The sequence below is a fragment of the Serratia sp. CoH_122_TC_1 genome, from assembly GCF_058191755.1.
The window spans coordinates 173015-281776 of record NZ_JBXWLA010000003.1 but is presented as its reverse complement, the minus strand read 5'-3'; the positions used below and the strand labels follow the sequence as shown (position 1 = coordinate 281776).

The 108762-nt window shown below is 54.0% G+C and carries 108 protein-coding genes, 1 tRNA gene and 1 pseudogene (1 of these 110 running past the window's edge); 42 read left to right on the top strand and 68 right to left on the bottom strand.

Features of this window, described 5'->3' with window-relative positions; all coding sequences use genetic code 11:
- Nucleotides 1-77: transfer RNA gene (locus AC2FC2_RS05720), tRNA-Val, on the bottom strand.
- Between the two features lie 192 nt (nucleotides 78-269).
- Nucleotides 270-1646 (bottom strand): MATE family efflux transporter, encoded by a 1377-nt coding sequence (locus tag AC2FC2_RS05715; protein ID WP_490658923.1) that lies wholly within the window; start codon nucleotides 1644-1646, stop codon nucleotides 270-272.
- 242 nt (nucleotides 1647-1888) lie between these two features.
- Between AC2FC2_RS05715 and AC2FC2_RS05710 the strand changes: the two genes are divergently transcribed.
- Nucleotides 1889-2539, top strand: coding sequence for a riboflavin synthase subunit alpha (locus tag AC2FC2_RS05710; RefSeq protein WP_404759711.1), 651 nt, complete (start codon nucleotides 1889-1891; stop codon nucleotides 2537-2539).
- Nucleotides 2540-2568: 29 nt separating this feature from the next.
- Nucleotides 2569-2865, top strand: coding sequence for an I78 family peptidase inhibitor (locus AC2FC2_RS05705; RefSeq protein WP_490658922.1), 297 nt, complete (start codon nucleotides 2569-2571; stop codon nucleotides 2863-2865).
- 70 nt (nucleotides 2866-2935) lie between these two features.
- Here AC2FC2_RS05705 and cfa read toward each other — a convergent pair whose 3' ends face one another.
- Both cfa and punC read right to left on the bottom strand, forming a co-directional pair.
- Entirely contained in the window at nucleotides 2936-4087 is a 1152-nt protein-coding gene (cfa, locus tag AC2FC2_RS05700) for a cyclopropane fatty acyl phospholipid synthase (protein WP_209633045.1), read from the bottom strand.
- Between the two features lie 341 nt (nucleotides 4088-4428).
- Nucleotides 4429-5637: a purine nucleoside transporter PunC gene (gene punC / locus AC2FC2_RS05695; protein WP_265556140.1), complete on the bottom strand. Its 1209-nt coding sequence runs from the start codon at nucleotides 5635-5637 to the stop codon at nucleotides 4429-4431.
- Between the two features lie 123 nt (nucleotides 5638-5760).
- Here punC and punR point away from each other — a divergent pair, with 123 nt between their 5' ends.
- Complete coding sequence (gene punR, locus AC2FC2_RS05690) at nucleotides 5761-6705, top strand: DNA-binding transcriptional activator PunR (RefSeq protein WP_265556139.1); 945 nt, start codon at nucleotides 5761-5763, stop codon at nucleotides 6703-6705.
- Here punR and purR read toward each other — a convergent pair.
- A complete protein-coding gene (gene purR, locus AC2FC2_RS05685; protein WP_209633048.1) occupies nucleotides 6702-7727 on the bottom strand; it encodes an HTH-type transcriptional repressor PurR in 1026 nt (341 codons plus the stop codon). The two genes, punR and purR, sit on opposite strands and share 4 nt — an antisense overlap.
- A gap of 324 nt (nucleotides 7728-8051) precedes the next feature.
- On the opposite strand from purR, the gene cydH reads away from it, so the two are divergent.
- A complete protein-coding gene (cydH, locus tag AC2FC2_RS05680; protein ID WP_004943739.1) occupies nucleotides 8052-8141 on the top strand; it encodes a cytochrome bd-I oxidase subunit CydH in 90 nt (29 codons plus the stop codon).
- Between the two features lie 53 nt (nucleotides 8142-8194).
- On the opposite strand, the gene sodB is transcribed toward cydH, so the two are convergent.
- Complete coding sequence (gene sodB / locus AC2FC2_RS05675; protein ID WP_490658921.1) at nucleotides 8195-8773, bottom strand: superoxide dismutase [Fe]; 579 nt, start codon at nucleotides 8771-8773, stop codon at nucleotides 8195-8197.
- Nucleotides 8774-8969: 196 nt separating this feature from the next.
- Nucleotides 8970-9791 (bottom strand): C40 family peptidase, encoded by an 822-nt coding sequence (locus AC2FC2_RS05670; protein WP_209633050.1) that lies wholly within the window; start codon nucleotides 9789-9791, stop codon nucleotides 8970-8972.
- A 414-nt stretch (nucleotides 9792-10205) separates the two neighbouring features.
- Here AC2FC2_RS05670 and AC2FC2_RS05665 point away from each other — a divergent pair, with 414 nt between their 5' ends.
- Nucleotides 10206-10553 carry a Grx4 family monothiol glutaredoxin gene (locus tag AC2FC2_RS05665; RefSeq protein WP_061807546.1) on the top strand — a complete coding sequence of 116 codons (348 nt, stop codon included), beginning with the start codon at nucleotides 10206-10208 and terminating at the stop codon, nucleotides 10551-10553.
- A gap of 153 nt (nucleotides 10554-10706) precedes the next feature.
- Here AC2FC2_RS05665 and rnt read toward each other — a convergent pair whose 3' ends face one another.
- Together rnt and gloA are read right to left on the bottom strand one after the other, a co-directional pair.
- Nucleotides 10707-11396 carry a ribonuclease T gene (gene rnt / locus AC2FC2_RS05660; RefSeq protein WP_209633051.1) on the bottom strand — a complete coding sequence of 230 codons (690 nt, stop codon included), beginning with the start codon at nucleotides 11394-11396 and terminating at the stop codon, nucleotides 10707-10709.
- 82 nt (nucleotides 11397-11478) lie between these two features.
- A complete protein-coding gene (gloA, locus tag AC2FC2_RS05655; protein ID WP_209633052.1) occupies nucleotides 11479-11886 on the bottom strand; it encodes a lactoylglutathione lyase in 408 nt (135 codons plus the stop codon).
- A gap of 339 nt (nucleotides 11887-12225) precedes the next feature.
- On the opposite strand from gloA, the gene idi reads away from it, so the two are divergent.
- The gene (gene idi / locus AC2FC2_RS05650) at nucleotides 12226-12765 is read left to right on the top strand and encodes an isopentenyl-diphosphate Delta-isomerase (protein ID WP_490307601.1); all 540 of its coding nucleotides are present in this window, start codon (nucleotides 12226-12228) and stop codon (nucleotides 12763-12765) included.
- A gap of 98 nt (nucleotides 12766-12863) precedes the next feature.
- Here idi and eamB read toward each other — a convergent pair whose 3' ends face one another.
- Entirely contained in the window at nucleotides 12864-13451 is a 588-nt protein-coding gene (gene eamB, locus AC2FC2_RS05645) for a cysteine/O-acetylserine transporter (protein WP_490658920.1), read from the bottom strand.
- Nucleotides 13452-13558: 107 nt separating this feature from the next.
- On the opposite strand from eamB, the gene AC2FC2_RS05640 reads away from it, so the two are divergent.
- The gene (locus tag AC2FC2_RS05640; RefSeq protein WP_490658919.1) at nucleotides 13559-14464 is read left to right on the top strand and encodes a LysR family transcriptional regulator; all 906 of its coding nucleotides are present in this window, start codon (nucleotides 13559-13561) and stop codon (nucleotides 14462-14464) included.
- A 109-nt stretch (nucleotides 14465-14573) separates the two neighbouring features.
- Here AC2FC2_RS05640 and AC2FC2_RS05635 read toward each other — a convergent pair whose 3' ends face one another.
- The 4 genes from AC2FC2_RS05635 to AC2FC2_RS05620 form a co-directional block, all read right to left on the bottom strand.
- A complete protein-coding gene (locus AC2FC2_RS05635; protein ID WP_265556137.1) occupies nucleotides 14574-15680 on the bottom strand; it encodes an alkene reductase in 1107 nt (368 codons plus the stop codon).
- Nucleotides 15681-15769: 89 nt separating this feature from the next.
- Nucleotides 15770-16390 (bottom strand): TetR/AcrR family transcriptional regulator, encoded by a 621-nt coding sequence (locus AC2FC2_RS05630; protein ID WP_209633057.1) that lies wholly within the window; start codon nucleotides 16388-16390, stop codon nucleotides 15770-15772.
- A 101-nt stretch (nucleotides 16391-16491) separates the two neighbouring features.
- Nucleotides 16492-18129, bottom strand: coding sequence for a phosphoethanolamine transferase EptA (gene eptA / locus AC2FC2_RS05625; protein WP_209633058.1), 1638 nt, complete (start codon nucleotides 18127-18129; stop codon nucleotides 16492-16494).
- Nucleotides 18130-18275: 146 nt separating this feature from the next.
- Nucleotides 18276-18917: an NAD(P)-dependent oxidoreductase gene (locus AC2FC2_RS05620; protein WP_209633059.1), complete on the bottom strand. Its 642-nt coding sequence runs from the start codon at nucleotides 18915-18917 to the stop codon at nucleotides 18276-18278.
- A 141-nt stretch (nucleotides 18918-19058) separates the two neighbouring features.
- Between AC2FC2_RS05620 and AC2FC2_RS05615 the strand changes: the two genes are divergently transcribed.
- From AC2FC2_RS05615 to AC2FC2_RS05605, 3 genes are all read left to right on the top strand, one after another.
- Nucleotides 19059-19988 (top strand): LysR substrate-binding domain-containing protein, encoded by a 930-nt coding sequence (locus AC2FC2_RS05615; protein WP_209633060.1) that lies wholly within the window; start codon nucleotides 19059-19061, stop codon nucleotides 19986-19988.
- Nucleotides 19989-20009: 21 nt separating this feature from the next.
- The gene (locus AC2FC2_RS05610; RefSeq protein WP_209633061.1) at nucleotides 20010-20249 is read left to right on the top strand and encodes a DUF1289 domain-containing protein; all 240 of its coding nucleotides are present in this window, start codon (nucleotides 20010-20012) and stop codon (nucleotides 20247-20249) included.
- A gap of 99 nt (nucleotides 20250-20348) precedes the next feature.
- Nucleotides 20349-21245, top strand: coding sequence for an aldo/keto reductase (locus AC2FC2_RS05605; RefSeq protein ID WP_490307597.1), 897 nt, complete (start codon nucleotides 20349-20351; stop codon nucleotides 21243-21245).
- 40 nt (nucleotides 21246-21285) lie between these two features.
- Here AC2FC2_RS05605 and AC2FC2_RS05600 read toward each other — a convergent pair whose 3' ends face one another.
- Nucleotides 21286-23133: a polyurethane esterase gene (locus AC2FC2_RS05600; RefSeq protein WP_490658918.1), complete on the bottom strand. Its 1848-nt coding sequence runs from the start codon at nucleotides 23131-23133 to the stop codon at nucleotides 21286-21288.
- Between the two features lie 241 nt (nucleotides 23134-23374).
- On the opposite strand from AC2FC2_RS05600, the gene sodC reads away from it, so the two are divergent.
- Complete coding sequence (sodC, locus tag AC2FC2_RS05595) at nucleotides 23375-23899, top strand: superoxide dismutase family protein (protein WP_209633064.1); 525 nt, start codon at nucleotides 23375-23377, stop codon at nucleotides 23897-23899.
- A gap of 6 nt (nucleotides 23900-23905) precedes the next feature.
- Here the strand turns inward: sodC and AC2FC2_RS05590 are convergent, their stop codons facing one another.
- From AC2FC2_RS05590 to AC2FC2_RS05580, 3 genes are read right to left on the bottom strand one after another with little or no spacing between them, the layout of a single operon-like run.
- Nucleotides 23906-25939, bottom strand: coding sequence for an FUSC family protein (locus AC2FC2_RS05590; protein WP_490658917.1), 2034 nt, complete (start codon nucleotides 25937-25939; stop codon nucleotides 23906-23908).
- A 9-nt stretch (nucleotides 25940-25948) separates the two neighbouring features.
- The gene (locus AC2FC2_RS05585) at nucleotides 25949-26806 is read right to left on the bottom strand and encodes an efflux RND transporter periplasmic adaptor subunit (RefSeq protein WP_209633066.1); all 858 of its coding nucleotides are present in this window, start codon (nucleotides 26804-26806) and stop codon (nucleotides 25949-25951) included.
- 3 nt (nucleotides 26807-26809) lie between these two features.
- Nucleotides 26810-27046, bottom strand: a complete 237-nt coding sequence (locus AC2FC2_RS05580) for a DUF1656 domain-containing protein (protein WP_073963435.1) — start codon at nucleotides 27044-27046, stop codon at nucleotides 26810-26812.
- A gap of 180 nt (nucleotides 27047-27226) precedes the next feature.
- Between AC2FC2_RS05580 and slyA the strand changes: the two genes are divergently transcribed.
- On the top strand, nucleotides 27227-27661 hold the full coding sequence (gene slyA, locus AC2FC2_RS05575) for a transcriptional regulator SlyA (protein ID WP_037418732.1): 435 nt from the start codon (nucleotides 27227-27229) through the stop codon (nucleotides 27659-27661).
- A gap of 89 nt (nucleotides 27662-27750) precedes the next feature.
- Here the strand turns inward: slyA and AC2FC2_RS05570 are convergent, their stop codons facing one another.
- Nucleotides 27751-28215 (bottom strand): outer membrane lipoprotein, encoded by a 465-nt coding sequence (locus AC2FC2_RS05570; protein ID WP_026142354.1) that lies wholly within the window; start codon nucleotides 28213-28215, stop codon nucleotides 27751-27753.
- Nucleotides 28216-28584: 369 nt separating this feature from the next.
- Here AC2FC2_RS05570 and anmK point away from each other — a divergent pair, with 369 nt between their 5' ends.
- From anmK to pdxY, 5 genes are all read left to right on the top strand, one after another.
- Entirely contained in the window at nucleotides 28585-29706 is a 1122-nt protein-coding gene (gene anmK / locus AC2FC2_RS05565) for an anhydro-N-acetylmuramic acid kinase (protein WP_490658916.1), read from the top strand.
- 45 nt (nucleotides 29707-29751) lie between these two features.
- Nucleotides 29752-30054 (top strand): MliC family protein, encoded by a 303-nt coding sequence (locus AC2FC2_RS05560; protein WP_209633068.1) that lies wholly within the window; start codon nucleotides 29752-29754, stop codon nucleotides 30052-30054.
- A gap of 87 nt (nucleotides 30055-30141) precedes the next feature.
- Nucleotides 30142-30795, top strand: coding sequence for a pyridoxamine 5'-phosphate oxidase (gene pdxH / locus AC2FC2_RS05555; RefSeq protein ID WP_209633069.1), 654 nt, complete (start codon nucleotides 30142-30144; stop codon nucleotides 30793-30795).
- A gap of 194 nt (nucleotides 30796-30989) precedes the next feature.
- Nucleotides 30990-32264: a tyrosine--tRNA ligase gene (tyrS, locus tag AC2FC2_RS05550; RefSeq protein ID WP_490658915.1), complete on the top strand. Its 1275-nt coding sequence runs from the start codon at nucleotides 30990-30992 to the stop codon at nucleotides 32262-32264.
- Nucleotides 32265-32329: 65 nt separating this feature from the next.
- Nucleotides 32330-33190 (top strand): pyridoxal kinase PdxY, encoded by an 861-nt coding sequence (pdxY, locus tag AC2FC2_RS05545; RefSeq protein WP_404759706.1) that lies wholly within the window; start codon nucleotides 32330-32332, stop codon nucleotides 33188-33190.
- Nucleotides 33191-33235: 45 nt separating this feature from the next.
- Here the strand turns inward: pdxY and gstA are convergent, their stop codons facing one another.
- The 4 genes from gstA to AC2FC2_RS05525 form a co-directional block, all read right to left on the bottom strand.
- The gene (gene gstA / locus AC2FC2_RS05540) at nucleotides 33236-33841 is read right to left on the bottom strand and encodes a glutathione transferase GstA (protein WP_209633072.1); all 606 of its coding nucleotides are present in this window, start codon (nucleotides 33839-33841) and stop codon (nucleotides 33236-33238) included.
- Between the two features lie 92 nt (nucleotides 33842-33933).
- On the bottom strand, nucleotides 33934-34818 hold the full coding sequence (gene dapA / locus AC2FC2_RS05535; protein ID WP_209633073.1) for a 4-hydroxy-tetrahydrodipicolinate synthase: 885 nt from the start codon (nucleotides 34816-34818) through the stop codon (nucleotides 33934-33936).
- A 372-nt stretch (nucleotides 34819-35190) separates the two neighbouring features.
- A complete protein-coding gene (gene yjbD, locus AC2FC2_RS05530) occupies nucleotides 35191-35457 on the bottom strand; it encodes a DUF3811 domain-containing protein (RefSeq protein WP_209633074.1) in 267 nt (88 codons plus the stop codon).
- 105 nt (nucleotides 35458-35562) lie between these two features.
- The gene (locus tag AC2FC2_RS05525) at nucleotides 35563-36225 is read right to left on the bottom strand and encodes an HD domain-containing protein (protein ID WP_209633075.1); all 663 of its coding nucleotides are present in this window, start codon (nucleotides 36223-36225) and stop codon (nucleotides 35563-35565) included.
- A 234-nt stretch (nucleotides 36226-36459) separates the two neighbouring features.
- On the opposite strand from AC2FC2_RS05525, the gene AC2FC2_RS05520 reads away from it, so the two are divergent.
- Nucleotides 36460-36855, top strand: coding sequence for a nuclear transport factor 2 family protein (locus AC2FC2_RS05520; RefSeq protein WP_490658914.1), 396 nt, complete (start codon nucleotides 36460-36462; stop codon nucleotides 36853-36855).
- Here the strand turns inward: AC2FC2_RS05520 and AC2FC2_RS05515 are convergent.
- Nucleotides 36852-37121 carry a hypothetical protein gene (locus AC2FC2_RS05515; protein ID WP_490658913.1) on the bottom strand — a complete coding sequence of 90 codons (270 nt, stop codon included), beginning with the start codon at nucleotides 37119-37121 and terminating at the stop codon, nucleotides 36852-36854. The two genes, AC2FC2_RS05520 and AC2FC2_RS05515, sit on opposite strands and share 4 nt — an antisense overlap.
- Before the next feature lie 216 nt (nucleotides 37122-37337).
- The gene (locus tag AC2FC2_RS05510; RefSeq protein WP_490658912.1) at nucleotides 37338-37715 is read right to left on the bottom strand and encodes a RidA family protein; all 378 of its coding nucleotides are present in this window, start codon (nucleotides 37713-37715) and stop codon (nucleotides 37338-37340) included.
- 143 nt (nucleotides 37716-37858) lie between these two features.
- On the opposite strand from AC2FC2_RS05510, the gene AC2FC2_RS05505 reads away from it, so the two are divergent.
- A complete protein-coding gene (locus AC2FC2_RS05505; RefSeq protein WP_209633079.1) occupies nucleotides 37859-38713 on the top strand; it encodes an aminoglycoside phosphotransferase family protein in 855 nt (284 codons plus the stop codon).
- Here the strand turns inward: AC2FC2_RS05505 and AC2FC2_RS05500 are convergent.
- The 4 genes from AC2FC2_RS05500 to AC2FC2_RS05485 form a co-directional block, all read right to left on the bottom strand.
- Entirely contained in the window at nucleotides 38678-39181 is a 504-nt protein-coding gene (locus AC2FC2_RS05500) for a cupin domain-containing protein (RefSeq protein WP_209633080.1), read from the bottom strand. The two genes, AC2FC2_RS05505 and AC2FC2_RS05500, sit on opposite strands and share 36 nt — an antisense overlap.
- A gap of 23 nt (nucleotides 39182-39204) precedes the next feature.
- Nucleotides 39205-39870 (bottom strand): O-methyltransferase, encoded by a 666-nt coding sequence (locus AC2FC2_RS05495; RefSeq protein ID WP_490658911.1) that lies wholly within the window; start codon nucleotides 39868-39870, stop codon nucleotides 39205-39207.
- Entirely contained in the window at nucleotides 39857-40345 is a 489-nt protein-coding gene (locus tag AC2FC2_RS05490) for an MEKHLA domain-containing protein (protein WP_404759702.1), read from the bottom strand. Before AC2FC2_RS05490 ends, AC2FC2_RS05495 begins: the two co-directional genes overlap by 14 nt.
- A 120-nt stretch (nucleotides 40346-40465) precedes the next feature.
- Entirely contained in the window at nucleotides 40466-41659 is a 1194-nt protein-coding gene (locus AC2FC2_RS05485; protein WP_490658910.1) for a benzoate/H(+) symporter BenE family transporter, read from the bottom strand.
- A gap of 113 nt (nucleotides 41660-41772) precedes the next feature.
- Here AC2FC2_RS05485 and AC2FC2_RS05480 point away from each other — a divergent pair, with 113 nt between their 5' ends.
- Entirely contained in the window at nucleotides 41773-42336 is a 564-nt protein-coding gene (locus tag AC2FC2_RS05480) for a helix-turn-helix domain-containing protein (RefSeq protein ID WP_490658909.1), read from the top strand.
- Nucleotides 42337-42495: 159 nt separating this feature from the next.
- On the top strand, nucleotides 42496-44586 hold the full coding sequence (locus AC2FC2_RS05475) for a prolyl oligopeptidase family serine peptidase (protein WP_490658908.1): 2091 nt from the start codon (nucleotides 42496-42498) through the stop codon (nucleotides 44584-44586).
- 80 nt (nucleotides 44587-44666) lie between these two features.
- Here the strand turns inward: AC2FC2_RS05475 and dtpA are convergent, their stop codons facing one another.
- The 5 genes from dtpA to rsxD form a co-directional block, all read right to left on the bottom strand.
- Nucleotides 44667-46187, bottom strand: coding sequence for a dipeptide/tripeptide permease DtpA (gene dtpA / locus AC2FC2_RS05470; protein ID WP_209633086.1), 1521 nt, complete (start codon nucleotides 46185-46187; stop codon nucleotides 44667-44669).
- Between the two features lie 607 nt (nucleotides 46188-46794).
- Nucleotides 46795-47436, bottom strand: a complete 642-nt coding sequence (nth, locus tag AC2FC2_RS05465; protein WP_490658907.1) for an endonuclease III — start codon at nucleotides 47434-47436, stop codon at nucleotides 46795-46797.
- Nucleotides 47436-48134: an electron transport complex subunit E gene (locus tag AC2FC2_RS05460; RefSeq protein WP_209633088.1), complete on the bottom strand. Its 699-nt coding sequence runs from the start codon at nucleotides 48132-48134 to the stop codon at nucleotides 47436-47438. The genes nth and AC2FC2_RS05460 overlap by 1 nt, the downstream gene beginning before the upstream one ends.
- A complete protein-coding gene (gene rsxG / locus AC2FC2_RS05455; RefSeq protein ID WP_209633090.1) occupies nucleotides 48131-48760 on the bottom strand; it encodes an electron transport complex subunit RsxG in 630 nt (209 codons plus the stop codon). Before rsxG ends, AC2FC2_RS05460 begins: the two co-directional genes overlap by 4 nt.
- A gap of 9 nt (nucleotides 48761-48769) precedes the next feature.
- Entirely contained in the window at nucleotides 48770-49855 is a 1086-nt protein-coding gene (gene rsxD, locus AC2FC2_RS05450; protein ID WP_265556123.1) for an electron transport complex subunit RsxD, read from the bottom strand.
- Nucleotides 49856-50236: 381 nt separating this feature from the next.
- Between rsxD and AC2FC2_RS05445 the strand changes: the two genes are divergently transcribed.
- Nucleotides 50237-51130: a helix-turn-helix domain-containing protein gene (locus tag AC2FC2_RS05445; protein ID WP_209633094.1), complete on the top strand. Its 894-nt coding sequence runs from the start codon at nucleotides 50237-50239 to the stop codon at nucleotides 51128-51130.
- 120 nt (nucleotides 51131-51250) lie between these two features.
- Here AC2FC2_RS05445 and rsxC read toward each other — a convergent pair whose 3' ends face one another.
- From rsxC to AC2FC2_RS05415, 6 genes are all read right to left on the bottom strand, one after another.
- Nucleotides 51251-53473 (bottom strand): electron transport complex subunit RsxC, encoded by a 2223-nt coding sequence (gene rsxC / locus AC2FC2_RS05440; RefSeq protein WP_490658906.1) that lies wholly within the window; start codon nucleotides 53471-53473, stop codon nucleotides 51251-51253.
- Entirely contained in the window at nucleotides 53466-54038 is a 573-nt protein-coding gene (rsxB, locus tag AC2FC2_RS05435; RefSeq protein WP_209633099.1) for an electron transport complex subunit RsxB, read from the bottom strand. Before rsxB ends, rsxC begins: the two co-directional genes overlap by 8 nt.
- Entirely contained in the window at nucleotides 54038-54619 is a 582-nt protein-coding gene (gene rsxA / locus AC2FC2_RS05430; RefSeq protein ID WP_004938443.1) for an electron transport complex subunit RsxA, read from the bottom strand. The genes rsxB and rsxA overlap by 1 nt, the downstream gene beginning before the upstream one ends.
- Before the next feature lie 145 nt (nucleotides 54620-54764).
- Nucleotides 54765-55205: a DUF2569 domain-containing protein gene (locus tag AC2FC2_RS05425; RefSeq protein WP_037414760.1), complete on the bottom strand. Its 441-nt coding sequence runs from the start codon at nucleotides 55203-55205 to the stop codon at nucleotides 54765-54767.
- A 268-nt stretch (nucleotides 55206-55473) separates the two neighbouring features.
- Nucleotides 55474-56979: an L-arabinose isomerase gene (gene araA / locus AC2FC2_RS05420; protein ID WP_490658905.1), complete on the bottom strand. Its 1506-nt coding sequence runs from the start codon at nucleotides 56977-56979 to the stop codon at nucleotides 55474-55476.
- Nucleotides 56980-57124: 145 nt separating this feature from the next.
- Nucleotides 57125-58798, bottom strand: a complete 1674-nt coding sequence (locus tag AC2FC2_RS05415) for a ribulokinase (RefSeq protein ID WP_209633103.1) — start codon at nucleotides 58796-58798, stop codon at nucleotides 57125-57127.
- Nucleotides 58799-59158: 360 nt separating this feature from the next.
- Between AC2FC2_RS05415 and AC2FC2_RS05410 the strand changes: the two genes are divergently transcribed.
- From AC2FC2_RS05410 to AC2FC2_RS05385, 6 genes and pseudogenes are all read left to right on the top strand, one after another.
- Complete coding sequence (locus AC2FC2_RS05410) at nucleotides 59159-60142, top strand: arabinose ABC transporter substrate-binding protein (RefSeq protein WP_209633105.1); 984 nt, start codon at nucleotides 59159-59161, stop codon at nucleotides 60140-60142.
- A 60-nt stretch (nucleotides 60143-60202) separates the two neighbouring features.
- A complete protein-coding gene (gene araG, locus AC2FC2_RS05405; RefSeq protein WP_209633107.1) occupies nucleotides 60203-61738 on the top strand; it encodes an L-arabinose ABC transporter ATP-binding protein AraG in 1536 nt (511 codons plus the stop codon).
- Between the two features lie 17 nt (nucleotides 61739-61755).
- Nucleotides 61756-62739: an L-arabinose ABC transporter permease AraH gene (gene araH, locus AC2FC2_RS05400; protein WP_209633109.1), complete on the top strand. Its 984-nt coding sequence runs from the start codon at nucleotides 61756-61758 to the stop codon at nucleotides 62737-62739.
- Between the two features lie 101 nt (nucleotides 62740-62840).
- Nucleotides 62841-63758: pseudogene (gene araC / locus AC2FC2_RS05395) on the top strand (arabinose operon transcriptional regulator AraC).
- Nucleotides 63759-63963: 205 nt separating this feature from the next.
- Complete coding sequence (locus tag AC2FC2_RS05390) at nucleotides 63964-65004, top strand: oxidoreductase (RefSeq protein WP_490658904.1); 1041 nt, start codon at nucleotides 63964-63966, stop codon at nucleotides 65002-65004.
- Nucleotides 65005-65070: 66 nt separating this feature from the next.
- Nucleotides 65071-66069 (top strand): bile acid:sodium symporter family protein, encoded by a 999-nt coding sequence (locus tag AC2FC2_RS05385; protein WP_265556120.1) that lies wholly within the window; start codon nucleotides 65071-65073, stop codon nucleotides 66067-66069.
- A 177-nt stretch (nucleotides 66070-66246) separates the two neighbouring features.
- Here the strand turns inward: AC2FC2_RS05385 and add are convergent, their stop codons facing one another.
- The 9 genes from add to AC2FC2_RS05340 form a co-directional block, all read right to left on the bottom strand.
- Nucleotides 66247-67248, bottom strand: a complete 1002-nt coding sequence (gene add / locus AC2FC2_RS05380; RefSeq protein ID WP_490658903.1) for an adenosine deaminase — start codon at nucleotides 67246-67248, stop codon at nucleotides 66247-66249.
- A 176-nt stretch (nucleotides 67249-67424) separates the two neighbouring features.
- Nucleotides 67425-68021 carry a P-loop nucleotide/nucleoside kinase family protein gene (locus AC2FC2_RS05375; protein WP_209633117.1) on the bottom strand — a complete coding sequence of 199 codons (597 nt, stop codon included), beginning with the start codon at nucleotides 68019-68021 and terminating at the stop codon, nucleotides 67425-67427.
- The gene (locus AC2FC2_RS05370) at nucleotides 68018-68455 is read right to left on the bottom strand and encodes a PTS sugar transporter subunit IIA (RefSeq protein ID WP_209633119.1); all 438 of its coding nucleotides are present in this window, start codon (nucleotides 68453-68455) and stop codon (nucleotides 68018-68020) included. The genes AC2FC2_RS05375 and AC2FC2_RS05370 overlap by 4 nt, the downstream gene beginning before the upstream one ends.
- Before the next feature lie 9 nt (nucleotides 68456-68464).
- Nucleotides 68465-68731, bottom strand: a complete 267-nt coding sequence (locus AC2FC2_RS05365) for a hypothetical protein (RefSeq protein WP_490658902.1) — start codon at nucleotides 68729-68731, stop codon at nucleotides 68465-68467.
- A gap of 95 nt (nucleotides 68732-68826) precedes the next feature.
- Nucleotides 68827-69669, bottom strand: a complete 843-nt coding sequence (locus tag AC2FC2_RS05360) for a class II fructose-bisphosphate aldolase (RefSeq protein WP_490658901.1) — start codon at nucleotides 69667-69669, stop codon at nucleotides 68827-68829.
- On the bottom strand, nucleotides 69656-71023 hold the full coding sequence (locus AC2FC2_RS05355; protein WP_209633125.1) for a PTS sugar transporter subunit IIC: 1368 nt from the start codon (nucleotides 71021-71023) through the stop codon (nucleotides 69656-69658). The genes AC2FC2_RS05360 and AC2FC2_RS05355 overlap by 14 nt, the downstream gene beginning before the upstream one ends.
- A complete protein-coding gene (locus AC2FC2_RS05350; protein ID WP_012144987.1) occupies nucleotides 71016-71330 on the bottom strand; it encodes a PTS sugar transporter subunit IIB in 315 nt (104 codons plus the stop codon). Before AC2FC2_RS05350 ends, AC2FC2_RS05355 begins: the two co-directional genes overlap by 8 nt.
- Nucleotides 71331-71340: 10 nt before the next feature.
- Complete coding sequence (locus AC2FC2_RS05345) at nucleotides 71341-72321, bottom strand: 6-phosphofructokinase (protein WP_265556117.1); 981 nt, start codon at nucleotides 72319-72321, stop codon at nucleotides 71341-71343.
- Between the two features lie 385 nt (nucleotides 72322-72706).
- Nucleotides 72707-73462 carry a DeoR/GlpR family DNA-binding transcription regulator gene (locus AC2FC2_RS05340; protein ID WP_209633130.1) on the bottom strand — a complete coding sequence of 252 codons (756 nt, stop codon included), beginning with the start codon at nucleotides 73460-73462 and terminating at the stop codon, nucleotides 72707-72709.
- A 99-nt stretch (nucleotides 73463-73561) separates the two neighbouring features.
- Here AC2FC2_RS05340 and AC2FC2_RS05335 point away from each other — a divergent pair, with 99 nt between their 5' ends.
- On the top strand, nucleotides 73562-74158 hold the full coding sequence (locus AC2FC2_RS05335) for an NUDIX hydrolase (RefSeq protein WP_209633132.1): 597 nt from the start codon (nucleotides 73562-73564) through the stop codon (nucleotides 74156-74158).
- Nucleotides 74155-74523, top strand: coding sequence for an NUDIX hydrolase (locus AC2FC2_RS05330; RefSeq protein ID WP_490658900.1), 369 nt, complete (start codon nucleotides 74155-74157; stop codon nucleotides 74521-74523). The genes AC2FC2_RS05335 and AC2FC2_RS05330 overlap by 4 nt, the downstream gene beginning before the upstream one ends.
- 444 nt (nucleotides 74524-74967) lie before the next feature.
- Here the strand turns inward: AC2FC2_RS05330 and AC2FC2_RS05325 are convergent, their stop codons facing one another.
- Nucleotides 74968-76149 (bottom strand): MalY/PatB family protein, encoded by a 1182-nt coding sequence (locus tag AC2FC2_RS05325; protein WP_490658899.1) that lies wholly within the window; start codon nucleotides 76147-76149, stop codon nucleotides 74968-74970.
- Entirely contained in the window at nucleotides 76142-77761 is a 1620-nt protein-coding gene (gene malX / locus AC2FC2_RS05320) for a maltose/glucose-specific PTS transporter subunit IIBC (protein WP_209633137.1), read from the bottom strand. The genes AC2FC2_RS05325 and malX overlap by 8 nt, the downstream gene beginning before the upstream one ends.
- Before the next feature lie 250 nt (nucleotides 77762-78011).
- Between malX and AC2FC2_RS05315 the strand changes: the two genes are divergently transcribed.
- Entirely contained in the window at nucleotides 78012-79070 is a 1059-nt protein-coding gene (locus AC2FC2_RS05315; protein ID WP_490658898.1) for a Mal regulon transcriptional regulator MalI, read from the top strand.
- Between the two features lie 2 nt (nucleotides 79071-79072).
- Here the strand turns inward: AC2FC2_RS05315 and AC2FC2_RS05310 are convergent, their stop codons facing one another.
- Entirely contained in the window at nucleotides 79073-79948 is an 876-nt protein-coding gene (locus AC2FC2_RS05310) for a LysR substrate-binding domain-containing protein (protein WP_490658944.1), read from the bottom strand.
- A gap of 204 nt (nucleotides 79949-80152) precedes the next feature.
- Here AC2FC2_RS05310 and ampC point away from each other — a divergent pair, with 204 nt between their 5' ends.
- Nucleotides 80153-81289 carry a class C beta-lactamase gene (gene ampC / locus AC2FC2_RS05305; RefSeq protein ID WP_265556113.1) on the top strand — a complete coding sequence of 379 codons (1137 nt, stop codon included), beginning with the start codon at nucleotides 80153-80155 and terminating at the stop codon, nucleotides 81287-81289.
- A gap of 250 nt (nucleotides 81290-81539) precedes the next feature.
- Here ampC and AC2FC2_RS05300 read toward each other — a convergent pair whose 3' ends face one another.
- Nucleotides 81540-82454 (bottom strand): LysR family transcriptional regulator, encoded by a 915-nt coding sequence (locus AC2FC2_RS05300; RefSeq protein ID WP_490658897.1) that lies wholly within the window; start codon nucleotides 82452-82454, stop codon nucleotides 81540-81542.
- Between the two features lie 102 nt (nucleotides 82455-82556).
- Between AC2FC2_RS05300 and AC2FC2_RS05295 the strand changes: the two genes are divergently transcribed.
- Nucleotides 82557-83708: a serine hydrolase domain-containing protein gene (locus tag AC2FC2_RS05295; protein ID WP_490658896.1), complete on the top strand. Its 1152-nt coding sequence runs from the start codon at nucleotides 82557-82559 to the stop codon at nucleotides 83706-83708.
- 47 nt (nucleotides 83709-83755) lie between these two features.
- Here AC2FC2_RS05295 and AC2FC2_RS05290 read toward each other — a convergent pair whose 3' ends face one another.
- Both AC2FC2_RS05290 and manA read right to left on the bottom strand, forming a co-directional pair.
- Nucleotides 83756-85279, bottom strand: coding sequence for a YdgA family protein (locus AC2FC2_RS05290; protein WP_209633148.1), 1524 nt, complete (start codon nucleotides 85277-85279; stop codon nucleotides 83756-83758).
- 141 nt (nucleotides 85280-85420) lie between these two features.
- Entirely contained in the window at nucleotides 85421-86599 is a 1179-nt protein-coding gene (gene manA / locus AC2FC2_RS05285; RefSeq protein WP_209633150.1) for a mannose-6-phosphate isomerase, read from the bottom strand.
- Nucleotides 86600-87157: 558 nt separating this feature from the next.
- Here manA and AC2FC2_RS05280 point away from each other — a divergent pair.
- The 4 genes from AC2FC2_RS05280 to AC2FC2_RS05265 all read left to right on the top strand — a co-directional run bounded on the left by AC2FC2_RS05280 (nucleotide 87158) and on the right by AC2FC2_RS05265 (nucleotide 90379).
- Complete coding sequence (locus AC2FC2_RS05280; protein ID WP_404759687.1) at nucleotides 87158-87511, top strand: hypothetical protein; 354 nt, start codon at nucleotides 87158-87160, stop codon at nucleotides 87509-87511.
- Nucleotides 87512-87771: 260 nt separating this feature from the next.
- Entirely contained in the window at nucleotides 87772-89169 is a 1398-nt protein-coding gene (fumC, locus tag AC2FC2_RS05275; RefSeq protein WP_209633154.1) for a class II fumarate hydratase, read from the top strand.
- A 61-nt stretch (nucleotides 89170-89230) separates the two neighbouring features.
- The gene (locus tag AC2FC2_RS05270) at nucleotides 89231-89920 is read left to right on the top strand and encodes a helix-turn-helix transcriptional regulator (RefSeq protein WP_209633156.1); all 690 of its coding nucleotides are present in this window, start codon (nucleotides 89231-89233) and stop codon (nucleotides 89918-89920) included.
- 90 nt (nucleotides 89921-90010) lie between these two features.
- Nucleotides 90011-90379 carry a VOC family protein gene (locus AC2FC2_RS05265; RefSeq protein WP_209633158.1) on the top strand — a complete coding sequence of 123 codons (369 nt, stop codon included), beginning with the start codon at nucleotides 90011-90013 and terminating at the stop codon, nucleotides 90377-90379.
- Here the strand turns inward: AC2FC2_RS05265 and tus are convergent.
- Together tus and AC2FC2_RS05255 are read right to left on the bottom strand one after the other, a co-directional pair.
- The gene (gene tus / locus AC2FC2_RS05260; protein WP_209634189.1) at nucleotides 90369-91307 is read right to left on the bottom strand and encodes a DNA replication terminus site-binding protein; all 939 of its coding nucleotides are present in this window, start codon (nucleotides 91305-91307) and stop codon (nucleotides 90369-90371) included. The genes AC2FC2_RS05265 and tus overlap by 11 nt on opposite strands.
- Nucleotides 91308-91469: 162 nt before the next feature.
- Nucleotides 91470-92735 (bottom strand): MFS transporter, encoded by a 1266-nt coding sequence (locus AC2FC2_RS05255; RefSeq protein WP_265556183.1) that lies wholly within the window; start codon nucleotides 92733-92735, stop codon nucleotides 91470-91472.
- 146 nt (nucleotides 92736-92881) lie between these two features.
- Between AC2FC2_RS05255 and AC2FC2_RS05250 the strand changes: the two genes are divergently transcribed.
- The 3 genes from AC2FC2_RS05250 (at nucleotide 92882) to bioD (ending at nucleotide 96001) form a co-directional block, all read left to right on the top strand.
- Nucleotides 92882-93772, top strand: coding sequence for a LysR family transcriptional regulator (locus AC2FC2_RS05250; RefSeq protein ID WP_209633161.1), 891 nt, complete (start codon nucleotides 92882-92884; stop codon nucleotides 93770-93772).
- 159 nt (nucleotides 93773-93931) lie between these two features.
- On the top strand, nucleotides 93932-95149 hold the full coding sequence (gene mlc, locus AC2FC2_RS05245) for a sugar metabolism global transcriptional regulator Mlc (RefSeq protein ID WP_209633163.1): 1218 nt from the start codon (nucleotides 93932-93934) through the stop codon (nucleotides 95147-95149).
- A 180-nt stretch (nucleotides 95150-95329) separates the two neighbouring features.
- Complete coding sequence (gene bioD, locus AC2FC2_RS05240; protein ID WP_490658895.1) at nucleotides 95330-96001, top strand: dethiobiotin synthase; 672 nt, start codon at nucleotides 95330-95332, stop codon at nucleotides 95999-96001.
- Here bioD and clcB read toward each other — a convergent pair.
- Nucleotides 95998-97278: a voltage-gated ClC-type chloride channel ClcB gene (gene clcB / locus AC2FC2_RS05235; protein ID WP_209633168.1), complete on the bottom strand. Its 1281-nt coding sequence runs from the start codon at nucleotides 97276-97278 to the stop codon at nucleotides 95998-96000. The genes bioD and clcB overlap by 4 nt on opposite strands.
- Nucleotides 97279-97554: 276 nt before the next feature.
- Here clcB and AC2FC2_RS05230 point away from each other — a divergent pair, with 276 nt between their 5' ends.
- A complete protein-coding gene (locus tag AC2FC2_RS05230) occupies nucleotides 97555-99042 on the top strand; it encodes an MDR family MFS transporter (RefSeq protein ID WP_490658894.1) in 1488 nt (495 codons plus the stop codon).
- Between the two features lie 52 nt (nucleotides 99043-99094).
- Here the strand turns inward: AC2FC2_RS05230 and AC2FC2_RS05225 are convergent, their stop codons facing one another.
- Both AC2FC2_RS05225 and AC2FC2_RS05220 read right to left on the bottom strand, forming a co-directional pair.
- Nucleotides 99095-99394, bottom strand: coding sequence for a DUF1161 domain-containing protein (locus AC2FC2_RS05225; protein WP_209633172.1), 300 nt, complete (start codon nucleotides 99392-99394; stop codon nucleotides 99095-99097).
- An 89-nt stretch (nucleotides 99395-99483) separates the two neighbouring features.
- On the bottom strand, nucleotides 99484-99852 hold the full coding sequence (locus AC2FC2_RS05220; RefSeq protein WP_209633173.1) for a DUF1283 family protein: 369 nt from the start codon (nucleotides 99850-99852) through the stop codon (nucleotides 99484-99486).
- A gap of 146 nt (nucleotides 99853-99998) precedes the next feature.
- On the opposite strand from AC2FC2_RS05220, the gene AC2FC2_RS05215 reads away from it, so the two are divergent.
- Nucleotides 99999-100325 (top strand): YnfA family protein, encoded by a 327-nt coding sequence (locus AC2FC2_RS05215; protein ID WP_265556107.1) that lies wholly within the window; start codon nucleotides 99999-100001, stop codon nucleotides 100323-100325.
- Between the two features lie 35 nt (nucleotides 100326-100360).
- Here AC2FC2_RS05215 and ydfG read toward each other — a convergent pair whose 3' ends face one another.
- The 8 genes from ydfG to AC2FC2_RS05175 form a co-directional block, all read right to left on the bottom strand.
- On the bottom strand, nucleotides 100361-101110 hold the full coding sequence (ydfG, locus tag AC2FC2_RS05210; RefSeq protein WP_490658893.1) for a bifunctional NADP-dependent 3-hydroxy acid dehydrogenase/3-hydroxypropionate dehydrogenase YdfG: 750 nt from the start codon (nucleotides 101108-101110) through the stop codon (nucleotides 100361-100363).
- Nucleotides 101111-101293: 183 nt separating this feature from the next.
- A complete protein-coding gene (locus AC2FC2_RS05205; RefSeq protein ID WP_265556105.1) occupies nucleotides 101294-101815 on the bottom strand; it encodes a GNAT family N-acetyltransferase in 522 nt (173 codons plus the stop codon).
- A gap of 98 nt (nucleotides 101816-101913) precedes the next feature.
- Nucleotides 101914-103356, bottom strand: a complete 1443-nt coding sequence (locus AC2FC2_RS05200) for an MFS transporter (RefSeq protein WP_209633182.1) — start codon at nucleotides 103354-103356, stop codon at nucleotides 101914-101916.
- A 167-nt stretch (nucleotides 103357-103523) separates the two neighbouring features.
- On the bottom strand, nucleotides 103524-105845 hold the full coding sequence (gene fecA / locus AC2FC2_RS05195; RefSeq protein ID WP_490658892.1) for a TonB-dependent Fe(3+) dicitrate receptor FecA: 2322 nt from the start codon (nucleotides 105843-105845) through the stop codon (nucleotides 103524-103526).
- Nucleotides 105846-105956: 111 nt separating this feature from the next.
- Nucleotides 105957-106913, bottom strand: coding sequence for a ferric citrate uptake sigma factor regulator FecR (gene fecR, locus AC2FC2_RS05190; protein WP_490658891.1), 957 nt, complete (start codon nucleotides 106911-106913; stop codon nucleotides 105957-105959).
- Nucleotides 106910-107434, bottom strand: a complete 525-nt coding sequence (gene fecI / locus AC2FC2_RS05185; RefSeq protein ID WP_265556101.1) for a ferric citrate uptake sigma factor FecI — start codon at nucleotides 107432-107434, stop codon at nucleotides 106910-106912. Before fecI ends, fecR begins: the two co-directional genes overlap by 4 nt.
- A gap of 99 nt (nucleotides 107435-107533) precedes the next feature.
- Nucleotides 107534-108613: an ABC transporter ATP-binding protein gene (locus tag AC2FC2_RS05180; protein ID WP_490658890.1), complete on the bottom strand. Its 1080-nt coding sequence runs from the start codon at nucleotides 108611-108613 to the stop codon at nucleotides 107534-107536.
- Nucleotides 108613-108762: the 3' portion of a carbohydrate kinase family protein gene (locus tag AC2FC2_RS05175; RefSeq protein WP_209633192.1), read on the bottom strand. The gene runs 804 nt beyond the window's last position; the window shows 150 of its 954 coding nt (coding positions 805-954); its start codon lies off the right edge, out of view — the gene reads right to left on this strand; its stop codon occupies nucleotides 108613-108615. Before AC2FC2_RS05175 ends, AC2FC2_RS05180 begins: the two co-directional genes overlap by 1 nt.

The window sequence follows — 108762 nt, the reverse complement described above, 5'->3', positions numbered from 1 at the left end:
TGGTGCGTCCGAGTGGACTCGAACCACCGACCCCCACCATGTCAAGGTGGTGCTCTAACCAACTGAGCTACGGACGCATCTTTTCCTGTCTGTCATGGCTGACAGCGGGGACGAATATTAACGAGCTACCCGCGTGCTGGCAAGGAGAAAAACGTAATTTTATCCGGTATTTCACGCGATTGCTGCGCTTATGTGCAGTGCGGTGGTTTTTTCCGCAAACTCTGGCGATGAAGCCGTCGGCCGGTTTAGCTACCGGCCGACGGTGGTGTTTAGCGGGTCGAGCGTTGCAAGATGAGTGTGGCGGGTTGTTTTTGCAGCCAACGCATACGCAAAGCCATCATGATGGCGGCAAAGGTTAGCCCGATGATAAATCCAATCCAGAACCCGCTTGGCCCCATTGCCGGTACGACGACATCCGTCAGCGCCAACAGATAACCGCTTGGCAAACCCAGTACCCAATAAGCGATAAAGGTGATGAAGAAGATCGAGCGGGTGTCTTTATAACCGCGCAGAACGCCGCTGCCAATAACCTGAATCGAATCGGATATCTGGTAAATCGCCGCCAGCAGCATCAGTTGCGACGCCATTGCCACAACCGCCGGGCTGTCGTTGTACAGCAGGGCAATGTGTTCGCGGAACGTGGCGGTAAACAGCGCGGTACAGCAGGCCATTAAGATGCCGACGCCGATGGCCGAATAAGCGGCAATCCTTGCGCCTTCGACCGAGCCTTCGCCCAACCGGTAGCCGACGCGAATCGTTGCGCTGACGCCCAGTGACAGAGGCAGGACGAACATCAATGCGCTGAAGTTCAGTGCAATCTGGTGCCCCGCGACGGAAACAATGCCGAGCGGCGACACTAACAGAGCAACAATCGCAAACAGCGTGACTTCAAAGAACAGGGCCAACGCAACCGGCAGGCCAATGCCGAACAAGCGTTTGATCGCTGGCCAGTCTGGCCGTTTGCTGCTGCCTTCGTGCGGGACAATATCGCGCTGCGACGGTGCACGTCGTACGTACCACCGCATCGCCAGGAACATAAACCAGTAGACGCTGCCGGTCGCCACGCCGCAGCCGACGCCGCCCAGTTCCGGCATACCGAACTTACCGTAAATGAAGATGTAGTTAATCGGGATATTGACCAACAAACCGAGAAAGCCAATAACCATACCGGGTTTGGTTTTTGACAGCCCTTCACATTGTCCACGTAACACCTGGAAGAACAGATAGCCTGGCGCCCCCCACATGATGGTATGCAGGTATCCCACGGCTTTATCGGCCAGCTGCGGGTCAATGTTGTGCATCATGTCGATAACAAATTTGCTGTTATACAGCACTACAATGACCAACACAGAGACGGTCCCAGCCAGCCAGAACCCCTGACGGACCTGATGAGCGATACGATCGCGCCGGCCTGCACCATTAAGCTGTGCAATGACCGGTGTCAGCGCGAGCAGCAAGCCGTGACCAAAGAGAATGGCCGGCAGCCAGATGGAGGTACCGACGGCGACGGCAGCCATATCCGTGGCGCTGTAAGCACCTGCCATGATGGTATCGACGACGCCCATTGCAGTCTGTGATATTTGCGCGATGATTACCGGGATTGCGAGGGCCAATAAGCTACGCGCTTCAATGAAGTACTTCTGCACGCATACACCTTTTCTAATTATTTATGATGAAGGGAAGGGTTGTCGCGAAAGGACAACAATTAAAAATAGCGGAATTTTGTACAAAAATATTGTACCCGCTCGGCGTCGTTAAGCAAATGCTGCGATGAAATAGTTATTAAATGCGCAGGTGCAGGTTTTTTGTCTCCTCGGGTTTGGTTTTCCTCGCTAACTGGGGCAAACTGCCCCAAGCGCTTTAAACATTGTAGAAAGAAGAGGCCCACATGTTCACCGGTATCGTACAAGGCACCGCGCCGCTGGTCGCCATTGATGAAAAATCCAACTTCCGCACTCACGTTATCGACATGCCGACTGAACTCTTGCCAGGGCTAGAGCTCGGTGCATCGGTGGCACATAACGGCTGCTGCTTGACCGTCACTGCGGTAGAGGGCAACCGCGTTAGCTTTGATCTGATCAAAGAAACGCTGCGTTTGACTAATCTCGGTGATCTGGTGTTGGGGGATGTTGTCAACATCGAACGTGCAGCCAAGTTTAATGATGAAATTGGCGGTCACCTGATGTCCGGCCATATTATCTGCACGGCGGAGGTAGCCAAGATTTATACCTCCGAAAATAATCGTCAGGTGTGGCTGCGCATGCCGAATGCAGAATTGATGAAATACGTTCTGCACAAAGGCTTCATTGGCATTGATGGTATTAGTCTGACTATCGGTGAAGTCGTGAATAATCGTTTTTGCGTGCATCTGATCCCGGAAACGCTGGAACGCACCACGCTGGGTAAAAAACGCCTGGGTGATAAGGTAAATATTGAGATAGACCCGCAAACGCAGGCGGTGGTGGACACCGTTGAGCGTGTTTTAGCGAGCCGTGAAGCGGCGATGGCGGCGGCGAGCTCGCTGTCGCAGAAAATCTGACGGACGACAAACCAGAGAGGAGCAAACGCGTGAAGTTTTATGGGAAAACGTTGATGTTAACGGCGCTGTTGGCGCTGAGTGCTTGTAGCAGTTCGCCTGAACAGGGCGCGGCCAACCCGGCAGTAGACGCAGAAAATGATACCTGCGGTGCGGCACAGTACCAGAGCTATGTCGGTAAACCGATGTCAGTGCTTGAAGGCGTGCAGATTGATGCTCAGGTGCGCGCTATTCCGTATAACTCAGCGGTCACGATGGACTTTAACCTGCGCCGTCTGAACTTCCTGGGTGACAGTGATGATAAAATCATCCGCGTTTATTGCGGCTGATTCCTATTAGGTCATCAATGTATAAAAAGAACCCCGGCTAACAGGCCGGGGTTCTTTTTATTGCAGAGTGTCAGCGCGGAACGCGGATGCCACCTTCAACGCCTTTCGGGCTGAATACTACCTGCCACAGTTGAATATCCCGCGCGCGGAATGCGCCGGCGCAGGCGTTCAGGTAATAACTGAACATGCGTTCGAAGCGATCCGAATAACGTTGGGAAAGTTCTGGCCAGGCCTGTTTGAATCGCTCGTACCATGCCATCAGCGTGCGATCATAATCAGCGCCAATATTGTGCCAGTCCTCCATCACAAAATGCCCCTCGCTGGCCTGAGCGATATGTGAAACGGAAGGCAAACAGCCATTCGGGAAGATATATTTGTTGATCCACGGATCAACATTCATATCTGTCCGATTCGAACCGATAGTGTGCAGCAGGAATAAGCCGCCCGGTTTTAAATTACGTTCAACAACATTGAAGTAGGTGCGGTAATTTTTAGGGCCGACGTGCTCAAACATGCCGACAGAAACGATCCGGTCAAACTGTAGGTGCAAATCGCGATAATCTTGCAGCAGGATTTCGACATCCAGCCCGGCACAGCGCGCTTGCGCCAACTTTTGCTGCTCGGCAGAAATGGTGACACCGACCACGGATACGCCAAAGTTTTTTGCTGCATAAGCGGAAAGGCCGCCCCAGCCGCAGCCAATATCCAGCAAACGCATACCCGGTTGTAGCTGCAGTTTTTCGCAAATCATCCGCAGCTTGGCCTCTTGCGCCTCTTCCAGCGTGGTTGCCTCTTTCCAGTAGGCGCAGGAATATTGCATATAAGGATCGAGCATCTGCGTAAACAGGTCGTTCCCCAGATCATAATGTTCTTTACCGACAATCCAGGCGCGTTTTTTCGATTGCAAATTGGTTAATCGCGCGGCGGCAATTCGGAGGGTATCTTTGAGATGGCGGGGGAGTTTCTTTTCCAGGCCAGCGCGGACCACATGGTGAAAGAATATATCCAGCCGTTCACACTCCCACCAACCGTCCATATAGCTTTCGCCAAGGCCAAGGGAGCCTTCCTGCAGAACGCGTTTAAAAAAACTGGGATTTTTAACCTGAATATCGAATGGGCGTGAGCCGTTTATTTCAATACCGGCCATGCTGAGCATTTCATGAGCGATACGATACCATTGGTTATCCTGAATGCTCACATCTTCTATACACGATGAACTCATAGCTTCTCCATCACCTTCTTCTGACTTATGACCCGTCAAAAAATAGCTTAGACAAATTCTGCGGGTGCATACGTTTACCTACGGTAAAAAGGTCCCGTGGCGTCTGATATCCGACTATGAACAGAGGAAAATTTTAAGAAGGTTCCTGCGCAAGAAACGCGGGAAAGGCAATCCTTAAAAAAGTGTGACGCCATACGCGTACACAACAGCAATTTGTGATAAAGAAATTATAAAAGTGTTATTTTAAAAGGTCGTTTTGAGTATAGGCTTGCCGAGGCGCTTACTCAACTGTAAATCGCACTCGGCAAAAATATTCTTTAAGTGATTATTAATAATGACAATTATGACGCAGGGTTAGCATGTTCCTGCTGTGTTACGCGTCTATCGTCCTCCACTGTTCCCCGTTGCCACATATAGCCCAATGCGGCCAAAAACACGGTTGAAACCATTACCGTCACCGTTGCCAATAACGGTTGGGCAATAAATGCCGAAACCAACATACTGGCGACAAAACACAAACCCAACTGCAAGGTGTTTTGCAAGGCTGCGGCTTTACCCGTGCCCTCAGGGAACGGCGTCAACGCATTCGCCACTACGATTGGATAGGTGGCGCCGTTAACGAGTGCCATCACGCAGAACGGAATCAACAAGGTGGTCAGCGTTGGCTCAGTCAGTGTGGCAACCAGGTATAGCGACACCATACTTATGCCATAAGCTACCAGCAGCCAGGGTAATAAGGTGTTGCCATTCATGCGGTTTAGCGCGGTGCGGCAACCATAACCCCCCAATAAGAACGCCAGCGTCTGTGGCACGTAGCTCAGACCAATATCGTTTGGGCTGTACCCCATATCACCAAGAATAAACGGCGAACCGGTCAGCCAGGCGAAGAAGCCGGCTGAGCAGGCGGCAAAGATCATGACGTTACCGCTGAAAGCACGTGATTTCAGGAGCTGGAAGAACGTTAGGCCGTTTTTCTTATTGGCGGAAGACACCGCTTTTGCGTTTTCTTTCAGCAGTAATGTCGGCAGTAATAAAACAACGGTGATGCCCAGCAGCACGGCGAAAATGGCGCGCCAACCCATGTGGTTTAACAGCCATGCCCCGACCAGCGGTGCCAATGCCGGGGAAAGTGCCACCAGTGGCATGATGGTGGCGAAAACGCGGTTTGCCTTACCTTCACGATAACGGTCAATGACGAGCGCTTGCCAGGTGACCGCGGCGGAACAGACCCCAATCGCTTGGATAAAACGCAGCGACCAGAGCTGAACGGCATTCTCTACCCACAACATCCCCAGGCAGCCCAAGGCAAACAGGGCCAGACCAATCAACAGCACGGGCTTACGGCCAAGGTGATCGGAAAGCGGACCCCAGAGCAATTGTGCAAAGGCAAAGCCCGCCAGGAAGATACTCAAACTGGCGCTGATCGCCCCGGCAGAGATTTGCAGGTCTTGTTGCATCACGCCAAAAGCGGGCAAGTACATGTCGGTAGCCAGGTAACCCAGCATACTCAGGCCGGCAAGATAGAACATAAAGCCAAAGGAATTTCGCATGGTATTTCTCGTTAATATTTTATTGTCGCAGGTTTTTAGCGCCGGCAAGTGTATCCGGCTGGATCTCTGCTTGTGAAACGGTAATATTTGCAAAGTGCTGTTAAAAAAATTGAAGGCAAAGCCATGTGGTCTGAATATTCTCTTGATGTAGTGGATGCGGTCGCCCGAACCGGCAGTTTCAGCGCAGCGGCGCAGGAGTTGCATCGGGTACCTTCGGCGGTCAGTTATACCGTGCGGCAACTTGAGCAATGGCTGGCGGTACCGCTGTTTGAGCGCCGTCATCGCGACGTGGAACTGACGCCTGCCGGCGTGCTATTTATTCAGGAGGCGCGCGGTGTCATCAAAAAAATGCTCGACACGCGTCGGCAGTGTCAGCAGGTGGCCAACGGCTGGCGTGGCCAGTTGAAAATTGCCGTAGATATTATCGTCAAGCCTCAACGTTGCCGTCAGTTGGTGTTGGACTTTTATCGGCATTTCCCTGACGTTGAATTATTGGTTCAGCCAGAAGTGTTCAATGGCGTCTGGGATGCGTTGGTGGATGGGCGTGCTGATATGGCGATAGGTGCGACACGGGCCGTGCCGGTTGGCGGTGGGTTTGCCTTTCGCGATATGGGCGATATGCGTTGGTTGTGTGTGGCCAGCCCGCAACATCCACTGGCGGCTCAGGATGGGTTGTTAAACGATGATCAGCTACGGCCTTTCCCATCGCTCTGCCTGGAGGATACCTCACGCAATCTCCCCAAGCGGGTCACCTGGACGTTGGATAACCAGCGGCGCTTGGTGGTGCCGGACTGGTCGTCGGCGGTGGATTGCCTGTGCGCCGGATTGTGTGTCGGGATGATGCCTGCGCATCAGGTCTTGCCGTTAGTACAACGTGGCGAGTTAGTGGCGTTACAGTTGCAGGAGCCGTTCCCAGCCAGCCCTTGTTGCCTGACGTGGCAGCAAAATACGCCTTCTCCGGCGATGGCCTGGCTGTTGGACTATTTAGGGGACAGTGAAACGTTGAATCAGGAATGGTTAAGCGAAGTGACGCCGGAAACCGCAGTGGCTTCCGGCGCGAATGACTAGCGGCGGTAATCGATGAACGGGCCGTCAGCAACCGAACGGCGCTCAACCAACTTGGGATGCACCTCAATCACCTGTGATTCTTCACGCTTGCTGATGATGCGATCCAACAACATGGTGAATGCCATCTCACCCAAACGCTCTTTGGGCTGATGAATAGTGGTCAGCGCCGGGGTGAAATAGCGCGCATTGCGCACGTTATCGTAGCCAATGACCGAGATGTCTTGAGGCACGCGTAGCCCAAGCTCATCGGCGGCGCAGATAGCCCCCATTGCCATGATATCGCCACCACAGAATACCGCTGTCGGACGCTGTTTCTGCGACAGTATCTGGTGCATGGCCTTGTAGCCGGATTCTGGCTCAAAGTCACCCTGCACGATCCACTCGTCGCGCACGTCGATATGGGCTTCCTCCATCGCTTTTAAGAAGCCCTGATGGCGCCCGCCCCCTGTATTACGTGACAGTTGGCCGGGAATGGCGCCGATATCGCGGTGTCCGCGTTCGATCAGATAGCGCCCAGCCAGATAGCCACCTTCGAACGCGTTATCAATGATGGTATCAGTAAAATCACCGCGTGCGGCGCCCCAGTCCATGACAACCATTGGGATGTTGCGGTAATCTTCCAACATGCCAAGCAATTGGTCCGGATATTCTGAACACATCACCAACAAGCCATCGACGCGCTTTTGCGCCAGCATTGCCAGATAGGCACGCTGTTTGTCCAAATTGTTGTGCGAGTTACACAGTATCAGCGTATAGCCTTTGCTGTAGCAGCTGTTTTCTACCGCTTCGATCACTTCAGCAAAGTAGGGCGCTTCACTGGAGGTTGCCAGCAGGCCAATCGATTTGGTGTGATTGACCTTCAGACTGCGCGCCACTGCGCTGGGTGAATAATGCAGCTCTTTAATTGCGGCACTCACGGCCGCTTTAGTCTCTTCGGCGACGAAACGAGTCTTATTGATGACGTGCGAAACGGTGGTGGTGGAAACGCCAGCGCGTTTGGCCACATCTTTAATCGTTGCCATGTAAAGAATGACTCCTGAACTCACATGTTGCAGTATGTAAGTGTGATGTTAATCGTTTGCCTGCGTAGATCCTTCTCCAAAGAAGCGAAAACTGAGTTTTTAGTGTGTTGAAGTCGTCAGCGCTTGGTCAGGAGGGGCATTTTTGCCGGTACACAGTTGTGAACTGCGAATTTTGTCCCATATTGAGCAAAAGGGGAAGAGGTAATCGGTATTATAAACCGGGAAATGATAACAAGATTTTATTGGCCAACTGTGTGAAAATGGTTTGACGCATTAATTGTGTGCCTTTTATCCTTGGGAAAACCAATCTGAAAAGGAGTTGTAATGGATACCGATCTGAAAATGTCACTGTTCACCACTGTCTGTGCGCTGGCCGTGATTATTGCTTTTAGCTTCACTGCAGCATTGAACTGATCCCCGAAGTAAAAACAGGCGCCGCTTCGTGCGCCTGTTTGCCTTATCCCACGCTATGCCAGGTTTTTCTCCACAAATGCCCAGTTAACCAGCGCCCAGAAGTTCTCCAGGTAAGTCGGGCGGGCGTTGCGGTAATCGATGTAGTAGGCGTGCTCCCACACGTCGACGGTCAGCAAAGGTTTATCTTCGCCGGTCAGCGGCGTGCCCGCGTTCGACGTGCTGACAATGGCCAGCGAGCCGTCAGTCCTCTTCACCAGCCAGGTCCACCCGGCGCCAAAGTTTTTGATTGCGGCATCGCTGAGTTGCTCTTTAAAGGCAGCGAAAGAACCAAATGCCTGATTGATAGCAGCAGCCAATGCGCCCTGAGGCTCACCGCCGCCCTGTGGCGATAAGCAGTGCCAATAGAAGGTGTGGTTCCATACCTGAGCGGCATTGTTGAAAATGCCGCCGCTGGACGCCTTGATAATCGCCTCCAGAGACAACCCGTCGAACTCGCTGCCTTTCAGCAAATTGTTCAGGTTGACCACATAGGCGTTGTGATGCTTACCATAGTGGTATTCGAGCGTTTCTGCGGAGATGTGGGGTTCGAGTGCGTTCTTCGCATAGGGTAATGCAGGTAGTTCAAACGACATTGCTTCCTCCTTATACAGGATCCATCCGACAACCCATAAAATGGATTACAGATTGACCTGTTTTTATTTTGGGTATTTAGCTTATCAATTTTCACGATAAAAATCAGGGATGAGTCGGAGAAAAGCACAGGTGGGGAACTAACAGTTAAAGAAGCAAACAGAGGAAAGCGGCTGGGAAGGCCAGCCGCTGAGCGCATTATCGAATGGTTTTCGGCGTCACCACACGGCGTGCGCCAATGTAGTGGTTTTGCCAGTAGTCGTTGTCGAGCTGGCTGATGCGAATTTCTTCACCCGTACGCGGGGACTGAATGAATTTGCCATTGCCCAGATAGACACCGACATGGTCAGCTACGCCGCGGTTATTAATGCGGAAGAACACCAGGTCACCACTTTCCAGTTCGTTTTTCTTGATCGGTGCAGCGTCGCGCAGGTGATACATTTCGTTAGCGGTACGCGGCATTTTGATTTTCACCACGTCTTTATAGGCGTAATAAATCAGACCGCTGCAGTCAAAACCGGTTCTTGGTGACGTGCCGCCCCAGCGATAAGGTTTGCCCATTTGATCCATCAGCTTGGCCATCGCGGTTTGCTTGGCGTGCTGATAGCGTTTCTTGTGGGCTGGGGTGAGCTTCAGCGGTTTTTCATCACGTGCCAACTTAGCGGTTGCCATACCGGCTTCACGATGACGACCATAACCTTTTTTGTAACCCTTTTTCGGTGGGGTCACTTTGATTTTGGCGGTTTGTTGAGTTTTGTGTTTCGATTTGGCGCTGACAACCTTTTTAGCGGCTTTTTCTGTCTTGGCTTTGGTAACCTTGGCTGTTTTTTGCGGGGTGGTGACTTTTACTTTTTTGCTGCTGGCCTTAACCGCTTTCTTTTTCTTACGGTCATCTGGCCGGGCTTCGTTTACGTGGCTCTTGCGCTGTTCAGCGGCAATACGCGCCTGTGGCGCTGCGTGCGCCAAATTGAAGAATAGCTGTGTAAACAACAGCACAAAAAGCGTAAGAATTAAACGCATGTCGACGTTACCAACCTTGGCCCCGGAACAGATATCGAAAGAATGACAGTATTCCCGAATTTCGCCATATAAAACAGCGAAGAACTCATAAATGATAATCCATATTGTGAGAAAACGTTAATGACATTTTTTTTGCTGAAAAATCAAACTGTTGATGTATAAAAAATCAACAACAAACGCGTGGGGAATTATTAAACGACGTGTTCTGGTGAAAAAATATAATAGTGAAATGGCCAAGTTAAAAATGTTATTCTGTGCGTATGTTTTGGTCGGAAAGCGCTGGCCGATGACATGCGACTGACAATGGGGAATGCCCTTGCAAAAGATGGCGTTTTCTTGTGACGGTTTCAGCCGCTACAATAGCCTGTGTGATGCATGTTGTAGCCATGAGATTTGGCTTGAGGAAGCAATATAATGACGACGACGATTGAAAAAATTCAGCACCAGATCGCTGAGAACCCAATTCTGCTGTACATGAAAGGTTCACCGAAATTGCCAAACTGTGGTTTCTCCGCACAAGCCGTGCAGGCATTGTCTGCCTGTGGCGAGCGCTTTGCCTACGTTGACATTTTGCAGAACCCGGACATCCGTTCCGAGTTACCGAAGTACGCCAACTGGCCGACGTTCCCACAGCTGTGGGTCGACGGTGAACTGGTCGGCGGCTGTGATATCATCATGGAAATGTATCAGCGCGGCGAACTGCAACAGCTGATCAAAGAAACGGCAGAGAAGTACAAACAGCAGGAAGACCAGCAGCCATAACCGGCTCGGTTTAATTGTTGGACGAGAGTCGGGCGGTGCCAGTTGATACTGGGCCGCCCGATTTTTTTTTGCTAAACGCCTCGTTTTTCTGTTGCTGCGTATAGCGTCTTTGCAACGATAGAGTTCGTTGAACGATGAGTCCTGATACGTAATTCAGAGTGCTTCGTCGGTATTGTCGGTAGCCAACGGCCAGCCACCAAGGCGCTTCCAGCGGTTAACCAGTTCACAGAACAACTGAGCGGTTTGCTCTGTGTCATACAATGCCGAGTGCGCTTGCGCGCTATCGAATGGAATGTTGGCGGCAATACAGGCTTTAGCCAGCACCGTTTGCCCCAGCACCAACCCACTCAACGCTGCAGTGTCGAAAGTGGCGAACGGGTGGAAAGGGTTGCGTTTCAGGCTGGCGCGCTCCGCTGCAGCCATCAGAAAGCTGTGATCAAAATTGGCGTTATGCGCCACAATAATCGCTCTGTTACACCCCCGGTCCTTGATGCCTTTGCGCACGGCTTTGAAAATCGCGTGCAGCGCATCGTGTTCGCTGACTGCGCCACGCAGCGGGTTGCTGGGGTCGATGCCATTAAAGGCCAGCGCTTCTGGCTGCAGATTAGCGCCTTCAAAAGGTTCTACGTGGAAGTGCAGGGTTTCGTCCTGCTGCAACCAGCCGTTCTCATCCATTTTTAACGTCACGGCGGCAATTTCCAGCAGTGCGTCAGTTTTGGCATTAAATCCGGCGGTTTCTATATCTATAACTACGGGGTAAAACCCACGAAAACGGCCACTCAGGGCGTTAAGATCACTTTTTTCGGCCATCAGTTTCTTATCTTCATCGAATGCAGCGCGCATTATGGCAAATTTTGCGCCCGGTTGCAGGCGGTTATCACGCGGATAAAAACAAGGGCGCAAAAAGCGCCCTTGATGATCGATCTCAGTGGCCGAGACCATGGCCGGCGTGTTTATTTTCGATCAGCTCAATCTTGTAACCGTCGGGGTCTTCAACAAAGGCGATGACCGTGGTGCCACCTTTGACAGGACCGGCTTCGCGGGTGACGTTGCCGCCTGCATTACGGATGCTGTCACACGTCGCGGCGACATCGTCAACACCCAGAGCCAGATGACCGAACGCGGTGCCCATTTCGTAGCTATCGGTGCCCCAGTTATAGGTCAGCTCAATCACCGCACCTTCGTTTTCATCGGTATAGCCTACAAACGCCAACGAGTATTTGTATTCAGGGTTCTCGCTGGTACGCAGCAAGCGCATGCCTAATACCTTGGTATAGAAGTCGATGGAACGTTGTAAGTCACCGACGCGGATCATGGTATGGAGTAAGCGCATAATTCCTCTGATTGGATGTGCCGTTGCCAGCGGCGGATGGATTGAAGCGAAAACCAGTATAGCGTTGCCGCATAAAGGATTTCAATGTAAGCCACGGAGGGGGGCGCAATGTGCTTGCAGTGACATTGTCACTGACTCTTGCTGTCATGCAACAAGCGCACACATTGTCGGCGATAGGAGCCTGAAAATCGCTACTATAGAAGTATTACGGAGCACCGTACGGCCTGATAACGAAGAAATGTCTGGGTTGGATGGGGTAGTTTATCAATTAGGATCTTGTTTATATGGTTGTTTATTTTTCCAGTGCAGATTTACTCCCCTTGCTGGAGGAGCCGACAAATGGATGAAATGCTGATACTGGTAGATGCCGAGGATAACGCTATTGGTTCACAAACAAAAATGCGGGTGCATCAGCAGGGGTTACTGCATCGGGCATTTTCAATATTTATATTTGATAGCCAGGGGCGTTTGCTGTTGCAGCAGCGGGCTTTCAGTAAATATCACTCGGCCGGCTTATGGACCAACACATGCTGCGGCCACCCGCGATGGGGAGAGTTAACGTTAGCCGCAGCGCAGCGTCGGTTGCAGGAAGAAATGGGTTTCAGCAGTGAGCTGCAGCAGGTATCCAGCTTTACCTATCGCGCAGAGGTGCCGGGCGATTTAATTGAGCACGAATTCGATCATATCTGCGTGGGGCTGTTTAACGGCGAACCGCAGGGCGATCCTGCAGAGGCAAAGAGTTGGCTGTGGATTGACCCTCAGCAATTAACCGATGAGATGCAGCGTAATCCAGATAACTTTACCGTTTGGTTTAGAACAATAATGGATAATATTGACGCCAATGAAATAGCACGTTGGGCGGCGCTGGTGGCCCGTTGAATTCATTCCTGAACATGCGGAGATAACGGTCTCTTTCTGCTGCCTTTTGGGAACAATGCTAAAAGCCCACCAATGCTTTCTCTGGCGGGCTTTTTTACTTAAATAAACATTCTTACGGCACAGTAGATCAATAACGCCGACAAAATAACATTGATCGTGCGGCCATGATATTGGAATAGAGACTGAAATATATGCCCAGCAAGCCCCCAAACCAAATTACCCATTGAACCAATAAAAGCCAATAAAATGCTAACGCATATGACTATAAACATATCGTGAGTATAGGGTAAAACGAATGTAGAAATTGCCGTGATGCCGTACAAAATTATTTTAACATTAACAAACTGAAGCCAAAAACTGACCCAGAAACTCAATGGCCTTGCCGCATCATTGTCCGCTGAGGGATTACTGGTGGCTATCCGCCAGGCCAGCCAAAGAATATAGGCTGCTCCCGCCCAAGAAAGCCAGTGAGTAACAGAGGGGAGGAGGCTAATTAATGTGAATGTGAAAACCGCACAAAGCAGCATAAGGATCAGGAAGCCTGCACTCATCCCGGACAATACCCGCAGGCTCCGGCGAAAACCATGCTGATTAACTGAATTTAAAGCAAGAATATTGTTCGGTCCTGGGGTTAACGCTGTAATAAGTGTATATGTAAGAAATCCACTGATGATGGCTGATGTCACTTGTCTTCTCCTCGTTTTTCCAACATATTAACGCATCCGAAAAGGTCAAAATAACGAATATTTTCAAACTCTGACTTTCATGATTTCGATTGAATTTGGAGGGCACTATGGACTTACGACGCTTTGTTACGTTGAAAACGGTGGTTGAAGAAGGGTCTTTTTCAAAAGCATCACAAAAGCTGTGTTGCACACAGTCAACGATAACTTTTCATATTCAACAACTTGAACAAGAACTGTCGCTGAAGATTTTTGAGAAGATTGGCCGGCGGATGGTTTTGACATCTGCGGGGAAAAAACTCATGCCCCAAGTTCATGAACTGACACGGGTGCTTGAAGGGATACGCCAAACGACACAGCATGACGCTGAATTGGCGGGTGACTTGAGGATAGGGATCGGCGAAACCCTGCTGGCGTATAAAATGCCGGAAGTACTACAACTCTTTAGGGCTAAGGCACCCAAAGTTCGCATATCCTTACAATCGCTCAATTGTTATGTGATCAGAGATGCTCTCTTGGCAGACCAAGTGGACTTAGGTATTTTTTATCGTGTAGGCAATGATGATGCACTTGAAATGACCAGTTTTGGCAGCCAAGATTTGGTATTAGTCGCATCACCGTCGTTTCAACAGATTGATTTTATGAAGCCAAATCGTCATATACCTGTAAGTTTCATTATTAATGAGCCTCAGTGTATCTTTCGGCAAATATTCGAAAGCACGTTAAGGGCGCGGCAGATCACTATTGAGAGCACAATTGAGCTGTGGAGTATTGAAAGCATAAAGAAATGTGTCATGAGTAATCTGGGTATTTCTTTTCTGCCTCGTTTTACCGTTGAACGTGAGCTTAATACGGGGGAGCTTCAAGAAATTATATTTTCAGACGTGCCTTTGTCAATAACGGCTCTGTGTGCTCACCATAATGACAAAACCGTCAGTCCAGCAATGCGTGCATTCATCGATTGTATGAAGGAATGTTTGCCATTGAACGTCGAAAACGCATTGGTAGAACGTTAAGCTGCAGTTTATGTCTTATACGAAGGGCTCGCGTTTTTTTACCGCTATTTTCCATCATCAATATAAAACGGGGCCACATGACAAATGTGGCCCCGTTATTTTACGCGTCTTACTTTTCAGATAAGAAAGGGTAGTCGGTATAACCCTCGGCACCGCCGCCGTAGAAGGTAGCAGGCTGTGGTTCGTTGAGTGCCGCATTTTGTTTGAGGCGTTCAACCAAATCCGGGTTGGCAATATAGCTGCGTCCAAAGGCAACGGCATCGATAAAGCCTTTATTGATCAGTTCTTCTGCTTTTTCGGCGGTATAGGCACCGGCACCGACAATCACCCCTTTAAAGTGGGCGCGTACCGAATCGCGGAACGCATCAGAATAAGGTTTACCACCCGCCCAGTCCGGTTCGGAAATGTGCAGGAATGCAATGTTACGCTTGTTCAATTCTTCAACCAGATACAGCGCTGCGTCTTCCTGATCTTCGCCGTTATCCAGGCCGTTGAATGGACCCAGTGGTGAAATACGGATACCGATATGTTCTGAGCCCCATTCAGCAATGCTCGCATCCACCACTTCCAGCGTCAGGCGAGTGCGGTTTTCAATGCTGCCACCGTATTGATCGGTACGCTGGTTGGAGGCCGGCGCCATAAACTGGTGCAGCAAGTAACCGTGTGCGGCATGCAGTTCGATAAAGTCGAAACCGGCTTCACGTGCGTTGGCGGTGGCCTGACGGAAATCGTTAATGATGCCAGGGATTTCTTCTGTTTCCAGCGCGCGTGGCGTCGAGGTTGGGACGCGCACCCAGGCGCCTGTTTCGTCACGTACGGTGGTGCGGGTATCAGCATTGATCGCAGAGGGGGCAACAGGGGCTTGCTGACCCGGTTGCAGGCTGTTATGCGAAATACGGCCCACGTGCCACAGTTGTACGGCAATATGGCCATTTTTGTCGTGTACGGCCTGGGTGATCTTTTTCCACGCGGCGATTTGTTCTGGGGTATGCAGCCCTGGTGCGCCGGCATAGCCTTTCGCCTGGAAAGAGATCTGGGTCGCTTCGGTAACGATCAGACCTGCGCTGGCGCGTTGAGCGTAATATTCGCCCATGAGAGGCGTAGGAATATCGCCGGGTTCAATGCTGCGCAGACGCGTCAGAGGGGCCATAAACACGCGGTTTGGCAGGGTTACAGCGCCAACCTTCAATGGGGAGAACAACTTTTCAATCTTCATAGTGCATCCTATATTAATAGACCGGTCGACTAGTAACGAGCAAAGAATTGCCCAACAGGGGAATCCTTGGTGAATCTTTCGTTGTGTGTTTAGGGTTGCGCTGGGCGCAACAATAACTCAATACTTTCCAGCGCGCTGGTCAGTGGTGCAAGCGAGCGGCGGATTTTGGCGCGCAATGAGGCACCAAGCCACAGTGAGTACAAGGTTTCTGCCGTTGCCGCCGGGCTCATGGCTATTGACAGTGAGCCTTCACGAATACCGCGTTCAATTGCGTCTTGCAGATGGCCAATGACCCGGGCTGTGCCCGTTTCCAGCGCATGGCGCATGGGTTCTGACAAATCGCTCACCTCTGCGGACAACTTCACCGCAAGGCAGGCGTTATGACATTCGCTACGACAATGGTAGCTGATCGCCTGGGCGTAATAACTCAGCAACTGGTGGCGCGCATCCGTTTTATCATCAGCGAACAGCTGCTGCATCGCGGCATCATAGTGCCCGAAATAACGCTGTAGCATCGCTTCGCCAAAGGCTTCCTTCGAGCGGAAGTAATGATAAAACGACCCTTTCGGCACGCCCGCCGTCTTCAGTAATTCGCTCAACCCCATGCCGGTAAAACCAAGGCGCAGGCTGAGCGTCTCGCCAGTGGCGAGCAAATGTTCACGGGTATCTGTAGGGCAATGCGCATGTTTAGTCATAATGGTTGCCAGCATAATAGACCGATTGGTCTAGGTCAATAAGAAAAAAAACCGGCGTAAAAACGCCGGTGTCGATGAAGGGTATTTTGCCCGAGAGGGGCGCAGAAGTTAAGCCTTTATACCTCAGTACGGCAGCGTTGCAGGATATCCAACTGCGGTTGATATTCGCGCGTTTGCACGTTCAGCATGCCAATCATGGTGTGGAACAGGTTATCTTGTGAGACATCCTCTTTCTCAGCCAGGGTGCTCAGGCACTGACGGTCAACCTTGAAGTTACGCTCATAGTCAGCAGACATCCACATCAGGAAGGGGACATGGGTCTGCTGGCTTGGAGCGAAGACATAAGGCGTACCGTGCAGATACATGCCATTTTCACCCAGCGACTCACCGTGGTCAGAGAGATACACCAGCGCCGTGTTGAATTTGTCGCTGTGCTGTTGCAAAAGCTTGATGGTGTCGTCCAACATGGCGTCGGTATACAACAGGGAATTGTCATAGGTGTTTACCAACTGCTCATGTGTACAATCCTGAATCTGATTACTGCTGCAGATGGGCGAGAATTTCTGGAACTCGGGTGTGCTGCGGCGGTAGTAAGCGGGGCCGTGACTGCCCATTTGATGCAATACAATCACGCCGTCGTCTTTCAGGCCGTTGATATAGTCGTTCAGTTTGTACAACAACACATTATCCATGCAGACGTCACCGTCACAATCCTGCGGCAGTTTCATCTTGGTCATATCGACATGTGGCACGCGATCGCAGGCCCCTTTGCACCCCCCATCGTTTTCACGCCACAGGAGATTAACACCAGCATGCGCCAGTACATCAAGCATGCCTTCCTGATGCGTCGCCAGCGTTGCGTCGTAATCTCTGCGTGGCATGTTGGAGAACATGCAGGGCACGGAAATTGCGGTTTCAGTCCCACAAGAGCTGGCGTTTTTGAAGTACACCACGTTGTCCTGCTTAAGGCGTGGGTTGGTTTCACGTTCATAACCGCCGAGTGAGAAGTTTTCAGCTCGCGCAGTTTCCCCCACGACCAGAATCACCAGCGTTTTCTTTTGCTGTCCAGCGATCAACGGCCCTTTACGCGCATCTTCACCGATTTTCACCAGCGGGAGATTACGTGTGAAATAACGTTGCTGAGTAAATTTGATGGTGCCGGAAACGAAGTTCGACGGCGTCAGCATTTTCACCACGCTTTTGTTATTACGGATTAACGAAGCGTAATCCTTATAAAACAGTGCGGCGATAATCAGGATCACTACCACGGAAAGCATCACATTGGCAGCGCGTAGCCCAACCATGTACCACCATGGGCGCGTTTGACGGATATGGGTAAAGCAAACCAGGATCGCAGGAAGAATGCCCAGCAACGCCAGCCATAACCCCATGCGCGGCGTTAATAGCGCTGTGGCTTCTTGCGGATTGGTCTCGAAGGCGTTCTGCATCATATTGCCGTCGATCACCACGCCATAACTGTACATAAAGTAGTTTGCGACGGCACTGCCGAGCAGGAAAAAGATGATCAGCGGTTTACGCAGGAACGGTACCGTCAACACGCTGAAGATAATATTCAGCGCGCAGAAAATCACGACCGGCATGGTAGCGGCAAAAATCACGCTGTGGACGTTATCGAAAGTGATATACGACCAGGCTTTATGAAGGAATAACGCGTTTTGGAACAGAGTGAAGAACAAGGCGCAGGTGAGGATAAAACCCAAGCTGTTGCACTGTAAGCGTTGACGTAACCACATTGCCAAATCTAAATCCTGATATTGAGTAATGCGCTGAAATTTACAGGATGAAACTTAAGAAAACCTTAGAGATTCAGAATGGTGGCGGGGTTGTTTACTTTTGGTTTAGGTTGGAAAATGCCAGACCCTGAGGCCTGGCGATACGCTTAATAAGCGGCGGTAAACTGGGCTTTGATAAACTGTGGTTTTTCGATCTCATCGACAATGGCTACCGACAGATCTTCAACCGAGATACCGGCGGGTGCCTGGCCGTTCATCAACAATTTGGTGGTGCCAAGGCGGAACTGACCGGTGCGTTTGCCGGGTTCCAACAGTGCCGCGGGGGACAAATAGGTCCAGTCGAGTGAGGATTCATTACGCAGTTTGTTACGTAAGTCTCGCACGGCCAGCGCCCCCGGGCGGATATTCTCCGGAAACTCTGGGGTATCCACCAGCTCAAGGCCAGGTGCAATTTCCAGGCTGCCAGCCCCACCAACGACCAGCAGGCGTTTGACACCGGATTTTTTCACGGCGTCCAGGATCTGCTGCGCACCTTTGGTGGTTTTGTCGTACAGGTTGTCTTCAGCCCAACCTGGGTTATAGGCGCTGATCACGGCATCTTGACCGGCTAACTGTTTTGCCAGCCATTCCGTGTCGGCCACGTCGCCCAAGGCAACGGTCAAGTTGGCATTGTTCGGTAAGTCTTTTTGCTGGCGGGCAATGGCGGTGACGTGCAATCCACGGGCAAGTGCTTCATCTACCACGCGACGGCCTACAAAACCTGTTGCTCCAATAATGGCGACTTTCATCAGTTTGCTCCTGTCAGGAATAGGTTCAGTGCGAAGTGTCAGGCCAAGTTGACCTGAGCGGTTGCATCTACTGTAGTACTTAACAATAGTCCTGATTAGTGCCATATTCATGCTTTCTTGATTAAGTAAAACTTCATAATCATGGATAAATTGAATCGAATGGCGGTATTTGCCACCGTGGTGGCGGAGGGGTCGCTGGCTGGCGCAGCACGGCGACTGGGCATGACGCCGTCGGCGGTCAGCCAACATATGCGTTCACTGGAAAAAGTGCTTGGCGTACCCTTGTTGCACCGTTCGACGCGGCGCTTGGCGCTCACCGAGGCGGGAGCAGCCTTTTATCCTGGCTGTGAGGCCATGCTGTTTCAGGCGCAGCAGGCCGAACAACGGTTGGCAGAGCTGCGCGATACGCTGGTGGGGGAACTGCGCATTGCCACAACCATCGGTATCGGCGGGCGTCCGCTGGCAGAAGCAATGGCTCCGCTGTTACAGGCGCACCCCAAACTGACGTTGCGGGTGCTGGCGGATGATCGCATCATCGATATGATCGAACAACGGATCGATATTGCACTGCGGGTCAATCGTCAACTGGCGGATGCCAACATGATCGCGCATCCGCTGGCCGAATGGCCTATGGTGCTGTGTGCTGCACCGCGTTATCTCAGTCAGCACGGGGTACCGGAAGCACCGCAGGATTTGGTGAAGCACCGTTGGATCTCCGGTGCTTTCAGCGGCGCGCACGTGGATTTACACCACCAAGGGGGCCAGCAGCTTAAATTGCGCCTGGCGGAAGGGCAGATCGTCAGTGACAGTATGAACGTGATGCGCGCCTTTACTCGCAGCGGCCTGGGGATTTCTATTCAACCGCTGTATGAAATTGAGGATGAGCTGCAACGCGGTGAACTGATACAGTTGATGCCAGAGTGGCGACCCGCACCGTTACGGTTGCATGCGATGACGCTAGAGCGGGCGATGCCGGAGAAAACTCGTCAGGCGCTGCGTTATCTGCGTGATTATTTTCACCGTCATGCCGAAAAGTCACTTGCCAGCAGCGGCGATGGCGTCTTCAATTAGCTAAAGAACGCAGGAGGACGTGTGCCGCAGCAGCTTGAGTTTTTTGACATCCCCAGCCCGTGTCGCGGCATTTGTCAGGCCGACGACCGCGGTTTTTGTCGTGGTTGCTTGCGCAGCCGCGAGGAACGCTTTGGCTGGATGCAAATGAGCGATGCGCAAAAGCGTGACGTGTTGCGCCTGTGTCGCCAGCGCTTCCTGCGCCTGCAACGCGCCAATAAACAGCCTGATGATCCGCAACCCGAGCAACCCTCATTGTTCTGACGCATTCCTGATCTGCCGCACGTAAGTGTGGCTTTCCGCTTCCCACTGCGTTATCTGCTTGTGTATGCTGGCTTTAAACACTGTCATGAGGTTTCAATAATGGTAAACCGTATTCAACTCGCACCGCAGGGGCCTGAGTTTTCTCGCATGATTTGCGGATATTGGCGTTTGATGGAGTGGGGCATGTCACCGCAGCAGTTGCTGGCATTCATTGAGCAACATATCGAACTGGGAGTGACGACTGCCGATCACGCTGACATCTATGGTGGTTATGCCTGTGAACAAGCCTTTGGCGACGCGATGCGCCTTAAGCCTTCGTTGCGTCAGTCTATGGAGCTGGTGTCCAAATGCGGTATTGCCACCACGGCTAAACCGGGCAATCCCATTGGACACTACATTACTGAGCGTAAGCATATCGTTGGCAGCGCGGAGACATCGTTGGCGAATCTGCACACCGATTATCTTGACCTGTTATTGATCCACCGCCCAGACCCGCTGATGGATGCTGATGAAGTGGCTGAGGCCTTTGTGGCGTTGCACAAAAGCGGCAAAGTCCGCCACTTCGGTGTTTCCAACTTCACGCCAGCGCAATTTACACTGCTGCAATCACGCTTGCCATTCTCGCTGGTGACCAATCAACTTGAAATTTCGCCGATCCACCAGCCGAGTATTCTGGATGGTACGTTGGATCAGTGCCAGCAGTTGCGTATCAAACCTATGGCGTGGTCTTGCCTGGGTGGGGGGCGTCTCTTCAACGATGTCGAGTTCCAGCCACTGCGTGACGAGTTACAGGCCGTTGCGCAGGAAATTGGTGCGGAGACGATTGAACAAGTGGTTTACGCGTGGGTCATGCGTTTGCCGTCTGCGCCGTTACCGATCATCGGCTCCGGCAAGATTGAACGTGTGCGTTCGGCGTTGAAGGCGCAAGCGTTGACGCTGAATCGCCAACAGTGGTTCCGTATTCGTAAAGCGGCACTGGGTTACGACGTACCCTGATCATTGACAATAAACGGGGCAGCCTTGGCTGCCCCTTCTTTTACGCTAAAACGACCTGTCCGTCCGACAAGCTGTTCAACCCTAGCCCGACCAGCGTGACCGTATTGCCGCCAAAGTTAAACACCAGATTGTCGTTCACTTCGGACACAAAATCGCGGTAATCGCCGCCCGAACTGCTGCCCGGTGTCCCCATAAAGACCAGTTTGTCTTGTGCCTGATAGCCATAAATCTGATCTTGTCCAAAGTTACCGCTGAACAAGAAAGTGTTGCTGCCACCCTGACTGTGCATGATGTCGTTGCCGGCGCCTCCGACAAACACATCGTTGCCTTTGCCGCCGAAGAGTTGGTCATCACCGTCAAGGCCGAATAACCAAGAGCCGGCGTTTTTGGCTGTCAGGATGTCATTGGTAGCGCCCCCTTTTTCCGAGCTGGCATAGGCAGTCAGTCCTTTCTCCGAGAGTAACCCACTGTCGGTTACCTGATGCGCAACGTCTTTGGTGAAAATCAGCAGTGACGACTCTGTACTTTTCAGCGTATTAATCGAGGTTGCCTGGGTAATATCGCCGTTAGCGTTGCGCAAGTAGAGGGTATTACCGTCGTAGGCAACTTCAGTCTTTTTCAAGGCGTGTTGCAGATCCAGTGTGTTGTTGCCTTCACCACCGGAAATGATGTTAAAGCCGCCACTGTCGCGGAAAGTATCATTACCGGCGCGGCCCTCAAGATAATCATTGCCTGCACCGCCCTTGATTAAATCATTACCGTCGCTACCCACGATAAACGTCGGACCGCTGTGTTTCTCTGCGTTGCGGTTGAGATCCTCCACCCAGGTATTACCACGGGTGACATCGGAGAGGTTTGAGACGATCACCGTCGAATCTTTATTGGTCAGCGAGTAAAACTCGGAGTTTAGCACCCGCATTAACCCATCTTGATAAAAGAACGGCAGATGAGATAGCCAGGTTGGAATATTCAGAATGGAGAAGGGCAGGATGTTCCAGGCTGCGGAGGCATAGTGATCGTTAAAGTTAACGATATTATTGGTGGCAGACTCTTGTGGCGCATCGTGTACCCCTAACGAGGAAGGCGTGAGCGTCGTGCCATCAAGCGCGCGGAATACCGGGTCATTTTCGTAACCGATGTTGATCACTTTGCCGCCCGTCTCGTATTGCGTCGGCGAGGCAAATGCCACATAGCTGGATTGCGCATAGAAACCGCCCCAGTTATTGTCGCTGAGTGCCGCCATGCTGTTCACCGCCAATCCGCCAAGACTATGGCCGCTGATGGTCACATCATCCCCGCTTAGGCCCTGCGCCTGGGCAAATTTGGCCACATCGGCCAACAGGTTGCCAAAGGCCTTCAGACTGTAGTTGTCCGCATAACCCTTTGGCCCGAACCCGGCCAGCACATCGTTGATCAAGTCACCGATGGTATCGGTGACTAATGACTCTCGCGGGCCACTGGTGCCACGAAAAGCAATGCCAATGCCGGTCAGATGACCCGCGTCGTCATATTTTCCCAGCACCTCGGCTTGGGCCGTGGTATAGCCCAGCGTCTCACCATAATAGGTACCTCGGGCATCAGTCTTCCCCTGATAACCTAATTGGTCGGCGCTTATCAAGGACCAACCGGCGCTATTTACCGCTGCCAGTGCTGCCTTTTCCGAATCCGGATTCCACGGAATACCAGGCAACCCGCCTTGTGACTGTGTGCTGCCAATCAACGCAGTCACCAGCGTCAACGGCAAGCCCAACCCAAAACCGGTCGTATGGTAGCCTTCGTCAAAACCATTATCGATATTGTGATAGGCATAGGTAGAAATCACCATGGCATCGGTAAATAACACTTTGGACTTTGCCTCATCGAGGCCTTGATAATTAAAGATTCCCATATCAGTTCCTTATGAATTTGCTGCATTGCCGGGGGTGATCTTTGAATAGCCTTTGCAGCGGTTGCAGGTAAGCAGAGTGTATCTACCGATATCTGGTCAGAGGACCGACATCGGTAGAATCATTATTAGTAAGAATTATTAATAATGCGAACTTGATGGTCGAAAATGTGCCTGTTTTGAGTGGTGGCGTCACACATTCCCCTATACTGAATACTCACAGTTATTCAAAGGAGATTGATGAATGAAACATTATTGGTATGCGGCCTTCGGCCTGATGGCCTGCGGAGTCGCTCAGGCGGCAACGGTAGATGTTGACATGAATCTGGTGACCGGACAGGGAATTGGCCAGGACATTGGCAAGGTGACAATCAGTGAAACGCCTTACGGCCTGATGTTTACACCGCAACTAAAAGCGTTGCCGCCCGGCGTGCATGGTTTTCATGTTCATGAAAATGGCAGCTGCGAGCCGGGCATGAAAGAGGGCAAGGCGGTTGCTGCGCTGGCAGCGGGCGGGCACTTTGATCCGCAAAAAACCGGCAAGCACCTTGGCCCTTATGCTGATGGCCATTTGGGCGACCTGCCGGCGCTCTATGTGACAGACGACGGTATGGCTACGTATCCGGTGTTGGCCCCCCGGCTGAAGAAAATCAGCGAAATAACCGGCAAAGCACTGATGGTCCATGCGGGGGGCGATAATAACGCCGACCATCCGAAACCGCTGGGGGGCGGAGGGGAACGTTTCGCCTGCGGCGTCATTAAATCGTAACGTCGGTCAGTGGGCTGCGGGCACCGCTATTGTCGTGTCTGGTGGTGTAATCGCCTGCTGTAGCTGTTGCAACGAGCAGTACAGCCGCCAAATGAGTCCGGCAAGATCGCGTGCCGCCTGATCCGGGTGGTGCGCCAATGCATTGCTCATTCGCAGCAACTCCTGCAACGTGGCGTCTAGCGAGCTGTGCTGCACACCTTTATCCGTCATAATGCCTCGCAGGCAGTGAATGCAGACGTCACGTACCGCTGAGAGCGGATCGGATCGTGTTTGCCAGCCGCGTAATTGCCAGACGATATGGCTGCAGTTAAGTAACACGACACCCCAGCGCAATAACCAACTACGCGCTTCTTGATCCTGACTTTGGTTCAATTGACTGATGCGGTGATAAATCAGCGATTCAAACTGGCTTTCGCTCTGCTGCGGCTTTTTGCTTAACTGATCGATAAAGTCGCGTCGCAGGGCACGAATAATCCGCCGGCTTTTACGTTTGTCCGAACTGGGCCGTAAGATCTGGAATGCCAGGCCGGCCAGCAGCACCCCAACAATTTTACCGATACTGTCGTTAATAAAAGACTGATAATCGTAGCTTGGTGGATTGGTGACGGAAAGGAAAGAGCCCATAAATACAATCAGTTGTCCCCATAATGCCGCGTAGGATGGATGTTGCAGTTTGAACATCTGCATCGTGACCAGCACCGGGAACAGAAACGCGCAGAACAACCAAAAATCATCAATCTGAATCATCAAGCCGAATTTCACCACGAAACAGGCAATTGACAGCAATAGCACGGCTTTTAACAACGTCTTGATGCTGTTGATGGGGGACGGTGTGGAGGAATACAGCACGCAGCTGATAGCGATCAGCGTCAGGGCTGAGCTCCCCGCGTCCCACTGAGTGTTAATCCAGTAGGCACAACCGAGGACGATGCATAAGAAGGTGCGCAGGCCGTTATAGGCGGCCTCATAACTGTCGGTATGGCGAGCCAGCGAGGTCACGCGTGGCGGTTGGATATCGCTGACGGGTGTTGCGCTCTCGAGCCGCAATAACCAACGGCTGCAGTTCAGGTATAACCAGCAAAAATGCCGCAGGCGTAGCCAAAAGGCGCGGTGGCGGTAATCTGCCGGATCCTGCGGGGCGATCTGCTGCAGGATGCGTGCAAGACGGTATTTGTCGGTGTCGGGATGACGGAGTTCGGTCAGCAATTGATCCAAAACGGCCGCCAGGTTCGCAGGGCGGTCCGGCCAGTTCAGCAGCATACGGCGCAGGCTGGAGATGACGCTGGTAATGCGTAGCTGCTGATGCAACATATAATTGAGGAGGTTATTTTGTCGACGCAGTCGGTAGTGACTCCAGAAGGCCTGAATACGCAACAGATTCATGGTCAGAATCTGGCCGATCACCCCTTCATGTGATGTGCGCATCTGCAGGGTGATTTCCGGTTGCCATAGCATTGCTGCATGTTCCAGCAGACGTAAATGCATGCGCCTTAATGAGGTCAAGAGTGCTTCACCGTCCGAGGTGCTGGGCAAGATCATCATCATCAGGCCACCGCACAGAATACCGGTGATCACTTCGCAAACGCGGGCCTGCGCGATATCGAAGATTTGCTGGGTATCCGTGACGTTGACCGTGCTGAATGCAATGATAGCGGCGGTATAGCCCGCCAGGGCAAAGGCGTAAGAGACGTTATTCTGATAATGATTTGAAATGTATGTGCACAGACCGATCCACGCCGCGATAAACAGCGTGAATAACCAAGGGTCGTTCAGGCAATGACCGGCGATGGCGACCGAAGCGGCCGCTCCCACCAGGCTACCGAAAACGCGGCCAATACTTTTACTTATTACACCGCCCACGGTGGGGAAACTGACCACCGCCGCCGAGGTTAACGCCCAATAGGGTTCGTCAAGATTCAGGACGAAGGCCACCCAAAGCGACAGGCACATTGCCAGCGAGTTGCGCAGCGCATAACGCCATTGTCCACCGGTGGCTTTCCCCCAGGGGGTACGGTTCCATTCCAAAAAGGGCAGGTTCACTCGTTAGCCTTACTGATGAATCGAGATGGTACAGGTTGTACCGGCCACTAACGGTAAATCAGTGGGGACATTCAGTAGTTTTATCCGTACCGGCACGCGTTGCGCCAAGCGAACCCAAGGCACGTTGGGTTTTACATCCATTAATAAATCGCTGCTGCTTTCAACACTCTGATCGTAAATAGCGCGGCCAATACTCTCCACCTCGCCTTGAAGTGGTATGTTGCCATTATATAAAACGATATCCGCTTTATTGCCTTCTTTTATATGTTTTAGCTTGGTTTCTTCAAAATAACCGAGCACATAAAACGAGTGTACATCGACCAGTGCGACCAACGGCGTACCTACGCTGGCATAGTTTCCAACCCGAGTTTGTAAATTGGTGATATAGCCATCGGTAGGGGCGTAGATTTTAGTTTTACTTAAATTCCATTTAGCCTGTTCAAGATTCGCTTGGGCAGCTTTATATGCGGCTTTCATTGCCTGGGCCGCTAAATTTGACTCGTCCATGTCTTCAGCCGAAATAACATTCTTCGGCAGACCTCGGCGTCGCGCCGCCTCGTGGTCAGCCTTGGCCATGTCGGATTGTGCTTTTGCCAATGCGGCCTCAGCATTGTCGAGTGCAATCTGGTATGGCACCGGGTCGATCGTAAAAATCAGACTTCCCGCAGGTATGAACTGATTGTCATGAACCGTTATTTTCTCTAATCTTCCAGAAACTTCTGGTGTGATATTGACGAGCTCGGCACGCACCTTTCCATCACGGGTCCACGGGGATTGCATATAATAATTCCAGAGCCACCAACCGGCACAGATGGCAATGGCGCAGACGATTACCGTAGAAAAGTATTTTAATGTTTTACGCGTCATGGGTTACCAACTCGCTAAAATCCACAGGGAGCCGCTGACGGCGATGACGAAAATAGACAAGTCCATCAGCATGGGGTGCCAAATTTCACCAGAATAAATCCAGTCTCGCAACAACTGGTGTACCAGCAGCCATAAAACGAGTCCGAGCAGAAAAGCCTTAAATATGGGCGGAAAATAAAGTGAGGCGCCCAAGACCAAATCGGGCAAAGGGGACGAGGCATGGAGCCATGAAGTATTCACATTAACAATCCCGATGAGTGAATATGTTGAGTGTTTGCATAGATAATAAACAATAACCGCTCAAAATGGTGGCTATTTCCACAATATACATTATATACATTTGTGTTTTTAATGTGAGTTACTCAAAATAGTCTAAGCTCTGGGAGGGTATATTAGCATGCTAATTATAAGGAGGGGGAAGTGGAGTCAACATTAGGTTCAGATCTAGCACGATTAGTTCGTGTTTGGCGCGCGCTTATCGATCATCGGCTCAAGCCGTTGGCGCTTACGCAAACACACTGGGTTACTCTGCACAGTATCAATCGTTTGCCGCCGGAGCAGTCGCAGATCCAACTGGCCAAGGCGATCGGCATTGAGCAACCATCATTGGTTCGTACGTTGGACCAGCTGGAAGAGAAGGGGCTGATTACTCGCCACACCTGCGCCAACGACCGGCGTGCTAAGCGTATCAAACTGACTGAAGCGGCCGACCCCATTATCAGGGAAGTGGACAGCGTCATCAGCTCTACGCGTGGTGAGATTCTGAGTGGCATTAGCATTGATGAAGTGCAGCTGTTGGTTGGTTTGATTGATAAGCTGGAACAAAACATAACTGAACTGCAAAACAAACAATAAGATTTTCTTTATTTTTTACGATTAGATTTCACAGCATCGGAAATGAAACCGGAGGCCTAAAGCCTCCGGTTTTACCTGATACGCTGAGTTTACAGCGGGGATACGGTAATGGTGTCGCCGGTGCGAGCCATACGAACACGTTGACCCGGGCTGAACTTGGTGTCTCCAGCCTTCTGAACCACCACGATGTTCTCTTTCTGGTCTGTCTTGATTTCCAGCTCGTAGCCTGAAGTACGACCGGCCGCTTCACCGATGCTGTTACCTGCCACACCACCTGCCACTGCGCCTGCAGCCGTCGCCAAGCTACGACCCGTACCGCCACCCACGGTATTACCAAGGAAGCCACCCAAAACGGCCCCCCCGATTGCGCCAATGGTATTCGACGTTTCACTACCCTGGATCTTGACTGGACGCACTGAAACCAGCGTACCGTAAGTCACGGTTTGCACCTGTTTGGCCTGCGAAGCGGAATACACGTCGCCTGACATGGAATCATTAGCACACCCTGCCAGCGTAACTGCGGCGATAGCAACGACGAGAAGACGCTTGATCATATAAAACTCCTGTTGGTAGTAGTCCATAACCTGGGGAACCTTTCCAGGCCATATTCAGTGAAAAAGATAGATAAAGTATGGCGTAAACGTGCGGATATCACCATGACCTGTTACTGCACGCAGCTTAACTTTGCACTGTTCAACCAATAATAAACGGTGGTTTAGCTTTATAACAGTATAGGAAGAAATTCCGTCGCATATTGAGCTGTTGTTTAGCCGAGGTTATCACTATGGAGAATAGGCGAATAAACAGGCGCATTGCTCACAGAGGTGAAAAAAGACATCATAATTCATGGCGTTAATGTTTCAATTCTGGTTTATTTATCAAGTTAAAATTTTGCTTCCCCGTCTGGGGTAAGGGATGTTGCTATGAAGTCAGGCCGCTATATAGGTGTTATGTCTGGCACCAGTCTGGATGGCGTCGACGTGGTGCTTGCTGCGATCGACGGACGAGTGGTCGCGCAACAGGCCAGCTACAGCCATCCGATACCGATTCAACTAAAGCAAGACATCCTCGGCATGTGCCAGGGACAGCAGACCACACTTTCTGCGGTAGGCAGGCTGGATGCTCAGCTTGGCACACTCTTTGGCGAGGCGGTGATTGGCCTGCTGAAACAAACCGGTCTGACGGCTCAAGACATTACTGCCGTTGGTTGCCATGGGCAGACGGTATGGCATGAGCCCGACGGCGATGCACGTTTCTCAATGCAATTGGGTGACAATAATCGTATCGCTGCGCTAACCAATATCACCACCGTTGGCGATTTTCGTCGTCGTGACATGGCTTATGGTGGCCAGGGTGCCCCGTTAGTGCCCGCCTTCCATCAGGCACTGTTGGCGCATCCGGTCGAGCGCCGTATGGTGCTGAATATTGGTGGGATCGCCAATCTCTCGATGCTATTGCCGGGGGCGCCGGTGCGTGGTTTTGACACCGGGCCGGGCAATATGCTTATGGATGCCTGGATATGGCGTCACCGTTCCCTGGCTTACGATAAAGACGGCAGCTGGGCTATGGAAGGGCGGGTCTGCCTGCCTTTGTTGCAGCAAATGCTGTCCGATCCCTATTTTGCGCTGCCTGCGCCAAAAAGCACGGGACGCGAGTATTTCAATGCGGCCTGGCTTGAACGTCAACTGGCGGGATTGGCCGCGGTCAGTCCCGTCGATGTACAAACGACGTTGGCGGAACTGACGGCGATCACCATCTGTGAACAGGTTCAGTTAGCGGGAGGCTGCGAGCGCCTGCTGGTGTGTGGCGGCGGGGCACGTAACACGTTGCTGATGGCGCGGATGTCGGCATTGTTGCCCGGTACAGAAGTGTGCCTGACGGATGATTTCGGGATCAGTGGTGATGATATGGAAGCGTTAGCCTTTGCCTGGCTGGCGTTCCGTACGTTGTCTGGGCAGCCCGGCAACCTGCCTTCAGTAACGGGGGCAAGTTGTGAAACGCTGCTGGGTGGGATTTATCCGGTTTTGCCTTTGGGGGGGCGTTAGCTCTGTTAGGATAGAAATCGACAGGTTTTCCTAAGGAGCAATCGCATGAAAAAAGTCATTATTTCCGCCGGGGTACTGGCATTGGCTGGCTGTAGCTACGTTTTACCGCAAAGCAGCCAGACGTTGCATTACCAATGTGGCACCACGCCGTTGACGGTGTCGCTGGACGGTAAGGAGAGCACCGTCAGCATGTTGATGGACGGCGAACAGCTGAAGCTGAAACAGGTGTTGGCCATGTCCGGTGCCAAATACAGCGACGGCAAATACACCTTTTGGTCGAAGGGTCAAAACGCCTACCTTGAGCGTAATGGCAAAGTGATCATGAGCGACTGCACGCTGGCTAATTGATCCAGCGGGTGCGGCGTCAGAGCGATTGAGATCCTGACGCCGCTGGCGCAGAATAGAATCACGATTTTTCAGTTGGTTGATAACCGGATGATTGAAAATAATGAGTTTGATGTCGCGGACCTGCGCCGTGAATACACTCGGGGTGGCTTGCGCCGCAACGATCTGACCGCTAATCCGTTAACGCTGTTTGAACGCTGGCTGAAACAGGCGTGCGACGCGCGCTTGGCCGATCCCACGGCGATGTGTGTAGCGACGGTGGACGAGAACGGGCAGCCCTATCAGCGTATTGTGCTGCTGAAACATTATGATGACAAAGGGTTGGTGTTCTACACCAATCTGGGCAGTCGCAAGGCACAACAGTTAGCACAGAACCCACATATTAGCCTGCTGTTCCCATGGCACATGCTTGAGCGACAGGTGATTTTCCTCGGCAAAGCGGAGCGGTTATCCACTTTAGAGGTTATGAAGTACTTCGCCAGCCGGCCAAAAGACAGCCAGATTGGCGCGTGGGTGTCGCAACAGTCATCGCGCATTTCCGCGCGTGGTGTGCTGGAAAGTAAATTCCTCGAGCTGAAGCAAAAATTCCAACAGGGCGAAGTACCGCTGCCAAGTTTCTGGGGCGGGTTCCGGGTTAATTTCGACTCCGTCGAGTTTTGGCAGGGCGGTGCCAACCGTCTGCATGACCGTTTCCTGTATCAACGGGACGGGAATGACTGGAAAATTGACCGACTGGCACCCTGAAGACCGAAAATCCCCCTTAAGCGCTGGTACTGATGCCGCCGGCGCTTTATTCTATACCCGTCATATTTCAAGCGGCAGCCTTCCTGCGGCTCGAACGGGTTAGACTATATGCGTTATTCTGAATTTAATATTTCGCCAGTGGGCGAAAGGTCGTGTACCGACAAAGGTGCATTCGTTTATACATGGAGTCATTGATGGCAAGCAGCAACTTGATTAAACAACTGCAAGAGCGGGGCCTCGTTGCCCAGGTTACGGATGAGGAAGCGTTAGCAGAGCGACTGGCGCAAGGGCCAATTGCACTGTATTGCGGTTTCGATCCGACCGCTGACAGCTTGCATTTGGGCCATCTGGTTCCTCTGTTGTGCCTGAAGCGCTTCCAGCTTGCCGGTCACAAGCCGGTAGCGTTGGTGGGCGGTGCCACCGGTTTGATCGGTGATCCGAGCTTCAAAGCGGCCGAGCGTAAGTTGAACACCACCGAAACGGTGAACGAGTGGGTGGATAAAATCCGCAAGCAGGTTTCCCCGTTCCTCGATTTCGACTGCGGTAGCAACAGCGCGATTGCCGCCAACAACTACGACTGGTTTGGTGGCATGAATGTGCTGACCTTCCTGCGTGATATTGGCAAGCATTTCTCGGTCAACCAAATGATCAACAAGGAAGCGGTGAAGCAGCGTCTGAACCGTGACGACTCGGGTATTTCTTTCACTGAGTTCTCCTACAACCTGTTGCAGGGTTTTGACTTCTCCGAGCTGTACAACCGTCATCAGGTTGAACTGCAGATCGGTGGTTCCGATCAGTGGGGCAATATCACCTCCGGCATCGACTTGACCCGTCGTATGCACCAGCAACAGGTCTTCGGCCTGACGGTGCCATTGATCACCAAAGCCGACGGGACCAAGTTCGGTAAGACGGAAGGCGGCGCAGTCTGGCTGGCACCAGAAAAAACCAGTCCTTACAAGTTCTACCAGTTCTGGATTAACACGGCCGATGCTGACGTATACTGTTTCCTGAAGTTCTTCACCTTTATGGATCTGGCAGACATCAACGCGCTGGAAGAAGAAGACAAGAACAGCGGCAAGGCACCACGTGCGCAATATGTGTTGGCGGAAGAAGTGACCGGTATGGTGCACGGTGCTGAAGGCCTGGCTGCGGCCAAGCGCATCACGCAAAGCCTGTTCTCCGGCGCGCTGCACGACATGACGGAAGCGGACTTTGCCCAGTTGGCGCAGGACGGTATGCCGACAATTAAACTTGACGGCGACGCCGATCTGCAACAGGCGCTGGTGAATGCCGAATTGGTGCCTTCACGCGGCCAGGCGCGCACCATGATCGGTTCCAATGCGGTGACCATCAACGGTGAGAAACAGTCCAACGCCGAATACACCTTCAGCGATACCGATCGCCTGTTTGGTCGCTACACGCTTCTGCGTCGTGGTAAAAAGCATTACTGCCTGGTGGATTGGAAGTAATCAAAATTGCAGCAAAGGGGCCCTCAGCGGCCCCTTTATTTTTAAGGCGTCAGGGCAGGTCTTTGATGAAAAACATTCTTTCTATTCAATCTCATGTTGTTTTTGGCCATGCAGGTAATAGCGCTGCAGAATTTCCGATGCGCCGCATGGGTGTAAACGTTTGGCCACTCAATACCGTACAGTTTTCCAATCATACTCAATATGGCAAATGGACCGGCTGCGTGATGCCAGCCAGCCACCTGACTGAGATTGCGCAAGGTATTGCCGATATTAACCAACTGAAGCATTGCGATGCTGTGCTGAGTGGCTACATAGGTTCGCCGGAACAGGGTAGCCATATTCTGGAGATCGTGCGTCAGGTTAAGCAGGCTAATCCGAACGCGTGGTACTTCTGCGATCCCGTTATGGGTCACCCGGAGAAGGGGTGCATAGTCGCGCCGGGCGTGGCGGAGTTTCATTGCCAGCAGGCATTGCCATGCAGTGACATGATCGCACCCAACCTGCTGGAGCTGGAGTTATTGAGCCAGCGTACCATCGCTGATGTTGATCAAGCGGTAAGCGCTGCGCGCGAATTAATTGCCAAAGGGCCAAAAGTGGTGTTGGTCAAGCATTTGAGCCGTGCTGGCTATCATAGCGACTGTTTTGAGATGCTGTTGGTTACGGTCGATCAGGCTTGGCACATTAGCCGCCCGCTAGTGGATTTTGGTTCTCGGCAGCCTGTGGGCGTGGGCGATCTGACCAGCGGCCTGTTGTTGGTTAATTTGCTGAAGGGTGAGGCGCTAGATAACGCGTTGGAACACGTTACGGCAGCAGTCTATGAGGTCATGCTGACCACGCAGGCAATGGGTGAGTATGAGTTGCAGGTCGTGGCGGCGCAAGACCGCATTGTACAACCGACGTGTGAATTTAAAGCGGTAAAGGTTTAAGTCAGATTCAGCGCCCCGGCAAGAAAACCTGCCGGGGCGTGGGTATTATTTCAGCCCTTCGGCACTTAACGTTGCATCCACCGCCGGTCGTGCCGCTACGCGCTCAAAATAAGCGGATAAGTGCGCGCGTTTTTTGAGATCAAACTGCATAGCAATTGCCCACCGCAAGATGGTGAACAAGTAAGCGTCAGCGACGCTAAAGCGCGCCCCTAACAAGAAATGCTGCTTCGCCAGCACCGAATCCAGGTAGTCGAACTGCTTATCCAGTTTCTCCCGCGAAAAGGTTTTGTATTCTTCCGGCGTTTTTGGGTTAAACAGCGGACTGAAGCCTTTATGCAGCTCCGTCGCAATATAGTTTAACCATTCAATAGCGTGGTAGCGTGACAATGTGCCCGCCGCCGGGATTAGCCCGCGATCCGGAACGCGGTCGGCAAGATATTGCACAATCGCTACGCCTTCAGTCAGCAGGCTGCCATCATCAAGCAGTAACGCCGGCACCTGTCCTTTTGGGTTGATGGTCAGGTAATCTGCGCCGCTTTCGGTTTTCTTCAGCGCGAGATCAACCTTTTCCGCCGTAAAATCCAGGCCCGCCTCACGCAGAACGATATGAGGGGACAGAGAACAGGCACCGGCTTTATAGAACAGTTTCATCGAAAGCTCCTTGAGAGTGATAAGTGACAGGCATGCTTAACCTCTGATCCTAGCTCCATAACGTCAAAATTACAGCGGGTTAACCGACAAAATTAACTTATCAATGCTTCTTCGGGTTCAAGCTGTGCCAGGGTAGTGGCAATTTGCTGCTGCAACGCCTGCGGCACGCTTTGCATTGGCGAGCGCAACTCATTGCGGATCAACCCTTGCAGAGCCAGTGCAGCCTTGACCGGCGCGGGGTTAGGGAAACTGAACATCTGGTGGATCATCGGCAACAGCGAGTAGAAGTTGGCGCGTGCGGCGATCAGATCACCGTTGGCAACCTGTTGCACCAGCTGCACAAAGCGCTCCGGGTGAATATGCGCTGAGGCGGAAATGGCGCCCGTGCCGCCGAGGCACAGCGTGGTGAGGATCAGATTATCTTCGCCTGTCAGAACGTCGATCTCACCATCGCTAATGAGTGCCATGGTGGTGTCCGGATTACCGCCGCAGTCCTTAATGGCTTTTACCTGCGGATGGCGTGCGATCTGGCGAAGGGTGGCCAGCTCGATCACCACGCCGGTGCGTTGCGGAATGTTGTACAGGATTACCGGCACGTTTGAGGCATCGGCAAGCTGGGTGAAATAGTCCACCAGACCACATTGCGACGGGCGAATGTAATAGGGCGCGGGGATCAGTACACCAGCAATGTCGCGCAGTTGGATCGCCTGCTGCATTTGCAGTGTGTCACGCATGTTATTACCGGACAGCCCCATAACCACTTGATGAGCCGGTGTCACGGCCAGTACCGCGTCGAGCACTGCCAGCTGTTCGTCGGTGCTCAATGCCGCCGCTTCTCCGGTAGTACCGCAGACCACCAACCCATCGACCCCAGAGGCGATCAGGTGTTGAGCCAGCCGTTGAGTCGCAGGCAGGTCGACGGCGCTGTTATTGAATGGGGTCACCAGCGCAACCCAAATACCGGAGAATGAGGCCATATTAATTTCCTTCAATGCGTGCAATAAGAAGCCAGATGAGAAAACAAGAGAGGAGACGAGTTGCGTACCGCCCTGTCAGCTCATCTGACGGGACCCTACGCCCCAGTCAAATGAGCGTCTGTTTCTTTGAATTAACCGCGAGCAAACCCGCAAGGCGCAATGTCGGCATCTGAGGAGCGTCATTGTTGTTGAGGTTGGCCATAGCAGTCTCATGAAAAGTGGATATGCGGTGATAATGAATATTCTGCATGATGCTGTCAATTTACAACCGCTTGATAACACGGTTATTCATGATTAAGACGGGCTGATGAGTTTGGCTAATCAACAATGGGGGAGTAAAACCCCGTCAATACGGGGTTTTGGGGCGGAGGCTTAGCGAGGACGACGTGTGCTGTTCATTGAGGCTGTCCAGCTATAGGTTTCCCCAGTGGGCTGAATGCGATTGGCTTTGCGCTCGGCACGCGTCGCTTTTTCAATTTTTGCACGGGCGGCGGTGATACGTGCCACGACTTCATCCTTGATCTTGTTATTTTCGGCATTGGTCAATGCGCGGCCGAGACTTTTGCGTGCCTTGTCCAGCTCGGTTTTAACTTCACGTTGCTCGCTTTCCGTCATGTCTTTCAGCGTCAATTTTTTCATTATCGTCATAGCCTGGTCAGTGAAGATGACAGTCAGTGTACAGCAATTAGCGAGCCGAAGATGCCGCTGGCTTAACGGAACGACCGGGCAGGGGAAATTATCCGTTCACACCTCGTCCAGCAAGTCGCTAAGGAAGCGTCGCATGCGCTCGGTGCGCTCTTGCGCCATTGTTTTACCGGTGACGGTTTGGAAATCGTCCTGGAGTTTGAACAGCTTGGTTTCGAAGTGGTCCAGTGTAAAACGTTTATCGTCATACTGACGATGGTGTGCCAGCGGATCGGCTGCATCGTACAGTGCGCTGCGCATGCGTCCACCAATATAGAAGCAACGTGCGACGCCAACCATACCGATGGCGTCAAGACGGTCTGCGTCTTGCATGATCTTTGCTTCAAGTGTCTCTGGCGTAATGGCGGCGGAAAAACTGTGCGCCTCAATAGCGTGAGCGGTTTTGGCGATGTCTTGCGCGGCCCAACCCAGCTGCGTCAGCAGTAAACCGGCTTTTTCGGCCGCCATGCGTGAGGCCAGGTGCCGCTGGGGTGAATTCTTTTCCACGGCCACACAGTCATGCAGCAAGACGGCAGCACACAGAATGCGGCGGTCACCGCCTTCATGTTGACTGATCTTACAGGTGTTTTTCCACACCCGGTGCAAATGGGCCACATCATGCGAGCCATCATCGGAATCGAGCGTCAGTGGCAGCAATGCCTGCGCCAGTTCCTGATAGGGCGAGAAAGGCTGCAGTAGGGCTTGCGGCAGGGAAGAATGCACGTTGTGTTCCTTGTTGTCGGAAAGCAACAGATTATAACAGCCGTCAATGAGCCGGTTATGACAATGCGGTAAAAGAATTGTTTACTATACTGCAACGGACTATTGCCGCAATTGCGGTTTTTGTACCGGAATAAGCAACCTACAATGGTCTTATTCCGGCCATCCCCGCTTGGTGTAAACCTGTGTCCGTGGGGTATGGCCGGAATATCCCGCTCACGCCACCGGAGAAATGTCATGCCAACGAATCTTGAAATTGTACGCGCTACTTATGAGGGTGGCAGTGCAGAAGAGAATGGTCGCAACCTGCTGGCGGCGTTAGCGCCCGACGCGGAATGGACGGAAGCTGCAGGGTTTCCCTATGCAGGTACCTATATTGGCCCACAGGCGATCTTTAAAAATGTTCATCAGCGTTTAGGAACGGAGTGGCAGGGTTACCGCGCGGATGTTGACCATTTTTATGATGCAGGTGAGAACGTGATTGCCCAAGGGTTCTATCATGGTACCTATGGCGCCACCGGTAAGTCTTTCACCGCATCCTTTGCGCATATTTATCAGCTACGTGCGGGGAAAATCGTGAAATTTGTGCAAATCGTAGACAGTGCAAAAGTGCTGGAGGCCATGCAGGGCTAATGGCCACTGTGCTTGCCAAATTTGCGATCGTACTCCCGCCGGTAACCGCGCGCCTTGTTGCGATCGCGGATCCACAAATACCCGCATACCAGCGCAACGGCGCCTGAAAAGGTGATGTTGCGCATATCCCGGTCATAAAAAAACACCAACACAGCGTCCATCGCCGCGATAATGGCAATCCATTTGTACATATGGGATTGTCGTCGCGTGGCGGCGTTGAGGCGCTTTAATTGTCTGGCTTCGTGCATAACCGGCTTTTGTTGCATAACGTCTCGTTGGTAACAAATTTCTTAGTGGTAAATTAGCAGAATATTCCTGATAGCGGCAAAGCTTAACGCATGCGCGGCCCTGTTTTTCTTGTCGGCAGCTCCCTCATTGAAAACTTGCGTACTGACTGGCGAATTCTTTGTAATGCATGTTGGTATATTTATGCAGCATAATGGATTGTGTATTCAATTTGGGCGCGTTGTAGCGCCCCAAACTCATAATGCCACCACGGCCTCGATCTCCACGCTAACCTGCGGTGAGAAGAGTGCGCTGACCTCAACCAGTGAACAGGCTGGCAGCGCACCATCAAAGTAGTCAAACAGCACGGGCCGAAGGGTCTGCAGATCGCCGATATTGGTTAAAAATACCGTTATTTTAATCAGCGCTTTTAGGTTCGCCCCTTCCGCCGCGGTGATGGTCGCCAACTGCTCCAAAATAGCCTGTGCTTGTTGTTGCGTTGCTTGCCCCTGAGCCTCAGTGGCAAATGCCGTCAGCCCGGACACATACAATGTATCTCCATGGCGCACAGCATGGACATAGGGGCCGCCAGGGGGCGGCAAGTGCGGATAATTAATGCGCTTCAATGATGTCATGATTAAAACCCCGAGAGATTAATTAAAAAAATAAACAAACTTGGTTAGGATAGAGCGAAGAACATCGGAAGTACGCTGAGATCTATTGATTTCTAATAGTATCACTAACATTCATTTATAACTGTGAAGGATATTTCAGGGTAATGAATCAAGCCTTAATTCCCTATATGCAACGTTGGCAGTTGCAGCCCGACGGACAGGCTTTTGAAACCCACAGCAGCCTGCTGATGCCGGTGCGCTATCAAGGGGCTCCTGCGATGTTGAAAATCGCACGCGAAGAGGAAGAAAAATTCGGCGGGCTATTAATGTGCTGGTGGCAGGGCGAAGGCGCTGCGCAAGTTCTCGCACGGCACGACGATGGCATCTTGTTAGAGCGCGCGCAAGGGACGCGTTCGCTGGCCCAGATGGTCCGTGAAGGTGACGATCAGCAGGCGACGGCAATTCTTTGTCAGGTGGTTGCCCGCCTGCATGTACCGCGTTCGCAGCCATTGCCGGATCTTATCCCTCTACACCAGTGGTTTAGCTCTTTGTGGCCAGCGGCTCAGGCTCACGGTGGCATGCTGCGCCTGAGCGCTAACGTGGCGGCTGAATTACTGACCAGCCCGCGCGAACAGAGCGTATTGCATGGTGATATCCACCATGACAACGTGTTGGACTTCGGTGACCGCGGTTGGTTGGTGATCGATCCCAAACGTCTCTATGGCGAACGTGCCTTCGACTACGCCAATATCTTCTGCAACCCTAATTACGGTGTCGCGACCGATCCTGACATTTTTTCCCGCCGGGTTGAACAGGTCTGCCAATTGGCGGGGTTCGAACGGCAGCGACTGTTGCAGTGGATCCTCGCCTGGGCAGGATTGTCCGCGGCCTGGTTTATGGAGGACGGCGAGGCGGCGGATATTGATTTCCGTGTAGCCGAGCAGGCCGCACGAGCATTGGGGCTCGCGATACCTGAAGGCGACTCAGGGTTCATCCTGCCAATAATCGAGCGACGCTGAAGGGCGTTGCATATAACGCACCGGTTGAGCATCTTCACGCAGGGCTGACGCCAAAAACTTGCCCGAGTCCGGATATTCCACCAGTTCGGGTTGTTCGCGGGTGCTGATGGAAAGGTATTTCAACGGCGCATCTGACGTGTTGATGATCTGATGCGGGTATTCCGGCCCCGGCGGGATAAAAATAACGTCGCCGGTTTTGATCGGCAGTTGTTCACCCGCAACCCGTAAGCTGCCCGTTCCCTCAAGTACAATGAACATTTCTTCCTGTGCATAGTGAAAATGATAAGGGCAGGAGCGCATGCCCGGCGCCACGATGTCTATGGATGCGCCCAACTTGCTGGCAGCGGTGCCAGTAGCCAAGCGGGCGCCGACGCTGTCATAAAGTGGTGGGCGCTGGTCGTGCGTTTTTTCAACCTGTTCGATATTGCGGATCAGACGCTGAGCTAACAGCGTGGCGTGGTCATTCATGAGTTTTCTCGTGACGGTGTAACCTAATAGTTAACTATGGCGATGGAAAAACCATCCCATCCCTTACTCCCTACGGTCTGCAATGCGGTAGCGCTGAGACGAGGTTCATTGGCCATCATGTCAAAAAAGCGCCGTACACCCTGAACCCGCTCGTCACGGCTTGTTGAGTCGGTAACTGCGCCGTCACGTACGACGTTATCGCCGATAATCACCGTTCCGGGGCGAGACAACGCCAGCGCCCATCGTAAATAATCAGGATTATTGGGTTTGTCGGCATCAATAAAGATCAGATCGAAAGGGGCTTCTTGCTGTAATTGCGGCAGGCTGTTGAGCGCCGGTCCGACCCGTAACGCAACACATTCACTCAGCCCTGCGCGGGCAATATTGTGTCTGGCTATCTCAGCATGGCGTGGATCGGCCTCCAGCGACACCACTAAGCCGCCCGGTGCTAATGCACGCGCCAACCAAATGGTGCTGTAACCGCCTAAGGTCCCGATCTCCAGAATACGCTTGGCATTCACCATCAGGGCAAACAGATGCAGCAATTTGCCCTGATTTGGCGCGACGTCGTGGTCGGGTAATCCTGCTGCGCCGTTGGCAGCCAGCGCCTGCAACAGAGCGTCATCCTGTTCGACCAGTTTGTCGACGAGATAAGCGTCCACTTGCGCCCAGTGGTTATTGTCTTGCATGGTTCACCTGATGTTGTTGGCTATACCAGCCCGGCCGGCGTTTGGGTTGCGGCCAGAACAGGGCACCTTGGCCGCCGCCGGGTATTTGCCACACCGCGCAGTCATAAATGGTGAAGGCATCCCCAAATTTATCCACGCGTAGACCACAATATCCTTGTGCAATCCCTTTCAGCGTGACTTTATCCAGCAATTGCTGACGCTCCGCGCGATCCGCCGGTGAAGCACTCAGTCGTGAAGGCAGCGCGATAAATTCATCAAAGGAATAGCCAAAGCAGTGCTGAGCACAGTGATTGGCATAGGTAAACAACGGGTCGTCGCCGTCCGCGTGAGCCAACAAGCTGTAAGGCGCTTGTTGATGTAACCAGGCGAGCCGCTCGTCAGCGGCCGCCTGCGGGCCGGGTAATCCATCGCCTGTCCAATGGCGGTAAGCGGCGTCAATTTGCTGAATCAGATCAATTTGCACGGAAGATGGCATGGCGGCTCCCTTAACGGCCCATTATGGGCAACGAGCTTTCCCACTTTCAGTTAAGCAGAAGATCACCGAAGGGGAAAAAAATTGCCACATTAACCCATGTGCGAAGGTCGCCCTGTTGGCTTAGCCTCCCGGTAGGCGCTTACGCTGCGGTAACGAGAGGATGATATGGGCGATAGCCCCCCCGATAATTCCCCAGAATGCAGAACCCACACCGAGTAATGTCACACCGGACGCGGTGATCAGGAAGGCAATCAGTGCGGCATCGCGCTGTCTTTCATCTTGCAGGGCGCGTTGCAAACTGCCTGCGATAGTGCCCAGCAGTGCAAGCCCGGCAATGGTATGGATGAGTGCCGCAGGTAATGCGCTGAACAGCATGCTGATAACAGCGCCGAATACCCCGGCCAGCAGATAAAACCCACCTGCGGCCACGGCAGCCATATAGCGACGCTGTGGATCAGCGTGCACATCCGGGCCCATGCAGATGGCGGCGGTAATCGCGGCAATACACACCGAAAACCCGCCAAAGGGGGCTAACAGCAGAGCGACCAGCGCCGTCCAGCTGATCAGTGGTGACGTGGGCACGTTGTAGCCGGCTGCCTTCAGCGTTGCAATGCCCGGGGCGTTTTGTGATGCCATGGTGACAACGAAGAACGGGACGCCAATGCCTAATAACGTTGACCAGGTAAAATGCGGTGCAATAAATTCCGGTACGGCGAAAGTCAGTGGTTGTTGTGAAAGGTGAATATTGCCTTGCAGCGCTGCAATCGCCAGTCCGGCCAGCAGCGTCAACACAATCGCATAACGCGCCAAATAGCGGCGGGCGATCAAATACACCAATCCCATGCCCGCGCTGAGCACGAAATTGACCTGTAATGAGGCGAAGGCGTCGAGTCCAAAGCGCAGGAGGATCCCTGCCAGCATCGCCGCTGAAATAGCCTGGGGAATATAATCCATGAGCCGGGCGAACAACCCAGTGACGCCGCACAGCAGGATCAGTCCTGATGCAAAGATAAACACGCCAATGGCTTCGTTGATCGGAGTACCAGGCAGGCTGGTTACCAGCAGTGCCGCACCGGGAGTCGACCAGGCGGTCAAAATGGGGGTGCGGTAATACAGTGAAAGCCCCAGAGACGTTATCCCCATCCCCAGGCCTAACATGCTCAGCCAACCGCCGATCTGTAACGGCGTCGCCCCTGCGGCAGCGGCCGCCTGGAAGATAATGGCGGCGGAACTGGTGTAGCCCACCAATACCGCTACGAACCCAGCCATAACGGCGGGTAAAGAAAGGTGACGCAGAGAGATGGCAGGGCGCATAACACACTCCAGTAGCAGTTGTGCGTTATAGCGCACGAGAAGAAATGAGCATAGCATCGTGCGTTATAGCGCACAAGTGGCTATAATCAACCGGAATTTCAGGGGAGAAAAACATGCAGGAACTGTCCAGTCATCTGGCTCAGACACTCCGTTCGTTGCGTATGCAACACGGCTGGAGCCTGGCACAGGCAGCTGAAAACACCGGTGTCAGCAAGGCAATGCTGGGACAGATAGAACGCGGCGAATCCAGCCCGACGGTGGCGACACTGTGGAAGATAGCCACGGGCTTTAATGTGGCATTTTCTGCTTTTTTGGAAATATCACCGCTGCAACAGCAGGCGACGCTGCACCGCTATGGTGATGCGCCGGTGTTTAATCAGAGCAACGCCGATATGCGCGTCGTACCGCTGTTTCCGTTCGATCGCCAACTGGGTTTTGATATGTTTGTTATCGATCTGGCCCCGGGGGCTCTCAGCGAGTCTTCAGCGCATGAACCGGGGGTGATTGAGCATGTGATTGTCATTAGCGGTGAACTTGAGTTGGCGGTTGATGGGCAGTGGTATTCGCTGGCGACGGGCGAGGCAATGCGCTTCCAGGCCGATCGCCCCCATGCTTACCGCAATGCCAGCCAACAGACGGTGCGTATCCACGATCTGATCCACTATCCTAAATTTTGACTCAACGGTTGGGGCACAAGCTTTGACTCAGCGTTGTCAAAGACCTACTTTATTGAAAATGAGTCTTATTTATCCAAGAGAGGGAGCTTGATTTTGACGGTAACTCATCGACGCCAGTTTATTAAACTCAGTGTACAAACCGCAGGAGCCGTATTTGCGATGACTTCATTACCCAACAGTATCCGCCTGGCGATGGCGGCAGAAGGGGGCGCTCATGCCACCGATGAATTCCTGTGGCTGGAAGCATTGCAGGGCAAGGCCGCGCAGGCGTGGATCAAGCAGGAAAACCAGCGTACCACTGCACGCTTTGCGCAAAGCGCAGCGTTCCGGCAGGTGGAAAAGCAGGTGTTGGACATTCTGAACAAAGACAGTCAAATTCCGTGGGTCGCCAAGCGCGGGAATTACTATTACAACTTTTGGCAGGATCAAACCAATCCACGGGGATTATGGCGACGGACCACGCTTCAGGAGTACCGCAAAGAAAAACCCGCCTGGGAAACGGTATTGGATATCGACGCACTGGGCAAGGCCGAGGGCAAAGACTGGGTGTTCCACGGTTCACAATCACTGGCACCAGAATACCGTTATTGCCTGGTGGAACTGTCACCGGACGGGGGTGACGCCACCGAAATTCGCGAGTTTGATCTGGTCAGCAAGCAGTTTGTGAAAGATGGCTTTGTCTTGCCTGTGGCGAAAAGCCAGGCGTCGTGGATTGATAAAGACACGCTGTTTGTCGCCACCGATTTTGGCGCAGGATCGATGACCCAATCCGGCTATGCGCGCATTGCCAAGCGCTGGCAGCGCGGTACACCCTTGAGTGCCGCCCAGACGCTGTATGAAGCGCAACCGCAGGACATGGCGGTGTTTGCCTATCACGACCACACGCCGGGGTTTGAACGGAACTACGTGGGCCGTAGCCTGGATTTCTACCGTCGTGAAACCTATCTGCTGACCGCGCAAGATCAACAGGTCAAAATTGATATTCCGGCTGACGCCGAGTTCAGCACACATCGCGAATGGTTGTTGATTAAACCGAGCAGTGACTGGGACGTTGGCGGCGTGCGTTATCCCTCCGGTTCACTGCTGGCGGCGTATTTCGATGATTATTTAGCGGGCAAGCGTGAGCTGACGGCATTATTCACCCCGACGGCTCAGGCTGCGCTGAGTGGTTACAGCGCCACGCGCGATCATTTGATCCTCAGTATCATGGACAACGTGGTCAACCGACTGGAAGTGCTGACGCCGCAGGGCACCACCTGGCAACGCAAGCCGCTGGGCAAGCCTGGTACGATCAGCACCATTTCAGCCGGCGGTATTGATGATGAAACCAATGATTATTTCCTGACCATCAGCGGTTTCCTGCAGCCAACCTCACTGTATCTGGGTAATCTTGATGGCGCTGAGGCAGAACTGCTCAAGCAGGGGCCACAAGACTTTGATGCCAGCGGCTATCAGGTCAGCCAGCATTTCACTGCCTCTAAAGACGGGACGCAGGTGCCGTATTTCCAGATAGCCGCCAAGGGCATCAAATTAGACGGCAGCAACCCCACGTTGCTGTACGGCTATGGCGGATTTGAAGTGTCGTTATTACCGGGCTACCTGGGGGCCAAGGCGCCGACCTGGCTTGAGCGCGGCGGCGTGTATGTGGTGGCGAATATCCGTGGCGGGGGCGAATATGGCCCCGCCTGGCATCAGGCGGCGCTAAAACAAAACCGCCACCGTGCTTACGAAGATTTTGCCGCCGTGGCACAGGATTTGATTGCGCGGAAAGTGACATCGTCACAGCACCTGGGTGCCCGTGGCGGCAGCAATGGTGGGTTACTGGTGGGCAATATGCTGACACTTTACCCGCAGTTGTTCGGCTGTATTGTCTGCGAAGTGCCGCTGCTGGATATGCAACGCTATACCCAGCTGTCTGCGGGTGCATCATGGATTGCTGAATACGGCGACCCAAGCAAACCGGAAGAGTGGGCCTATATCAAAACATTCTCGCCTTACCACAACATTAAGGCTGATGTGGCCTACCCGCCGGTGTTGTTTTACACCGCCACCAGTGACGACCGGGTTAACCCATCCCATGCGCGTAAGATGGCGGCACGCATGCAGAAGATGGGCTACCAGCAGGTCTACTTCTATGAAAATACCGAAGGTGGGCACAGTGCGGCGGCGGATAAAAAACAATCCGCGTTTCATGGGGCATTGGTCAGCGAGTTCATGTGGACTAATCTGAGCGGCAAATCTTCGGTCTGAATCACCAACGACGCGGTATAAAAAAAGCCGGTGCAAATTATTGCCCCGGCTTTTTTACGATTGGAAACCGTCGTCAGCGATTAATTGGCTGCAGCGGCAGCCTGCGCTTTCTTGTTGGTATCTTCTGCGGTGTCCAGCGTCATGCGATACAGCTTCGGCGCCGTCAGCATCATCAGGATGGCGATCACGGCGGTAGCAATACCAATTTGCATAAACACGTGGCTGTAGATAGCCAGTGACGCGTGGGCGTCGTTGACGTCGCTTGGCACAGCGGTCAGACCTGCGACTTTACCGGCAATCAGCGCAGCAGCGGCGGTGGTCAGGAACCAGGAGCCCATGATAAAGCCCATCAGGCGCTGTGGAACCAACTGAGCGACCATTGCAAGGCCCAGGCCGGAGATCATCAGCTCACCGATGCTCTGCAGTGCATAGCTCAGGATCAGCCAGTTAACCGAAACGATACCCTGTTCGTTGGCGAAGCTGGCGCCCCAAGGCAGCACCAGGAAGGCACCGGAGCACAGGATCATACCGAAAGCGAACTTGTGCGGCATTGGCAGACGGTCGCCCATCTTGTTATACAGCGCCGCCAGAATTGGGCTGGCCAGCATGATCCAGAACGGGTTCAGCGCCTGATACTGTTCAGGTTCAAAGGCAATGCCCAGGATGTTGTGCTCAACATTATGGATGGCGAAGAAATTCAGCGAGGTTGGCATCTGGCTGTACAACACGAAGAACACCACCGCTTCCAGCATCAGCAGGAAGGCGACGATCATCTTGCGGCGTGCGGCCCCGTGCAGCGCAAAAGTTTCTTTGGCGAACACAATGACGATACCGATGGAAACGATAGCCAGTGCCCAGCGTGCAATAATCTGGTTGTGCAGCAGCCAGCTGGAAATAGCGACCAGCGCGACCACGCCAACCAATACCATCAGCAGTTTTTTCACCTGCAGCGGTTTAAAGTCAGGCTTGGATCCCTGATTTTTTACCCATTTATTGCACATCATAAAGTTGACCAGGGTGATCAACATACCCACTACGCTCAGAGAGAACGCCACGCTCCAGCCATATTTGGCTGCCAGCCATGGCGTTGCCAGCATAGAGAAGAAGGAACCGATGTTCACCGACATATAGTACATGGTGAAAGCGCCATCGAGACGCGGGTCGTCTTTCTCATAGCAGGTTGACAGCAAGGAGGATGGGTTAGCCTTGAACAGGCCACTGCCCACGGCGATAGTCGCCATACCCAGATAGACCCAGAAGATGTCGTGGCCAGAGTAAGCCACCATGGCGTAGCCGATAGCCAGCACCAGTGCACCCAACACGATTACGCGTTTGGAGCCCAGCACTTTATCCCCAAGCCAGCCGCCGATGGCGACAAAGCCATAGACCAGTGCACTGAAGGAGGAGAACAGGGTAATGGAGTCGGCTTCACTCAGGCCAAGCATTTTGACCAGGTAAACCGCCATGATGCCTTGCAGGCCGTAATAACCAAAACGTTCCCAAAGCTCGATCGAGAAGATCAGATAAAACGCCTTAGGCTGTTTGAACGCGTTCAAACTGACGCTTTCAGGGTGTTTGCTGTTGTTGTTTGCTGTTGACACTGGTACCTCTGATTTTTCACTGCCCCGTCCCAGAGAGACGAGAAATTGCAAAAGGTGATGCAGGACTGCATCCTTCTGCGTTGTTATAGGATGGGATGACGGCGGTTAATGTTCACTATCTTTGTCAGCGAGGCAAGGTGTTTGTCATATCCTGTTACATATAACGTTCGCGAAGTGAAACAACCATGTTGCAAATGTTATGCAGCATTAACTTTCGACTTTATTTGCTTTGCCGAGTTTTTGTTTTGATTAAAAGCTATACGGAATTTAAACAGTGATATATTCTGCTGAATTGGATTTTGGTGGTTCATATCAACAGGTGGGGTGATTAATCCATTGGATTGTTGTGCATATGGTGGGTTTTGTAAAATTATAGAAATTTAGGAAAACAGGGCTGGCGCTTGTGACGGTAATGTGATCTTTAAAACGTGAGGTTTGCCGCAATTTTTGACTAATTTTTCGCTTGAAAATAAGCGGAAAGTGCGTTTTCCACTGAAATCCTCGATAAGACCAAGGTTACTGCTGTTTGATATCACATTTCTGATAAAAAATAGCTCGATGGTATCGGGGGAATGAGGGACGGGCGCAATGTTGGCGCCCAACAGGATTAGGCGTCGGGATAAACCTTCTCTTTAAACTCACAGAGATCTTCAATGATGCAGGAACCGCAGCGCGGTTTACGTGCAATGCAGGTGTAGCGGCCGTGCAGAATCAGCCAGTGATGGCAATCAACCTTAAATTCTGTGGGCACGACCTTTAATAGCTTCTCTTCAACCAGATCCACATTCTTACCTGGTGCAAAATGCGTGCGGTTGCAGACGCGGAAGATATGGGTATCTACGGCAATGGTTGGCCAGCCAAAGGCCGTATTAAGCACCACGTTAGCCGTTTTTCGGCCAACGCCGGGCAGGGCCTCTAACGCGGCGCGATCTTCCGGCACTTCACCGTTGTGCAGCTCCAGCAGCATGCGACAGGTTTTGATCACGTTCTCAGCCTTGCTGTTAAACAGGCCGATGGTCTTGATATAGTTTTTAACGCCGTCAACGCCTAATGCCAGCATCGCCGCCGGCGTATTGGCGACCGGATAAAGCTTGGCGGTCGCTTTATTAACGCTGACATCGGTAGCCTGTGCGGAAAGTAGCACGGAGATCAACAGTTCAAACGGCGTGGTGTACACCAGTTCGGTGGTCGGCTGCGGGTTGTTGTCGCGCAGCCGGGTAAGAATTTCCAGCCGTTTCTGCTTGTTCATTATGCTTTCTCTGCCTGTCCTTGTCCCAGCACCGCTTCGGTGGTTAACGCTTTCGCCGTGCGTGCTTTCATCCGTTCATCAATCAGGTATTTTACGGCCAGCAACAATCCCAACCCGATGAAGGCGCCGGGTGGCAGCATAGCCAGCAGGAAAGGGCTGTCGAAGTGAACGACTTCAATGCGCAATACTTTGGCCCAGCTCCCCAACAGCATATCGGCGCCGTCGAACAGGGTACCGTTGCCCAGGAGTTCACGCATGGCACCCAGAGTAACCATCACACCGGTAGCGCCCAGGCCAATCGCCAAACCATCCAACGCGGATAGGCCAATCGGTTTTTTAGAGGCTACCGCTTCAGCACGGCCGACCACGATACAGTTGGTGACGATCAACGGAATAAAGATCCCCAACGACTGATACAGGCCGAAGGCATAGGCGTTGATCAGCATTTGTACGATGCTCACGGCTGCGGCAATGATCATTACGTAAATCGGGATACGCACTTCATTTGGCACCCAGCGGCGCACGGCTGAAATGGATCCGTTGGTCAGCGTCAATACCAGGGTGGTTGCCAGCCCAAGCCCAAGGGCATTGGTCACGGTGGAGGTCACGGCCAACAGTGGGCACATCCCCAGCAATTGCACCAGGGCGGAGTTGTTTTTCCACAACCCTTGGACAATCAGATCTTTGGCTTCACTCATTCGCTGGCTCCACAGGCAGGTAAGCTATCAAGTTTAGGCGGCAGCGTTTCCATATACAATGCCGTGCGGCGAACGGCGTTGACCACTGCGCGTGGGGTGATGGTGGCACCGGTGAATTGATCGAACATACCGCCGTCCTTCTTCACCGCCCAGCGTTTATCGTCTGGGCCTTCAATTTTTTTGCCGCTGAAGAACGAGATCCAATTCGAGATACGTAATTCAATTTTATCGCCCAGTCCTGGGGTTTCATGGTGTTCGACCACACGAGTGCCCAGCACGGTGCCGCTGAAATCAGCCCCGACCAGCAGCTGAATCGCGCCGGAATAGCCGTCCGGCGCGGTGGTTTCTACCGCGGCCGCGGTGGGCTGACCGTTTTTGCGCGCCAGGTACAATCGATGTGGGGCACCATTACCCAGTGCCGGATCGCTGATCAGGAAACACTCGGTTTGCATGTTGTTGTCGTAGTGTTCAGGCGGAACCACCTGGTCAAGCAGCGCCTTTTGCTGCAAGGCCGCCTGGTGGGCGATGGTTTTCTGCGTCAGACTATGCACCACAGCGGTCAGGCCGGTGGTCACTGCGGCAAACACCGCCAGCGTGGTGCCATGCTTTCTCATTGAATTAAGCATCATGGCTCCTTAGCGATGGCCATACACGCGGGGCTGCGTGTAATGGTCGATAAGCGGTACGGTAATGTTGGCCAGCAGTACGGCAAAGGCGACGCCGTCGGGATAACCCCCGTAAACGCGGATAAGCCACACCAGAACGCCAACCAACGCGCCATAAATAAGGCGGCCTCTCGGCGTAGTAGACGCGCTGACTGGGTCGGTGGCAATAAAGAATGCACCCAACATGCTGGCACCGGAGAACAGATGAATCAGGGGTGAAGCTTGCTGCGCCGGATCAAGCCACCAGGCCAGACCGGAACACACCGCGATGGCTGCCAGCATGCTGAAGGGGATCTGCCAGTGAATCAGGCGGCGGGCCAACATAAACAGGCCGCCGGCCAGAAAACCGAGGTTGACCCATTGCCAACCGATGCCGGCTAGCGCACCACCGAACAGCGGCTGCTGCAAAACCTGTTCGACGCTATGACCGCTGCGCAGGCCGGTTTTGAATCCGTCCAATGGCGTCGCCTGGCTGATGCCATCAATGCCCATTTGCAATTCATGGATGGTGGCACCTTGCGCAGTATGGCCGCTGAAAATAGCCAACAGCGTATCCTGGAATGACAGTGCGGTCGCACGTAGCTCATCCGGCGGCAGCCAGCTGGTCATCTGTACCGGGAAAGCGATCAGTAAGACGACATAGCCCACCATTGCCGGGTTGAACGGATTTTGTCCAAGGCCGCCATACAGCTGTTTAGCAATGACAATGGCGAAGAAGGTACCGATCACAATCATCCACCAGGGTGCTAACGGTGGCAAACTGATCCCCAGTAGCAGGGCGGTTAGCAGGGCAGAGTTATCCGCCAGCCGGGTGCGTACCGGCAATTTACGCAAGGCGAGAATGGCGCCTTCCGCCAACAGCGCGACGATCATTGCCAGAGCGGTTTGCACCAGGGTGCCATAGCCAAAAAAAACTACCTGCGCCGCAATACCGGGAATACAGGCCAACATCACCCACAGCATAATACGGCGGGTGCTTTGCTGGTTGTGGGTGAAAGGAGAGCTGGCGATGTGCAAGCCTTTGGTGGTTGCGGGTTGTACCGGCCTGAACTTCATAGAATAACTACACCTATCTTTACCGTATATTGGCAAGTTCAACGCGCCTCTCAACGGAGGCGCAGGGAAAATTATAGCGCTGCATTCTACCTGAATCACTGCAAGGGTAATACGTCTTAATTGTAGGGCTATTAAGCTTTTAGCACTGCGCGTGTGCCTGGGGTTGGCAGGCAAATGGCGCGATTGGATTTTTCTTGGTGATAAAACCGGGATAGCTTGGTGCAGCAATCGTGAAATAGTCGTCATCACTGACCGGCGACAGGCAATATCCACTGGATTAATCGGGGGGATTAGGCCCCGTTTTTCGCACAAAATAACAACTTTTGCATAATCTATGTGGGTTATTATCCCGAGTATTATTAAGTTAGTGAATGTATATTAATGACTAATGAAGATGTATTTTTTATTGAAGAGTTAATTGAGTGGGTTGAGATACATCTGGAGAAACGGCCAAACCTGGACGAAGTCGCGCGCATTTCCGGCTATTCCAAGTGGCACCTGCAACGTAAGTTCAAACGTATCACCGGTATTCAACTTGCCACCTATATTCGCTCACGCATTCTGACGCGCGCCGCGGTAGCGTTACGTATTACCCATCGTTCTATTATCGATATTTCAGACGAACTGGGTTTCGATTCCCAGCAAACCTTCACTCGGATGTTCAAACAGCGTTTCGACACCACGCCTAACCGTTACCGTTCGATGGAGCGGTGGGATGTGAAGAACCTGATGCCGCGCTTTAGTTTTGATGCCAACTTTGCGGCTGACTACTACCCAGAGGTCAAGCGCCTGACCCTGCCGGATATGCAATTGGTTGGCTACTCACGTCAGTTGGATTTTGTCGGAGAGACGGAGATCGAACATTCGTCTTGTATGGCGATGAAAGATGAAATCTTTACCGATTTCTTCCGCGGGCTTAATGTCGATTGCCACCGTGTTTACAGTATTCACTCTGTCCGTAATCGAGGGGGCAGCGAATGTTCCGCGACGCACATCATGGCGGTGGATCCTGAGAATAAAAAAGACATTTTGTCAGGTTATCATATTGATAATATCCCTATTGCCGGGCGTGAGTATATCTCCATCAATCATTTGGGCACCGCGAAAGAGTGTTCACAGTTCTTTGCCTATCTGAGCACCCATGTGATGCCAGGACTCCGGCATGAGGTGAAAGGCAGCATTGAAATGGAAATTATTCAAACCAAAGAATGGAATCAGGATTCGAAAATGCGTCAGATCGACGTTGATTACACCTATCTGATTTCTATCGACTAGAGGGCGTCCCTGTAAGCGGAGCCGTCAATTGGGTTCAGCTAGCCTCATCATGGTCGCCAGCGACACTGACGTATAATAAGGCATTGAGGCGCCCTGGATACTGCAAGGCGCCTCATTTCGTCACTCTTTATCCATTTCTGCCGTGGTCAGACTCTGCGCGGCCTTTTTAGCTTTGACGCGTGCGATGGCCGCCGCAACCGCCGCCTTGCGCGGGTCCTCTTCTGTCACTGTGGCAGCGGATTCGGCCGGTGTGTCAACCGGGGCTGCCTGCTGCGCGGCTTTCTTGGCTTTGGCACGGGCGATGGCCGCCGCAACCGCTGCCTTGCGCGGATCCTCTTCTGTCACTGTGGCAACGGGCTCGGCCGGTGTGTCAACCGGGGCGGTCTGCTGCACGGCTTTCTTGGCTTTGGCACGGGCGATGGCCGCCGCAACCGCCGCCTTGCGCGGATCCTCTTCTGTCACAGTGGCAACGGGCTCGGCCGGTGTGTCAACCGGGGCTGCCTGCTGCGCGGCTTTCTTGGCTTTGACCCGTGCCAATGCCGCCGCAACCGCCGCCTTGCGCGGATCCTCTTCTGTCACAGTGGTAACGGACTCGGTTGGTGCTTCAACCGGGTCCGCCTGCTGGGCGGCCTTCTTGGCTTTGACTCGCGCTAATGCCGCAGCCACTGCCGCCTTGCGCGGATCATCGCCTTCTGCAGCGGCACTCGGTGTAGGGGTTATTTCCTGCAGGGCGCGGCGTTCGCGAGCCTGCGCCTTGCGAGCCTCGCGGGCAGCAATCATCTCGCTGTTGTCCGGTGCGTCACCGCGAATAGTGCCCGTCGCCGGTGCAGCATTCTTACTGCGAACCCGTGCCAGGGCAGCCTGAACGGCATCCTGATCGCCATCGGTTAATTTAACCGCCGCTTTCTTGTGGCGCTCTTCGCGTGCCAGTTTTTCACGTTCGAGACGCGCCAGCTTGGCTTCATAACGTGCCTTGGCTTCCGCCGTGCGTGCCGCTTCCTGATCGATGGCTTTGATCTCTGCCTTTTCCTGGCGGTAGTACTGCACTAGCGGAATATTGCTTGGGCAAACAAAGGCACAGGCACCACATTCAATGCAGTCGAACAGATTATGATTGCGGGCTTTTTCGTGTTCTTCGCCGCGGCTGAACCAGTAAAGCTGTTGCGGTAACAGACCTGCCGGGCAAGCGTCAACGCACAAGCCGCAGCGAATGCAGGATTGTTCGGGTTCCTGTGGCGCCATTTCACTGACGGACGGTGCCAGAATACAGTTGCTGATCTTCACGATCGGCACGTTAAGCGCGGGGAGGGTAAAGCCCATTAGCGGACCGCCCATCACCACCATTTGCTGGGGCTGGGACTGAAAACCGGCAAACTTCAGCAGGTGTTGCACTGGCGTACCAATGCGTGCCCACAGGTTGCCCGGTTGGCTCAGGGCTTCGCCGGTCAGGGTCACCACGCGTTCGATCAGGGGCTCACCGTCGACAATGGCGCGTTTGATCGCAAAGGCGGTGCCGACGTTTTGCATGAGCACGCCAATCGCGGAGGAGTGCTTGCCGTGCGGCACTTCTTTGCCTGTCAGGATCTTGGTGAGCTGCTTGGCGCCACCGGAAGGGTACTTGGTCGGGATCACGCGCAGGGCAATGCCGGGCTGGTCACGTAACGCATGTTTTAACGCGTCGATCGCTTCGGGTTTATTGTCCTCGATACCGATCAGGGTGACCTTGGGTTGCAGCAGGTGACGCAGGATTTGCGTGCCTTCGATAATTTGATCGGCATGTTCCTGCATCAGACGATCATCGGCAGTGATATAAGGTTCACATTCTGCGGCATTCAGGATCAGGGTTTCCACCCCGTTCATCCCCCCTTGCAGCTTGCTGGCGGTCGGGAAACCGGCACCGCCCAGCCCGGCGATGCCGGCCTGATGAATACGTTGGATCAATTCGTTCGTTGCCAGTTGGCGGTAATCCGCCACCGGCGTGCGCTCGCACCAGCGGTCTTCGCCGTCAGGCTCAATGATCACGCACAGCTCTGCCAACCCTGATGGGTGAGCCGTGATATGCGGTTTGATGGCGCTAACGGTACCGGAGGTGGGGGCGTGCACGGGGACAGTACGGCCACGGCCGACGGTCAGCGGTTGGCCTTTAAGTACCCGATCGCCCGTTTTGACGCACAGCTCACCTTCCGGCCCCAGATGTTGTTGCAGCGGGATAACAAAGGTGTCAGGCAGTGGAGCGACACGCAGCGGCACTCCGCTGGACAGCGTCTTCATTTCCGGTGGATGGATCCCGCCGTCGAAATCCCAAATCCGGTCTTTTTTGAAGGCGGCGAACAAATTAAGCATGTTGCTCCACGTGAATCACTTGCACCGGGATCGTCTTCATATCCCACTTCCAGTTGGCGGTAGTGGTGGCGACCGGTCTCATTTCAATACAATCGGTAGGGCACGGCGCAACACACAGGTCGCAGCCGGTACAAAGATCGGTAATGACGGTATGCATGGCGCGGGTGGCACCGACGATGGCGTCCACCGGGCAAGCCTGAATACACTTGGTGCAGCCGATACAATTGGCTTCGTCGATATAGGCGATCTGACGCACAGGCTCGACAGCGGCTTCGCTACCCAGCGGCTGTGGTTCGACGTTGAGCAGCTCGGCTAATTTCAGCATCACTTGCTCGCCACCCGGCGCGCATTTGTTGATCATCTCACCGTTAGCCACGGCTTCGGCATAAGGGCGGCAACCGGGGTAACCGCATTGGCCACACTGACTCTGGGGCAGGATCTCATCGACCTGCTCGGCCACGGGGTCTTCTTCTACTTCAAAACGGCGTGCGGCAAAGCCCAGCACCAGGCCAAACAACAGGCCGAGCGCGCTCAATGCCGCAATCGCAATCCATAACGCGGTCATTAGAATTTCACCAGCCCGGTAAAGCCCATAAAGGCCAGTGACATCAGCCCGGCGGTGATCAGCGCGATGGACGAACCGCGGAAAGGGGCCGGTACGTCGGCGACAGCCAAGCGTTCACGGATCGCAGCGAACAATACCATCACCAGTGAGAAACCTGCGGCGGCGCTGAAGCCATAGACCGCAGACTGCAGGAAATTGTAGCCGAGGTTGACGTTAAGCAGCGCAACGCCCAGTACCGCGCAATTGGTGGTGATCAACGGCAGGAAAATGCCCAGCAGGCGATACAGTGCCGGGCTGGTTTTGCGCACAACCATCTCGGTAAATTGCACCACGACGGCGATCACCAGAATAAATGACAGCGTGCGCAGATACACCAGATCCAACGGAACCAGGATAAAGGTGTTGATCACCCAGGCGCTGACGGAGGCCAGCGTCATAACAAACGTGGTAGCCATCCCCATACCAATGGCGCTTTCCAGCTTTTTGGAAACGCCGAGGAACGGGCACAGGCCAAGAAACTTCACCAGGACGAAGTTATTCACCAGTACGGTGCCGACAAACAGGAGCAGGTATTCGGTCATTGCGATGCCTAAAAAAATAAAAGCCGCCTATTATCGGGAATTGGCGGCCTGACCACAACATAGGGATAGCAGGGTTATTGCCCTTTTTGCCCATTTTTGGCGAATATTTACACAATTACTCGCACAAAACGTGCCACAGCCGAGGCTAGCGCTCGGTAAAGGTACCTTTGACCCGTTGTGAACGCTTCATATAAGGCACCAGCAGCGCCGCCATTAACAATGGCCAACCCAAACTGCGCACAGCCAACTCATCCGGTACCGGCGCAAAGGCAAAGGCTTTCACCGCCAGCAACACGGTGATCAACAGCCACAAGAGGAAGAGTTTGGGGAACCGCAGTGATCGGTGGCAGAACAACCAAAGCAGCCACAGGGTAAAGCACCACATCGCCAGCGTCGTCAGCACCGAAAAATACCACTGCATGCTAAAGGCCTGGGCGTTGGTCAGCAGGTATTCGCGCGATTCCGGCATGAAAATGGCCATGGCATACAGGAGCAGCATCAGGCTGGCACTAAGCAGGGTGACGATCAGATAGGCCATTGGGGCCAGCAACCAACCGCCGATACGGGTGTATTCAGCTTGAGACATAAACGGCTTCCTGGGTAAGACATGATTCAATGAGACAGCCGCATAGCTTAGCGGGTAATGCGGGCTTAGTCATCAATATCACGTTATACCCTGCATACTTGAAGCTGCCTCTTTGTTGGTCTCCTGCGCTTACCCCGGTCACATACTGCTTGTTGGCTCCGGGGGATGCGCTGAGTTGCCGCCGCGATGCAATTTCAATTATTTGGGGTACAGATGTCAGGGAGCGTTTGGCTACCGGCAGACTGTTTTGCTGCCGGTAGCGGGAAGACTAACGGCGGTTAAGTTGGTAGTAGGCGTCGTTCCAGCGCAGCGCATTTTTGAATGCCGGAAGGGTGGTTGCCTGATCGATTAACAAAAACTCGATGTTATGCATTTCGGCATACAGCTGTAACAGTTCGGCATCCAGCGCCTGTGAGAATACGGTATGGTGTGCTCCCCCCGCCAGGATCCAGGCTTCAGCGGCAGTGGCCAGCGTGGGTTGAGCCCGCCAAATGGCACGTGCCACCGGCAGTTTTGGCAGTGGATGCGGCTGTTCAACCGTGTCCACCTGATTGACCAGCAAACGGAAGCGATCGCCCAGGTCAATCAGGCTCGCGTTAACGGCAGGGCCGGCCGGGGTGGAGAAAATCAGCCGCGCCGGGTCGGCCTTGCCGCCGATTCCGAGAGGGTGGATATCCAGCAGCGGTTTGTGTTCTTTGGCGATCGACGGACAGACCTCCAGCATGTGTGAGCCGACCACTAAATCGTTACCGGGTTGGAAGTGGTAGGTGTAATCCTCCATAAATGACGTGCCACCGTTTAATCCGCTGGCCATGACCTTGAGAATGCGCAGCAAGGCCGCAGTTTTCCAATCGCCTTCGCCGCCAAAGCCGTAACCTTGTTGCATTAGGCGCTGCACCGCCAGCCCCGGCAGCTGTTTCATGCCATGCAGGTCTTCAAAATTGGTGGTGAAAGCCTGGAAGTTACCCTGTTCAAGGAATCGCTTCATGCCCAGTTCGATCCGCGCGGCATCGATCAGGTTCTCTCGCTTTGCCCCGTTGATCTTCGCAACGTCACTTAACACATAGCTGGCTTCATACTCTTCAATCAGCGCATCCATATCGCCACGGCTGACTTCATTGATGACGCTGACCAAATCGCCGATACCATAGGCATTGACCGAGTAGCCAAACTGGATCTGGGCGCCGACCTTGTCGCCCTCTGTCACCGCCACTTCACGCATGTTGTCACCAAAGCGAGCCACTTTCAGCTGCTGGCTGGCCTGTTTGGCTGCGGCTGCGCGCATCCATTGGCTGATGCGTCGGTGTGCCTCGGGATCCTGCCAGTGGCCGGCAATCACGCTGTGCTGTTGACGCATACGGGCGCCAATGAAACCAAACTCACGGCCGCCATGAGCCGTTTGGTTAAGGTTCATAAAGTCCATATCCATGCTGTCCCAAGGGACCTGGGCGTTGAACTGGGTATGGAACTGCAGCAGGGGCTTGTGGAGGATGGATAATCCTGCGATCCACATTTTTGCCGGTGAGAAAGTGTGAAGCCAGGTCAGAATGCCGATGCACTGTGGCTGATAGTTGGCGTCACGGCACAGAGCGGTGATTTCATCCGGTGTGGTGACCAACGGTTTCAGCACCAGTTTTACCGGCAACCTGGCTTCGCGGTTAAGGCTATCAACCACCTGCTCGGCGTGAGTTCTGACCTGTTGCAACGTTTGCGGGCCATAAAGGTGTTGGCTGCCGATGGCGAACCAGACTTCGCGCTGTTTAAATGCGTCCATTAAAAACTCCTGAATTGTGTATTGGGACTGATTTGCTGAACCGCGGGTTGGGACGGATACCCGTAATAGTTGGCGTTGCGTCGGTATCTAAGCGCATTCCCGGTGAGGTGACCGGGAATGCGCAGGAAGCCAACGGGGGGCCACGTCACGTATCTTGGGCGTAGCGTGGCTCGGCGGCCTGGCACCATTGCTGATAACGCTGATAAAGTTGTTGGTAGCGAGCGACACGCTGTGCGTCTGGCTGTAAGGTGCGTTCGATGTCACAGGCCATTTGGCGTTGGGCGTCGGGCACACTGCCAAAACGGCCCGCGGCCACGGCGGCGAAGATCGCCGCGCCCAACGCACAGCACTGATCAGAGGCAACAATGTGCAGCGGCCGGTTCATTACGTCGGCGCAGACCTGCATGATCGCCGTGGATTTACGCGCAATACCGCCCAAGGCCAGCACGTTATCGACCGGGATCTCCTGCTGTTCAAAGCACTCCATAATGGCGCGGGCGCCAAAGGCGGTGGCGGCAATAAACCCGCCAAACAGGGTCGGCGCATCGGTACCGAGATTGAGATCGGCTATCACACCTTTCAACCGCTGGTTAGCGTAAGGGGTGCGACGGCCGTTAAACCAGTCCAGCACCACCGGCAGATGGTCCAGTGAAGGAGCCTTGGCCCAAGCGTCGGTCAGTGCCGCCAGTAACCCCGTTTCAATGTCTTGCAGCTGTGGCCGCAATTGAGGGTGATTTTTTGCGGCTTCACGCAGCGGCCAACTGAGCAAACGGCTGAACCACGCATACATATCGCCAAAGGCTGATTGTCCGGCCTCCATGCCGATCAACCCCGGCACCACGCTGCCATCGACCTGGCCACAAATGCCTTGAATGGCACGCCCGTCTGCCCGTTTGCGATCGGCGATCAAGATGTCGCAGGTAGAGGTGCCAATCACTTTTACCAAGGTATAAGGCTGGGCACCCGCACCGACGGCACCCATATGACAGTCAAAGGCACCACCGGACAAGACCACTGTCGTCGGTAATCCAAGGCGTGTGGCCCATTCAGGGCTCAAGGTACCCACCGGCAGGTCGGCGGTGTAACAATCTTCAAACAGTGGCCAAGGCAAGTGCTCAACCAACATGGGGTCGAGGGCAGCAAAAAAGGCTTTTGGTGGCAGACCGCCCCAGTCGGGGTGCCACAATGTCTTGTGGCCCACGCTGCAACGCCCGCGTTTTAGCTGATGTGGTGCGGTGGTGCCGGACAAAAGCGCCGGTACCCAATCGCACAGTTCCACCCAGGAAGCGGCCGCCCGGCGAACCTCGGCGTCTTGGCGCGTGACATGCAGGATCTTGGCCCAGAACCATTCGGCCGAGTAGACGCCGCCGATATAGCGGGAATAGTCGGGGAATTCACCGCTGCGGCACAGCCGATTGATGGCGTCGGCTTCTTCGAGGGCGGTGTGATCTTTCCACAGGACAAACATGGCGTTTGGGTTGTCGGCAAATTCTGGCCGCAGCGCCAATACCTGGCCTTGCTCGTCTATCGGCGCCGGCGTGGAGCCTGTTGAGTCAACGCCAATGCCAATCACCTGCAACCGTTGCTGCGGGGTCATACGTTGTACCAGACCGACAATGGCCTGTTCCAGGGTTTCAATATAGTCGAGTGGGTGATGGCGGAAACGGTTCTCCGCCGCATTGCAGAATTCACCGCGTTGCCAGCGGGGATAATAAACCACCTCGGTATCCAGCTCCGCACCGTCCTGGCAGTCAACCGCCAAAACCCGTACCGAATCGCTACCGAAATCCAATCCCAGGGCAATAGCACCTGCCGTCATGATGTGACTCCTGATGTGTTAACACGCTGTGACAACCATAGGAGCCGAAGCGGTGGGCAGGTGAGGAGCCGTTGGCTGGAAGTATGCACTTTTCTGCTTCACGCAGTGGTTTTGTGATGGCTGTCATAAGTTAGCGCTTGGCGAAACTCGCTAAATATATGCACATATCTGCTGTATTCCACGGATGTGATAGCGCTCTACATTTAAGTAACAAATACCCGCTAAAACTTAAGCCGTCTTACCCTTGCCGTGGGTGAGTGCCGCGATATATGCGACATACCGACGGTATAAAACCTAATGATAACGTTTTCACCGCGAGCGGGTTTCGTCGCCAAAGAGAACAAAATAGCGGAGAGCATCATGCATAAATTCACTAAGGCGCTGGCGACACTGGGTCTGGCGGCCGTTATGTCACATTCAGCTATCGCCGAAACGATGAAACTGGGTTTTTTGGTCAAGCAGCCGGAGGAGCCGTGGTTCCAGACAGAATGGAAGTTTGCGGACAAGGCCGGTAAAGATCTGGGTTTTGAGGTGATCAAAATCGCCGTGCCGGATGGGGAAAAAACCCTGAATGCCATCGACAGTCTGGCGGCCAGCGGAGCCAAGGGCTTCGTGATTTGTACGCCGGATCCGAAGCTTGGATCGGCGATCGTTGCCAAAGCGCGCAGTTACAACCTGAAGGTGATTGCCGTGGACGACCAGTTTGTCAACGCGAAGGGCAAGCCTATGGACACAGTGCCCTTGGTGATGATGGCCGCCACAAAAATCGGTGAGCGCCAGGGCCAGGAACTGTGGAAAGAGATGAACAAGCGCGGTTGGACACTGCCGGATACCGCCGTGATGGCGATCACCGCCGATGAGCTGGACACCGCCCGTCGTCGTACCGGGGGTTCCATTGCGGCGTTAAAGGCTGCCGGCTTCCCAGAAAAGCAGATTTATAGGGTACCGACCAAATCTAACGACATTCCGGGGGCGTTTGACGCCGCCAACTCAATGTTGGTGCAGCATCCGGAAGTAAAAAACTGGCTGATCGTCGGGATGAATGACAACACCGTGCTGGGCGGCGTTCGCGCTACCGAAGGCCAGGGGTTCAAAGCGCCGAACGTGATCGGCATTGGTATCAACGGCGTGGATGCGGTCAGTGAATTGTCCAAGGGGCAGGCGACCGGCTTCTACGGTTCACTGCTGCCAAGCCCGGATATCCACGGTTACAAGAGTATTCAGATGTTGCATGACTGGGTCGAAAAAGGCGTAGAACCGCAGAAATTCACCGAAGTGACGGATGTGGTGTTGATCACCCGTGACAACTTCAAAACCGAACTGCAGAAAAAAGGCCTGATGTAATCCCCGAGCCGCCCGCAGCATTACGCCGGGCGGCATTGTTGACTGCAGGAGGAAAACGCTATGAGCGCCGCATTGCCGTATCTGGCATTTAAAGGCATAGGTAAGACCTTCCCGGGCGTGAAGGCACTGGATGACATCAGCTTTAGCTGTCAGGCCGGGCAGATCCACGCGCTAATGGGAGAAAATGGCGCCGGGAAATCCACGCTGCTGAAAATTCTCAGCGGCAATTACGCGCCAACCCAAGGGGAAATTCAGCTGCAAGGCCGGGCGGTACAGTTCACCAACACCACCGACGCCTTGAATGCAGGGGTCGCGATTATTTATCAGGAACTGCATCTGGTGCCGGAAATGACGGTGGCGGAGAACATTTATCTTGGCCAGTTACCGACCAAGCGCGGGCTGGTGGATCGCAAACTGTTGCGCTACGAATCCCGGCTACAGCTGGAGCACCTCGGGCTGGATATCGATCCGGATACGCCGTTGAAATACCTGTCGATCGGCCAGTGGCAGATGGTGGAAATCGCCAAAGCGCTGGCGCGTAATGCCAAGGTGATCGCTTTTGACGAACCCACCAGTTCGCTGTCCGCCAGAGAGATTGAACAACTGTTCCGCGTGATCCGTGAGTTACGCGCCGAAGGGCGGGTGATCCTGTACGTTTCGCACCGTATGGAGGAGATCTTTGCCCTCAGCGACGCCATTACGGTATTCAAAGATGGCCGCTATGTGCGCACCTTTGATGATATGCGGCAGGTCGATAACGCACAGCTGGTGCAGGCGATGGTCGGGCGCGATCTGGGCGATGTGTATGGCTATCAACCACGTGAACTGGGCCCGGAGCGTTTAGTGCTTAAAGGGCTTAAAGCGCCGGGTGTCAGAACCCCGATCGACTTGAGCGTACGGGCTGGGGAGATTGTAGGGTTGTTCGGTCTGGTCGGCGCGGGGCGCAGTGAACTGATGAAGGGCATTTTTGGTGCTACGCGCATCAGCGGTGGTCAACTGATGCTTGATGGACAACCGATCGCCATTCGTTCACCGATTGATGCCATCCGTGCAGGCATCATGCTGTGCCCGGAAGATCGTAAAGCAGATGGCATCATCCCGGTGCACTCGGTCCGCGACAACATCAATATCAGCGCGCGACGTAACAGCATCCGCGCTGGGTGTTTGATCAACAACGGCTGGGAAGCCAGTAATGCCGAACACCACATCCGTGCGTTGAACATCAAAACCCCAAGTGCCGAGCAGCTCATTATGAATCTGTCTGGCGGTAATCAGCAGAAAGCCATTCTCGGCCGTTGGTTATCCGAAGAGATGAAAGTGATCCTGCTGGACGAGCCGACGCGTGGCATAGACGTGGGCGCCAAGCATGAAATTTACAACGTTATTTATCAACTGGCGCAGCAGGGCATTGCGGTGTTGTTCGCTTCCAGTGATTTGCCCGAAGTACTGGGATTGGCGGACCGCATTCTGGTGATGCGGGAAGGCGCCTTGTCTGGCGAATTACTGCATAACACGGCCAGCGAGGAAAAAGCCCTCAGCCTGGCAATGCTACGCACCCCTGATATTGCCCCTGATGCCGCTGCGGCGGTGGCCTGATTGTGAAGGAGAAAGAGATGTCGACCCTAACGACCGATTCCGTAAAAAACCGCAGCGGCCAAGGGCTGGCGCGGATTTGGGACAGCTACGGCATGCTAGTGGTGTTCGCGGCGCTGTTTATCGCCTGCGTGCTCTTTGTGCCCAACTTCGGTTCCTTCATCAATATGAAGGGGCTGGGGCTGGCAATTTCCATGTCCGGCATGGTGGCCTGTGGCATGCTGTTTTGCCTGGCTTCCGGTGATTTTGACCTGTCTGTCGCGTCAGTTATCGCCTGTGCAGGCGTCACCACCGCGGTGGTGATCAACATGACCGAAAGCCTGTGGATCGGCGTAGCGGCTGGCCTGCTGTTGGGCATGGTCTCTGGGTTGATTAACGGTTTTGTGATCGCCCGGCTGAAAATCAACGCGCTGATTACCACCTTGGCAACCATGCAGATTTTTCGCGGGCTGGCCTACATCATTTCTGACGGCAAGGCGGTGGGTATCGAAGACGAACGCTTCTTTACCTTGGGGTACGCCAACTGGCTGGGATTACCTGCGCCGATTTGGATCACCGTCGCCTGCCTGATCTTGTTTGGTTTCTTGCTCAATAAAACCACCTTTGGCCGCAATACGCTGGCGATTGGCGGCAATGAAGAGGCTGCACGTCTGGCCGGGGTACCCGTCGTCCGCACCAAGATCGTGATTTTTATGCTGTCTGGGCTGGTTTCCGCCGCTGCCGGCATCATCCTGGCATCACGCATGACCAGCGGCCAGCCGATGACATCGATCGGTTATGAGTTGATCGTGATCTCCGCCTGCGTGCTGGGTGGCGTGTCATTGAAAGGGGGCATTGGCAAAATTTCCTATGTGATTGCAGGTATCTTGATTCTTGGCACGGTAGAAAACGCCATGAACCTGTTGAACATCTCGCCGTTCTCGCAGTACGTGGTACGTGGCGTCATCTTGCTGGCCGCGGTGATTTTCGACCGGTACAAACAACAGGCCAAACGTACGGTCTAGAAAATCGAGAACCCTGTTCACAGTTCTGTTAACTGCCCGGGTCGTTTTCCACCGGGCATCTAAGCTATAGGATCGTTACCTAAGCCGTTCCGGGAGGACAGATGTATCATCGTATGGCACAGGAACCGCAGCCAAACCCGTTGTTACCGGGTTATACCTTTAACGCCTATTTGGTAGCGGGGTTGACGCCGATCATGGCCGACGGCCCACTGGACTTCTTTATCGACCGCCCAGGCGGCATGAAGGGTTATATTCTTAACCTGACCATCAAAGGTCAGGGCAAGGTATTTGACGGCGAAGACACCTTTCACTGTAATCCCGGCGATCTCCTGCTGTTCCCGCCCAAAGCGGCGCATTACTACGGCCGTTCACCGGACAGCGATTGCTGGTACCACCGTTGGGTGTATTTCCGTCCACGGGCCTACTGGGCCGACTGGCTGGAGTGGCACAGCAAGACCCATGAGGTCGGGCGGTTGACGCTGCCGAACAATAACCTGTTGCTGGAGTTCGACCGGCTGTTCGCCAATATCGAGCAAACCCAACGTTCTGGCCGTCGGTTTGCCGAGGAGCTGGGGATGAACTTGCTGGAGCGCCTATTGCTGCGTGCGATGGAGGAAGATCCACTGAGCCCCCAGAGGATCATGGACCCGCGAGTGATTGAAGCCTGTCAGTTTATTACCGGCAACCTGGCCGGGGAGTTACGTATTGATGAGGTGGCGCGCCACGTCTGCCTCTCGCCTTCACGGCTGGCGCACTTATTCCGTGAGCAGGTGGGCATCAACATTCTGCGTTGGCGGGAAGATCAGCGGGTGATCCGTGCCTAGTTACTGTTGCAGACCACACAAGAATCTATAGCCACGATCGGGCGGGTGGTGGGCTATGACGATCAGCTCTATTTTTCCCGTGTGTTTCGCAAACGCGTGGGCGTGAGCCCGAGTGATTTCCGCCGTCGCAGCCTGGAGATTAATTATCCGGCCAGAAATGAGCGTGAATCGGCTCCTCTGGCGGTTACAAGTTAACATTAAATTTACTTCTTGTTCCTGCCAGCATCATGGTGTCAAATCTGATGGGTCCCTACTCGATAGATTTCACGTTCAACCAGGCGGCAAGCGTGTGAATTCCCAAGCGCATACTCAAGTAAGTGACGGGGTTGAGCACGAGCAGCCAACAAGGTTGTGGTTTGAAAGATGAAGAGTATTTTGCGAGCCAGTAAGAGGAAACACCATGGCAGAGAAAATTCGGGTTGGATTGGTCGGTTACGGCTATGCCAGCAAAACCTTTCATGCGCCATTGATCGTCGGTACGCCGGGCGTAGAGCTGGCTGCCGTATCCAGCAGCGATGCCGGTAAAGTGCACGCTGATTGGCCGTCTATGACGGTGGTCAGCGATCCGCAGGCGCTGTTCAACGACACGTCTATCGACCTGATCGTCATTCCTACCCCCAATGATACTCACTTCCCGCTGGCACAGCAGGCCATGGCCGCCGGCAAGCATGTGGTGGTGGACAAACCGTTTACCGTGACGTTGTCACAGGCACAGGAACTGAAACAACAGGCGGAGCAAAGCGGCAAGTTGTTGTCAGTGTTTCACAACCGCCGATGGGACAGTGATTTCCTGACGCTTAAAGCGCTGCTGAAAGAAGGTGTACTTGGCGACGTGGTTTACTTCGAGTCTCATTTTGATCGCTTCCGGCCGGAGGTTCGCCAGCGCTGGCGTGAGTCAGGCGGTGCCGGCAGCGGCATCTGGTATGACTTAGGACCGCATTTGATCGACCAGGCACTGCAATTGTTCGGCAAGCCGGACACCTTGTTTGTCGACCTGGGGGAACTGCGTCCAGGCGCGCAATCGGTGGATTATTTCCACGCGGTGCTTAATTACGGGAAACGTCGCGTGGTCTTGCATGGCACGGTGCTGGCGGCAGCGGAAACTGCACGCTATATCGTGCACGGTACTCAAGGCAGCTTTATCAAATTTGGGCTGGATCCGCAGGAAGACCGTTTGAAGGCAGGCGAGCGTCTGCCGCAGGCTGACTGGGGTTACGATATGCGTGATGGCGTCGTGACATTGTCACGCGATGGGGTGTTGGCGGAAAAACCCTTGCTGAGCCTCCCTGGTAACTACCCGGCGTATTACGCGGCAATCCGCGATGCGATTAACGGTGAGGGTGACAACCCGGTACCGGCTGCCGATGCCATCAAAGTGATGGAAATGATTGAGTTGGGCATTGAGTCGGCGAAACAACAAAAAGCGCTGCCGGTAGCCTAACTGTCGCGTTTCATTCTCCGGGTTCGGCGTGCTGAACCCGCTTTACTCTTCGAGGGATCCCGATCCATGTCCTGGTTGCAGCGTCTGCGTATTGATAAATTTTTGCTGGTATTGATTCTGGTCGTGATTATCGCTTCGGTTTTCCCCTGTGAAGGCGTATGGAAAACCTTCTTTGATCACCTGACCACTGCGGCTATCGCGTTGTTGTTCTTCATGCATGGCGCCAAGTTATCACGTGAGGCGATCATCGCCGGGATGAGCCACTGGAAGCTGCATTTGATGGTGTTTCTCAGCACCTTTGCGCTGTTCCCGTTGCTGGGTGTGGCGATGAACCTGATGGTGCCAGGCTTGATGACACCCACGGTGTATTTGGGCTTCCTTTACTTGTGTGCGCTGCCGGCGACGGTCCAGTCGGCGATTGCTTTTACCTCGGCAGCGGGTGGAAACGTGGCTGCGGCAGTATGCAGCGCTTCGGCATCCAGTATTCTTGGCGTTTTTCTCTCGCCGTTGCTGGTGGGGGCGCTGATGCATACGCAAGGGGGGGATACTGACGTGTTGCACGCCATTGGTTCCATCATTTTGCAATTGATGGTGCCGTTTGTGGTGGGGCATCTGGCAAGACCGTTGATCGGCAAATGGGTCGATCGTCACCGTAAACTCATCAATCTCACTGACCGTTCATCGATTCTGTTGGTGGTATATACCGCCTTTAGCGCAGCGGTGGTGGAAGGCATTTGGCACAAGATCGACGGCTGGTCACTGTTGACCATCTTGGCGATGTCATTGGTGCTGCTGACGGTGGTGTTGGTTATCAATACCTATGCTGCGCGCTGGTTAGGCTTCAGTACGGCTGACGAGATCACTATTGTGTTCTGCGGTTCGAAAAAGAGCCTGGCAAACGGCATCCCGATGGCCAACGTGTTGTTCCCGGCGGCGGCAGTGGGGGCAATGGTGTTGCCGCTGATGATTTTCCATCAGGTGCAATTGATGGTGTGCGCCGTGTTAGCGCAGCGCTATGCGCGCAAAACCGCCAAGCAGCGGGCGGACGTGTTGACGGCGAAATAAAAAATGAGGACGTGGGTAAAATACTCCGTTGTTTCATTGAAGGGGCGCTGCATGCTGCGCCCATTTGTATAATCAATGGGTTAAATCGGGTCGAACATGTTCGACCCCTACCGGTTTAGCCCTTAAGCGGGTTTATCAGCAGCCACAATGGGCGCGAAATAGCGCCCATTGCTCAATTCAATCAGCCCGGACTTTATCGCGCAGCGCTTGTTTTTCCTGCTCGCTGAGGAACGCCATTTTCAGGCCGTTTTCCTGGGCGGTACGGATTTCAGCCGGGGTCAGGCCCGCTTGTGGCGCCGCCACAAGGTACTCGTGTTCAATTTCGATGCCCTGAACCGCCGGATCGTCGGTATTGATCGACGCCATGACGCCGTGACGCAAGAATTTGGCCAGCGGATGTTGCGCCAGAGAAGGCACGGTGCTGGTCTGAATGTTGGACGTCAGGCAGGATTCGATCCCAATGCCGTGTTCCGCCAGGAAGTCCATCAACGCCGGATCTTCAATCGCTTTTACCCCGTGGCCGATACGCTCGGCACCCAGCTCACGGATCGCCTGCCAGATGCTTTCCGGGCCGGCGGCTTCGCCTGCGTGCACGGTGATGCGTAGACCCGCATCACGGGCGCGGTTGAAGTGATTGAGGAACAGACTGCCAGGGAAACCCAGCTCGTCACCGGCCAGATCCAGCGCTGTGATGCCGTCGCGATGTGCCAATAAACCGTCCAACTCTTGCAAGCAGGCGGCTTCGCCAAAGGTGCGGCTCATGATGCCGATCAGACGCACATCAATGCCAAAATCTCGTGTTCCTGAACGAATGCCATCAATGACGGCCTCGACTACGCCAGCCACGGGCAACTGGTGCTTCATCGCCATGTAATACGGCGAAAAGCGCAGTTCGGCATAGTGCAGGCCGGCATTTGCTGCATCTTCAACGTTTTCGTAAGCGACGCGACGACAGGCGTCTACATCGCCCAAGACCGCTACGCCCCAGTCCAGCTTTTGCAAAAAGCTGATCAGATCCGGTTCTGCATGGGTGATTTGCACGTGTGGGCGCAGTGCGTCAAGTTCGTTGGCGGGCAGAGCAAGGTTAAATTGACGCCCCAGGTCGAGAATGGTTTGCGCGCGGATGTTACCGTCAAGGTGACGGTGGATGTCGGTCAGCGGTAAGCGGGAGTCAATCATGATGTGCACTCGTTATTTTGTTGTAGGTAAAGTGCAGATCAGTATAAAAACAAATTGATGAAAATTTCCATATCGTTGCATAAAAAAGTGACGGCAATCACATTAATGAGAGTGATTGCCATTTTTCTGCGCTGAGGTTGAAGAAAAAGCCCCCGCGTTGATAGAGGTAACAGATCTCAGCCCACCTTCAATGCTGAGAGGCGTTCATCATGATGCTCGCCGATGCCATGCTGTGCCAACCAATGCTTAACCCGACTGATATCCAACGGCTGCGCCTGATCAATACGGAGCACCGGTCCCAGGGCCAACGGCATGGCGCGATCGGCCAGCGCACGCAGTTCGGGCAGGTATTCCACTCCAGGGTGGCCTTTAGGGCGCTGCCCGGCACGTGCTGCATAGCGTTCGGCTGCCAATTCACCGGATATTTGGTTCCACACCTCCAATACCTGGGCCACGCCCGCCTCGCGCAGGTACTGGTTCAGCTGTTCTCTGGGCTGAAAGCCGAACCAGGCATCAATAACATAGATGCAGCGCAGTGGCGCCTGCGCCACCATCGACCAGATGGCCTGATAAGCGGCGTAACCCAGTTGCCGGTTAAGCTCGCGGTCAACGTCACCCAACCGTGCCATAAAAGGCTCTTTGATACCGTCGAGGGAGAGATAAGGCAAAGTAAAATGCTGTGCCAACGCGTGGGCAAGGGTGCTTTTCCCTGAAGCCGGAACCCCATTGACCAAAATAACGGTTTTACCGCCGGTCACTGTTGTCGAAGTCATAATATCTCCACCACGTCTTGCCAAAGTTTTGCGGCGCGTAGCTGGTCGAGACGCTGCTTGTTATCCAGCAAGTCCACGATTGCGCGCAGGCCTTCTTCGATATGGCTGTTACTGTCGGTCGCGCCGAACAAGATGACGATGTCGGCCTCCTCACTGTCCTGGAAGGTGATAGGTTGCTCGAGCAACACCATGCTGAAACAATTCTTTATCACGCCGCACTCTGGCCGCGCATGAGGAATGGCAATGCCTTCGTCGAACACGTAATACGCACCATGGGCCAGCGTATTGCTGATCACCGCCTGATAATAGGATGCGTGGATATAGCCGTTATCGATCAAGGGGCGTGCCGCCAACGCTATGACCTTTTTCCAGTCGGTTTCCTGCACACCGACCTGTATCGCACCGGCCTCTATCAACAGTTGTTTAATCGTCATCATGTTCCCTCAGAGAGACTTCCTGATAATATTGCGGAGCTCATCCATTTTAATAAAAACAGCATCGATATGTTGGCGATGGTTTTTATTTTTGGCATAAATCTTTAACGCGCGATTATAGGTCAGCATTAACGTCTTATGAATTTCGCTGTCCGCCGGTGTTGTTGCCAGTCGCCGCTCCAATGCGTCAATTTCGGCTGATATTTCATTGGCTTCATTATCTTGTTGATGGGGATTAGGTTCTTTATCCCGCCGGCTTTTCATAAAATTAAACATAACCATCTCCAGAAATTAGGCATAAATTTTCCAGCCCCGACGGGCGCCGGGGCACCAGGGTTGTGGGTTTTATAAAAAAGAAAGCGGGGCAGTGATTATTTAAACAGACCGATCTTTTCCGTTAATACCTGGGTAACGGCATTATTGGCGGGGATCAGGAATTTGCGCACGCTGTCATTGACCTTGCCTTTTTCGAATGTGTGTTTGCATCGATCGACCCATTGCACGTTCATCTCGGTACCCACATTAACTTTCTCTATGCCCCCGGCCACCGCGCGCCGCATATCTTCATCGCTGACGCCGGTGCCACCGTGCAATACCAGAGGGGTACCGGTGGCCGCGGTGATTTCCGCCAGACGCTGATGCTGAATATGTGCTTTGCCGGTATAGAGCCCGTGAACGGTACCTACCGACACCGCCAGCATATCGACCCCGGTTTCATCAACAAAGCGTTTGGCATCCTCCACCGTGGTAAAACAAATGTCTTCTTCTGCCACGGCTTTGCCGTCTTCAGAGCCGCCGATGGCACCCAACTCGGCCTCCACCGACACGTTGCGCTGACGTGCAATGTCGATCACGCGACGGGTATTGGCGATATTCTCATCCATTTCCAGGTGCGAACCGTCATACATTACCGAACTGAAACCGGCGTCAATCGCCGTCTCGATGGAGGCAATGTCAGAGCAGTGATCCAAATGCAGACAGGTGGGAACATCCTCGCTTTGAGCCAGTGAGCATACTGAATCAACCAGCAATTTATAGCCTAAATACTCGGCGGTACCGGTCGAAATCTGGATCATCAACGGGCTGTGCATGTTTTTGGCCGCTTTGAAAAAGGCCGGTAACATCTCCAGGCAGTGGAGATTAAATGAACCTATCGCCTTAAAATCACGGGCTTTGGCCACGGACAACAGCTCGTTGAAATTATAGAGTTTCATGGACTTTTTCCTCATGGTGCTTGGTTGATTTACCGTTAACAAACCACGCAATCAGCGTGACGAAGACGATGAACAGGGCGATGAACAACCAATTGCCCTGGAAAGCATGTCCCATCACCAGCCCACTGCTGATGACGTCGGAGTCGCTGAAGGTCACGCCGACAAAGCCATAACTTTCCAGCATCGGTACCAGAATGGCCGGCAGGAAGGTGATAAACAGACCGTGAACCACGCCACCAATCATGGCGCCACGACGCCCCCCCAGCGCATTGCCGAAGATGCCTGCGGTGCCGCCGGCGAAGAAGTTGGTCAGCAGGCCTGGGAGGATCATCGCCAGGCCGAACATCGGGAAAACGATCATGCCGATGATTGAGCCAAGGGTGGTGGCCAGAAAGCCGACGATCACCGCATTGGGTGCGTAGGGGAACAACACCGGGCAGTCCAGCGCCGGTTTGGCATCCGGCACAACCCGTAGGGCGATGCCCCGGAAGGCGGGTACCAGCTCATTGAGCAGCAGGCGTACGCCGCTGTAGAGGATAAATACGCCGGCGACAAACTGGATGGCCTGCATAAAGGAATACATCAAGTAGTTCATGCCGCCGGCATACTGAGCGATATACTGCGGACCGGCAGCCAGCGCCGGGATCAGATACATCGGGATCATCACCACTGCCATCGACAGGTAGGTGTCCTGCAGGAATTTGAAGTTATCGGGCAGCTCCAAATCCTCGGTCGAGCGGGAGCCCTTACCGACCACCTTAGCGACGGCGGCCTGTACCAGGTAGCCGATGGTGCAAAAATGCCCCAACGCCACGTCGTCTGAACCGGTGATTTTGCGTACCACCGGCTGGGCCAGCGCAGGCATCAACACGGCCATCACGCCACCAAATATGCCGCCGGTCAAAACCAGCGGCAAGCCGGTGAGCCCGGCCTTGTAGCCGATTACCGCACCAATGGTGGCCATCCACAGCAATGCTTGTCCGGTCAGAAAGATGTATTTGAACGGGGTAATGCGCGCAATGATGATATTCACCGCGAAAATCACCATCAGGGTTAACGCGACCTCTGAGCCCAACTCGCGGTTGGCCAGGCCGGCGATGGCGGCGACGTCGGTGATATAGCCGGTCATGCCGAAACCCTGAGTGAAGATGCTGTTCAAATAGGTCAGAGCGCCGACAATAATGTTGATGCCTGCCATCATGATCAGGAAGCCCAGCAGGGTTTTGAAGGTGCCTTCGGCCACTTTGCCGACGGACTTCTTCTGCAGCAATAGCCCCAGCATGGCGATAAAGGCCACCAAGATAGACGCCTGGCCCAATAAGTCTTTGACGATAAAGTCAATCAGGCTATTCATGGTGGGCTTCCTTCATGTCGCGTTCTTTCAGGAAGGCCACAATCTTTTGCTCAATTTCTGCCTTATCGGTGAGCCGGTGCAGAATAATAACGCGTTTCTTTTCTTCTTCGCTGGCATCGGCATTTAAAATATCGGCGAAGGTTTTTTGGGTAAGAATAATATCTGATTTAAAGGCACTGGCCTCGGAGATAGTGGTGTGATCAATATCCGCCTCAATCTCTAATTTTTTCAGCACCGCTCTTGCGCTCATTTCGATGGCAAAGCTGGAGCCGAGGCCACAGCCACATACGCACAGTATTTTAAGCATGGGTATCTCCTCAGATTATATTTAATTGCCTGGCGAGTTTGTAATGGTGTCCTTCTGTATCAACCAAACGTTTTTGCATACTGATTAGATCAATGGGAATGGGTTGATTGCTGGCATTAATAATGATTGCCTTGTTCTTCATGCCTGAATTAATGCACCTGACCACTTCACTGGCCATAATAGTGCCCTGGTAAATTTCTTCACCGGTCGGGTCTCCATTGCGCAGACCGTAGCCCATAATAGTTTTACGAATGCGCACACCAATCTTGGGTTCCAGCTGCTTAATCATGGTATCGATGGCGCCTTGAAAACCGGGTGAGTATTCTTTGGTATAACCCTCGGAACACAAAATAATGACGCTGTTTTGCTGTTCCAACCGCTGAGTTATTTTTTCTGCCAGCTGATTTAAGGCATATTGGCATTCCGGGATAAGGGCAAAGTCCGCATTGGACTTGATCGCCGATTGCAGTGTCAATTCCCCGCAATAACCGCCCAGCAGCTCTATCATAAACACCCGCCCAGGCAGGGCACGCCCGGTGTTCCTCAGTTTGGCGACTTCTTTTATCACCTGTTCGCAGGCAGTAGAAAAACCAATGCTGTAATGACTGCCGAAAACGTCATTGTCGATAGTCATCCCTACGCCGAAACAGTTAACGCCAAACTCGCTGAGTGTATTCAAAAACTGCAGCGATCCATCGCCACCGGCCATAATAAGCACGTCTATGTGCAAAGCCTTAAGCTGCTTATGAATGGTTTCATATTCGTCAGCAGCCAATTTCTTGGCCGTACGGCCGGAAGACATTATTGGCATCGATGAAATCGAGAAGTCAACCAAGTCACGCTGGGCAATAGGATGATGCTGGTTGGCCAATAATCCGGGTATGCCGCCGTCAAACAGAATAATATCGGCCTGCGCTAGCCTTGCGACCTGAAAAATAAAACTATTGATACCTGTCACATCGCCGCCGCTTATTACTACACCAATTTTCATATATCCGTCCCCAGCCTGTTCTGTGGAACTCATTGTCATTTTTGGCATCGGTAAAATTTGCAATGGATATCACAAAACAATCACAAATATTTTTGTCATTAGGCTTGACAGGTAGAGTGAGGGGGATGGTTTTGAGAGGGAGGTCTCATTTGTATTTGGCGCTTTTAGCGAGTGCGTGATTACTATTAATTAAGAATCAATGCGTTATGTTTGTTTTTCTCTAAAGCGGTTTATTTCATCATCAACGACGATGCAGCAAAAAATAAGTTTAATGAAATGTGATAACTCTCGCATTTTTATCCGACGCGCAGAGAATAACGCGAATAAATACGTGGCGAGCCTGAATAACCACGTATTTATTAAGTCCTTTAAGGGTGGCGTTTATTCATGCTCTTATCACCGTCAATCCGGCCTGTTCCAACGGACCTGTCAGTGCAGCGTCGGTTGAACGTTCGACGATAACGCTTTGCGCCAGCGTGATATCGCCAATGGCATATTGTGAGGCGGCATTGAGTTTAGCCGCAGAAGCCAACACGACGGTTTCTGCCGCTCGTGCCGCCAACGCGCGTTTTATATAGGCTTCTTCAAGATCGCCGGTGCTCAAGCCCGCGGTGGGGTGTACGCCGGTCACACCCATAAAGTAGATGTCAGCGCGGATATGCGACATCGCCTCCACGGCCGCGGCTCCCACGCTGACGATCGAATGTTTGTACAGCCGCCCGCCGATCAGTATCACCTCAACCTTGGGGTGTTCGACCAGGCCAACGGCCACGCTGGGACTGTGGGTGACAATGGTGGCCTCCAGCGTGGGGGGCAGTTGCTTCACCAATTCGGCGGAGGTGGTGCCGCCATCCAGGATCACGACTTGCCCGGGGGATATCATCGCTGCGGCTGCTTTGGCAATGGCCCGTTTGGCGGCAGACTCCTGCCCATTCCTTTCGGCAAAGGGGGCAATGGCCGGGGAAACAGGCAGTGCGCCGCCATGTACCCGTTGCAGCAAACCTTCGCTGTCCAATTCACGCAGATCGCGTCGTAGCGTGTCTTCAGATAGCCCAAACATCTCGCTGAGCTGTTTGGCCAGCACCTGTCCGTCTTGGGCCAGTTTTTCCAGAATGATTTTTTTACGTTGGCTGGTGAGCATGGTTTTTCCCGTTAAATTTGCACTGCACGAAATATCTTGATCATACACGAAAGTGCACGATAGTATCAATTTCCTTTCCTGGTTGTGGAGTTAACCAACATGACTGCTACCCAAGATCGGGTTCGTATTGTCGAAACCCGAGTGCTGTCCGACGACTGGTATCTGCTGAAAAAAACCACCTTCGATTTTTTACGACGTGATGGCGTATGGCAAAGACAGAGCCGTGAAACCTACGATCGCGGTGACGGTGCGACCATTTTGCTGTTTAACCGGCAAGCGCAAACCGTGGTGTTAACACGCCAGTTCCGTTTTCCGGTGTTCGTCAACGGCCATGATGGGATGTTGATCGAAGCCGCTGCCGGTCTGCTGGACAATGCGTCACCGGAAGAACGCATCCGTGCCGAAGCAGAAGAGGAAACCGGCTATTTCGTGCAACACGTGCAGAAGGTCTTCGAGGCTTATATGAGCCCCGGTTCGGTCACTGAGAAATTACATTTCTTTGTCGGTGAATACCACGCAAACAGCCGAGTCAGTGACGGGGGGGGCGTGGAAGCCGAAGGCGAGGATCTTGAAGTGCTGGAACTGCCGTTAACGGAAGCGTTGCAGGCCATTCGGCAGGGGATAATCGTTGATGCCAAAACCATCATGCTATTGCAGTTCGTTGCTCTACATCACACGTTGGATAATACACGATGAAGTCTCAACTGATTTTGATTGCCGGTCCTTATCGTAGCGGCACGGAGGGCGAACCGCAGCGAATTGCCGCGAATTTGCAGCGGTTGGAACAAGCAGCGCTTGCGGTCTACCAGCGTGGTCACGTGCCAGTGATCGGTGAGTGGTTGGCATTACCCTTGGCCGCAGCGGCCGGTTCCACGCAGCATGGTGACGCTATTTGCGAAGAATATCTGTATCCGGTGGCCCACCGGCTGATTGCCCAGTGCCAGGCCATTTACCGCATCGAAGGCGCCTCAGCGGGTGCGGATAACGACGTGCGCCTGGCAAATGAGCGGGGATTGCCGGTGTATTACCGTTTGGACAATATCCCGCAGTTGGCGCAGTAAGTAGGAGAAAAGGCAGGCTTATACCTGATGCTGGTCACGTAAGGTGATTTTTAGCGAGCTCACCGTTCTTTTCGGTCGATAAACAAACAACGCACTATGCAGCTCATGCGCCTCGACCGAGCAAGGGACCCAAGGCGGGGTCCCTTGCAACCCGCGCCTTTGCCCACTCAGACGGTTGGCTGAGCCAACGGCTCTCACTTCATCACGCCGCATCACGGCCGGCTACGACAGGCGTCCCTGCCTGTCTCGCCTGAAACCGCCGTCCATGGCGGTTTCGCCTATGCGTTGTTCTTGCGTTCGACGTCTTCAAGGGCGCCCAAGACCCTGCTTATCTCATCATGTTCACGGCCTTGGGTCACTGAGCCTACAGAGGCCGAATAAAAAAATGCCAATCGGACCTTACCGATCGACATTTGGCTTATACCTGCCTTCCGATCGGTCAGATCATGCCTCGTCCAACACAAACGTGAGCCCATCGATCAACTTGTCCATTCCGGCCTCGACCTTACTGCGCGGACAGCCAACGTTTAAGCGCAGGAAACCACGGCCTTCCTCACCGTAGGTGAAACCGGGCATGATGGCGACCTTCTCGCGCTCAATCAGTACCTGTTGCAACTGACGATCGTCAATGCCCAATGGCCGCAGATCGATCCAGGCCAGATAGGTCGCCTGTGGCGGTTGCCACCCCAGTGCAGGGAATGCCTGATTCAACCGTTCGGCAACGTAGGTCAGGTTATCCTGCAGGTAATCGCGCAATGCGTCCAACCAGGGTTCGCCGTGGCGATAAGCGGCAACATGCGCCGCCACGGCTAACACCGCGGGTGAAGACAATCCATCGCGAGCTTTTAACTGTTGCGTGTAAGCGTCGCGTGCAGCGTCCTCACTGATAAAACCGTAGGCGCCGGTCAATGCCGGTATATTGAAGGTTTTGGAACCCGACGTCAGCAAGGCCCAGGGTGTGGTGGCAACCTGGCTCCATGGCGTATGGCGCTGTTCTCCCCATACCATATCCATATGGATCTCATCGCTGATCACGCGCACACCGTGGCGTTCACACAGCTCGGCCATCTGTTGCAGTTCCTCTACGCGCCACACTTTTCCGGTAGGGTTATGCGGGCTGCACAGCAACAAAACTTTGGTTTGCGGCCGTGCCAACAAGGCTTCTAGGTGTGCCATGTCACACCGCCAATCATTGCCGTCCTTATGCAGGGGACAGGCCAGCAGTTGGCGCTGATTGCCGAGGATCACTTTGTAAAAAGCGTCATAAGCGGGGGTATGGGTGACCACGCATTCACCCGGTGCTGACCACTGGCGGATCAATTGCGCCACCATGTAAATCACCGATGGCCCATAGACCGCCATGCGGGTGTCAATGGCGGTATTAAACCGCTGTTGATACCAGTGGCGTACTGCACCAAGGAAATCCTCATGCTGCCAGCGGCTGTAGCCAAGTACGCCATGCTGCAGGCGCTGTTGCAGCGCCTCGATAATGCAGGGGGCAGTGGCAAAATCCATATCGGAGATGGTGAACGGCAGGAGATCATCGCGGCCAAAACGGTCGGCGATGTAATCCCATTGCGTGCACCATGTGCCGTGCCGGTCAACCGGGGTAGAAAAATCAAACATGTGATGCTCCCTGCAAGGGTGCAGCAGGTTGTGCTGCAGCTATCAGTGAGTCTAATTCATCTTTCACTGATTGCACCTGTGGCCCGATCACCACCTGCAGATTGTGCTCGTTAAGGTGCACCACACCAATGGCGCGATTGGCTTTTAACGCGGCGTCATCCACTTTGCTCATGTCGTCAACCGACAGGCGCAAGCGGGTGATGCAGTTATCCAGTGAAATAATATTCTCACTGCCACCCAGCGCCGCCAGGATAGCCGGCACGTTATAGCCTGATTTGCCGACCGCGCCGACAGGTGCGCTCTGGCTGCCGGCAGACTCGCTCTCACGGCCCGGCGTCTTGATGTTAAAGCGCTGAATGGAGAAGCGGAAAATGGCGTAATAGGCGGCGAACCAAATGGCGGCGACGATCGGCACCAGATACCACTTGGTGGCGGTGCCGTGCAGGATGCCGAAGACGACAAAGTCGATAATATTGCCGTCAGTATTGCCGATGGTTACCCCCAGCAGTGCCATTACGGTAAAGCCCAGCCCGGTGAGAATGGCGTGGATGAGATACAGGAAAGGCGCGACAAACAGGAACAAGAACTCGATCGGTTCAGTCGTACCGCCGACTACGCAGGCCACCACACCAGAAATCAGCAGCCCTTTAATTTTATGGCGGTTTTCAGGTTTGGCACAGTGGTACATCGCCAGTGCCGCGCCTGGTAGCCCGCCGAGGAAGGCCGGCATTTTGCCTTGTGACAGGAAGCGCGTCGCGCTTTCGGCAAAGCCGGTCGTGGTTGGGCAGGACAGCTGTGCCTGGAAGATTGTCAGTGCGCCGCTAACGGTATGACCGCAGACATCCAGCGTGCCGCCTGCTTCGGTAAAGCGGATCAGCGCCACCAGAATATGATGCAGCCCAAATGGCAACAGCAGCCGCTCGCCAGTGCCGAAGATCATCGGTCCAAAAGCGCCGGCCCCGTTAATCACCCAGCCCAGGCCGTTGATACCCGCGGCAAACCACGGCCAGATCAACGGAATAATCAGCCCACACAGGCCCAGCACAACGGTCGTGACGATTGGCACAAAGCGAGTGCCTCCGAAGAACGCCAGCGCATCCGGCAAGCGAATGGTATTGAAGCGCTCATGCAACAGATAAACGATAATCCCGACGATCACTGCGCCCAGGATCCCGGTATCGATCGACTGAATGCCGAGGATGTTCTGGATATTGTTGGCTTTCAACACTAACGGATCGGTCGTAGGCAAAATACCGGTCGTGGTCAGGTAGAAGTTGGTAGCCAGGTTCAATACGGCGAACCCGACAAAACCGGAGAAGGCGGCGACGCCCTTGTTTTCACGCGCCATGCCCAATGGAATAGCAATGGCGAACATCACGGGCAGGAAGCTGAAGGCAAAAGAGCCGATCTTGCTCATCCAGGTGAACAGTAACTGGAAGGCAGGATGGCCAATAAACGGCAGTAGGGTGATGACATCACGGCTACTCAGCGAACTGCCGATCCCCAGCATGATGCCACAGAACGACAGCAAGGCGACGGGCAGCATGAATGTCTTGCCCAGACTTTGGAAAAACTCCCAAAGCGTTATTTTTTGTTTTTTAGATGCTGGCATAACCGACGGCTCCTGGCGAAAAAATGTGCAAAAGTGGTGTGTGCCCTGTTAGGTAAAAATAAGATAAAACGTTTTACCTAGCAAAAATGCGCCGCTAATCACAATTCCAGCGTGCGCTTTGCGGCGACAATGCTGATGCCAGTAAAACGTTTTACTGGCCAAACAGATTCGGTATACCATTTGCTTCAAGAGACATATTCCGTTGTCTTTCACGTCATTGCTCAGTCGTGTGAAAGGAAATGGGGACAGAATGCCCAGGATCGGGCTCGCAGAGGTTACGACCATCAAAAAGATCACCATTACCGATGTCGCCCAGCAGGCCGGAGTCTCTGTGACCACGGTTTCGCTGGTGCTGAGTGGCAAAGGGCGTATTTCACCCACCACCGTGGCGCGGGTGAGTCAGGCGATTGAACGCTTGGGCTATGTGCGTAACCGCCAGGCTGCGACCTTGCGTGGCGGAGAGTCGGGGGTGATTGGACTGATCCTGCGCGATATCTGCGAGCCGTTTTATGCGGAAATGACGGCGGGGCTGAGCGAGGTGCTGGAAGCGCATGGCAAAGTGCTGTTTCTGACCCAAAGCGGCCGCGACGGCAAGGGGCTAATGCGGTGTTTTGATACGTTGCTGGAACACGGGGTTGACGGCATTGTGCTGGCGGGGGGCGTCCGTCTGGCCGAAGGGTTGAAGGAAAAAGCGGCAGAACAGGGGGTGCCACTGGTCTGTGCAGCACGCTCTAATGGGCTCGAAGGGGTTGATGTGGTGCGGCCCGACAATATGCAAGCGGCTAAAATAGCCACCGAATTCTTAATCAAACGTGGGCACAGCCAAATCGCTTACCTGGGGGGTGAGAGCAGTTCTCTGACGCGTGCCGAACGGCTCGGGGGATTTTGTTCCACGCTGGTACAGTATGGCCTGCCTTTCCGCTCCGATTGGATTATTGAGTGTGACTGCCATCAGCGTGCGGCGGCGGAAGCGGCTGAACATTTGCTGCGGCAACACCCGAATATCAGCGCACTGGTTTGCCACAAGGCATCGGTCGCGTTGGGGGCCTACTTTGGTATCGTGCGCAGTGGGCGCAGTATCGGCTCGGAAGGGGTCGACACCTACTACGGCCAGCAGGTGGCGTTGATTGGCTTTGGCGATGTGCCCGAAGCCGAACTGACCGAACCGCCGTTGACACTGGTTTCCAGCTCGGCACGTGAAGTGGGCCGCAGTGCCGCTTCACGCTTGCTACAACGGATTACAGATGCCGGGCTGCCGCCGCAAAACGTCATCCTGCCACCGATGCTGATCAAACGCGGCTCGGCCTGATCTCAATTCTGCTCATCGCTGGCCTGTTGCAATAGCCAACTCACAAACATTTTCATCGCTGGCGTCATATCGCGTGATTTCAGGTGGGTGAGCCAATACCCGCCTAAATTCGCTTCGGCGGTGAAAGGGCGTTGCAGAATGCCTTCCCGGAGCTCGCGGGTAAACATACACGCCGGGGCTAACGCCACGCCGCTGCTGTGAATTGCACCTTCCACCATCAGCCGAGACGAGTCAAACACCGGGCCGTTAATGCGCCAGGGGGGGATCCCTGCTGCGGTGAACCAGCATTCCCATTCGTCTTTGCGGTAACTGCGCATCAGCCGCTCGTTTTGCAGATCTTGCGGTGTGTGCAGCCGTTCCGCGACGTCGGGCGGACACAACACGGTCAGTGGCGCGTCAAACAATTTAACGTTATGGGTTGCTGGCCATCGGCCCTCGCCAAAACGAATAGCAAAATCCATCCCGTCAGCGGACAGATTGACCAGGTTATTATTGGTCAGCACCCGCAAATCGATAAACGGATGTGCTTCTCTGAAGGCCGCCAGGCGGGGCATGAGCCAACCCACGGCAAAGGTGCCGACCACGGCGACCGTCAGCACTTCATGGAAATGCCCACCTTCAAACTGCTGCAACACCGATTCAATACGATCAAAAGCATCCGTCAATATTGGCAGCAGTGCCTGTCCTTCCTCGGTCAGGTCCAGCCCGCGCGGCAGGCGACGGAACAGCTGAATACCCAGCAGTTGCTCAAGCGTACGTACCTGTTGACTGACAGCGGCTTGGGTTACACTGAGCTCCAGCCCGGCGCGCGTAAAGTTCAGATGACGGGCGGAAGATTCAAACGCTCGCAGTGCATTCAGGGGAAGTCGGTTGCGCATAATGATAGCCATAAGTTTTTCTTTATGCTGGCTGAAATTATTATCGCTTGTCAAGGCAAGGCTAAACCCCGATATTTTGCGCAACTGTTGCGGAAGTCACGCAGTCAGAAAAGGAATCGCATCACCACCCAAGGATATCCGCGTGTTGAATGACAATAAAATCTTTTGCCATCGGCCGATACCCTGCAACCCATGAGTTTTTACATGATGAAAATAAATCGCCTGGCGGCCGCGCTGCTCGCCACATTAATCTTGCCTGCTGGCCATGCTGCCGATAAAGCAGACATTGACGCCATCGTTCAACCGCTGATGCAGAAATACGGCGTGCCGGGTATGGCAATCGCCGTGTCGGTAGAAGGAAAACAGCAGTTCTATCACTACGGCGTTGCGTCCAAACAGACAGGTAAACCGATCACCAACCAAACGCTGTTTGAAATCGGTTCATTGAGCAAAACCTTCACTGCCACATTGGCTGCCTATGCCCAAAATGAGGGCAAACTGTCGTTCTCAGAGCCCGCCAGTCGTTATCTGCCTGAACTGCGCGGCAGTGCATTTGACCATGTCAGCTTGCTGAACCTGGCGACGCATACCTCTGGATTACCGTTGTTTGTGCCCGATGAGGTGACCAACAACGCACAGCTGATGGCCTATTATAAAAACTGGCGACCGCAGCACCCGGCCGGCAGCACGCGCGTTTATTCCAATATGGGTATCGGCATGCTGGGGATGATCACGGCGAAAAGCCTCAACCAGCCGTTTGCCAAGGCGATGGAACAGACTCTGCTGCCGGCACTGGGCATGACTCATACCTATATCCATGTTCCTACCGATCAAATGGCCAATTACGCACAGGGTTACGACAAGCAAGATAAACCGGTGCGTGTGAACCCAGGCCCACTGGACGCCGAATCCTATGGCATCAAGTCCAACGCCCGCGATTTGATTCGTTATCTGGATGCCAACCTGCAACAGATCACAGTGGCGGAAAAATGGCGCAGCGCACTGGCTGCTACCCATGTCGGTTACTACAAGGCAGGGGTTTTCACCCAAGATTTGATGTGGGAAAACTACGCTTATCCGGTCGATTTAACCCGTCTTACCGAAGGGAACAACGCGGGGATGATCATGAACGGCACCCCTGCAACGGCGATCACGCCACCACAACAGGAACAGGCCGCCAGTTGGTATAACAAAACCGGCTCGACCGGTGGGTTCTCAACCTACGCCGTATTTATCCCATCGCAAAAAATCGCCGTGGTGATGCTGGCAAACAAATGGTTCCCGAATGATGATCGGGTTGCGGCGACCTACCGCATTGTTCAGGTATTAGATAAGAAATAATCACCGCTGGGGCGCCACGGCGCCCCAGTTATCATATTAACGCCAGTCCCGATTACCGTGATGCAAATAAGGTAAAATGCACAGGCGTGCCCCTCTCGTTAATGCCCTCTCAATTCACCCTGCTGAACGCCAACCGATCGCCATTTCGCCCAAAGAGAATCCCCTCGTGAACCACTGTTCATGACGGACCACCATTGGCCCCGAATGGGCTACCTGACCATTTTTGCCATCGATGAAATTATGATTGTCTTCAGGCGTTGGGGTTATGCTGCTGAGCCCGTTTTTCACGCATAAAATCAATAAATACCCGCAGCTTGAGCGGCATATGCCGATTGGCGGGAAAGTAGATGAAAAAGCCAGGGAAGTCACCGCTGTAATCCGCCAGAATCTCCACCAACTGCCCATTATTGAGCTCGTGTTGTACGGTGCTGGCAAAGCGTTGGGTGATGCCCAAACCGGCCAGCGCGGCGTCTTTAATCAATCTGTCCTCGTTAAAGATCAGGCTGCCACTGGCTTCAAGGGTCAGCTGCCCGCCGTCCTGCCTGAAGTACCAAGGTTCAAATTTTCCACTGCCGGGGAAGCGGTAGCGCAGGCAGTTATGCTCGCTCAGTGCCTGGGGAGTCAGCGGTGTGCCGTGCTGTGCCAGATAGCCCGGCGTGGCAATGATCACACGCCGTTGGTCCTTGTCGATCGGCACCGCAACCATGTCTTTTTGCACCATGGCACGCATACGGATACCGGCATCGAAATTGTCCAACACCAGATCGGAAAAATGGTCGTCGGTAAACAGCTCAAGCTGCACCTCAGGGTAACGCGCCAGAAACTCCGTCAGATAAGGCATCACCAGTAACGACGCGGCCAGCTGCGGCAAGGTAATACGCAATAAACCGGAAGGGCGGCCGTGCAGGCTACGGACGTCATCAGCAGCTACGTCTATTTGCCCCATAGCAGGAGCCACTCGCTGGTAAAAGAGACGGCCTTCATCGCTTAGCCGAACCGACCTGCTGGTACGGTTAAACAAACGTACACCCAAACGTGTTTCCAGAGCCTGAATGTTTTGTGACACGGCGGGTGGGGTGACGCCAAGGTGATTAGCGGCCTGGGTAAAACTGCCTAACCGGGCCACAGCTTCAAAAAACGGCAGTAACTGCAACAGTGAGCTCATCTATCGATAATCCCTGCTTAATGATTCGTTAAGTAACCCGGTATTTAATTTTATAATAATCACTTTAGACTGATTTTATTACCCCTCAGAGAGCAATAAAACATGTCGACAGTGAATCAGTCATTAGCAGAAAGAGTTCAGGCGGTCAGCCTGCGGGCAATTGAAGAAGAGCGTATCGTCGGCAGCGTGGTGTTGGTGGCGCGACACGGCACCGTCATTTACGCCGAAGCCAACGGCTACGCCGATCGAGAGCAACAGCGGCCTATGCGGCGTGAGACGCAATTCCTGCTGTCGTCAGTCTCCAAGCCCTACATCACATTGGCGGCGATGCGCATGGTCGAACAGCAAAAGCTGAATTTGGATGATGCGGTCAGCCGTTGGTTACCCTGGTTCACGCCGACGTTGCCTGACGGTCGTCACCCCGAGATTAAAATTCGTCACTTACTGAGCCACACTGCCGGGTTGAGTTATCGCTTTAATCAGCCTGATGATGGGGTATATCAGCGTTTGGGCATTCAGGACGGTATGGTGCTGTCGTCATTGACGCTGGAACAGAACTTGCGCCTGTTGGCGCAGGCGGACCTGCTGGCCGAGCCGGGTCGCGAGTTTAATTACTCTCTGTCTATCGACGTGCTGGGGGCCGTGTTGGAGCAGGTTGCGGGGGAGCCACTGCCACAGTTATTCAATGCCTGGGTTGCACAACCGTTGGGATTGGGAAATACCGGTTTTCACGCCGCTCAGGCCGACAATCTGGCTACGGCCTATCAGGATACGGCTGCCCGTCCAGAACCCATTTATGATGGGATGCGGCTGGCCTTGCCGGAAGGCTTTGGCTTCGCTATCGAATTGTCGCCTTCACGCGGGCTTGATCCTCAGGCCTATGCCTCCGGCGGAGCCGGTATGGTCGGTGATGCTGATGATGTGCTGCGGCTGGTGGAAACATTGCGCAATGGCGGCGACGGCATTTTGCAACCGGCCACGGCGGAACTGATGCGCCAACCCCATGTTGGGGCAGAGGCTGAAATTCAGGGGCCGGGCTGGGGCTTTGGCTTTGGTGGCGCGGTCTTGGTGGACGCGCAGTTGGCGGCGACGCCACAGCACAATGGCACTCTGCAGTGGGGCGGTGTGTATGGGCACAGTTGGTTTTACGATCCGCAGGCAGCATTGAGCGTGGTGGCGTTGACCAATACGGCGTTTGAGGGGATGAGTGGGCTCTATCCGCAGCAGATCCGCGATGCGGTGTATGGGGTTTAGCAATAAAAAGGCCCGCTAAGCGGGCCTCAATGCTTTTCGAACGGGGATTACTGGGCTGGTGCCGGCGCGGCGTCCTGAGCCGGGGCCCCGTCTTCCGCTGGAGCTCCCAGCAGACCGAAGGTGCCGATGAACTCTTGCAGTGACATCTTGTTGCCGTTCAGATCAACCTGATTGTCGGCGTAATGGAAGCTGCTGCCAATCACGTCGTCTTTCAAGGTGGTCAGTTTGAACATCTGCCCCATGGCCGCCAGCCCTTGCACCTGTTGCTGTGCCAGTTTCTGAGCTTCTTCAGCACTGTAACCCTGCAGTAATGCAGTTTGTGACGTGATTTCAGTTGCCATTGCGACAGGAATGCTCAGGTTTGCATCCAGTTTTTTCACTGAACGGGCAATCAATTGGTCTGGCGACTCTGCCGGTGAGCCAGCTTGCGCCGGGTCGGTCAGGTCCAGATTCAGGGTAAAGGTGCTTTCACCCTTGCTGTTTTTCCAGCTCAACGGGGCAACGCTAATGGTCGGGTTGCCTTTCAACAGCAGCGGCAGATTTTGCAGCAGGATATCGGTGGTTTGCTGCTGATAGGCCACAGGATCCATCGTTTGTGCCTGCTGCAGCATCGCCATCGCTTGTTGGTTGTAACGGTCGGCGAACTCTTTCAGCGATTTTGCGTCCAGTTTGTCGATTTTTAACGTCAACTTACCGGAGCCGAAGTCGCTGTTTTGGATCTTCAACGCGTCCATGGTGTAATCGATCTGGCCGTTCAGATTGCTGTCTTTCTCACCGAATTGGCTTGCCAATTTAAAGCCGTCCAGCGTCAGCGTTTCTTTACCGTCAACGGCAACCTTAACCTGTTTTACTGCCAGATTCTGGTTACCCAGGCTGAGATCGAACTGACCTGCGTGGGTGTTGCTTTTCAGCGTAGCGCCCAGCAGCTGCACCTGTTCGGTTTGACCAAACTGGTTTGGGCCGCTGATCACGGCGCTGTCGCTGCTGGCGTCCAGCGTGATGGCTTTCATATCGCGTGATACATCGGCATTGATGGTTGCACCGCCGAACTTCAGCGCTGACTTGTCTTTTTGGTAATCCAGCGGGATCACGTCAATAGCGGACGAGGTGTCGCCCGAGTAAGAAATGCGGGATTCGGCGGTGAACAGCGATTTACCCTTGGTGATCTCAAACAGACCTTTGGTTGCTGCGGTGTTTTCCAGTTCGGTATGCACCGACGCCATGCTCGGTAACAGGTTGAATTTTTTCAACTGGGCCAACGGGAACGGGCCGTGATCGATGGTTTCCATAAACGCGACTTCATCGCCGGCTTTCAGAGGCGCATCGTCAGTCGTGACGCTGCCGTCAGCGCGCAGGACATAGCGAATTTTGCTGCTGAAAATACCGCGTTGGTAATTTTCGTAACCCAGTTTGACACCGGCTTTTGGCAGATAGGCTTTGAGTTGGCTGTTGGCGTTATCAACCACTTCACCCATCCGTTGTTCGATCAGTTTGCCGGTGTACCAGGAAGCCCCGGTCCATGCTGCGCCAAGAACCACAATGACGCTAACAGCGACTAACGATTTTTTCATAGTTCTGTTCATCCTTATTAAGCCAACTGTCTTAAGCAGGTGGCTGGGCAAATTTGGGCCAATAAAAAAACGCCCGCAGGCGTTTAATTGTGAAGGTAAGCCACTCTTTCAGCAACCAATTTGCGGAAATTTACCGAGTGTTTACGACAACAGGTTATAAACACGGGCGATTCGGCCCGAACCGCTGACGCTAACCGGCGATTCAAACGCGCCAATAAAGCAGGATTCACCCGGTTTGAGGACCAATTGCTGGTTTTGCTTGGTCAGCACGGCTTCACCGTCTACGCAGAACAAAATAGCGGCACTATTTTGTGTCAGCGCCTGCGGGGTGGCGGAAAGGTCGTGTAACGAGAACGCGAAATCGTCAACCGGGATGGGGAAGAAGAGCTCATCGCCGCGTTTTTGTGGTTGAGTCAGCAGGCCGGCAGCCGGCTGCGGGCGGAATTGCAGATTAGCCAGCAATTCTGGGATATCAATGAACTTTGGTGTCAGGCCGGCACGCAGTACATTGTCCGAGTTGGCCATCACTTCCAGTGCAACGCCTTTCAGGTAGGCGTGTGGGGTTTCGGCATACAGGAACATCGCTTCGCCTGGCTTGAGCTGAACCACGTTCAGCAGCAACGGTGAAAACAGGCCGCTGTCTTCCGGGTAGAAACCAGCGATAAAGCGCACGGTATCCCAAGGCTCACCCTGTTGGTTGTTCAACGCGGCTTTCAGTACGCCGAGCGCCAACGCTTTTTGCTCACCGCTCATCGCCAACAGGCTGGCAAACAGCGCTGATAAGCGGGTTACGTCAGGCTGTTGCAAGAACGCGGCAATATCGTGATGCGCCCCGGCGAGTGGCTGTAACAGGGAAACAATATCGGACAGTTCACGGAAGCCGTTCATCGCCAGGAATGGCGTCAGGGCAAACACCAGCTCAGGTTTGTGATTGGGATCTTTATAATTGCGCTCGGCCGCATCCAGTGGAATGCCCGCCGCGTTTTCTTTGGCAAAACCGATTTCAGCCGCAGACTTGCTCGGGTGCACTTGAATTGACAGCGGTTGATCGGCGCACAGCACTTTGAACAGGAAGGGCAACTCGCCAAAACGGCGGGCGACGTCGGTGCCCAATTGCTTGGACTGATCTTCATCAATGACATCGCGCAGTGAGCGCAAATTGCCGTCGGACCCCGCTACGCGCGAGCTGCTCTTCGGGTGAGCGCCCATCCACAGCTCGGCCATCGGCAACCCTTGTGGGTTGGCGATACCATACAGCTGAGTTAATGCGTCGTGACTGCCCCACGCATAGTTCTGCACTGCGTTGATCATTTTTTGCATCTTGATAAACATCCTTTGCATTCGCCGCCGGGTGACGGTAAGTAGCTGACTGATTTATCCCCTTTGGTTTTCACACTGCACGTTGAAAGCCAGGGGGGATAAAAGGCTAAAACAAACAAATTAGGCGAGCTCCATCCTACACCCGAACGACGGCGAGAAAGGGGGGGATGATCAAACATGTGGCTCATCTGTGCCGCTGCCCCGCGGCTGGCAAAGTATAACGTGATAGCGTCAACAGTCACAATTCCCCTGTCCCTTGACAAAGGCCAGGGTGGCACAACACCGGGCGGGGGAAAGTAGAATAAATAGCCTGTTATTGTGGCACAGCGTAAATCCGGCATGCATACCGAAATAAATATTTTGGCCGTAGTATTATGCTCCAATATATTTCAATCTGTGTTTTCTGACGTGAATTATTACCGGGTGAATATATCTTTCATCATAATTATTTCGTTTTTATCAGCAACCACACAAATGGCTTAAATTACCCAATGGCGTCGCTATACAGTGCAGACCAATAAACCGACTCTCTGATAATGACTTAACGCTGAGGCGCTGATGAAAAAACTTTTACTGGTTCTGGTTATGTGCACGTCGGGTGCTAATGCGGCTGTCGTTGTTACCCATGCATATGGCTATGGCATTGCCAGGCCCGTGGTGGTGGCACCCAGGCCGGTGATTGTGGCGCCTCGCCCCGTGGTTGTTGTACCGCGGCCGGTCGTTGTGGCACCTGCACCTGTGGTGGTGACTGCCGCTCCGGTTGCGACAACAACGGTCGCCCACCCCGTCGCTGCGGTGGCTGGTGCTGTCGGCGTGGGGGTGTATCGCCACAATGAACGTCAGGACGCCTACGATGAAATCAACCATCTGCAGGATCAAAGAATTAATGCCTATAACCAACACCACCATTAATAGGTGTGCCGTGCAATAAATATTAAGAGCGCCAGATGGCGCTTTTTTATTATTCCGCACTATGAGGTAGAAGAAGGGGGAGAGAATGGGAGCTAAAAAATAATGCCCGCACACTGTTTAAGACAATGAAGAAAAAATGCTGTGAGGTAACTCTCTTAATGCGAATAGTTATTATGTCACTATACTGGATGGGTGTGCTGACGGGCTCAAGTACGTTGGCGTAATCGTACATTTTTAGGAATTGTACTAAGGAGATCGTGATGGCAGCCGTTCGTATTGAAAAAGACTCTATGGGACCCATCGAAGTGCCGGCAGAAAGGCTATGGGGCGCGCAAACGCAGCGTTCTCTGGAGCACTTTCGTATTTCCTCTGAGAAGATGCCGACCGCCTTGATTCACGCACTGGCGTTGACCAAACGCGCCGCGGCCAGCGTGAATATGGATTTGGGACTGCTGCCGGCCGAGCGGGCCAATGCGATTATCCGCGCCGCCGATGAAGTACTGGCGGATCAGCATACAGATGAATTCCCGTTGTCAATCTGGCAGACCGGCTCCGGTACCCAGACCAACATGAACATGAATGAAGTGCTGGCTAACCGCGCCAGTGAGTTATTGGGGGGCGTACGCGGCGAAGAGCGGCGGGTGCACCCGAATGACGACGTCAACAAGAGCCAAAGTTCCAATGACGTGTTTCCGACCGCGATGCATGTCGCCGCTGTGCTTGCTGTGCGCGAGCATCTGATCCCCGAATTGAACGTGCTGCATAAAACCTTGAGCGACAAAGCGGATGCCTTCCGCGATATCGTTAAAATCGGCCGCACCCATCTGCAGGACGCTACGCCGCTGACCCTTGGCCAGGAAATTTCCGGTTGGGCAGCAATGTTGGCGCACAGTCTGCGCCATATTGAAGACAGCATTCCGCATATTTGCGAACTGGCGCTGGGCGGCACCGCCGTGGGTACTGGGCTGAATACGCATCCGGAATACGCCGTTCGCGTTGCGAAGGCGCTGGCCGAGCTGACGCAACAGCCGTTTGTCACGGCACCCAACAAGTTTGAAGCATTGGCGACCTGTGATGCGCTGGTACAGGGCCACGGTGCACTAAAAGGCCTGGCAGCGTCGTTGATGAAAATTGCTAACGATGTGCGTTGGCTGTCGTCCGGCCCACGTTGCGGCATTGGTGAAATCGCCATCCCGGAAAACGAACCAGGCAGCTCGATCATGCCGGGTAAGGTGAATCCGACCCAGTGCGAAGCGATGACCATGCTTTGCGCACAGGTGCTGGGCAACGACGTGGCGGTGAATATTGGCGGTGCTTCTGGCAACTTTGAGTTGAACGTATTCCGCCCGATGGTGATCCACAACTATTTGCAGTCCATCCGCCTATTGGCCGACGGTATGCAAGGCTTTAACGAGCATTGTGCGGTAGGTATCGAACCTAATCGTGACCGCATCAGCCAGTTGCTGAATGAGTCGCTGATGTTGGTGACCGCGCTGAATACGCATATTGGCTATGACAAGGCCGCAGAAATCGCCAAAAAAGCGCATAAAGAAGGCCTGACATTGAAGGCGTCGGCGCTGAAGCTGGGTTACCTGACGGAAGAACAGTTTGATCTGTGGGTCCGCCCAGAAGAGATGGTTGGAAGTATGAAGAAGTAATTGATAGTCTGCATTGCACAGGGCTTACTTAGGGTAAGCCCTTTTTTATGGAGAGAAATGGATGTCGCGTACCGAGCGTTTATTCGATCTCATGCAGATCTTACGGCGGCATCGCTACCCGGTCACCGGCCAGGCGTTAGCACAGGAAATGAAGGTCAGTATGCGCACGTTGTACCGTGACATAGCCACGTTGCAACAGCAGGGGGCTGAGATCGTCGGTGAGGCGGGTGTCGGCTATGTGCTGCGGCCTGGCTTTATGTTGCCACCCCTGATGTTCTCCCAACAAGAAATAGAGGCGCTGGTGTTGGGGATGCGCTGGGTAGGACGACGAGGCGACAGCCAACTGGCGGGCGCAGCCAATAACGCGTTGGCAAAAATCGCCGACGTTTTGCCTGCAACGCTGCGCGATGAGCTGGAGGCCAGTACGTTACTGATTGGCCCGATGGACTTAGTGAAGGTTGCGGATGAGACGCTGGTGCTGATTCGCGACGTCATCCGTCAGGAGCGTAAGCTCGCGGTGGATTACTGTGACCGCGAGGGTAACGTCAGTGAACGTATTCTGTGGCCATTTGCGCTCGGGTATTTTGAACAGACACGAATGCTGGTTGCCTGGTGCGAACTACGCCAGTCCTTTCGCCATTTCCGCCTCGACCGCATTCACCGGGCGACGCTACTGGAACAGCGTTACCCGAGAGGCCGCCGCATGTTGATGAAAGAGTGGCATAAAGCGCAGGGCATCCCACCGCAGTAATCATCACTGCTGCCAAAAACTGTCAGCAGACCCGTTTAGCCTTGGGTTATCGGGAACCAACCGGTTCCCCTCAGCCCTAAGGTGGATAAGATGACCATGCCGAACATGACCCTTCTGTACGTTGATAACCCAGAAAAGAGTGCTGCTTTTTACCGCCGTTTATTGGGGCAGGCACCGGTGGAACTTTCGCCTACCTTTGCGCTGTTTGTGCTGGGTAACGGCTTCAAATTAGCGATGTGGTCGAAACATACCGTGGAGCCTGCCGCAAGGGTTACCGGTGGCGGCGGAGAAATCGGTTTTATGTGCGAAACGCCGCAGCAAGTGGATGCGCTTTACCCGCAGTGGTGTGAACAAGGGCTTGAGATAATTCAGCCACCTGTGACGCTGGACTTTGGTTACAGCTTTGTCGCCACCGATCCGGACGGCCACCGCCTGCGGGTTTACAGCCTCAGCGAGTAGGCATGTCGGTATAAAGATGCAGCCGTTTAACCAGCAGTCGTAGCGGTTTGGCGTCTGGTTTGTATTTGTGTTTGACCGCCGCGGCGTCGTAATTGAGCAGCTCGCCAATCTTTGGCACCTTGGCACCGAGCTCAACCTGGCACAGGGCAATCAGCGGTAGCGGGCAGGGGTGTTGTACCTGCTTTTGCTGCGGCTGATACCAAACACGGGCGATGGGCTGCACTTTTACCGGGCGTTTAATTTTCAACGTCGCTTGCTGCGGCAGACGGCTGACATCCTCGATCTCGCGGCCGACCAGCTCGGCCCATTGCTCACGGTTATAGGGCGGAACTGCACGCCCAGCCTTCAGGCTTTTTTCCAATTGAGCCAGAATATCATCGCGTTTCACGTTCTTGATAATGTGCTTGTTGGCCCAGCCGAAACGCACGGAATCCGGATTCGTCAAAACGGTGAGGGTACGATAGGCGCTGAGGGTGATCAGGCCGTGCAGGTGAGTGTGAACAAAGTCAAAACGCTGCTCCGGTGCCAGGCCGGAGTCGACGGTGATAATCTGCTCCAGCTCGGCTTTGAGTCGGTTAATCAAAGCAACCTGCGCCTGTATCGCCCGGTATTCCGGTTGTTCCACCGCCAAGCAGAACACGCCGGGCAGGCGTACCGCCGCCTTGCTGCTGACGTTATGCTTGTTGTGATGGATAAACAGCCGCTGGACGTGTTCCAGCGCCAAATCACGTGCCGCCTGGCCAAGATGCTGCTCGACGGCGATCTGCTCCACAGCCGCATGTTCTTTGCCTTTCTCGATCTCCGGCAGACTGAATACCCGGCCAGCCAGCAAGCGCAGCGGCAGGATCTGCTGGTGGAGAGCGGCCAGCGCCTGTTCCAGCTCATTGAAACAAGCATTCATCCTGCCGATTAAACCGTACTTGTCCATCATTCACCTCTCATTTTAGTTACAACATACATTAAGAGAGCGGCAAACAAAAGGGCAACATCAGCCACCGTGACGGGGTGAACATCGAGTGGTCCAGGCCTGGCAGGGGAATCAAGGTCACCGCCCGCCAGAGTCAATAGCGAGCAGGCAGTGAACAGGGGATTAAATGCGTGCAGCTTCCGGCAGTTTTTTCAGGTAGTGCACGACCAGTAAAGCCAGCAGCAGCATCACGCTGATAAACGCCACGACGCCATTCCAGCCGAAACTGTGCCAGAAAACACCGCCAAGTGTACCCGCGACGCTGGAGCCTACGTAGTAACAGAACAGGTAGAGTGATGATGCCTGGCCTTTGGCCCGGCGGGCGCGACGTCCAATCCAACTGCTGGCGACAGAGTGGGCGGCAAAGAAACCGGCGGTGAACAACATCATGCCGAGAAAAATAACCGCTACCGGAGCCAGTGCGGTGATAAGAATCCCGATCAGCATAATCAGCGTTGAAGCCAATAGCACGGGTCCGCGGCCAAAACGGCTGGTCATGGCACCGGCTTTGGGTGAACTGTAGGAGCCGGTCAGGTACACCACCGACAGCAAGCCCACAATCGCCTGGCTGAGATGGTAAGGATCAGACAGCAGGCGGTAACCGATATAGTTAAACATGGTCACGAAGCTGCCCATCAGTAGAAACCCTTCGGCGAACAGCAATGGCAATCCCTTGTCGTGCCAATGCAGACGAAAGTTTATCAGCAAGGTGCGTGGACGCAGTGAACTGGCACGAAAGTGCGTGGAGGCGGGCAAAATGCGCCAGAACATACAGGCGGCAGCCAAGGCAAATAACCCAATCACGGCCAGTGATACACGCCAGGAGAAGAAATCGGTCAGTACTCCAGTCACCAGGCGGCCACTCATGCCACCGATCGAGTTCCCGCTGATATACAAGCCCATAGAAAAAGCGACAAAGCTGGGATGGATTTCCTCGCTCAAATAGGTCATGCCGACGGCAGCGACACCGCTCAATGAAAGCCCTATCAACGCACGCATCAACAAGATGCCTTGCCAACTGGTCATAAAGGCGCATATCAGGGTGCAGATTGCCGCCAGCAGCAGTGCCACGACCATAACCGGTTTACGGCCGATGGCATCGGAAAGCGGGCCGGTAAACATCAGACCGAGCGCCAGCAAGCCGGTGGATACTGACAAGGACAGGCTACTTTCCGCAGGGGAGATGCCAAAGTCTTGTGATAAAACCGGCAGAATCGGTTGCACACAATACAACAAGGCGAACGTCGCCAGACCGGCAGAAAACAACGCCAACGTAACGCGTATAAACTGCGGCGTTCCGCGTTCGATGTAGGGCAGTTTGTTCAGGGTGGAACGTTGGGTTTTTGGCGCAGCAGCCGCATCGTCGTTGGCGGCCAGCGTCGACGGCATACTGGCCGCAGAACGCACAGGGGTTGTCACAGTTTTTCCTTACCGAACGTGGGGGTGTATTCAGCACTTCATGGGTTAACAAAATGATAGGGAGAGGGCAGTTTTTTGTCTAATATATTAATAATTAAAATTAAGACGTTTAAAGTATGAATATTGAATTGAGACATCTGCGCTATTTTGTTGCCGTGGCGGAAGAGTTGCACTTTGGGCGTGCAGCCGAACGCTTGCGGATTTCACAGCCGCCGCTTAGCCAGCAGATCCAGGCGTTGGAAGAGATGGTGGGGGCGCGTTTGTTGGCGCGCAACAACCGTAATGTCAGCCTGACGCAGGCGGGGGAGATGTTCCTGAAAGAAGCGTATCAGGTACTCGATCAGGTCGGCCGGGCGGCTGAGAAAGCGGCCAGACTGGAACGCGGGGAGTTGGGGGAGCTAACCATAGGTTTCACGTCCTCAGCCCCATTTATCAGCGTCGTATCACGCAGTTTGCGGGCTTTTCGGCAGCAACACCCACAGGTGCATATCAAAATGCGCGAAGTAAACACCAAACAGCAGATTGAACCCTTGCTTAATGGTGAACTGGATCTGGGCGTTATGCGTAATACGCGCTTACCAGACGCGTTGAAACATCAGCTTTTGCTGTGTGAACCCTTGGTGGCCGTGGTGCCGGAAGGGCATCCGTTAACCCATGTTGCACCCGGCACATTGCGTTTTCAGCATTTAGCGGAAGAGCCCTTCGTGTTTTTCTCCCGCGAGGTGGGCACCGCACTGCATGACGAAATTTTATCCTTGCTGGCCAAAGCGGGGATCACTCCTTACATCACGCAAGAGGTTGGCGAGGCGATGACCATTATCGGTCTGGTGTCTTCCGGGTTGGGTATTTCTATTCTGCCGGCGTCTTTCGCCCGCGTTAAAATTGATGGCGTGCAGTATTTGCCGTTGGCAGAACCGGGTGCCATGACGGAAGTTTGGTTGGTGCATCACCGGCAAAGGCCACTGACCGCAGCGGCCAAATCGCTGATGGCATTGCTGTTAACCTGAAGGCCAGGCTGGGCAAATAAAACACAATCCGCAGTGAAAGTGGGGTGAATTTGTGCAGCAAATCACATAACGAATCAAATAGTTGACGCTGTATTACAAAAGCCCCACCATAGCCGATAGTCTTTATTTAGAAGCGCGAAAAATAGTAGGAGCAGGTTTGTGATTGCTGTTGGGCAGCCTGGGCATATTGATCAAATCAAGCAAACAAATGCAGGGGCAGTTTATCGGTTAATCGATCAACTGGGCCCCATTTCGCGTATCGAATTATCCAAACGCGCGCAGCTCGCTCCCGCCAGTATCACCAAAATTGTTCGCGAACTGCTGGAAGCGCATCTGGTTAAAGAAACCGAATACCAGGAAGTGGGCAGCCGTGGCCGTCCTGCCGTGGGGTTGGTGCTGGACACCGAAGCCTGGCACTATCTGTCCGCTCGCATCAGCCGTGGCACCATTACGCTGGCGCTGCGTGATATCAGCAGCAAATTGGTGGTCGAAGAGCTGTTGCCTCTGGCCGCCGAACACCCTGATCCCCTGCTAAAGCGTATTCTCGGTGAAGTAGATCAATTCTTCATTCGTCATCAAAGCAAGCTTGAGCGGCTGACGGCTATCGCCATTACGCTGCCAGGCATGGTTGACGCCGTTTCTGGTGTGGTGCACCGCATGCCGTTTTACGACGTCAAAGACATGCCCCTGGGACCGGCGCTGGAAACGCGTACCGGGCTACCGGTTTATCTGCAACACGACATTAGTGCCTGGACAATGGCCGAGGCCTTATACGGCGCATCTCGCGGCAGCCAAAACGTGATTCAGGTGGTGATCGACCACAACGTTGGCGCCGGCGTGATCACGGGCGGTAGAGTTCTGCATGCAGGCAGCCACAGTGTGGTAGAGATTGGCCATACTCAGGTCGATCCTTACGGCAAACGCTGTTACTGCGGTAACCACGGCTGTCTGGAAACTGTGGCCAGTATCGAAAACATGCTTGAAATCGCCCAGCAGCGCCTCGGTAGCTCAATGAGTTCAAGCTTGCATGGCGCACCACTGACGGTGGAGTCATTGTGTGATGCCGCGATGGCGGGCGATCAACTGGCTAAAGACATCATTCTTGGGGTGGGACACAGCGTAGGCCGGATTTTGGCCATCATGGTCAATCTGTTCAATCCGGAAAAAATTCTGGTTGGTTCACCGTTAAACCGGGCGGCGGAAATTCTTCATCCGGCAATCGCCTCTTGTATCCGCCAACAATCGCTGCCGGCTTACAGTGAAAATGTGAAGGTAGAATCTACCCAGTTCTTCAATAAGGGCACCATGCCAGGTGCCGCACTGGTAAAAGAAGCGTTATACAATGGCTCGCTGTTGGTGCAGTTGCTGCAAGGCTAAGCCAAAATACGTGCCCCATACCCGCTCACTACCAATCAGTAATTCTTATCGTTTAACGACAAAAGGTTGAGCTACCTCAAGCCCCGTCTCCCCGGCATCCTCTAGACTTTTCCCGTTCGTCTCTTTCGCCGTCTTTGCGGTGATATTTTGGTTAACGGTGCATCTCGGGGCAATTAAGTCATGTTAACGCGTTTATTTGTTACAGGTACGGATACCGATGTCGGTAAAACCGTGATTTCCCGCGCTTTGTTGCAGGCATTTGCTGCGCAAGGCCGCTCTGTGGCCGGCTATAAGCCTGTTGCCACACGCTGTCAGGAAACCAGCGAAGGCCTTCGCAATAAAGACGCTCTGGTTTTACAGGCTTCATCAACCATACCGTTGTCGTATCAAGAAATTAATCCCATCACCTGCCTGGAAGAGGTGTTCCACGCGCAGCCTACCGATGACATCAACTACGGTGTGATGAGCAGCGGTTTGCAACATTTATCCGCAAAAGCCGATACGGTGGTGGTCGAAGGGAGTGGCGGTTGGCGCGTGTTGATGAACGATATGCGGCCTTATGCTGAATGGGTTATCCAAGAGCAATTGCCGGTGGTCTTGGTGGTGGGAATTAAGCTGGGTTGTGTTAGCCACGCATTACTTACCGCACAATCCATCATCAATGATGGTCTGCCTTTACTGGGCTGGGTGGCAAACCGCATCAATCCGGGGTTGGCACACTACGCTGAAACCATCGAGGCATTGCAGCAGCGCATACCTGCGCCACTGCTGGGGGAAATTCCTTATCTGCCTCGCGCCGAACAGCGTGAGTTGGCGCATTATCTGGATATTACGCCTCTTTTGGGTCGTTAAGCATTGTGATAGACCGACACTGAACGTAAGCCACGTGACACGGTGGTTGCGATCACGCAGGCCAGCAGAATGCCGGGCAGCAGAGTATATTCACCGGTCATTTCGAACACCATTAATGCAGCCATAATCGGTGCGTGGGTGGTTGCAGCCAACAGCGTGGCCATGCCGGTTAACGCCATTAGCAGCGGCACCGCACTGCCTAATTCTGGCCAAAGGGCACACAATTGCCCAATCACCGAGCCGAGTGCCGCGCCAACAAACAGGGTGGGCGTGAACACACCGCCAGGCGCACCGGAACCGCTGCTGGCAAGTACGGCCAGCAACTTGCAGATCAGAATCGCGCCAACCAACAATACGCCGGGCGGCGCGCTAAGCAGTGACTGCACCACGCTGTAGCCATTGCCCCACACTTCAGGAAACAGCAACGAGAGCAACCCCACAATCAACCCGCCAAGTGCCAATTGCAGTGGCGGTTTCAGGCGCAGTGAACGGAACGCATGGCCGGACGCCGACATTGCCCATAAAAATAAGGGGCCACAAACGCCGGCCAAGATGCCGAGTAGCGCCATCAGCAGATATTGTATTGGCCAAGGGGCAGGCAAGGGTTCGACCAAATACAGTGGCGCTTGGCCGCCATTGAGCAGATTGGTGACCAGCAATGCGCTGACGGCGGCAATGACCACCGGGCCGAGAGAAGCCAACATCAGCGTACCAAAGAGTATTTCGGCGATAAACAAGCTGCCCGCCAGGGGCGCATGGTAGGCGCTGGCCATCCCGGCGGCGGCACCGCAGGCCACCCACAGCTTCCACTCTTTCTCATGAGTGAAACGTTGGGCAAACACCGACCCCACCAAGGCTGCCAACAGAATCATCGCGCCTTCACGACCGATAGCGCTGCCGCTCGATACCACCAGCAGCGAAGCCAGGCATTTTACCAGGCTGGCGCTGACGTCGAGTCGGCCGTCGCCAGTTTCAATGGCCTCCATATAATCGGTGGGGGCTACCTGACGTTGGTGTTGATAACGTTGGTAAATCCACAGCAGCAAACCGGCGGCCAGGCCACCCAACGCGGGCGTTAACGCCCTGCGCCAGCCCGGTAACGCAGCCGCGGCAGCCACCAGGCTGCCTTCACCGTGATCGAGCAGTAACCATTCCAACCCGAGCATTGCACGGTGAAACAGCCAAACCACCAACGCGGCAGCAATACCAAGAAAAATGGCAATAAACAGACGGCGCAGCAGGGCGCGATAGTGGTGCAGGTGGACCCATCGTTTCATGCGGCAATAAAATCGTGAGAAAAATGAAAGGTTCAGCTTTGCATTGTGCTTGGCGGCCCGACCGAAGGCCAGAGAATCTTTGCAGATTCGCCGATAGGTTCGCGCTTTGTGGGTTATGCGGCTGATTCAGCTTGATTTATAGTGACGTTGTCACTATACGTTCAAATGGTGCGTTTTTCGCCAATAAAAACAGCTAAGTAGACACAGATAACGGCAGTGTTTCTTCCGGCTGGTATAATGAGGTGAAAATAAAAATCTACGGTTTGTAATAACGCTATGACAAATAACGAAGTATCTGCCCCCATCGCGCACCGTCCCTTGATCCTGATTGCCTGCATGTTGGCGATGTTTATGTCCGCGATTGAGGCAACCATTGTCGCCACGGCGATGCCGACCATTATTGGCGACCTCGGCGGGTTTTCTCTGCTCGGGTGGGTATTTGCGGTCTATTTGCTGGCGCAGGCCATCACCATCCCCATTTATGGTCGGCTGGCGGACCTGCTGGGGCGCAAACGGGTATTTTTCTTTGGCGCATCGCTATTCTTGCTGGGGTCGGTACTCTGTGGTTTCTCGCCAAACATGTACTGGCTGATTGGTTTTCGGCTGCTGCAGGGGCTGGGGGCCGGGGCTATTATGCCAACAGCGACCACCATTATTGGTGATATCTACAGCCCCACCGAGCGGCCAAAGGTGATGGGTTACATCTCCAGCGTTTGGGGGGTATCGGCGATTATTGGCCCTTTACTGGGGGCGTTTATCGTCCAGCATTTGCCCTGGGCGCTGGTATTCTGGGTCAATCTGCCGATTGGTCTGCTGGCGATGTTTTTCCTTGCTCGTTATCTCCCTTCTCGCCAACAGGTGCGTAAACATGCGCTGGACCTGGCGGGCACCGCTTGGCTGACGCTGTTTGTTACCGCGTTGCTGTTGTCACTGCTGCAGGCAGAAAATCTGGGGTGGTGGGTGTTGCCGCTGTTGGTGTTGGCGGCTATCTCGCTGATGTTGCTGATCCGCCAGGAACGACGTGCACCAGAGCCGTTGTTCCCGCTGGCGTTATGGCAAAGTCGGGTGATTGTGGCCGGCAATATTGGCGGGCTGGTGATTGGTGCAGCGATGATGGGCATCAGCGCCTTCCTGCCAACCTTTATTCAGGGCGTGATGGGGAGAACGCCGTTGGAGGCAGGGACGACCTTGGCGTTAATGTCGATCGGTTGGCCGCTGGCCAGCACCTTTAGTGGGCGGTTGATGCTCATGACCTCTTATCGGACCACGGCGTTACTGGGGGCATTACTGCTGTTGGCCGGGGGACTGATCCTGTTGCTGCTGCAACCTGCCGGCGGTCTGTTATGGGGGCGCGTGGCCGCCTTTATGGTGGGCGCCGGTATGGGGCTGTGCAACACCACATTCTTGGTGTCGGTGCAAAACGCGGCGCATCACAGCATTCGCGGTATCGCTACCGCCTGTACCGTGTTTACCCGAATGATGGGCTCGGCCATCGGGACCGCGATTTTAGGGGCGACGCTAAACATCAACCTGCAGCTCCGCTTACCGCAAACGTCCGATCCTGTTCAGCAGTTAATGGAGCCTGCCGCGCGGGGATCAATGGCACCGGAGATGTTGGCGGATATGACGCAACAGGTAGCCGCTTCGCTGCATGGGGTATTTTTGGTTTCTGCACTGATATCACTGCTGGCACTCGCCGCAGCGATGCTGATTCCTGCGCGGCATCGTCCACAGGGTGAGGGTGAAGAAGCGGAACAGGCGTGAGGCGCAGAAGAAGTAGAAAAGGAAAGGGCGCGGTTAGCGCCCTTAACGATCATTATTGCGAGGTCTTAGTGTCCTGACTGGTGCCGGTTTGCGCCGCGTCACCATTGTCATCACCGTTACTGATGCGGGTATAGACAATCTTCTGTGTGTCATTTTCGCAGTGACCCACCACCAGCCCGCCAGCCTGTTGGGCCTGGTCATTCGGCACAATATCCAGCTTGAAGCCAGATTCTGGCACGCCGTTATTGACAATTTTCTGCGAAATATCAGCCTTCACGCTTTCGCACGAGGCCAGGGCAGCCAGTGGTGCTGACGCCAGCAGCAATGCACCCAGGATAAGCGCTTTTTTCATCAATTCATCCTTATTTGAGATTGGGCTTCCTTTGTCAGGATAGCAGCAACGGCGTCGTAGGGTAACGGCCGCCGCCTGCTGCGGCAAGATTAAGGATTAATCTGACGGCCCGTCTGGCGGTCCAGACACTTACGGGTATTGGGTTCCCAGTAAGCGTTAACGTTCAGGCTGTCGTCGCAGCGCTCTTCGTTATCAATGGCCTTATCGACCTTATCGAATTCTTTCTCCACGCGGGTGTTGACCTTGTTGCGCAGGGACTTGGTGTCGTTGAATTGCTGTTTGCTTTGGCGAGCCGCTTCTGTGCTCATCGCTCCGCTGTTGCTGCCATCGACGGTAACGCAGGTGCTGCCCTGAGTGCAGGTGGCAGCCAGCGCTGGAGCCTGCCAGGCACCCATCAGCACCAGCATGGCGACCGGCAGCATCCCGCGCAGCAGTCGTTGAGTCGAAAGTGTTTTCATCGTTTCATCCTTATGAGTTAGTGTTGCCTGAAAACGGCAACACTGGCTTACTGCGCCCTCAGGCGTGTTGATAAATATACCATCGCGCACTTAGACTGCACCAGCCAAGCACGGCCTTGTTTACTTTATAGAGAGAAAACGTTCCTATGATCAAGACCACACTGTTATTTTTCGCGACGGCATTGGCCGAGATCATTGGCTGTTTCTTACCCTACCTGTGGCTGAAAAAAAGCGCCAGCGTGTGGCTGCTGTTGCCGGCTGCGGCGAGCCTGATGTTGTTTGTCTGGCTGTTGACGCTGCATCCTGCCGCCAGTGGGCGCGTGTATGCGGCTTACGGCGGCGTCTATGTGGCAACTGCGTTGCTGTGGCTACGGGTGGTAGACGGGGTTAAATTGTCTGCGTTGGATTGGCTGGGGGCCGGCGTGGCCTTGGTGGGGATGTTGATTATTGTTTCCGGCTGGCGAGCAGCCTGATAAATGGCGGCAGGGCATGCCTGCCGCGCACAGGATCAGGCATCGCGGTGAATGTTCAACCCGGCAAAGGACTGACTGACCGGCATGATTTCCAGCGAGTTGATATTGACGTGGCTCGGCAGGGTTGCCACCCAGAACACCGACTCGGCGATATCCTCCGGCGTCAATGCATTGGCCCCGTCATAAACTTTGTTAACTTTGCCGTCGTCACCTTTGAAACGCACGTTGGAAAATTCCGTGCCGCCTACCAGGCCGGGCTCGATGTCGGTAACGCGAATACGCGTGCCCTGTAGGTCGGCACGTAAACCGAGGCTGAACTGTTTCACGAAGGCTTTGGTGGCGCCGTAAACGTTACCGCCGGCATAAGGCCAGTTGGCCGCGACGGAGCCGATGTTAATGACATGGCCAACATTGCGTTCAACCATGTCAGGTAACAGGGTGCGGGTCATGTTGACCAGGCCTTTGGCGTTGGTGTCGATCATCGTTTCCCAATCGTCAGCGTTGGCTTTATGTGCCGGTTCCAGACCTAACGCCAGCCCGGCGTTATTCACCAGTACGTCGATGTGGCGGAGTGCCGCAGGCAGTTCGTCAATCACTTGCTGAATCGCCGCGCGGTTACGCACGTCCAGGCGGACGATATGCAGCGGATCACCCAACTCGTCTTTCAATTCTTCCAGGCGTTCGATACGACGGCCGGAGGCAATCACCTGATGGCCTTCGCGGATAAAACGTCGTGTAATGGCTTCACCAAAACCGGATGTGGCACCCGTAACAAAAATGATCATGTTGCTGTTCCTCAACTGTTTTTACCCTACATGCTACTAGCATTAGCATAATCCCACGTTAAGTGGCAGTGGTTATCGGCGTCGACATAAAAAAACCGCCATCGCTGCTGCCAGACGGGCGGTTTTTGGTCAGTGAATCATGCATGTTTAAAGACGGGCCGAGCAGAATGGCCAATAAAGTGATCAGTGCTGTGGCGGGACGTGATACACCACGCAGTCGTATTTGGTGTTTTCGCGTCGGCCGGCCACCACGCCGCCTAAAGATTCGGCGATGCGCCGACTCGGCGTATTTTGCTCTGCCACCGGATAGATAAAGTGTTGTGGGTGGTAGCGCTCGCTGGCCCATACCGCCATAGCTTGAACAATTTCACGGCCATAGCCCATGCCGTGCAGATTCTCTTTTACCCAAATACCCAGCTCTGGCGTGGTGCCATGCAAATCGTGTACGCCACCTACACCAACAAACTGTTTAGTGTCGCGCAGGCGTGCGATAAAAATCACTTCCTCGCCTTCACGGATTAACGGTAGCCAGCCTTGCCACACGTTTTCAAACGCTTCCGGCGACGCCTCCGGTTCAAAATTCATAAAGCGTGTCAATGTAGGGGTGATCGCCTGGTAAACATCGTCGGCGTCTGCTGCGGTAAAGGGGGCAATCAACAACCGGTCGGTGTTAACGCGGCACTGAGAAAGGTCACTGTGAATCATTATTATTACCTCGCTTTTCAGGCCAAAAACGGCAAAAAATCCGCACCGGTGAAACGGGGCGGATCATCGATACTACGTTGATTGGCAGCAGATGCGACTTATTTTTGCAATCGTTGAGGTGCGTTCGTCAGTGGTGCCGCCGGGGAGGTTCTTTGTCGGACCTCGTTACCTGCGTTGGCATTCAGGGTTGCACTGTCGATCACGGCTACCACGGCAATCACGCCGATGACCACGAAAGCCCACTGAAAATCGGCCAACGGAATACGCTCAGCGGACTGCGGCATCAGCATCTCCGTTACTCTCAATGCCAGCGCGCCGACGGCAATCCCCAGCCCGCTGCCCATTTGTTGTGACACATTAAACAGGGTATTGGCGCCGCTCATCTGTGATTGCGGTACTTCCGAAAATGCCAGTGTATTGAGCGCGGTAAACTGCATGGATCGCGTCAGACCACTGACGAACAACAGCGCCAGAATCAACCAGGTTGGCGTCTGTGGCGTCAATAGTGCACAAGCGAAAATCGTGGCGGCATTTAGCAGGCCATTCACCACCAACGTGGTGCGAAAGCGAAACCGGTAAAGTACCGCGGAGGTAAAGGGCTTCATCACCAGGTTACCGGCGAATACCGCCAGTACCAATAATCCGGCGTCAAAGGCGTTCAGGCCAAAACCGATCTGAAACAGCAGCGGTAACAAGAAGGGTACGGCACCAATGGCGATGCGGAACAACGTCCCACCCCATATAGTGACGGCGTAACTTTTTATCCGCATAGCCCACAGCGTGATCAAGGGGTACGCGGCGCGTTTGGCATGGCGAACCGCCAGCGCACCGAGTGCCAGACTGCCAAGAAGGCATAGCGCAGGCACCAGCCAAGACAACTGCGGATGGCTGATCAGATCCAGACCAAACATCAGACCAAAACAGGCAACGCCGGTCAGTACAAAACCGAGGGTGTCAAAGGGAACGCCTTTCTGTGGTGCTTCCTGTGGGATCAGTCGCCATGCCAACCACAGCGCGGCCATGCCCAAAGGCACGTTGAGAATAAAAATCCAGTGCCACGAGGCATAGGTCGTAATAAAACCGCCGACGGGAGGGCCGAGGATAGGGGCGACCAATCCAGGCCAGGTAATGGTGGCGATGGCTTTGATCAAATCGGGTTTGGCGGTGTTACGCAGTACCACCAGCCGGCCGACAGGCACCATCAGAGCACCGCCGAAGCCTTGCAAGATACGGGCAGCGGTAAAGGTAGGCAGGTTAATACTGGCCGCACACAACACGGATGCCAGCGTAAAAATCAACACCGCGGCGGCAAAGATATTGCGTGCGCCAAAGCGGTTGGCAATCCAGCCGCTGGCGGGAATAAACACCGTTAGCGTCAAAATGTAAGCTGAAATACCGATGTTCATGTCTACCGGCCGTACGCCGAAAGCCGCTGCCATTTGTGGCATGGCGGTGACAATCACAGTGCCGTCGAGGTTTTCCATAAAAAAGGCACCGGCCACCAAGAGAGGCAACGCACTTGCACGTGAAAAAAAGCTCATGGCAGAGCGCACCGGATGGCGTACAGACGGAATGCGGACATGGCAGAAATCCCGTTTCAAAAATGTTAAAGCCGGAAGGGTTTTTGAGCATAGCGCATTGGGCAGAGGTTAAAAAGAGGTTGAGCAGGTGATAATTAGCGGGCGCAGTGATTGCGCCCGCGGGGGAATTAGAACTTTACAGAGCCTTGCAGATACAGGGTACGTGGCTGACCGATGTACAGCCCCTTGTTGTTATCGTCGTAAGCGCGGGTGAAATATTCGTGGTTAAACAGGTTCTTAACCCCGACACCCAGGTTTAGCCCGGCCATTTCCGGCCCAAAGTCATAGGCGGCGCGCATGCCCCACAGCATATAGCCAGGAATGCGACCGGTGCTGCCGTCAGCACTTTCCGCCACCGTGTTGGCGTTATCGGCAAACTGGCTGGACTGGAATTCACCGTTGAGGTTAAACAGCCAATGACCCGGGGTGTAATCCAGTCCCAGAGTCCCCTTATGCTTTGGTGAGAACGGCACCTGATTTCCCCGGTAAGCGCCGTCTTCGCGGATAGTCGCGTCGACATAGGCATAGCTGGCGTATGCCGTCATATCATCAAGTGTCGGTGTCAGCTGCGACAGATCATAACGCAGGCTGCCTTCCAGTCCGGCGTGGCGGGTTTTGCCGCGTGCGGTAACGCTGTCGGTCACCTGATTGGAATCGTACTGATTATTGAAGTTGATCAGGAAGAGACCGATTTCACCCTGCAGCGCATCGCCCTCGTAGCGTGTCCCCAATTCCCAAGTGCGCGCCTTTTCCGGCTCGATATTACCGCTGTCGACCGCTTTGCCCATTTGACTGTATTGCACGGTCCCGAATGAGCCTTCCGTGTTCGCGTACACATTCCAGTATTCATTCAGGTGATACATCACGTTCAGCGCTGGCAGGGGCGCGTTGTAGCTCACATCCAGGCGGTTATTCTTGATGTAGTTGTTCTGATACGAGGTGATATGCTCGTAACGCATACCCGGTGTAATGGTCCAGTCGCCGATATCAATACGATCATCGATATAAAAGGCGTGGGCATCGGTACCGGATTGGGTATCACGATCGTAAGGGCTACGGGTTGACGGCAGAACGCCGTTGCTGGCCTTACTGTAATAACGCAGCTCGTGGGTGGACTCGCTCACATAACGGTAGCCCACGCCAACTTCATGCGCCGATTGCCCCCAGCGGAAGCTCTGGCTGTAACGTGGCTCCACGCCGCGCACCCAGTATTCACGCGGAGACAGTGTCAGGTTCTTGCCCTGATCCAGATAACCGCTGCGCAGGGTATAGGTATAGAAACTTTGCACATCGAATTTGTGTTGCTGGTCGGGCTGGTACCGGTAGCCAAAGTTCGCCAGCTGGCGGCGGCCCCAGAACTTATCGTATGGGCGTGTCGATTGAAACGGGTTGGCATTGTAATCTGCCCGGCTCAGGCCGCCCGGCATGTCCGCTTCACCTTCATAATATTGCAGCAGGCTATTAAACGTATGCACATCGTTGGGGGCATAGCGGCTTTTCAGCATCACGTCGTCAATTTTGGTTGAACTGTGTTCGCGCCAGTCGCTGCCGCGCGTGCCGGAATAAAGCAGTGCGCTGCCAAAGCCATTATCCGCGGTGCCGCCGATCATCAGGTTGCCCGTTCCCTTTGGGTGATCCTGACGAGACGTCGGGCTCAGTTGGCCCTGCATACCGGCCTCCATGCCGAAGGTCTCCGGGATGGCCCGAGTGACAAAGTTGACCACGCCACCGACGCTCTGTGGCCCATAACGAACGGCACCGCCGCCCCGTACCACATCAACGGCATCCATATTGCCGAGGGAAACCGGCGCCAGCGACAGCTGCGGCTGGCCATAAGGGGCGAAGGGGACCGGGATCCCGTCCATCAGTACCGTTGAACGGCTGGCCAGACGCGGGTTCAGGCCACGAATACCGAAATTGAGTGCCATATCGTGACTGCCGGTCCCGTTGTTTTCTGGCGCAACAACGCCGGGAACGCGGTTCAACACTTCACGTAGCGTGGTAGCCCCGGTTTTGGCGAAGGCTTCACGGCGAACGACATCACGTGCCCCAGCGTGTTCGAACACGTCAATTTGCCGGCCTTCAGCCAGCCAGTCGCCCACAACGGTGATGTCTTGTTCTTTCTGCGCGATTGGGATATTGACCAGGGTGTAACCATTGCCACCGAGCGCCTTGGCCTGCAAACCGCTGCCCGCCAGCAGTGCGTTCAGCCCTTGGTCGAGGCTGTAATTACCCTTTAACCCCGGCGAATGCTTACCGGCGGTGAGCTTTCCGTCTACCGACAGCGCAATACCGGCATGCGCGGCAAAGGTCGTCAACGCACCATCCAGATCACCCGCAGGGATAGCGTACGCGGTGGGTGCCGGTTGTGCTGCCATCACCGGTAAAGCGAATGCCAGGCCCACGGCTATCGCCAGTGGTTGAAGCGGTTTTCCCCAAAAGTTGTTCATACCTTCTCCTGATTTCTTCTATTTTTTGCTGCAGTGTTTTATCTGGAGTCGAATGAGAATGGAAAAGGGACAATCAAGAATGCGATTTTTTATCATTTTCATTTAAATAAATCAGGCGGGGACAATTTTTAACCAGTAACGGGTAAAACTTTGCAGCCGTATCGGCAGGGTTTGGCTGAGTAAAAGAAGGGCGCGATCCGGCTCCCTCAGCGGGAAGCTGCCGCTAACACGAAAATTGGCAACGGCGGGATCGCATTCCAAACGGCCAGGGCGGTAACGCGCCAGTTCGGCAATCACCCGATCCAGCCGCCATTGGCTTACGTTGAGCACGCCGCGTGTCCAGCCATCAGCGGCATCCAGTGTCTGCAGCGGGTTAAATGCGGTGGCGCTAAAGCTGATTTGCTCGCCGGCGTTAACCCGACGCTTCTCCTGCGGATACTGTGCCAGTTGGGCTTCCACGGCGTGTTCAATCACGGCCAACTGCGTTTGCCCCTCGCTTTCACGTACCAGAAAATGGGTGCCCAGTGCACGCATTGCGCCTTGTTGGCTTTCTACCCACAGAGGGCGGGCATCACGGCCGGTTATGAGGCTAATCTCACCGGTGTGCAGTACGAACAGCCGCTTTTCAGCGGTGTAGCGAACATCAACGGCGCTGGCGGTGTTTAACACCAGTTGGCTGCCGTCGCTAAGGATGATGGGTTTGATCTCACCCGTAGCGGTGCGGTAGTCAGCGCGCAGCTCACGTCCCAGCGGTGACTGATAGCCTAGCCAACTGCCGCCAACGCCGAGCAATAGCAGCAGGCTTTTCAACAGCGTGCGGCGATCCAACGAGCTGTGGCGATCGGCCTGATCGAGCGTGCGATAGCTAAATTTACCCGGTACGCCTTGTAATTGGCTTTGTAGCGCCTCAACCCGTTGCCAGGCCCAGCGGTGGTCATCGTGTTGTTGATGCCAGGTCTGCCATTGCTGTCGCTGGCGTTCGGTGACATTTTCATCACTTAACAGGGCAAACCAGTGAGCGGCCATTTTCAGCGCATGGCGTTGTTCGGAGGTGATGTTATGACTCATTGCAGGTATTCGTTTTCCAGGCTGAACAGCAGGCAGTGCTCGGTGGCTTTTGCCATATATTTCTTCACTGAACTGACTGAGACGCCAAGCCGCAAAGCGATGTCGGCATAACCCAACCCTTCAAGTTGCGACAGCAAAAAGGCCTGTTTGATTTTTGGGCCCAACCCGTCGAGCATGCTGTCGATCTGTTGTAGGCTTTCCAGCAAACATTGGCGTTGTTCCGGTGAGGGGGCAAGCGCTTCCGGCGCTAATGCGAGCATATCCAGATAGGCTCGCTCCAACGTTTTACGGCGGAAAAAATCGACCATGACCCGTTTGGCGAGCGTGACCAAGAAATCTTTAGGTTCACGGATGGTGGCGGCGGAATCACTTTTCAGGATCCGCAGGAACGTGTCTTGTGCCAAATCGTCGGCATCACATGCGCAGCCAAGCCGACGGCGTAGCCAGCCCTGTAGCCAACCATGGTGGGTTGTATAGAGGTGAGCTAGCGCTTCAGAGGGTGAAGGGGCTGTGGCTGACATGGGTTCCGCGGTGAAGGTCTACTCTAAAAAAGATGCGCGGATGATAATTGAGAATGGTTATCGTTTCAAGTTTGATGCCGTCCATGGCAACCGGTTCTCTTAACGTTCACTGAGTCGCTGTCCTGTTGCAGCGTCAAACAAGTGGATTGCATCACTGTTGGGAGCCAGGTACAGCAACTGACCGCTGTCTGCGTTGACTCGCCCGCTGAACTGTACGTGCAACGTGTAACTGCCCCAGGTGAGATGCAGCAGGCTGACATCGCCGGTGATCTCCATCAGCCGCAGCGTGGCGGCCGGTTGTTCGCTGGTTTCTACCAAACGGAAGTCATGCGGGCGCAGCCCAAGGATCACTTTGCTGCCTGGAACGGTTTGATGCCATTTCGCGGGCAGGGGAAACCATAACGTTCCGCAGGTTACGCCAGGACGATGGTCACGTGGCGTAACGACGCCCTCCAACAGGTTCATCGGCGGTGAGCCGATAAAACGGGCGACAAAGGTATCTGCCGGTGCATCGTAAATCTCCAGCGGTTTCCCTTGCTGCACGATATTGCCGTCTTTCATCACCACAATTTGGTCAGCCAGCGTCATGGCTTCGATCTGGTCGTGAGTGACATACACCGTGGTGGTTTTAAATTGCTGATGCAGGGATTTGATCTCGGCGCGCAGCTCCATACGCAGTTGGGCATCAAGGTTGGACAGCGGCTCATCGAACAAAAATACCTTCGGGTTGCGCACCATGGCGCGGCCCATCGCCACCCGCTGGCGCTGTCCGCCTGACAGCTCTTTCGGGTAGCGCAGTAAAAGCGGGTCGATTGCCAAAATACGCGCGGCCTGTTGTACCTTGGCCTGCTGTTCGCTTTTTGGCACCTTCATCACCTGCATGTGGAACGCCATGTTTTCAGCCACCGTCAGGTGCGGGTAGAGCGCATAACTCTGAAATACCATGGCGATATCGCGATCGGCCGGGTCCAGATCGTTAATTTTTTGCTTATCCAGCAGGATCGCGCCGTCGGTCAGCGTATCGAGCCCGGCCAACAGACGCAGTAACGTGGATTTCCCGCAGCCAGAGGGGCCGACCAGCACGGTAAAACTGCCGTCGGGAATGGTCAGATCCAACGGATTCAGCACGCGCTGTTTACCGTAATATTTGGTGACTTTTACCAGCTCTACACTTGCCATCAGACCATTTCTCCGGCGCAGGTTTTCAGGGTGTTCCAGTCCAGGTACTGGCGCGGTGAACTGCTGATGGCGTGGCTTGCGGCGTGGATACCCCAGCGCAGCGCGACCGCAGCGGAATGGCCATACAGGCAGGCGGTCAGAAACCCCGC

Bases quoted from the DNA above. Each gene is read 5' to 3' on its own strand.
- AC2FC2_RS05710 (WP_404759711.1), top strand. From the start codon at position 1,889: ATGTTCACCGGTATCGTACAAGGCACCGCGCCGCTGGTCGCCATTGAT.
- cfa (WP_209633045.1), bottom strand. From the start codon at position 4,087: ATGAGTTCATCGTGTATAGAAGATGTGAGCATTCAGGATAACCAATGG.
- punC (WP_265556140.1), bottom strand. From the start codon at position 5,637: ATGCGAAATTCCTTTGGCTTTATGTTCTATCTTGCCGGCCTGAGTATG.
- punR (WP_265556139.1), top strand. From the start codon at position 5,761: ATGTGGTCTGAATATTCTCTTGATGTAGTGGATGCGGTCGCCCGAACC.
- purR (WP_209633048.1), bottom strand. From the start codon at position 7,727: ATGGCAACGATTAAAGATGTGGCCAAACGCGCTGGCGTTTCCACCACC.
- cydH (WP_004943739.1), top strand. From the start codon at position 8,052: ATGGATACCGATCTGAAAATGTCACTGTTCACCACTGTCTGTGCGCTG.
- sodB (WP_490658921.1), bottom strand. From the start codon at position 8,773: ATGTCGTTTGAACTACCTGCATTACCCTATGCGAAGAACGCACTCGAA.
- AC2FC2_RS05670 (WP_209633050.1), bottom strand. From the start codon at position 9,791: ATGCGTTTAATTCTTACGCTTTTTGTGCTGTTGTTTACACAGCTATTC.
- AC2FC2_RS05665 (WP_061807546.1), top strand. From the start codon at position 10,206: ATGACGACGACGATTGAAAAAATTCAGCACCAGATCGCTGAGAACCCA.
- rnt (WP_209633051.1), bottom strand. From the start codon at position 11,396: ATGCGCGCTGCATTCGATGAAGATAAGAAACTGATGGCCGAAAAAAGT.
- gloA (WP_209633052.1), bottom strand. From the start codon at position 11,886: ATGCGCTTACTCCATACCATGATCCGCGTCGGTGACTTACAACGTTCC.
- idi (WP_490307601.1), top strand. From the start codon at position 12,226: ATGGATGAAATGCTGATACTGGTAGATGCCGAGGATAACGCTATTGGT.
- AC2FC2_RS05640 (WP_490658919.1), top strand. From the start codon at position 13,559: ATGGACTTACGACGCTTTGTTACGTTGAAAACGGTGGTTGAAGAAGGG.
- AC2FC2_RS05635 (WP_265556137.1), bottom strand. From the start codon at position 15,680: ATGAAGATTGAAAAGTTGTTCTCCCCATTGAAGGTTGGCGCTGTAACC.
- AC2FC2_RS05630 (WP_209633057.1), bottom strand. From the start codon at position 16,390: ATGCTGGCAACCATTATGACTAAACATGCGCATTGCCCTACAGATACC.
- eptA (WP_209633058.1), bottom strand. From the start codon at position 18,129: ATGTGGTTACGTCAACGCTTACAGTGCAACAGCTTGGGTTTTATCCTC.
- AC2FC2_RS05620 (WP_209633059.1), bottom strand. From the start codon at position 18,917: ATGAAAGTCGCCATTATTGGAGCAACAGGTTTTGTAGGCCGTCGCGTG.
- AC2FC2_RS05615 (WP_209633060.1), top strand. From the start codon at position 19,059: ATGGATAAATTGAATCGAATGGCGGTATTTGCCACCGTGGTGGCGGAG.
- AC2FC2_RS05605 (WP_490307597.1), top strand. From the start codon at position 20,349: ATGGTAAACCGTATTCAACTCGCACCGCAGGGGCCTGAGTTTTCTCGC.
- AC2FC2_RS05600 (WP_490658918.1), bottom strand. From the start codon at position 23,133: ATGGGAATCTTTAATTATCAAGGCCTCGATGAGGCAAAGTCCAAAGTG.
- sodC (WP_209633064.1), top strand. From the start codon at position 23,375: ATGAAACATTATTGGTATGCGGCCTTCGGCCTGATGGCCTGCGGAGTC.
- AC2FC2_RS05585 (WP_209633066.1), bottom strand. From the start codon at position 26,806: ATGACGCGTAAAACATTAAAATACTTTTCTACGGTAATCGTCTGCGCC.
- AC2FC2_RS05570 (WP_026142354.1), bottom strand. From the start codon at position 28,215: ATGATCAAGCGTCTTCTCGTCGTTGCTATCGCCGCAGTTACGCTGGCA.
- anmK (WP_490658916.1), top strand. From the start codon at position 28,585: ATGAAGTCAGGCCGCTATATAGGTGTTATGTCTGGCACCAGTCTGGAT.
- AC2FC2_RS05560 (WP_209633068.1), top strand. From the start codon at position 29,752: ATGAAAAAAGTCATTATTTCCGCCGGGGTACTGGCATTGGCTGGCTGT.
- pdxH (WP_209633069.1), top strand. From the start codon at position 30,142: ATGATTGAAAATAATGAGTTTGATGTCGCGGACCTGCGCCGTGAATAC.
- tyrS (WP_490658915.1), top strand. From the start codon at position 30,990: ATGGCAAGCAGCAACTTGATTAAACAACTGCAAGAGCGGGGCCTCGTT.
- pdxY (WP_404759706.1), top strand. From the start codon at position 32,330: ATGAAAAACATTCTTTCTATTCAATCTCATGTTGTTTTTGGCCATGCA.
- gstA (WP_209633072.1), bottom strand. From the start codon at position 33,841: ATGAAACTGTTCTATAAAGCCGGTGCCTGTTCTCTGTCCCCTCATATC.
- dapA (WP_209633073.1), bottom strand. From the start codon at position 34,818: ATGGCCTCATTCTCCGGTATTTGGGTTGCGCTGGTGACCCCATTCAAT.
- yjbD (WP_209633074.1), bottom strand. From the start codon at position 35,457: ATGAAAAAATTGACGCTGAAAGACATGACGGAAAGCGAGCAACGTGAA.
- AC2FC2_RS05520 (WP_490658914.1), top strand. From the start codon at position 36,460: ATGCCAACGAATCTTGAAATTGTACGCGCTACTTATGAGGGTGGCAGT.
- AC2FC2_RS05515 (WP_490658913.1), bottom strand. From the start codon at position 37,121: ATGCAACAAAAGCCGGTTATGCACGAAGCCAGACAATTAAAGCGCCTC.
- AC2FC2_RS05510 (WP_490658912.1), bottom strand. From the start codon at position 37,715: ATGACATCATTGAAGCGCATTAATTATCCGCACTTGCCGCCCCCTGGC.
- AC2FC2_RS05505 (WP_209633079.1), top strand. From the start codon at position 37,859: ATGAATCAAGCCTTAATTCCCTATATGCAACGTTGGCAGTTGCAGCCC.
- AC2FC2_RS05500 (WP_209633080.1), bottom strand. From the start codon at position 39,181: ATGAATGACCACGCCACGCTGTTAGCTCAGCGTCTGATCCGCAATATC.
- AC2FC2_RS05495 (WP_490658911.1), bottom strand. From the start codon at position 39,870: ATGCAAGACAATAACCACTGGGCGCAAGTGGACGCTTATCTCGTCGAC.
- AC2FC2_RS05490 (WP_404759702.1), bottom strand. From the start codon at position 40,345: ATGCCATCTTCCGTGCAAATTGATCTGATTCAGCAAATTGACGCCGCT.
- AC2FC2_RS05485 (WP_490658910.1), bottom strand. From the start codon at position 41,659: ATGCGCCCTGCCATCTCTCTGCGTCACCTTTCTTTACCCGCCGTTATG.
- AC2FC2_RS05480 (WP_490658909.1), top strand. From the start codon at position 41,773: ATGCAGGAACTGTCCAGTCATCTGGCTCAGACACTCCGTTCGTTGCGT.
- AC2FC2_RS05475 (WP_490658908.1), top strand. From the start codon at position 42,496: ATGACTTCATTACCCAACAGTATCCGCCTGGCGATGGCGGCAGAAGGG.
- nth (WP_490658907.1), bottom strand. From the start codon at position 47,436: ATGAACAAGCAGAAACGGCTGGAAATTCTTACCCGGCTGCGCGACAAC.
- AC2FC2_RS05460 (WP_209633088.1), bottom strand. From the start codon at position 48,134: ATGAGTGAAGCCAAAGATCTGATTGTCCAAGGGTTGTGGAAAAACAAC.
- rsxG (WP_209633090.1), bottom strand. From the start codon at position 48,760: ATGCTTAATTCAATGAGAAAGCATGGCACCACGCTGGCGGTGTTTGCC.
- rsxD (WP_265556123.1), bottom strand. From the start codon at position 49,855: ATGAAGTTCAGGCCGGTACAACCCGCAACCACCAAAGGCTTGCACATC.
- AC2FC2_RS05445 (WP_209633094.1), top strand. From the start codon at position 50,237: ATGACTAATGAAGATGTATTTTTTATTGAAGAGTTAATTGAGTGGGTT.
- rsxC (WP_490658906.1), bottom strand. From the start codon at position 53,473: ATGCTTAATTTGTTCGCCGCCTTCAAAAAAGACCGGATTTGGGATTTC.
- rsxB (WP_209633099.1), bottom strand. From the start codon at position 54,038: ATGACCGCGTTATGGATTGCGATTGCGGCATTGAGCGCGCTCGGCCTG.
- rsxA (WP_004938443.1), bottom strand. From the start codon at position 54,619: ATGACCGAATACCTGCTCCTGTTTGTCGGCACCGTACTGGTGAATAAC.
- AC2FC2_RS05425 (WP_037414760.1), bottom strand. From the start codon at position 55,205: ATGTCTCAAGCTGAATACACCCGTATCGGCGGTTGGTTGCTGGCCCCA.
- araA (WP_490658905.1), bottom strand. From the start codon at position 56,979: ATGGACGCATTTAAACAGCGCGAAGTCTGGTTCGCCATCGGCAGCCAA.
- AC2FC2_RS05415 (WP_209633103.1), bottom strand. From the start codon at position 58,798: ATGACGGCAGGTGCTATTGCCCTGGGATTGGATTTCGGTAGCGATTCG.
- AC2FC2_RS05410 (WP_209633105.1), top strand. From the start codon at position 59,159: ATGCATAAATTCACTAAGGCGCTGGCGACACTGGGTCTGGCGGCCGTT.
- araG (WP_209633107.1), top strand. From the start codon at position 60,203: ATGAGCGCCGCATTGCCGTATCTGGCATTTAAAGGCATAGGTAAGACC.
- araH (WP_209633109.1), top strand. From the start codon at position 61,756: ATGTCGACCCTAACGACCGATTCCGTAAAAAACCGCAGCGGCCAAGGG.
- AC2FC2_RS05390 (WP_490658904.1), top strand. From the start codon at position 63,964: ATGGCAGAGAAAATTCGGGTTGGATTGGTCGGTTACGGCTATGCCAGC.
- AC2FC2_RS05385 (WP_265556120.1), top strand. From the start codon at position 65,071: ATGTCCTGGTTGCAGCGTCTGCGTATTGATAAATTTTTGCTGGTATTG.
- add (WP_490658903.1), bottom strand. From the start codon at position 67,248: ATGATTGACTCCCGCTTACCGCTGACCGACATCCACCGTCACCTTGAC.
- AC2FC2_RS05375 (WP_209633117.1), bottom strand. From the start codon at position 68,021: ATGACTTCGACAACAGTGACCGGCGGTAAAACCGTTATTTTGGTCAAT.
- AC2FC2_RS05370 (WP_209633119.1), bottom strand. From the start codon at position 68,455: ATGACGATTAAACAACTGTTGATAGAGGCCGGTGCGATACAGGTCGGT.
- AC2FC2_RS05365 (WP_490658902.1), bottom strand. From the start codon at position 68,731: ATGTTTAATTTTATGAAAAGCCGGCGGGATAAAGAACCTAATCCCCAT.
- AC2FC2_RS05360 (WP_490658901.1), bottom strand. From the start codon at position 69,669: ATGAAACTCTATAATTTCAACGAGCTGTTGTCCGTGGCCAAAGCCCGT.
- AC2FC2_RS05355 (WP_209633125.1), bottom strand. From the start codon at position 71,023: ATGAATAGCCTGATTGACTTTATCGTCAAAGACTTATTGGGCCAGGCG.
- AC2FC2_RS05350 (WP_012144987.1), bottom strand. From the start codon at position 71,330: ATGCTTAAAATACTGTGCGTATGTGGCTGTGGCCTCGGCTCCAGCTTT.
- AC2FC2_RS05345 (WP_265556117.1), bottom strand. From the start codon at position 72,321: ATGAAAATTGGTGTAGTAATAAGCGGCGGCGATGTGACAGGTATCAAT.
- AC2FC2_RS05340 (WP_209633130.1), bottom strand. From the start codon at position 73,462: ATGCTCACCAGCCAACGTAAAAAAATCATTCTGGAAAAACTGGCCCAA.
- AC2FC2_RS05335 (WP_209633132.1), top strand. From the start codon at position 73,562: ATGACTGCTACCCAAGATCGGGTTCGTATTGTCGAAACCCGAGTGCTG.
- AC2FC2_RS05330 (WP_490658900.1), top strand. From the start codon at position 74,155: ATGAAGTCTCAACTGATTTTGATTGCCGGTCCTTATCGTAGCGGCACG.
- AC2FC2_RS05325 (WP_490658899.1), bottom strand. From the start codon at position 76,149: ATGTTTGATTTTTCTACCCCGGTTGACCGGCACGGCACATGGTGCACG.
- malX (WP_209633137.1), bottom strand. From the start codon at position 77,761: ATGCCAGCATCTAAAAAACAAAAAATAACGCTTTGGGAGTTTTTCCAA.
- AC2FC2_RS05315 (WP_490658898.1), top strand. From the start codon at position 78,012: ATGCCCAGGATCGGGCTCGCAGAGGTTACGACCATCAAAAAGATCACC.
- AC2FC2_RS05310 (WP_490658944.1), bottom strand. From the start codon at position 79,948: ATGCGCAACCGACTTCCCCTGAATGCACTGCGAGCGTTTGAATCTTCC.
- ampC (WP_265556113.1), top strand. From the start codon at position 80,153: ATGATGAAAATAAATCGCCTGGCGGCCGCGCTGCTCGCCACATTAATC.
- AC2FC2_RS05300 (WP_490658897.1), bottom strand. From the start codon at position 82,454: ATGAGCTCACTGTTGCAGTTACTGCCGTTTTTTGAAGCTGTGGCCCGG.
- AC2FC2_RS05295 (WP_490658896.1), top strand. From the start codon at position 82,557: ATGTCGACAGTGAATCAGTCATTAGCAGAAAGAGTTCAGGCGGTCAGC.
- AC2FC2_RS05290 (WP_209633148.1), bottom strand. From the start codon at position 85,279: ATGAAAAAATCGTTAGTCGCTGTTAGCGTCATTGTGGTTCTTGGCGCA.
- manA (WP_209633150.1), bottom strand. From the start codon at position 86,599: ATGCAAAAAATGATCAACGCAGTGCAGAACTATGCGTGGGGCAGTCAC.
- AC2FC2_RS05280 (WP_404759687.1), top strand. From the start codon at position 87,158: ATGAAAAAACTTTTACTGGTTCTGGTTATGTGCACGTCGGGTGCTAAT.
- fumC (WP_209633154.1), top strand. From the start codon at position 87,772: ATGGCAGCCGTTCGTATTGAAAAAGACTCTATGGGACCCATCGAAGTG.
- AC2FC2_RS05270 (WP_209633156.1), top strand. From the start codon at position 89,231: ATGTCGCGTACCGAGCGTTTATTCGATCTCATGCAGATCTTACGGCGG.
- AC2FC2_RS05265 (WP_209633158.1), top strand. From the start codon at position 90,011: ATGACCATGCCGAACATGACCCTTCTGTACGTTGATAACCCAGAAAAG.
- tus (WP_209634189.1), bottom strand. From the start codon at position 91,307: ATGGACAAGTACGGTTTAATCGGCAGGATGAATGCTTGTTTCAATGAG.
- AC2FC2_RS05255 (WP_265556183.1), bottom strand. From the start codon at position 92,735: ATGCCGTCGACGCTGGCCGCCAACGACGATGCGGCTGCTGCGCCAAAA.
- AC2FC2_RS05250 (WP_209633161.1), top strand. From the start codon at position 92,882: ATGAATATTGAATTGAGACATCTGCGCTATTTTGTTGCCGTGGCGGAA.
- bioD (WP_490658895.1), top strand. From the start codon at position 95,330: ATGTTAACGCGTTTATTTGTTACAGGTACGGATACCGATGTCGGTAAA.
- clcB (WP_209633168.1), bottom strand. From the start codon at position 97,278: ATGAAACGATGGGTCCACCTGCACCACTATCGCGCCCTGCTGCGCCGT.
- AC2FC2_RS05230 (WP_490658894.1), top strand. From the start codon at position 97,555: ATGACAAATAACGAAGTATCTGCCCCCATCGCGCACCGTCCCTTGATC.
- AC2FC2_RS05225 (WP_209633172.1), bottom strand. From the start codon at position 99,394: ATGAAAAAAGCGCTTATCCTGGGTGCATTGCTGCTGGCGTCAGCACCA.
- AC2FC2_RS05220 (WP_209633173.1), bottom strand. From the start codon at position 99,852: ATGAAAACACTTTCGACTCAACGACTGCTGCGCGGGATGCTGCCGGTC.
- AC2FC2_RS05215 (WP_265556107.1), top strand. From the start codon at position 99,999: ATGATCAAGACCACACTGTTATTTTTCGCGACGGCATTGGCCGAGATC.
- ydfG (WP_490658893.1), bottom strand. From the start codon at position 101,110: ATGATCATTTTTGTTACGGGTGCCACATCCGGTTTTGGTGAAGCCATT.
- AC2FC2_RS05205 (WP_265556105.1), bottom strand. From the start codon at position 101,815: ATGATTCACAGTGACCTTTCTCAGTGCCGCGTTAACACCGACCGGTTG.
- AC2FC2_RS05200 (WP_209633182.1), bottom strand. From the start codon at position 103,356: ATGAGCTTTTTTTCACGTGCAAGTGCGTTGCCTCTCTTGGTGGCCGGT.
- fecA (WP_490658892.1), bottom strand. From the start codon at position 105,845: ATGAACAACTTTTGGGGAAAACCGCTTCAACCACTGGCGATAGCCGTG.
- fecR (WP_490658891.1), bottom strand. From the start codon at position 106,913: ATGAGTCATAACATCACCTCCGAACAACGCCATGCGCTGAAAATGGCC.
- fecI (WP_265556101.1), bottom strand. From the start codon at position 107,434: ATGTCAGCCACAGCCCCTTCACCCTCTGAAGCGCTAGCTCACCTCTAT.
- AC2FC2_RS05180 (WP_490658890.1), bottom strand. From the start codon at position 108,613: ATGGCAAGTGTAGAGCTGGTAAAAGTCACCAAATATTACGGTAAACAG.